Annotated in this window: 110 protein-coding genes, 3 pseudogenes and 1 riboswitch (2 of these 114 only partly in view); of the genes and pseudogenes, 80 read left to right on the top strand and 33 right to left on the bottom strand. The window is 58.8% G+C overall.

All coding sequences use genetic code 11. From position 1 onward, the window contains the following. From KBP52_RS10430 to fliJ, 7 genes are all read left to right on the top strand, one after another. Positions 1-442: the final stretch of a sigma-54 dependent transcriptional regulator gene (locus tag KBP52_RS10430; protein ID WP_077571654.1), read on the top strand. The gene continues 950 nt to the left of window position 1, outside the view; 442 of the gene's 1,392 nt are visible here — the last part of the coding sequence; the start codon falls outside the window, past its left edge; the stop codon is at positions 440-442. Between the two features lie 128 nt (positions 443-570). Further along, complete coding sequence (fliE, locus tag KBP52_RS10425) at positions 571-900, top strand: flagellar hook-basal body complex protein FliE (RefSeq protein ID WP_122600242.1); 330 nt, start codon at positions 571-573, stop codon at positions 898-900. Positions 901-915: 15 nt separating this feature from the next. Next, positions 916-2,703: a flagellar basal-body MS-ring/collar protein FliF gene (gene fliF / locus KBP52_RS10420; protein ID WP_077571656.1), complete on the top strand. Its 1,788-nt coding sequence runs from the start codon at positions 916-918 to the stop codon at positions 2,701-2,703. Next, entirely contained in the window at positions 2,696-3,715 is a 1,020-nt protein-coding gene (gene fliG / locus KBP52_RS10415; protein WP_007958288.1) for a flagellar motor switch protein FliG, read from the top strand. The genes fliF and fliG overlap by 8 nt, the downstream gene beginning before the upstream one ends. A 4-nt stretch (positions 3,716-3,719) precedes the next feature. After that, complete coding sequence (gene fliH, locus KBP52_RS10410) at positions 3,720-4,526, top strand: flagellar assembly protein FliH (RefSeq protein ID WP_077571657.1); 807 nt, start codon at positions 3,720-3,722, stop codon at positions 4,524-4,526. Next, positions 4,516-5,874: a flagellar protein export ATPase FliI gene (fliI, locus tag KBP52_RS10405; RefSeq protein ID WP_077571658.1), complete on the top strand. Its 1,359-nt coding sequence runs from the start codon at positions 4,516-4,518 to the stop codon at positions 5,872-5,874. The genes fliH and fliI overlap by 11 nt, the downstream gene beginning before the upstream one ends. Before the next feature lie 6 nt (positions 5,875-5,880). After that, positions 5,881-6,333, top strand: coding sequence for a flagellar export protein FliJ (gene fliJ / locus KBP52_RS10400; RefSeq protein ID WP_034153294.1), 453 nt, complete (start codon positions 5,881-5,883; stop codon positions 6,331-6,333). A gap of 22 nt (positions 6,334-6,355) precedes the next feature. Here fliJ and KBP52_RS10395 read toward each other — a convergent pair whose 3' ends face one another. Next, entirely contained in the window at positions 6,356-6,703 is a 348-nt protein-coding gene (locus KBP52_RS10395) for a hypothetical protein (protein WP_212622701.1), read from the bottom strand. A 225-nt stretch (positions 6,704-6,928) separates the two neighbouring features. Between KBP52_RS10395 and KBP52_RS10390 the strand changes: the two genes are divergently transcribed. The 13 genes from KBP52_RS10390 (at position 6,929) to KBP52_RS10330 (ending at position 18,434) form a co-directional block, all read left to right on the top strand. Further along, the gene (locus KBP52_RS10390; protein ID WP_212622700.1) at positions 6,929-7,234 is read left to right on the top strand and encodes an STAS domain-containing protein; all 306 of its coding nucleotides are present in this window, start codon (positions 6,929-6,931) and stop codon (positions 7,232-7,234) included. A 5-nt stretch (positions 7,235-7,239) separates the two neighbouring features. Further along, positions 7,240-8,943 (top strand): fused response regulator/phosphatase, encoded by a 1,704-nt coding sequence (locus KBP52_RS10385; RefSeq protein WP_212622699.1) that lies wholly within the window; start codon positions 7,240-7,242, stop codon positions 8,941-8,943. A gap of 31 nt (positions 8,944-8,974) precedes the next feature. Beyond that, positions 8,975-9,322, top strand: a complete 348-nt coding sequence (locus KBP52_RS10380) for an Hpt domain-containing protein (RefSeq protein WP_077571663.1) — start codon at positions 8,975-8,977, stop codon at positions 9,320-9,322. A 104-nt stretch (positions 9,323-9,426) separates the two neighbouring features. Then, entirely contained in the window at positions 9,427-10,800 is a 1,374-nt protein-coding gene (locus tag KBP52_RS10375; protein WP_212622698.1) for a flagellar hook-length control protein FliK, read from the top strand. 1,384 nt (positions 10,801-12,184) lie between these two features. Continuing rightward, positions 12,185-12,688, top strand: coding sequence for a flagellar basal body-associated protein FliL (fliL, locus tag KBP52_RS10370; RefSeq protein WP_007920033.1), 504 nt, complete (start codon positions 12,185-12,187; stop codon positions 12,686-12,688). A 9-nt stretch (positions 12,689-12,697) separates the two neighbouring features. Further along, complete coding sequence (gene fliM, locus KBP52_RS10365) at positions 12,698-13,666, top strand: flagellar motor switch protein FliM (RefSeq protein ID WP_038363850.1); 969 nt, start codon at positions 12,698-12,700, stop codon at positions 13,664-13,666. A gap of 53 nt (positions 13,667-13,719) precedes the next feature. Then, a complete protein-coding gene (fliN, locus tag KBP52_RS10360; RefSeq protein ID WP_162835973.1) occupies positions 13,720-14,172 on the top strand; it encodes a flagellar motor switch protein FliN in 453 nt (150 codons plus the stop codon). Continuing rightward, positions 14,173-14,625, top strand: coding sequence for a flagellar biosynthetic protein FliO (gene fliO, locus KBP52_RS10355; RefSeq protein ID WP_212622697.1), 453 nt, complete (start codon positions 14,173-14,175; stop codon positions 14,623-14,625). Then, the gene (gene fliP, locus KBP52_RS10350) at positions 14,625-15,383 is read left to right on the top strand and encodes a flagellar type III secretion system pore protein FliP (RefSeq protein WP_003222895.1); all 759 of its coding nucleotides are present in this window, start codon (positions 14,625-14,627) and stop codon (positions 15,381-15,383) included. The genes fliO and fliP overlap by 1 nt, the downstream gene beginning before the upstream one ends. Next, a complete protein-coding gene (gene fliQ / locus KBP52_RS10345; protein WP_038363854.1) occupies positions 15,380-15,649 on the top strand; it encodes a flagellar biosynthesis protein FliQ in 270 nt (89 codons plus the stop codon). The genes fliP and fliQ overlap by 4 nt, the downstream gene beginning before the upstream one ends. A gap of 3 nt (positions 15,650-15,652) precedes the next feature. Beyond that, complete coding sequence (fliR, locus tag KBP52_RS10340; RefSeq protein WP_077571671.1) at positions 15,653-16,438, top strand: flagellar biosynthetic protein FliR; 786 nt, start codon at positions 15,653-15,655, stop codon at positions 16,436-16,438. A gap of 3 nt (positions 16,439-16,441) precedes the next feature. Beyond that, on the top strand, positions 16,442-17,581 hold the full coding sequence (gene flhB / locus KBP52_RS10335) for a flagellar biosynthesis protein FlhB (protein ID WP_137219401.1): 1,140 nt from the start codon (positions 16,442-16,444) through the stop codon (positions 17,579-17,581). 178 nt (positions 17,582-17,759) lie between these two features. After that, entirely contained in the window at positions 17,760-18,434 is a 675-nt protein-coding gene (locus KBP52_RS10330) for a hypothetical protein (RefSeq protein ID WP_212622696.1), read from the top strand. Positions 18,435-18,627: 193 nt separating this feature from the next. Here KBP52_RS10330 and KBP52_RS10325 read toward each other — a convergent pair whose 3' ends face one another. The 3 genes from KBP52_RS10325 to KBP52_RS10310 all read right to left on the bottom strand — a co-directional run bounded on the left by KBP52_RS10325 (position 18,628) and on the right by KBP52_RS10310 (position 24,019). After that, positions 18,628-18,987: a hypothetical protein gene (locus KBP52_RS10325; protein WP_212622695.1), complete on the bottom strand. Its 360-nt coding sequence runs from the start codon at positions 18,985-18,987 to the stop codon at positions 18,628-18,630. Between the two features lie 620 nt (positions 18,988-19,607). Continuing rightward, on the bottom strand, positions 19,608-23,387 hold the full coding sequence (locus KBP52_RS10315) for a hypothetical protein (protein WP_212622694.1): 3,780 nt from the start codon (positions 23,385-23,387) through the stop codon (positions 19,608-19,610). Positions 23,388-23,659: 272 nt separating this feature from the next. Beyond that, positions 23,660-24,019 (bottom strand): hypothetical protein, encoded by a 360-nt coding sequence (locus tag KBP52_RS10310; protein ID WP_212622693.1) that lies wholly within the window; start codon positions 24,017-24,019, stop codon positions 23,660-23,662. 567 nt (positions 24,020-24,586) lie between these two features. On the opposite strand from KBP52_RS10310, the gene KBP52_RS10305 reads away from it, so the two are divergent. Continuing rightward, positions 24,587-24,919, top strand: coding sequence for a hypothetical protein (locus KBP52_RS10305; protein WP_212622692.1), 333 nt, complete (start codon positions 24,587-24,589; stop codon positions 24,917-24,919). A gap of 213 nt (positions 24,920-25,132) precedes the next feature. Here the strand turns inward: KBP52_RS10305 and KBP52_RS10300 are convergent, their stop codons facing one another. Continuing rightward, positions 25,133-25,492, bottom strand: a complete 360-nt coding sequence (locus KBP52_RS10300) for a hypothetical protein (protein ID WP_212622691.1) — start codon at positions 25,490-25,492, stop codon at positions 25,133-25,135. Between the two features lie 635 nt (positions 25,493-26,127). On the opposite strand from KBP52_RS10300, the gene flhA reads away from it, so the two are divergent. The 14 genes from flhA (at position 26,128) to KBP52_RS10230 (ending at position 40,670) form a co-directional block, all read left to right on the top strand. After that, the gene (gene flhA / locus KBP52_RS10295; protein ID WP_212622690.1) at positions 26,128-28,257 is read left to right on the top strand and encodes a flagellar biosynthesis protein FlhA; all 2,130 of its coding nucleotides are present in this window, start codon (positions 26,128-26,130) and stop codon (positions 28,255-28,257) included. Positions 28,258-28,268: 11 nt separating this feature from the next. Then, positions 28,269-29,609 (top strand): flagellar biosynthesis protein FlhF, encoded by a 1,341-nt coding sequence (gene flhF / locus KBP52_RS10290; RefSeq protein ID WP_008077677.1) that lies wholly within the window; start codon positions 28,269-28,271, stop codon positions 29,607-29,609. Between the two features lie 116 nt (positions 29,610-29,725). Further along, positions 29,726-30,556, top strand: coding sequence for a flagellar synthesis regulator FleN (fleN, locus tag KBP52_RS10285; RefSeq protein WP_003222917.1), 831 nt, complete (start codon positions 29,726-29,728; stop codon positions 30,554-30,556). Continuing rightward, positions 30,553-31,293 carry an RNA polymerase sigma factor FliA gene (fliA, locus tag KBP52_RS10280; RefSeq protein ID WP_007920004.1) on the top strand — a complete coding sequence of 247 codons (741 nt, stop codon included), beginning with the start codon at positions 30,553-30,555 and terminating at the stop codon, positions 31,291-31,293. The genes fleN and fliA overlap by 4 nt, the downstream gene beginning before the upstream one ends. A gap of 166 nt (positions 31,294-31,459) precedes the next feature. Beyond that, positions 31,460-31,831 (top strand): chemotaxis response regulator CheY, encoded by a 372-nt coding sequence (locus KBP52_RS10275; RefSeq protein WP_161986607.1) that lies wholly within the window; start codon positions 31,460-31,462, stop codon positions 31,829-31,831. A gap of 18 nt (positions 31,832-31,849) precedes the next feature. Next, a complete protein-coding gene (locus KBP52_RS10270; RefSeq protein WP_034151516.1) occupies positions 31,850-32,638 on the top strand; it encodes a protein phosphatase CheZ in 789 nt (262 codons plus the stop codon). Positions 32,639-32,692: 54 nt separating this feature from the next. Beyond that, positions 32,693-34,957 (top strand): chemotaxis protein CheA, encoded by a 2,265-nt coding sequence (locus tag KBP52_RS10265; protein ID WP_123596033.1) that lies wholly within the window; start codon positions 32,693-32,695, stop codon positions 34,955-34,957. 49 nt (positions 34,958-35,006) lie between these two features. Beyond that, a complete protein-coding gene (locus KBP52_RS10260) occupies positions 35,007-36,155 on the top strand; it encodes a chemotaxis response regulator protein-glutamate methylesterase (protein WP_038363876.1) in 1,149 nt (382 codons plus the stop codon). Further along, complete coding sequence (locus KBP52_RS10255) at positions 36,155-36,895, top strand: flagellar motor protein (RefSeq protein WP_016987476.1); 741 nt, start codon at positions 36,155-36,157, stop codon at positions 36,893-36,895. Before KBP52_RS10260 ends, KBP52_RS10255 begins: the two co-directional genes overlap by 1 nt. A 12-nt stretch (positions 36,896-36,907) precedes the next feature. Further along, positions 36,908-37,798 carry a flagellar motor protein MotD gene (motD, locus tag KBP52_RS10250; protein ID WP_034151519.1) on the top strand — a complete coding sequence of 297 codons (891 nt, stop codon included), beginning with the start codon at positions 36,908-36,910 and terminating at the stop codon, positions 37,796-37,798. Positions 37,799-37,841: 43 nt separating this feature from the next. Further along, positions 37,842-38,630, top strand: a complete 789-nt coding sequence (locus KBP52_RS10245) for a ParA family protein (RefSeq protein ID WP_008077691.1) — start codon at positions 37,842-37,844, stop codon at positions 38,628-38,630. 105 nt (positions 38,631-38,735) lie between these two features. After that, on the top strand, positions 38,736-39,701 hold the full coding sequence (locus KBP52_RS10240; RefSeq protein WP_212622689.1) for a CheW domain-containing protein: 966 nt from the start codon (positions 38,736-38,738) through the stop codon (positions 39,699-39,701). A 90-nt stretch (positions 39,702-39,791) separates the two neighbouring features. Beyond that, positions 39,792-40,277 (top strand): chemotaxis protein CheW, encoded by a 486-nt coding sequence (locus tag KBP52_RS10235; RefSeq protein ID WP_007919980.1) that lies wholly within the window; start codon positions 39,792-39,794, stop codon positions 40,275-40,277. Next, complete coding sequence (locus KBP52_RS10230; protein ID WP_077571681.1) at positions 40,278-40,670, top strand: DUF2802 domain-containing protein; 393 nt, start codon at positions 40,278-40,280, stop codon at positions 40,668-40,670. A gap of 105 nt (positions 40,671-40,775) precedes the next feature. Here KBP52_RS10230 and KBP52_RS10225 read toward each other — a convergent pair whose 3' ends face one another. Together KBP52_RS10225 and KBP52_RS10220 are read right to left on the bottom strand one after the other, a co-directional pair. Continuing rightward, a complete protein-coding gene (locus KBP52_RS10225; RefSeq protein ID WP_016987484.1) occupies positions 40,776-41,105 on the bottom strand; it encodes an EscU/YscU/HrcU family type III secretion system export apparatus switch protein in 330 nt (109 codons plus the stop codon). After that, complete coding sequence (locus KBP52_RS10220; protein WP_212622688.1) at positions 41,102-42,676, bottom strand: flagellar hook-length control protein FliK; 1,575 nt, start codon at positions 42,674-42,676, stop codon at positions 41,102-41,104. The genes KBP52_RS10225 and KBP52_RS10220 overlap by 4 nt, the downstream gene beginning before the upstream one ends. 197 nt (positions 42,677-42,873) lie before the next feature. On the opposite strand from KBP52_RS10220, the gene ccmA reads away from it, so the two are divergent. From ccmA to KBP52_RS10170, 10 genes are all read left to right on the top strand, one after another. Then, entirely contained in the window at positions 42,874-43,509 is a 636-nt protein-coding gene (ccmA, locus tag KBP52_RS10215; protein ID WP_016987486.1) for a cytochrome c biogenesis heme-transporting ATPase CcmA, read from the top strand. After that, entirely contained in the window at positions 43,506-44,174 is a 669-nt protein-coding gene (ccmB, locus tag KBP52_RS10210) for a heme exporter protein CcmB (protein WP_007919970.1), read from the top strand. The genes ccmA and ccmB overlap by 4 nt, the downstream gene beginning before the upstream one ends. A gap of 78 nt (positions 44,175-44,252) precedes the next feature. Continuing rightward, entirely contained in the window at positions 44,253-45,008 is a 756-nt protein-coding gene (locus tag KBP52_RS10205; protein WP_016987487.1) for a heme ABC transporter permease, read from the top strand. Next, positions 45,005-45,181: a heme exporter protein CcmD gene (gene ccmD / locus KBP52_RS10200; protein WP_003222944.1), complete on the top strand. Its 177-nt coding sequence runs from the start codon at positions 45,005-45,007 to the stop codon at positions 45,179-45,181. The genes KBP52_RS10205 and ccmD overlap by 4 nt, the downstream gene beginning before the upstream one ends. Further along, positions 45,178-45,633 (top strand): cytochrome c maturation protein CcmE, encoded by a 456-nt coding sequence (gene ccmE, locus KBP52_RS10195; protein WP_034151526.1) that lies wholly within the window; start codon positions 45,178-45,180, stop codon positions 45,631-45,633. The genes ccmD and ccmE overlap by 4 nt, the downstream gene beginning before the upstream one ends. 3 nt (positions 45,634-45,636) lie before the next feature. Further along, positions 45,637-47,625, top strand: coding sequence for a heme lyase CcmF/NrfE family subunit (locus KBP52_RS10190; protein WP_212622687.1), 1,989 nt, complete (start codon positions 45,637-45,639; stop codon positions 47,623-47,625). Beyond that, positions 47,622-48,158: a DsbE family thiol:disulfide interchange protein gene (locus KBP52_RS10185; RefSeq protein ID WP_007919961.1), complete on the top strand. Its 537-nt coding sequence runs from the start codon at positions 47,622-47,624 to the stop codon at positions 48,156-48,158. Before KBP52_RS10190 ends, KBP52_RS10185 begins: the two co-directional genes overlap by 4 nt. After that, positions 48,155-48,628, top strand: coding sequence for a cytochrome c-type biogenesis protein (locus tag KBP52_RS10180; RefSeq protein WP_116033271.1), 474 nt, complete (start codon positions 48,155-48,157; stop codon positions 48,626-48,628). The genes KBP52_RS10185 and KBP52_RS10180 overlap by 4 nt, the downstream gene beginning before the upstream one ends. Then, positions 48,621-49,823 (top strand): c-type cytochrome biogenesis protein CcmI, encoded by a 1,203-nt coding sequence (gene ccmI, locus KBP52_RS10175; protein ID WP_116033274.1) that lies wholly within the window; start codon positions 48,621-48,623, stop codon positions 49,821-49,823. The genes KBP52_RS10180 and ccmI overlap by 8 nt, the downstream gene beginning before the upstream one ends. Positions 49,824-49,848: 25 nt before the next feature. Further along, complete coding sequence (locus tag KBP52_RS10170; RefSeq protein ID WP_077571686.1) at positions 49,849-50,253, top strand: hypothetical protein; 405 nt, start codon at positions 49,849-49,851, stop codon at positions 50,251-50,253. 83 nt (positions 50,254-50,336) lie between these two features. Here KBP52_RS10170 and KBP52_RS10165 read toward each other — a convergent pair whose 3' ends face one another. The 4 genes and pseudogenes from KBP52_RS10165 to KBP52_RS30745 all read right to left on the bottom strand — a co-directional run. Beyond that, positions 50,337-51,458, bottom strand: a complete 1,122-nt coding sequence (locus KBP52_RS10165) for a protein kinase (protein WP_212622686.1) — start codon at positions 51,456-51,458, stop codon at positions 50,337-50,339. Between the two features lie 106 nt (positions 51,459-51,564). Beyond that, a pseudogene (locus tag KBP52_RS10160) lies at positions 51,565-52,031 on the bottom strand (helix-turn-helix domain-containing protein). 97 nt (positions 52,032-52,128) lie between these two features. Beyond that, positions 52,129-52,227: pseudogene (locus KBP52_RS30510) on the bottom strand (LysR family transcriptional regulator); the annotation flags it as partial. Positions 52,228-52,253: 26 nt separating this feature from the next. Further along, positions 52,254-52,437: pseudogene (locus KBP52_RS30745) on the bottom strand (SDR family oxidoreductase); the annotation flags it as partial. A gap of 101 nt (positions 52,438-52,538) precedes the next feature. Here KBP52_RS30745 and KBP52_RS10155 point away from each other — a divergent pair. Then, positions 52,539-52,751 (top strand): type II toxin-antitoxin system HicA family toxin, encoded by a 213-nt coding sequence (locus tag KBP52_RS10155; RefSeq protein WP_077571689.1) that lies wholly within the window; start codon positions 52,539-52,541, stop codon positions 52,749-52,751. Next, entirely contained in the window at positions 52,751-53,155 is a 405-nt protein-coding gene (locus KBP52_RS10150) for a type II toxin-antitoxin system HicB family antitoxin (RefSeq protein ID WP_077571690.1), read from the top strand. The genes KBP52_RS10155 and KBP52_RS10150 overlap by 1 nt, the downstream gene beginning before the upstream one ends. A 69-nt stretch (positions 53,156-53,224) precedes the next feature. Here KBP52_RS10150 and KBP52_RS10145 read toward each other — a convergent pair whose 3' ends face one another. Continuing rightward, on the bottom strand, positions 53,225-54,412 hold the full coding sequence (locus KBP52_RS10145) for an MFS transporter (protein WP_212622684.1): 1,188 nt from the start codon (positions 54,410-54,412) through the stop codon (positions 53,225-53,227). A 243-nt stretch (positions 54,413-54,655) separates the two neighbouring features. On the opposite strand from KBP52_RS10145, the gene KBP52_RS10140 reads away from it, so the two are divergent. Further along, positions 54,656-55,267, top strand: a complete 612-nt coding sequence (locus KBP52_RS10140) for a DUF5666 domain-containing protein (protein WP_212622683.1) — start codon at positions 54,656-54,658, stop codon at positions 55,265-55,267. 241 nt (positions 55,268-55,508) lie between these two features. On the opposite strand, the gene KBP52_RS10135 is transcribed toward KBP52_RS10140, so the two are convergent. The 8 genes from KBP52_RS10135 to gcl form a co-directional block, all read right to left on the bottom strand. Continuing rightward, positions 55,509-56,507 carry a sulfate ABC transporter substrate-binding protein gene (locus KBP52_RS10135; RefSeq protein ID WP_034151535.1) on the bottom strand — a complete coding sequence of 333 codons (999 nt, stop codon included), beginning with the start codon at positions 56,505-56,507 and terminating at the stop codon, positions 55,509-55,511. Between the two features lie 104 nt (positions 56,508-56,611). Continuing rightward, entirely contained in the window at positions 56,612-57,436 is an 825-nt protein-coding gene (locus KBP52_RS10130) for an ion transporter (RefSeq protein WP_038363916.1), read from the bottom strand. Positions 57,437-57,457: 21 nt separating this feature from the next. Beyond that, positions 57,458-58,372, bottom strand: a complete 915-nt coding sequence (locus KBP52_RS10125; RefSeq protein WP_212622682.1) for an urea transporter — start codon at positions 58,370-58,372, stop codon at positions 57,458-57,460. 146 nt (positions 58,373-58,518) lie between these two features. Next, positions 58,519-59,934 (bottom strand): pyruvate kinase, encoded by a 1,416-nt coding sequence (gene pyk, locus KBP52_RS10120; RefSeq protein ID WP_116032412.1) that lies wholly within the window; start codon positions 59,932-59,934, stop codon positions 58,519-58,521. Beyond that, positions 59,931-61,205, bottom strand: a complete 1,275-nt coding sequence (locus KBP52_RS10115) for a glycerate kinase (RefSeq protein ID WP_212622681.1) — start codon at positions 61,203-61,205, stop codon at positions 59,931-59,933. Before KBP52_RS10115 ends, pyk begins: the two co-directional genes overlap by 4 nt. Before the next feature lie 154 nt (positions 61,206-61,359). Next, a complete protein-coding gene (locus KBP52_RS10110) occupies positions 61,360-62,253 on the bottom strand; it encodes a 2-hydroxy-3-oxopropionate reductase (RefSeq protein WP_007919937.1) in 894 nt (297 codons plus the stop codon). A gap of 155 nt (positions 62,254-62,408) precedes the next feature. Beyond that, entirely contained in the window at positions 62,409-63,191 is a 783-nt protein-coding gene (gene hyi, locus KBP52_RS10105; protein WP_077571696.1) for a hydroxypyruvate isomerase, read from the bottom strand. A 177-nt stretch (positions 63,192-63,368) separates the two neighbouring features. Next, positions 63,369-65,144, bottom strand: a complete 1,776-nt coding sequence (gene gcl / locus KBP52_RS10100) for a glyoxylate carboligase (RefSeq protein ID WP_008083509.1) — start codon at positions 65,142-65,144, stop codon at positions 63,369-63,371. Between the two features lie 268 nt (positions 65,145-65,412). On the opposite strand from gcl, the gene KBP52_RS10095 reads away from it, so the two are divergent. Together KBP52_RS10095 and KBP52_RS10090 are read left to right on the top strand one after the other, a co-directional pair. Next, positions 65,413-65,853 (top strand): heme-binding protein, encoded by a 441-nt coding sequence (locus KBP52_RS10095; RefSeq protein ID WP_077571697.1) that lies wholly within the window; start codon positions 65,413-65,415, stop codon positions 65,851-65,853. Between the two features lie 212 nt (positions 65,854-66,065). Beyond that, positions 66,066-66,524 carry a transposase gene (locus tag KBP52_RS10090; RefSeq protein WP_077571698.1) on the top strand — a complete coding sequence of 153 codons (459 nt, stop codon included), beginning with the start codon at positions 66,066-66,068 and terminating at the stop codon, positions 66,522-66,524. A gap of 102 nt (positions 66,525-66,626) precedes the next feature. Here the strand turns inward: KBP52_RS10090 and KBP52_RS10085 are convergent, their stop codons facing one another. Continuing rightward, positions 66,627-67,232 carry a TetR/AcrR family transcriptional regulator gene (locus KBP52_RS10085; protein ID WP_077571699.1) on the bottom strand — a complete coding sequence of 202 codons (606 nt, stop codon included), beginning with the start codon at positions 67,230-67,232 and terminating at the stop codon, positions 66,627-66,629. Between the two features lie 135 nt (positions 67,233-67,367). On the opposite strand from KBP52_RS10085, the gene KBP52_RS10080 reads away from it, so the two are divergent. Continuing rightward, entirely contained in the window at positions 67,368-68,282 is a 915-nt protein-coding gene (locus KBP52_RS10080) for a DUF808 domain-containing protein (RefSeq protein ID WP_212622680.1), read from the top strand. Positions 68,283-68,457: 175 nt separating this feature from the next. Here KBP52_RS10080 and KBP52_RS10075 read toward each other — a convergent pair whose 3' ends face one another. Then, positions 68,458-69,246 (bottom strand): VacJ family lipoprotein, encoded by a 789-nt coding sequence (locus tag KBP52_RS10075; RefSeq protein ID WP_108226817.1) that lies wholly within the window; start codon positions 69,244-69,246, stop codon positions 68,458-68,460. Continuing rightward, positions 69,239-70,537 carry a serine/threonine protein kinase gene (locus tag KBP52_RS10070; RefSeq protein WP_038363932.1) on the bottom strand — a complete coding sequence of 433 codons (1,299 nt, stop codon included), beginning with the start codon at positions 70,535-70,537 and terminating at the stop codon, positions 69,239-69,241. Before KBP52_RS10070 ends, KBP52_RS10075 begins: the two co-directional genes overlap by 8 nt. 224 nt (positions 70,538-70,761) lie before the next feature. Between KBP52_RS10070 and KBP52_RS10065 the strand changes: the two genes are divergently transcribed. Then, positions 70,762-71,130: a hypothetical protein gene (locus tag KBP52_RS10065; protein WP_212622679.1), complete on the top strand. Its 369-nt coding sequence runs from the start codon at positions 70,762-70,764 to the stop codon at positions 71,128-71,130. Positions 71,131-71,228: 98 nt separating this feature from the next. Here KBP52_RS10065 and KBP52_RS10060 read toward each other — a convergent pair whose 3' ends face one another. Continuing rightward, the gene (locus KBP52_RS10060) at positions 71,229-72,824 is read right to left on the bottom strand and encodes a beta (1-6) glucans synthase (protein WP_212622678.1); all 1,596 of its coding nucleotides are present in this window, start codon (positions 72,822-72,824) and stop codon (positions 71,229-71,231) included. A 34-nt stretch (positions 72,825-72,858) separates the two neighbouring features. Between KBP52_RS10060 and KBP52_RS10055 the strand changes: the two genes are divergently transcribed. The 4 genes from KBP52_RS10055 (at position 72,859) to KBP52_RS10040 (ending at position 76,171) form a co-directional block, all read left to right on the top strand. Beyond that, entirely contained in the window at positions 72,859-73,035 is a 177-nt protein-coding gene (locus KBP52_RS10055) for a hypothetical protein (RefSeq protein WP_230669391.1), read from the top strand. 76 nt (positions 73,036-73,111) lie between these two features. Beyond that, positions 73,112-73,963 (top strand): glycine betaine ABC transporter substrate-binding protein, encoded by an 852-nt coding sequence (locus tag KBP52_RS10050; RefSeq protein ID WP_016987515.1) that lies wholly within the window; start codon positions 73,112-73,114, stop codon positions 73,961-73,963. Between the two features lie 241 nt (positions 73,964-74,204). Further along, on the top strand, positions 74,205-74,516 hold the full coding sequence (locus tag KBP52_RS10045) for a DUF485 domain-containing protein (RefSeq protein WP_116032387.1): 312 nt from the start codon (positions 74,205-74,207) through the stop codon (positions 74,514-74,516). Then, complete coding sequence (locus KBP52_RS10040; protein WP_038363942.1) at positions 74,513-76,171, top strand: cation acetate symporter; 1,659 nt, start codon at positions 74,513-74,515, stop codon at positions 76,169-76,171. Before KBP52_RS10045 ends, KBP52_RS10040 begins: the two co-directional genes overlap by 4 nt. Positions 76,172-77,345: 1,174 nt before the next feature. Here the strand turns inward: KBP52_RS10040 and gltA are convergent. Beyond that, positions 77,346-78,635, bottom strand: a complete 1,290-nt coding sequence (gene gltA, locus KBP52_RS10035) for a citrate synthase (protein WP_003222994.1) — start codon at positions 78,633-78,635, stop codon at positions 77,346-77,348. A 363-nt stretch (positions 78,636-78,998) separates the two neighbouring features. Here gltA and sdhC point away from each other — a divergent pair, with 363 nt between their 5' ends. From sdhC to KBP52_RS09975, 12 genes are all read left to right on the top strand, one after another. Then, the gene (sdhC, locus tag KBP52_RS10030; protein WP_017127965.1) at positions 78,999-79,373 is read left to right on the top strand and encodes a succinate dehydrogenase, cytochrome b556 subunit; all 375 of its coding nucleotides are present in this window, start codon (positions 78,999-79,001) and stop codon (positions 79,371-79,373) included. Beyond that, entirely contained in the window at positions 79,367-79,735 is a 369-nt protein-coding gene (gene sdhD / locus KBP52_RS10025; protein ID WP_003222999.1) for a succinate dehydrogenase, hydrophobic membrane anchor protein, read from the top strand. The genes sdhC and sdhD overlap by 7 nt, the downstream gene beginning before the upstream one ends. Positions 79,736-79,738: 3 nt before the next feature. Continuing rightward, positions 79,739-81,511 carry a succinate dehydrogenase flavoprotein subunit gene (sdhA, locus tag KBP52_RS10020; RefSeq protein WP_008077944.1) on the top strand — a complete coding sequence of 591 codons (1,773 nt, stop codon included), beginning with the start codon at positions 79,739-79,741 and terminating at the stop codon, positions 81,509-81,511. Positions 81,512-81,522: 11 nt separating this feature from the next. Continuing rightward, positions 81,523-82,227, top strand: a complete 705-nt coding sequence (locus tag KBP52_RS10015) for a succinate dehydrogenase iron-sulfur subunit (RefSeq protein ID WP_077571704.1) — start codon at positions 81,523-81,525, stop codon at positions 82,225-82,227. Positions 82,228-82,478: 251 nt separating this feature from the next. Continuing rightward, a complete protein-coding gene (locus KBP52_RS10010; protein WP_077571705.1) occupies positions 82,479-85,310 on the top strand; it encodes a 2-oxoglutarate dehydrogenase E1 component in 2,832 nt (943 codons plus the stop codon). A 42-nt stretch (positions 85,311-85,352) separates the two neighbouring features. Continuing rightward, positions 85,353-86,576: a 2-oxoglutarate dehydrogenase complex dihydrolipoyllysine-residue succinyltransferase gene (gene odhB, locus KBP52_RS10005; protein ID WP_123592697.1), complete on the top strand. Its 1,224-nt coding sequence runs from the start codon at positions 85,353-85,355 to the stop codon at positions 86,574-86,576. A gap of 97 nt (positions 86,577-86,673) precedes the next feature. Continuing rightward, entirely contained in the window at positions 86,674-88,110 is a 1,437-nt protein-coding gene (gene lpdA / locus KBP52_RS10000) for a dihydrolipoyl dehydrogenase (RefSeq protein WP_212622677.1), read from the top strand. Between the two features lie 182 nt (positions 88,111-88,292). Then, the gene (gene sucC / locus KBP52_RS09995; protein ID WP_007919879.1) at positions 88,293-89,459 is read left to right on the top strand and encodes an ADP-forming succinate--CoA ligase subunit beta; all 1,167 of its coding nucleotides are present in this window, start codon (positions 88,293-88,295) and stop codon (positions 89,457-89,459) included. Then, the gene (gene sucD, locus KBP52_RS09990) at positions 89,459-90,340 is read left to right on the top strand and encodes a succinate--CoA ligase subunit alpha (protein WP_008082972.1); all 882 of its coding nucleotides are present in this window, start codon (positions 89,459-89,461) and stop codon (positions 90,338-90,340) included. The genes sucC and sucD overlap by 1 nt, the downstream gene beginning before the upstream one ends. 403 nt (positions 90,341-90,743) lie before the next feature. Further along, positions 90,744-92,057, top strand: a complete 1,314-nt coding sequence (brnQ, locus tag KBP52_RS09985) for a branched-chain amino acid transport system II carrier protein (protein ID WP_077571708.1) — start codon at positions 90,744-90,746, stop codon at positions 92,055-92,057. Positions 92,058-92,322: 265 nt separating this feature from the next. Next, positions 92,323-93,060: a DUF599 family protein gene (locus KBP52_RS09980; RefSeq protein WP_077571709.1), complete on the top strand. Its 738-nt coding sequence runs from the start codon at positions 92,323-92,325 to the stop codon at positions 93,058-93,060. Then, positions 93,060-93,461, top strand: a complete 402-nt coding sequence (locus KBP52_RS09975) for an MAPEG family protein (protein ID WP_007919869.1) — start codon at positions 93,060-93,062, stop codon at positions 93,459-93,461. Before KBP52_RS09980 ends, KBP52_RS09975 begins: the two co-directional genes overlap by 1 nt. A 78-nt stretch (positions 93,462-93,539) precedes the next feature. On the opposite strand, the gene KBP52_RS09970 is transcribed toward KBP52_RS09975, so the two are convergent. Continuing rightward, on the bottom strand, positions 93,540-93,776 hold the full coding sequence (locus KBP52_RS09970; RefSeq protein WP_007959016.1) for a hypothetical protein: 237 nt from the start codon (positions 93,774-93,776) through the stop codon (positions 93,540-93,542). A 158-nt stretch (positions 93,777-93,934) separates the two neighbouring features. Between KBP52_RS09970 and KBP52_RS09965 the strand changes: the two genes are divergently transcribed. From KBP52_RS09965 to KBP52_RS09950, 4 genes are all read left to right on the top strand, one after another. Further along, a complete protein-coding gene (locus tag KBP52_RS09965; RefSeq protein ID WP_123592698.1) occupies positions 93,935-94,411 on the top strand; it encodes a PaaI family thioesterase in 477 nt (158 codons plus the stop codon). After that, complete coding sequence (locus KBP52_RS09960; RefSeq protein ID WP_212622676.1) at positions 94,408-94,860, top strand: PaaI family thioesterase; 453 nt, start codon at positions 94,408-94,410, stop codon at positions 94,858-94,860. Before KBP52_RS09965 ends, KBP52_RS09960 begins: the two co-directional genes overlap by 4 nt. Positions 94,861-94,942: 82 nt before the next feature. Then, positions 94,943-96,847: a molecular chaperone HtpG gene (htpG, locus tag KBP52_RS09955; RefSeq protein ID WP_077572237.1), complete on the top strand. Its 1,905-nt coding sequence runs from the start codon at positions 94,943-94,945 to the stop codon at positions 96,845-96,847. A 68-nt stretch (positions 96,848-96,915) separates the two neighbouring features. Continuing rightward, positions 96,916-97,644: a dienelactone hydrolase family protein gene (locus KBP52_RS09950; RefSeq protein WP_212622675.1), complete on the top strand. Its 729-nt coding sequence runs from the start codon at positions 96,916-96,918 to the stop codon at positions 97,642-97,644. Positions 97,645-98,002: 358 nt separating this feature from the next. Here KBP52_RS09950 and KBP52_RS09945 read toward each other — a convergent pair whose 3' ends face one another. Then, positions 98,003-98,869, bottom strand: a complete 867-nt coding sequence (locus KBP52_RS09945; RefSeq protein ID WP_123592700.1) for a pirin family protein — start codon at positions 98,867-98,869, stop codon at positions 98,003-98,005. Between the two features lie 61 nt (positions 98,870-98,930). Continuing rightward, a complete protein-coding gene (locus tag KBP52_RS09940) occupies positions 98,931-99,347 on the bottom strand; it encodes an OsmC family protein (RefSeq protein WP_008082948.1) in 417 nt (138 codons plus the stop codon). Positions 99,348-99,500: 153 nt separating this feature from the next. Between KBP52_RS09940 and KBP52_RS09935 the strand changes: the two genes are divergently transcribed. Both KBP52_RS09935 and KBP52_RS09930 read left to right on the top strand, forming a co-directional pair. After that, positions 99,501-100,532 (top strand): amidohydrolase family protein, encoded by a 1,032-nt coding sequence (locus KBP52_RS09935; RefSeq protein ID WP_176091706.1) that lies wholly within the window; start codon positions 99,501-99,503, stop codon positions 100,530-100,532. 130 nt (positions 100,533-100,662) lie between these two features. Continuing rightward, complete coding sequence (locus tag KBP52_RS09930) at positions 100,663-102,288, top strand: methyl-accepting chemotaxis protein (protein ID WP_212622674.1); 1,626 nt, start codon at positions 100,663-100,665, stop codon at positions 102,286-102,288. A gap of 400 nt (positions 102,289-102,688) precedes the next feature. Here KBP52_RS09930 and KBP52_RS09925 read toward each other — a convergent pair whose 3' ends face one another. The 3 genes from KBP52_RS09925 to purM are packed head-to-tail and all read right to left on the bottom strand — an operon-like array spanning position 102,689 to position 105,119. Further along, complete coding sequence (locus KBP52_RS09925) at positions 102,689-103,402, bottom strand: DUF3108 domain-containing protein (protein WP_102900814.1); 714 nt, start codon at positions 103,400-103,402, stop codon at positions 102,689-102,691. Between the two features lie 8 nt (positions 103,403-103,410). Further along, positions 103,411-104,061: a phosphoribosylglycinamide formyltransferase gene (gene purN, locus KBP52_RS09920; protein WP_077571718.1), complete on the bottom strand. Its 651-nt coding sequence runs from the start codon at positions 104,059-104,061 to the stop codon at positions 103,411-103,413. Next, positions 104,061-105,119, bottom strand: coding sequence for a phosphoribosylformylglycinamidine cyclo-ligase (gene purM, locus KBP52_RS09915; RefSeq protein WP_077571719.1), 1,059 nt, complete (start codon positions 105,117-105,119; stop codon positions 104,061-104,063). Before purM ends, purN begins: the two co-directional genes overlap by 1 nt. A gap of 373 nt (positions 105,120-105,492) precedes the next feature. Between purM and KBP52_RS09910 the strand changes: the two genes are divergently transcribed. The 5 genes from KBP52_RS09910 to KBP52_RS09890 all read left to right on the top strand — a co-directional run bounded on the left by KBP52_RS09910 (position 105,493) and on the right by KBP52_RS09890 (position 110,169). Further along, a complete protein-coding gene (locus KBP52_RS09910; protein ID WP_212622673.1) occupies positions 105,493-106,551 on the top strand; it encodes a DUF2066 domain-containing protein in 1,059 nt (352 codons plus the stop codon). 31 nt (positions 106,552-106,582) lie between these two features. Further along, the gene (locus tag KBP52_RS09905) at positions 106,583-107,656 is read left to right on the top strand and encodes an AI-2E family transporter (RefSeq protein WP_212622672.1); all 1,074 of its coding nucleotides are present in this window, start codon (positions 106,583-106,585) and stop codon (positions 107,654-107,656) included. A 207-nt stretch (positions 107,657-107,863) separates the two neighbouring features. Further along, the gene (gene hda, locus KBP52_RS09900; RefSeq protein ID WP_007919828.1) at positions 107,864-108,568 is read left to right on the top strand and encodes a DnaA regulatory inactivator Hda; all 705 of its coding nucleotides are present in this window, start codon (positions 107,864-107,866) and stop codon (positions 108,566-108,568) included. A 226-nt stretch (positions 108,569-108,794) separates the two neighbouring features. Then, positions 108,795-109,412 (top strand): NlpC/P60 family protein, encoded by a 618-nt coding sequence (locus KBP52_RS09895; protein ID WP_007919826.1) that lies wholly within the window; start codon positions 108,795-108,797, stop codon positions 109,410-109,412. A gap of 220 nt (positions 109,413-109,632) precedes the next feature. Beyond that, positions 109,633-110,169 (top strand): C40 family peptidase, encoded by a 537-nt coding sequence (locus KBP52_RS09890; RefSeq protein WP_212622671.1) that lies wholly within the window; start codon positions 109,633-109,635, stop codon positions 110,167-110,169. A 134-nt stretch (positions 110,170-110,303) separates the two neighbouring features. On the opposite strand, the gene KBP52_RS09885 is transcribed toward KBP52_RS09890, so the two are convergent. Both KBP52_RS09885 and KBP52_RS09880 read right to left on the bottom strand, forming a co-directional pair. Then, entirely contained in the window at positions 110,304-111,617 is a 1,314-nt protein-coding gene (locus KBP52_RS09885) for a sorbosone dehydrogenase family protein (RefSeq protein WP_212622670.1), read from the bottom strand. A gap of 66 nt (positions 111,618-111,683) precedes the next feature. Next, entirely contained in the window at positions 111,684-112,268 is a 585-nt protein-coding gene (locus tag KBP52_RS09880; RefSeq protein WP_212622669.1) for a hypothetical protein, read from the bottom strand. Positions 112,269-112,431: 163 nt separating this feature from the next. Continuing rightward, positions 112,432-112,662, top strand: a riboswitch (cobalamin riboswitch). An 80-nt stretch (positions 112,663-112,742) separates the two neighbouring features. Between KBP52_RS09880 and cobO the strand changes: the two genes are divergently transcribed. After that, on the top strand, positions 112,743-113,308 hold the 5' portion of the coding sequence (gene cobO / locus KBP52_RS09875; protein ID WP_003223053.1) for a cob(I)yrinic acid a,c-diamide adenosyltransferase. It continues 46 nt past the right edge of the window; the window shows 566 of its 612 coding nt (coding positions 1-566); the start codon lies at positions 112,743-112,745; its stop codon lies beyond the right edge, outside the window.

Genomic DNA, 113,308 nt, shown 5'->3' with positions numbered 1-113,308 from the left:
CAAACACGTCAATAAAATGAAGCACGCCGCGGCGAAACTTTCGCCTGACGCGCAAGCGTGTCTGACCGCGTACCCGTGGCCGGGCAATGTGCGTGAGCTGGATAACGCCATTCAGCGTGCGCTGATCCTGCAGCAGGGCGGTTTGATTCAGCCGCAGGATTTCTGTCTGGCCGGTCCCGTGACGTACACCGCGATGCCCGTCGCCGCGCCGCTGTCATCGGTGATTCGCGAGGTGGAAATCGAAGCGGATTCGGCCGGCGCACTGGGCGATGACCTGCGCCGCCGGGAGTTTCAGATGATTATCGACACCCTGCGCGCCGAGCGCGGCCGACGCAAGGAAGCGGCGGAAAAGCTCGGTATCAGCCCGCGCACCCTGCGTTACAAGCTGGCGCAAATGCGCGATGCCGGGATGGACGTCGAAGGTTATCTGTTCGCCACCTGACGTCTGGTGCAACGATTTGAAAACGCTTTTCTGAAAGGGGTGCCCATGAGCTGGCACCCTTGTTGCTAATACCTGTGTACCCGCCGAGTGAGTGTCAAAAAATTGCGGGCCGCCCAAGAGAGTAGACCATGAGCCAAGGTATTGAATTTAATCGGTTGATGATGGACATGAAGGCCATGAAAATGGACGCCATGTCTGCACCGAAATCGACGACCGCTGTCCCTGAACTGGCGGGCAGCAGCTTTTCCGACATGCTCGGTCAGGCGATCAACAAGGTCAGCGATACCCAGCAGGCGTCGACTCAGTTGGCCAACGCATTCGAAGTGGGCAAGAGCGGCGTCGATCTGACGGATGTGATGGTCGCTTCGCAAAAAGCCAGCGTGTCGTTCCAGGCTCTGACCCAGGTGCGCAACAAGCTGGTTCAGGCTTACCAAGACATCATGCAGATGCCGGTTTAAGGACGAGATTGAGTCATGGCAGAAGCAGTCGCCGATAACGTTCCGGCCAAGGCCACCCCGATAGACGGCAAACCGCCGTTGTTCGGCCTGTCCTTCCTGGAAAACCTCTCCGAGATGACCATGCTGCGTCAGGTGGGCCTGTTGGTCGGCCTGGCTGCGAGCGTGGCGATTGGCTTTGCCGTGGTGCTGTGGTCGCAGCAGCCGGATTACCGTCCGTTGTACGGCAGCCTTGCCGGCATGGACGCAAAACAGGTCATGGACACCCTGGCCGCCGCCGACATTCCTTACAACGTCGAACCGAACTCCGGTGCCTTGCTGGTCAAGGCCGATGACCTGTCCCGTGCGCGGATGAAACTCGCCGCTGCTGGTGTCACTCCCAGCGACGGCAATATCGGTTTCGAAATCCTCGACAAGGAACAGGGTCTGGGCACCAGTCAGTTCATGGAAGCGACGCGTTATCGTCGCGGCCTCGAAGGTGAACTGGCGCGGACCATTTCCAGCCTGAACAACGTCAAGGGTGCCCGCGTGCATCTGGCGATTCCGAAAAGCTCGGTGTTCGTCCGTGACGAACGCAAGCCAAGTGCTTCGGTTCTGGTTGAGTTGTACTCCGGTCGTTCGCTGGAGCCGGGTCAGGTGATTGCGATCATCAACCTGGTCGCGACTTCCGTTCCCGAGTTGAGCAAATCGCAGATCACCGTCGTCGACCAGAAGGGCACTTTGCTCTCCGATCAGGCGGAAAACTCCGAAATGACCATGGCCGGCAAGCAGTTCGATTACAGCCGCCGCATGGAAAGCATGCTCACCCAGCGCGTGCACAACATTCTGCAACCGGTACTGGGCAACGATCGCTACAAGGCGGAAGTTTCCGCTGACATCGATTTCAACGCTGTCGAGTCGACCGCCGAGCAGTTCAACCCGGATCAACCGGCGTTGCGCAGCGAACAATCGGTCAACGAACAACGCACCGCCAGCAATGGCCCGCAAGGTGTGCCGGGTGCCCTGAGCAACCAGCCGCCTTCGCCAGCCTCGGCACCGCAAACCACCGGTGGTGCCGCAGCGCCAGCCGCCATGGTGCAGCCAGGTCAGCCGTTGGTTGATGCCAACGGTCAGCAGATCATGGACCCGGCCACCGGCCAGCCAATGCTCGCGCCGTACCCGGCCGACAAGCGTCAACAATCGACCAAGAACTTCGAACTCGACCGTTCCATCAGCCACACCAAACAGCAGCAGGGTCGCCTGAATCGTCTGTCGGTGTCGGTTGTTGTCGACGATCAGGTCAAAGTCAACGCGGCCAACGGCGAAACCACCCGTGCGCCATGGAACGCCGACGAATTGGCGCGCTTCACCCGTCTGGTTCAGGACGCCGTCGGTTTCGACGCCAGCCGTGGCGACAGCGTCAGCGTGATCAACATGCCGTTCTCCGCCGAGCGCGGTGAAGTGATTGCCGATATTCCGTTCTACTCCCAGCCATGGTTCTGGGACATCGTCAAACAAGTGCTGGGTGTGTTGTTCATTCTGGTGCTGGTGTTTGGTGTGCTGCGTCCGGTGCTTAACAACATCACCGGCGGCGGCAAAGGCAAGGAGCTGGCCGGTCTTGGCAGCGACGTGGAACTCGGCGGGATGGGCGGCCTGGACGGCGAACTTTCCAACGACCGCGTGAGCCTCGGTGGTCCGCAGAGCATTCTGTTGCCGAGCCCAAGTGAGGGTTATGACGCGCAACTGAATGCAATCAAGAGTCTGGTGGCAGAAGACCCGGGTCGCGTGGCCCAGGTCGTGAAAGAGTGGATTAACGCAGATGAGTGATAACCGAGCCGCTGTCGCTAAACTGTCCCGGGTCGACAAAGCCGCAATTCTGCTGCTGTCCCTGGGTTCGACCGATGCTGCGCAAGTGCTGCGCCACATGGGCCCGAAAGAGGTTCAGCGTGTGGGTGTGGCCATGGCCCAGATGGGCAACGTCCATCGCGAACAGGTCGAGCAGGTCATGAGCGAGTTCGTCGACATCGTCGGCGACCAGACCAGTCTCGGCGTCGGTTCCGACGACTACGTGCGCAAAATGCTCACCCAGGCATTAGGCGAAGACAAGGCCAACGGCCTGATCGACCGCATCCTGCTCGGTGGCAACACCAGTGGCCTCGACAGCCTGAAATGGATGGAGCCGCGCGCGGTTGCCGACGTGATCCGTTACGAACACCCGCAGATCCAGGCAATCGTGGTCGCGTACCTCGACCCGGATCAGGCCGGTGAAGTGTTGGGCAACTTCGACCACAAGGTGCGTCTGGACATCATCCTGCGCGTCTCGTCGTTGAACACCGTACAGCCAGCGGCATTGAAAGAGCTCAACCAGATTCTCGAGAAGCAGTTCTCCGGCAACTCGAATGCCTCGCGCACCACCCTGGGTGGCATCAAGCGTGCGGCGGACATCATGAACTTCCTCGACAGCTCGATCGAAGGCCAGCTCATGGACTCGATCCGCGAAGTCGACGAAGACCTGTCCGGTCAGATCGAAGACCTCATGTTCGTGTTCAACAACCTTGCCGATGTCGACGATCGTGGCATTCAGGCGTTGCTGCGCGAAGTGTCTTCCGACGTGCTGGTGCTGGCCCTCAAGGGTTCGGACGAAGGCGTCAAAGAAAAGATCTTCAAGAACATGTCCAAACGTGCTGCCGAACTGTTGCGCGACGACCTCGAGGCCAAAGGCCCGGTACGCGTCAGCGACGTCGAAACCGCGCAGAAAGAAATCCTCACCATTGCCCGTCGTATGGCCGAAGCCGGCGAAATCGTACTCGGTGGCAAAGGTGGCGAGGAAATGATCTAAGCCCATGGACAAGCACGACGACGATGTGACGGATCTGATCCGTGCCCGCGATGTCCGTGGTTTCGAATCCTGGGCCATGCCCAGCTTCGACCCGCCGAAGCCGGAACCCGAGCCCGAGCCGGAACCCGAACCGCCGGAAATGGAAGAAGTGCCGCTGGAAGAAGTCCAGCCACTGACTCTTGAAGAACTCGAAAGCATCCGTCAGGAGGCTTACAACGAGGGCTTCGGCATCGGCGAAAAAGAAGGTTTTCACAGCGCCACGCTCAAGGTCCGTCAGGAAGCTGAAGTGGCGCTGGCGGCAAAACTTGCCAGTCTTGAGCAGTTGATGGCGAACCTGTTCGAACCCATCGCTGAGCAAGACACGCAGATCGAAAAATCGCTGGTCGACCTCGTGCAGCACATCACCAAACAGGTGATCAAGCGCGAACTGGCCATCGATTCCAGCCAGATCGAACACGTCATGCGCGATGCGCTCAAGCTGTTGCCGCTGGGTGTGGAAAACGTGCGTCTGTACGTCAATCCGCAGGACTTCGAACAGGCCAAGGCCTTGCGCGAACGTCATGAGGAAACCTGGCGCATCGTCGAAGATGAATCGCTGTTGGCGGGTGGCTGCCGGGTTGAAACCGAGCACAGCCGCATCGACGCCAGCATTGAAACCCGCGTGGCTCAGGTCATGGCAAAATTGTTCGATCAGTTGCACGAACAGGCTTTGCACCCGGCTGAAGCGGATCTGAGCCTGGACATTCCAGAAGACGTAAAACCGGCGGCCGCACCCGAAGAGCCGCTCGCGGACGACCCCGATGCGCCTTGAACGCACCAGTTTCGCCAAGCGCCTGAGCACTTACGCTGAGGCCACCGAGATTGCCGGTGCGCCGATTCTCGAAGGCCGCCTGCTGCGCATGGTCGGCCTCACCCTTGAGGCCGAAGGCTTGCGCGCGGCCATGGGCACGCGCTGCCTGGTGATCAATGACGACAGCTATCACCCATCCCAGGTGGAAGCGGAAGTCATGGGTTTTTCCGGCAGCAAAGTCTTTTTGATGCCGGTCGGCAGTGTTGCCGGCATCGCCCCCGGCGCCCGTGTGGTGCCACTGGCTGATACCGGGCGCTTGCCGATGGGCATGAGCATGCTCGGTCGTGTGCTCGATGGCGCCGGACGTGCGCTGGACGGCAAGGGCGGCATGAAGGCCGAAGACTGGGTGCCGATGGACGGCCCGACGATCAACCCGCTCAACCGTGACCCGATCAGCGTGCCGCTCGACGTCGGCATCCGTTGCATCAACGGTTTGCTGACGGTCGGTCGTGGTCAGCGTCTGGGTCTGTTTGCCGGTACCGGTGTCGGTAAATCGGTACTGCTGGGCATGATGACGCGCTTCACCGAGGCCGACATTATCGTCGTTGGTCTGATTGGTGAGCGGGGTCGAGAAGTTAAGGAATTCATTGAGCACAGTCTCGGTGAAGAAGGCCTCAAGCGTTCCGTCGTGGTTGCTTCGCCCGCGGACGATGCGCCGTTGATGCGTCTGCGCGCAGCGATGTACTGCACGCGCATCGCCGAATATTTCCGCGACAAGGGCAAGAACGTCCTGTTGCTGATGGATTCGCTGACCCGTTTCGCTCAGGCGCAGCGGGAAATTGCTCTGGCCATCGGCGAGCCACCAGCGACCAAAGGTTATCCGCCGTCGGTGTTCGCCAAATTGCCGAAACTGGTGGAACGCGCGGGTAATGCGGAGAAGGGCGGTGGTTCGATTACCGCGTTCTACACCGTACTGTCCGAAGGCGATGACCAACAGGACCCGATTGCCGACTCGGCGCGAGGCGTACTCGACGGCCACATCGTGCTGTCCCGGCGCTTGGCTGAAGAGGGTCACTATCCAGCCATCGACATCGAAGCGTCGATCAGCCGGGTAATGCCTGCCGTGGTCTCGCCGGACCACATGCAGCGCGCGCAATACTTCAAGCAGTTGTGGTCGCGTTATCAGCAGAGCCGCGATCTGATCAGCGTCGGCGCCTACGTTGCCGGTGGCGACCGCGAGACCGATCTGGCGATCTCCCTGCAACCGCAGTTGGTCCGGTACCAGCGTCAGGGCCTCAACGACAAAATCAACATGGGCGAAAGCCAGGCTTACCTCGAAACCCTGTTCGCCCCCGCGGCGGGCGGCTAACCGGTCATGGCCACTGTCAGTCGAGCCGCGCGTCTGGCGCCGGTGGTGGACATGGCCGAACAGGCCGAGAAAACTGCCGTACAACGGCTGGGCTATTTTCAGGGCCAGGTGAAAGTCGCTGAAAGCAAACTCGCCGACCTCAATGCCTTTCGTCTGGATTACTCGCAGCAATGGATCGTGCGCGGCAGCACCGGCGTGAGCGGGCAATGGCTGCTCGGTTTCCAGGGCTTTCTGGCGCAGCTCGACACGGCGGTTGATCAGCAGCGGCAGAGCCTGGTCTGGCACCAGAACAAGCTCGACAAGGCCCGTGAGGAATGGCAACAGGCGTTTGCCAAGGTCGAAGGCCTGCGCAAACTGGTGCAGCGTTATCGCGAAGAGGCGCAACGCCTTGAGGACAAGCGCGAGCAGAAATTGCTTGATGAGTTGTCCCAGCGGTTACCGCGGCAGAATCCGTTCTAAGATCATGCCGCGGAAACACTGGTTATTTTTCTTCCACAAAAAAGTTCAAATCGTGGGATTGGCCTGGGATCGGGGTAGCGTTTCTGGAAACAGTGAAGTAAACCACTGCGTCATTTCCCTGCAACTGCCAATCCCGAGTTGGATCGAGCTTTATGCCGACTTCCCCCTTTTTTGCACCTGAGGGCGACACGCTCGCCGATCTCGAGTATTCAGGGTTGCTCCCGCCGCGGATATGAAAGGTCACCGCATCATTCAGTTTGAAACTGTAACAAGCCATCAATATCGCTTTGGCGTCGTCGAATTCTTTTTTCGTAACCCTTTTTGGGTTGGTTGTTCCTTTCAGGGAGATTTCAAAGGTTTTACTGGTCATGGCAAATTTTCTCCATCCTGAGTAAGTGCTGGCGGCCTGCCAGTCACACGCAGTAGGCGTCGAGGCGAGTTGTAACTTCTACTGTCAGATCTGACAGTCCCGACGGATGGTAAGCGGTGCCTTGCGAGTCGCCGATCGACCTCCTCCTGCGGTAGTCCGGGTTGCTGCTCGCTTGATCAAGTGCTAAACCTTGTACAGGTTCGTCAATGACAAGGAAGCCAGTCAATGTCAGTCGTTACAGAAGTCTCTCCAGATGGTCAAAAACTGACGATTTCGGTCAGGGGGCGGTTCGATTTTGGTCGCCATCAGGAATTTCGCGAGTCCTATGAGCATCTTGCCAAGAAGCCTGAGTCCATCGTGGTCGACCTGAAAGAGGCCACCTACCTCGACAGCTCCGCACTGGGCATGCTGCTCCTGCTGCGGGATCACGCCGGCGGCGATAACTCGGACGTGCGCGTGGTCAACAGCAACTCCGACGTGCGCAAGATCCTCGCCATCTCCAATTTCGACAAACTCTTCGACATCAGTTGACGGCCATGCAGGCGCAAGAGCCGCTGACCATCCTGATCGCCGAAGACAGTGCTGCCGATCGTTTATTGCTGTCGACCATCGTCCGCCGCCAGGGTCACGAAGTCCTGACGGCGGCCAACGGTGCCGAAGCGGTCGAGCTGTTTCGCCGGCAGCAACCCGATCTGGTGCTGATGGACGCGCTGATGCCGGTGATGGACGGCTTCGAGGCTGCGCGGCAGATCAAGGCGCTGGCGGGCGAAACCCTGGTGCCGATCATCTTCCTCACCTCGCTGACCGAAAGCGAAGCGCTGGCCCGTTGTCTTGAGGCCGGTGGTGACGACTTTCTGGCGAAGCCCTACAACCAGGTGATCCTTGCCGCCAAAATCAAGGCGATGGATCGCTTGCGCCGTTTGCAGGCAACTGTCTTGCAACAGCGCGACTTGATCGCTAAACACCATGATTACCTGCTCAACGAACAGCGCGTGGCCAAAGCCGTGTTCGATAAGGTCGCGCATTCCGGTTGCCTCAGCGCGCCGAACATTCGCTACCTGCAATCACCTTATGCGCTGTTCAACGGTGACCTGCTGCTGGCAGCCTACACGCCGGCCGGTGACATGCATGTGCTGCTCGGCGATTTCACCGGTCACGGGCTGCCGGCAGCAGTGGGCGCCATGCCGCTCGCCGAAGTCTTCTACGGCATGACTGCCAAGGGCTACGGCCTGGCCGAAACCCTGCGCGAGATGAACGCCAAGCTCAAGCGCATCCTGCCGGTGGACATGTTCTGCTGCGCCACGCTGCTGTGCCTGAGTTTTCAGCGGCGTTCGGTCGAAGTGTGGAACGGCGGCATGCCTGACGGCTATCTGCATCGGATTGCCACGGGCGAACGTGTGCCGCTGGCGGCGCGGCATTTGCCGTTGGGCGTGCTGAGCGCGCAGGCGTTCGACGACCGTACGGAAGTGCATCCGATGGCCGTCGGTGATCGGGTGTTCGTATTGTCCGACGGGGTGATCGACACCAGTGACGCCAGTGATCAACTGTTCGGTGTCGAACGTCTGCAGCAGGTATTCGCCACCAACCGCGAGCCGGACCGCTTGTTCGAGGACATCGAGCAGGCACTGCGGGATTTTCGCGGCGAGGCGCGCGACGATGTCAGCATGGTCGAGGTCAGCCTGCTGGAGCCGGCGCAGGTCAAGCCGTCGGCGCCGGTGTACTCCGACAGCGGCCAGTCGTGCCCGCTCGACTGGTCGGTGAGCTTCGAATTCCGCGGCGCCACGCTCAAACGCTTCAATCCGTTGCCGTACCTGTTGCAGTTGCTGCTTGAGGTGCATGGGCTGCGGGCGCAGAGTGGTGCTTTGTACAGTGTGCTGGCCGAGTTGTATTCCAATGCGCTGGAGCACGGCGTGCTGGGTCTGGATTCCAGCCTCAAGCGCGATGCGGCGGGTTTCGCTCGCTACTATCAGCAGCGCAATGATCGGCTGGAGGCGCTGCAGGACGGTTTCGTACGCGTGCATTTGCAGGTGCAGCCACAAGGCGAGGGCGGTTGTCTGGTGATTCGTGTCGAAGACAGCGGCAAGGGTTTTGATGTGGCGCGGGTCATGGAGCGGCCACTGGACGGCGTCCGTTTGTCGGGACGCGGCGTAAGCCTGGTCCGGCAATTGGGGCGCAACGCCAGTTGGTCGGACGAAGGTCGTAGTGCCCGCGTGGAGTTTTCCTGGGGGGTTGAGGCATAATCCGCGCAATTCTTGATCAAGGAGTGAACAAGTGACTGACAAACATATTGATCGCGAGACGCTGAGCGTACTGCGCGAAGTCATGGAGGAGGGTTATCCGGAGCTTCTGGATACCTTTCTGACGGATTCCGAAAGTCGCTTGGGCGAGTTGCAAAAGACCTCTGATGCCAAGGTGTTGTCGGAAGTTGCCCATAGTTTCAAGGGCAGCGCCAGCAACATGGGAGCTGTGCGCTTGGCGGCGCTCTGCCAGGAACTCGAATCGGACGCCAAAGACAAGAGCCCGGCGGAAATAGTCAAACTGGTCGCTGAGATCAGTGGCGAATTTGCTCAAGTTCGCCCGGTTTACGAAAGCGAAAAACATCCCGCTCACACACACTGATCCCGCCGTCCGGCGCTTTTCTGAGGCACCGGACAAAACTGGCCCGGCACTTGCAGATATCTCCGCAACTGTACCTACGATCCCAGTGCAGCGGAGACCGTTTCATGCCTGCGACCCCCAACATCCTTCTTCAGAATGCCGCTCAGGCCAAGGCGCAAGCTGCCTCTGCCAAAACGTCGGCCATGGCCGTAGATACCGGGGATAAAGCCTCAAGCTTCGCGAAAGTGTTCGCCGATCAGGGATCGAGCAAGCCTGTTGCGGCTGCGGACAATTCGTCCAAGGCGTCGCGCGACAAGGTCGCAGACAACAGTGGCAAAAAGGATGTTGGCAAGGATCAGTCTGCCGCTGCGCAACCGGTGGTTGCCGATAGCGGCAACGACTTGCCTGCCGACAAAACCGCCGCGACCGATGACACCACCACCGCCAGCAGCGACGACAGCACCGACACTCCTCAGACCCCAGTGGTTGATGCCGCGCCGGTTGACCCGACGCTCGATCCGGCGTTGGCCGTCGCTGTGCAGCCGGTGGTCGCGGCCCCCGTGGCGCAGGCCCCGGCTGCGGTTGCCCCGGCCCAGCCAGAAACCGAAACCCCGGCACTTGCCGCATTGCCGGGTGTGGTCAAAGATCCGACGCCGACCACCGACAGCGATTTCGACCCTTCGGCTGATCCCCTCGACTCGATGCCGGCCGTGCGCATGGCGATGGAGCAGGGCGGGCACATTTCCGCCACCAGCCAGGCGCAACCGAAGGCTTCGCCGGCTCAGGCTCAGGCCGACGGCGAATTGACTGCAGCGCAAAACTTCGCCGCTGGCATGGCCAGCATGCTCGACGTGCAAGCCGATAAGGACAGCACCAGTCAGGGCGGCGAAAAAGCCTTCAGCGGCTTGATCGACGACGGCCTCAAAGATCTCAAGACAGCGACCAGCGATACCCGCGTGGATGACTTCGCCAACCGTCTGGCGGCCCTGACACAAGCTGCCACGCCGAAGACTGCAAACGCGGTGCCGGTGAACCAGCCGATCGCCATGCATCAGAGCGGCTGGACTGAAGAAGTGGTCAACCGCGTCATGTATCTGTCGAGCGCCAATCTCAAGGCGGCGGATATTCAGTTGCAACCGGCCGAACTGGGGCGTCTGGATATCCGCGTGAACATGGTTCCGGATCAACAGACGCAAGTGACGTTCATGAGTGCACACCCGAGCGTGCGTGAAGCGCTGGATGGGCAGATGCATCGTCTGCGCGAGATGTTCAACCAGCAGGGCATGGGCCAGGTCGACGTCAATGTCTCCGACCAGAGCCGTGGCTGGCAGGGTCAGCAGGGTCAGGAACAGGCGCAGCAGGGCCAGAGCGGTCGCACCCGCGCTGCCGGCGGTCGCCTCGATTCGGCGGATGAAGAATTGGCGCCTGCCACCATTGCTGAGGCCGCTGCGCAAACCACCAGCGTGATCGGCAGCAGCGCCGTCGACTACTACGCCTGATCAAATCAAGAGCCCCTCACCCTAGCCCTCTCCCGGAGGGAGAGGGGACTGATTGGGGGATATTGGAGATTTACACCGACTTGAAATAGCGTCTGTGAATCCATGATCGCCAAGACTTGATGGATGACTCCCTAATCGACGCGGTCTTTCAGGTCGATGTTTGACGTCTGACACCTCGGTCGGCCTCCTGAAAACCCTCACCCTAGCCCTCTCCCGGAGGAGAGGGGACTGATTGGGGGATATTGGAGATTTACACCGACTTGAAATAGCGTCTGTGAATCCACGATCGCCAAGACTTGATGGATGACTCCCTAATCGACGCGGTCTTTCAGGTCGATGTTTGACGTCTGGCGCCTCGGTCGGCCTCCTGAAAACCCTCACCCTAGCCCTCTCCCGGAGGGAGAGGGGACTGATTGGGGGATATTGGAGATTTACACCGACTTGAAATAGCGTCTGTGAATCCATGATCGCCAAGACTTGATGGATGACTCCCTAATCGACGCGGTCTTTCAGGTCGATGTTTGACGTCTGGCGCCTCGGTCGGCCTCCTGAAAACCCTCACCCTAGCCCTCTCCCGGAGGGAGAGGGGACTGATTGGGGGATATTGGAGATTTACACCGACTTGAAATAGCGTCTGTGAATCCATGATCGCCAAGACTTGATGGATGACTCCCTAATCGACGCGGTCTTTCAGGTCGATGTTTGACGTCTGACACCTCGGTCGGCCTCCTGAAAACCCTCACCCTAGCCCTCTCCCGGAGGGAGAGGGGACTGATTGGGGGGATATTGGAGATTTACACCGACTTGAAATAGCGTCTGTGAATCGATGATCGCCAAGACTTGATGGATGACTCCCTAATCGACGCGGTCTTTCAGGTCGATGTTTGACGTCTGACACCTCGGTCGGCCTCCTGAAAACCCTCGCTCTAGCCCTCTCCCGGAGGGAGAGGGGACTGATTGGGGGATATTGGAGATTTACACCGACTTGAAATAGCGTCTGTGAATCGATGATCGCCAAGAATTGATGGATGACTCCCTAATCGACGCGGTCTTTCAGGTCGATGTTTGACATCTGACACCTCGGTCGGCCTCCTGAAAACCCTCACCCTAGCCCTCTCCCAGAGGGAGAGGGGATTGATTGGGGGATGCTTGCGAAGTACGCCGACCGGATATTTCTGCTGTGAATCCATAGTCGACTCGGTAATTCAGATCGACGCATCACGACAAAACAACTCGGTCGGCTCCCTCTCCCTCCGGGAGAGGGCTGGGGTGAGGGTGCCTTTGACTTTAGCGTTGTCTCAACCATCACCGACACTTCTGGCATAACACTTGCTCTTGCCTTGCCGTGCGACTGTGAAAACCCGAATAGTGACGGATTATTGGCATGGCGAAGAGCGAAACCGCAGCAGTGAAAGACCCCGCAACCAAAGGCAAACTCAAGCTGATCATTGTGATCGTGCTGGCGTTGCTATTGGCCATTGGTGCATCCGTGGGGGCGACCTGGTTCTTCATGCACAGTGCCCAGAGCAAGCCTGCCGAGGCCGCTGATGCAGCGCCTGTCGGCAAGCAACCGGCGATTTTCGAGCCGATGGCGCCAGCCTTTGTCGCCAACTACAACCAGAATGGCCGTCAGCGCTACATGCAGGTGAGCATCACCATGCTGGCGCGTAATCAGGCCGATCTGGAAGCGCTCAAAGTGCACATGCCGGTAATCCGCAACAACCTGGTGATGCTCTTCTCCGGTCAGGATTTCGCCACCTTGGCGACCCCGGTCGGCCAAGAGATGTTGCGCCAGAAGGCCACCGCCAGCGTCCAGGAAGTGGCGCAGAAAGAGCTGGGCAAAGTGGTGATCGAACAGTTGCTTTTCACTAATTTCGTACTGCAGTAGGAACACGACATGGCCGTGCAGGATCTGCTGTCCCAGGATGAAATCGACGCGCTGTTGCATGGCGTCGACGATGGTCTGGTACAGACCGATAACGCTGCCGAACCCGGCAGTGTCAAAAGCTACGACCTGACCAGCCAGGATCGCATCGTCCGTGGACGCATGCCGACTCTGGAAATGATCAACGAGCGTTTTGCCCGCTACACCCGCATCAGCATGTTCAACATGCTGCGCCGCTCGGCAGACGTTGCCGTCGGTGGCGTGCAGGTGATGAAGTTCGGCGAATACGTGCACTCGCTGTACGTACCGACCAGCCTTAACCTGGTCAAGATCAAACCGTTGCGCGGCACCGCGCTGTTCATCCTCGACGCCAAACTGGTGTTCAAGCTGGTGGACAACTTCTTCGGCGGTGACGGCCGTCACGCCAAGATCGAAGGGCGTGAATTCACCCCGACCGAACTGCGCGTGGTGCGCATGGTGCTGGAGCAGGCTTTCGTCGATTTGAAAGAAGCCTGGCAGGCGATCATGGAAGTCAATTTCGAGTACATCAACTCGGAAGTGAATCCGGCCATGGCCAACATCGTCGGCCCGAGCGAAGCGATCGTGGTCTCCACCTTCCACATCGAACTCGATGGCGGTGGCGGTGATCTGCACGTGACCATGCCGTACTCGATGATCGAGCCGGTGCGCGAAATGCTCGACGCCGGTTTCCAGTCCGACCTCGACGATCAGGACGAGCGCTGGGTCAACGCCCTGCGCCAGGACGTGCTCGATGTCGACGTGCCGATCGGCGCCACTGTGGCTCGCCGCCAGTTGAAGCTGCGCGACATCCTGCACATGCAGCCGGGGGATGTGATCCCGGTCGAGATGCCGGAAGAAATGATCATGCGCGCCAACGGCGTGCCGGCCTTCAAGGTCAAGATGGGCTCGCACAAAGGCAACCTCGCGTTGCAAGTGATCGAGCCGATCGAGCGCCGTTGAAACGGCGCTCCAACCCCCAAGCATTTAACTGAATTTTTGCCCGCCGAGGACAAATGATGAACGACGATATGAACGCCCAGGACGACCAGGCACTGGCTGACGAATGGGCTGCGGCCCTGGAAGAAACCGGTGATGGTCAGGCTGACATCGACGCCCTGCTGGCCGCCGACGCCGCCAGCGGCTCGCGTCTGCCGATGGAAGAGTTCGGCAGCGTGCCGAAGAACAACGACCCGGTGACCCTCGACGGCCCGAACCTGGACGTGATCCTCGACATCCCGGTATCGATCTCGATGGAAGTGGGCAGCACCGACATCAACATCCGCAACTTGCTGCAACTCAACCAGGGTTCGGTGATCGAGCTCGATCGTCTGGCCGGCGAGCCGCTGGACGTGCTGGTCAACGGCACGCTGATCGCGCACGGTGAAGTGGTAGTGGTCAACGAAAAGTTCGGCATCCGCCTGACTGACGTGATCAGCCCAAGCGAACGCATCAAGAAGCTGCGCTGAGTGAAACGGTTTCTCTGGGCTCTGTTGGCATTGCCGCTGAGCGTGCTGGCCGCCGAACCGTCGACCGCCACCACGGTACCTGCCGCGACCGCGCCGATGGTTAGCAGCGGCGTGGCCGGGCAACTGACGCAACTGGTGTTCGGCCTGTTGCTGGTGCTGGGGTTGATCTTCTTCCTCGCCTGGCTATTGCGCCGGGTGCAGCAGGCAGGTCCGGCCGGCAAAGGCCAGGTGATCGAACTGATCGGTTCGCGCGCGCTCGGTCCGCGTGACCGTTTGTTGCTGGTGCAGGTTGGCAACGAGCAGATTCTGCTGGGCCTCAGCCCCGGCACGATCACCGCGCTGCATGTGCTCAAGGACCCCGTGCCGGTGCCGCACACCAGTGAAAAAGCCACTCCGGATTTTGCCCAGCAGTTGCTGAAGATACTCGGCAAGGATCAGAAGGATACGAAGTAATGGGTGCGTTACGCATCGTCTTGACGCTGGCCCTGATGCTGGCCGCGCCGCTGGCGTTCGCCGCCGATCCGTTGTCGATCCCGGCGATCACGCTGGGCACCAACGCCGATGGCGCGCAGGAGTATTCGGTCAGTCTGCAGATCCTGCTGATCATGACCGCCCTGAGCTTCATTCCGGCGGCCGTGATTCTGATGACCAGTTTCACCCGGATCATCATCGTCTTCTCGATCCTGCGTCAGGCCCTTGGCCTGCAACAGACGCCGTCGAACCAGATCCTCACCGGCATGGCGCTGTTCCTCACCATGTTCATCATGGCCCCGGTGTTCGACCGGGTGAACAACGATGCGCTGCAACCGTATCTGGCGGAAAAACTCACCGCCCAGCAAGCGGTAGAAAAAGCTCAAGTGCCAATCAAGGACTTCATGCTCGCCCAGACCCGCACCAGCGATCTCGAGCTGTTCATGCGCCTGTCCAAGCGCACCGACATCGCCACGCCGGATCAGGCGCCGCTGACCATTCTGGTGCCGGCGTTCGTCACCTCCGAGCTTAAAACCGCGTTCCAGATCGGCTTCATGATCTTCATTCCGTTCCTGATCATCGACCTCGTCGTGGCCAGTGTGCTGATGGCGATGGGTATGATGATGCTGTCGCCGCTGATCATCTCGCTGCCGTTCAAGATCATGCTGTTCGTGCTGGTGGATGGCTGGGCGCTGATCATCGGCACCCTGGCCAGCAGTTTTGGAGGTGTCTCGCCATGACGCCGGAAGTTGCGGTCGATATCTTTCGTGAAGCCCTTTGGCTGACCACATTGATGGTCGCGATTCTGGTGGTGCCGAGCCTGTTGGTCGGCTTGCTGGTGGCGATGTTCCAGGCCGCCACGCAGATCAACGAACAGACCCTGAGCTTCCTGCCGCGTCTGCTGGTGATGCTGGTCACGTTGATCATCGGTGGTCCGTGGATCGTGCAGACGTTCATGGAATACATCATTCAGTTGTACAAAAACATCCCGATGGTCATCGGCTAAGCCATGCAATCGCTGCTTCAGCTGACCGACACCCAGATCAGTACCTGGGTGGCGTCGTTCATGTTGCCGCTGTTTCGCGTCGCCTCGATGCTGATGGTCATGCCGGTGTTCGGCACCACGCTGATACCGCGCCGTGTGCGCCTGTATTTCGCCGTGGCAATCACCGTGTGCATTGCGCCGAGCCTGCCGCCGATGCCGGCGGTCAGCCCGCTCGACCTGAGTGGCTTGATGTTGATTGCCGAACAGATCCTCGTCGGCGCCGTGCTCGGGTTTTCCCTGCAACTGTTTTTCCAGGCGTTTGCCGTGGCCGGGCAAATCGTCGCGATCCAGATGGGCATGGGTTTCGCCTCGATGGTCGACCCGGCCAACGGGGTCTCCGTGGCAGTGATCGGGCAGTTCTTCACCATGCTGGTGACGTTGCTGTTCCTGTCGATGAACGGCCACCTGGTGGTCTTCGAAGTGCTCACCGAAAGCTTCACCACGCTACCGGTCGGCAGCGGTCTGATGACCGCGCATTACTGGGAGCTGGCCGGCAAACTCGGCTGGGTCCTTGGTGCGGCGTTGTTGCTGGTATTGCCGGCGGTCACCGCGCTGCTGGTGGTCAACATCGCCTTCGGGGTGATGACCCGCGCCGCGCCGCAACTGAACATTTTCTCCATCGGTTTTCCTTTGACCCTGGTGCTCGGCCTGTTCATTGTCTGGGTCGGTCTGGCGGACATTCTCAACCAGTATCAGCCGCTGGCCACTGAAGCCTTGCAGCTGTTACGCGAACTGGCACGGGCGCGCTGAGTCATGGCAGAGAGCGAAAGCGGTCAGGACAAAACAGAAGACCCCACGGAGAAACGTAAAAAGGACTCCCGTGAGAAGGGCGAGATTGCCCGTTCCAAAGAACTCAACACCCTGGCCGTGACCATGGCCGGTGCCGGTGCGCTGCTGGTGTTCGGCGGCATGCTGGCCGAAGACCTGATGGAGCTGATGCGCCTGAACTTCACGCTGTCGCGCGAAGTGATCATGGATCAGGGCTCCATGGGCGCGTTCCTGTTGCAGTCGGGCCAGATGGCGCTGTTGGCGATCCAGCCGATCATGATCACCCTGTTGCTGGCGGCGCTGATCGGGCCGATTTCCCTCGGTGGCTGGCTGTTCGCGGCGGGCTCCATGGCGCCCAAGTTCAGCCGGATGAACCCGGCGGCAGGCCTGAAACGGATGTTTTCGTTCAAGTCAGTGATCGAGTTGCTCAAGGCGCTGGCCAAGTTTCTGATCACTTTGGGTGTGGCGTTGGTGGTGTTGTCGGCGGACGTCGATGACTTTCTGCGGATCGCCCACGAGCCGCTGGAAATGGCGATCATCCACAGCGTCACGCTGGTCGGCTGGAGTACCTTGTGGCTGGCCTGCGGCCTGATCATCATCGCCGCCGTCGATGTGCCGGTGCAGCTTTGGGAAGCCCACAAGAAACTGCTGATGACCAAGCAGGAGGTGCGCGACGAGCACAAGGATCAGGAGGGGCGCCCGGAAGTCAAACAGCGCATCCGCCAGACCCAGCGCGAAATGTCTCAGCGGCGCATGATGGCGGCGATTCCCGACGCCGACGTGGTCATCACCAACCCGACCCACTACGCCGTCGCGCTCAAGTACGACTCGGAGAAGGGCGGCGCGCCGATGCTGATCGCCAAGGGCAGCGACTTCCTCGCGCTGAAAATCCGTGAAATCGCTGTGGCCAACAACGTCATGCTCCTCGAATCGCCGGGGCTGGCGCGTTCGATTTACTACTCCACCGAACTGGATCAGGAAATCCCAGGTGGGCTGTACCTGGCAGTTGCTCAGGTCTTGGCCTACGTCTACCAGATCCGCCAGTTCCGTGCCGGCAAGGGCAAGCGCCCGGATCCGCTCAAGGATGATTTGCCGATTCCGCCGGATCTGCGCCGCGATACCTGATGGTTACCGTCTGTCTGGAAAACCTCTGAACCTGTCAAGTCTGACAGTAGACGGCTGTGCCCGTCGGCGCTCTCATTGCCATGGGAATTCTCCTGGCATTTCCCTGCATTGGTCGCTCTGATCATCTGATACGAGTACCTGGGATCGGCGCCTGCATAAGGTTTCAGAGGAAGCAATCATGGCAGACCAGCCCTACAGAAAGTTGCAAGGTATGGAGGTTGAATTCGTCTCGGGAGTGTTGGAACAACGTACAGCCGATCGCGCAATCGGGTACACCGTCAAGTTCAGATTGATTCTGGATTTCACCCACTTCAAGCAGATGGCCAACGCCTACAGCGCCAATTATCTGGAAGTGTCGAGTAACGCGATTCGGCCGGAGCTGGAGGGGTTGGCGTACCACAATCACTACAGTGTGATTGGTGCTTCTGCAGGAAAAATCGTCAACAGCGCGATGCTTTTCGAACTCTTCACCGATCCGGATCTGTACCTGGATGGCTGGATCAACAATGAAATGGAGAGGCGATTTGGCAAACCGGAGTTCGTCATCGAGGGAGATGCGCTTTTGATAACGGCGCGGCAGGACTTTCGTTGGGAGGATCCGCAGCGCGAAATCAAGATCGAAGACCTTCCCATCATTTGGTTTGATTGGGCACTCACCCTCATAGAGCAGCGGACAAAAGTGTCTTGGGGGCTGCCAGAGCGTACGACGCCGATATCGGTGGTGACGTTTATGTACACGAAGGACAACGTCGTAGTTATCGAGGGTACGCGGTTGCTCGAGGGCGTGCGCTATATCAACGGCAAGACGCTCAGTTTCGGCCCGATTACACCTGAACAGGTTTTAACCGCGTAATAATCTGCAACCCGCCGCCCCGGTTGAAACGGGGCGGCGGGTTTTTCTGCTTCAAGCTTTTTGTTGCTGGTGAGCCAGTCTTCGCGAGCAGGCTCGCTCCCACTCTGAAATCCGCTCAACGGTGGGAGCGAGCCTGCTCGCGAAGGCGTCAGAATTGACCAGGATCAATCAGCAGGTGTCCCCAGTGCCTGCGTCAACCCGGCAACTCCAGATTATCCATCACCCGATTCATCGCCAGCTCGCCGAGCATGATCAGTTGCGCGATCCCTAAAAGCGTCCGTCGCTGTGACGCGGGTATGAGATGAGCGAAGTCATGGGCGATGGTTCTGGCGCAGGCGAGTGTTTCGCTGGCATCCGCCAGCAGTTCTTCGTTTTTGAAGTCCGCGGTGACGGCGTACATCCGGCGGGTTTTGCGCGGTGGTGGCGTGGAGCCGGGTGGGCAGAGGTAGTGATCGAGGGCGCGGTCGGCGGCTTCGTGGAGTTTTTTTGAATCGAGGGATTCGTAGGGGGAGGTGGGGTCGGTTTCGGGTGGGTTGGGTGTTGGTTTGATCATGGTGAGGCTCCGTGGTTGATTTAGCCGCCACGGCTCATCGCTAAACGAGTAAAGGTGGCGGCTGTACGCAGGTTAGCGATCCGGGTCACAGAAACCCCGGGTAGACCCGAAGGTCTCCCACGCACAGCCACCATGACGCCAAGTGCAGATAGAAAAAGCCGCAATTGAGACTGGGGATTGAGCGTCTGTAGGGTATCGGATCGCTAAACCCGATCGCTGATTCGTCAGCGACCGGACCACAATAGAACCCGCCCCCAAAGCGCACAAGCCGGCGGATTCTGGCGTAGCTGTAGGCAATGGCGCAAGAATTTGTAGCCTGAAAGGCGTGTCTGAAGGTGTCTTTTAAACATCTGAGTTTAAAAGGCGATTTGCGCAGACTTCACTGGCCCCTTCGTGAGCAAGCTCACTCCCACATTTACAATGCATTTCCCTGTGGGAGCGAGCCTGCTCGCGAAAGGGCCATCCCGGTCAGCGAAAAAATTTCGATCAACCCCCACTGTTTAACTCACCGGTTAAATAAATCTGTCCCCTTTTCTTCAAAGGTCGAAAAGTCGGGCGTAGATCCGGGGTCTGTCCCTGATAACGCCTAGTCTGTCCGAAATAACCGATGCCAGTACCAGCTAGCTGGGAGTTCTTGGTCTGAAACCTAGTGGGCTTAGTGGGGTAGTGTATAGCGTCATAGGAGTATTATCGCTGAATCCTTTGGTCGTGGGGTACGAAGCCTGGCTTCCAGTCGCTTGGCCTGGAAATGACTGAGTAGCTGATTCGTTCTCTGCGGGCCCCCCCCAGTACCAATACAAATGTCGTTGACCGGTAATCTGTTGAAAGCCGTAATTAAGGCTTGTCCCGATTGCAGGAAGCCAATTCATGTGAATGAAATGGAATGCGCCAATTGTCCCTAACCATTCAATTCCTTGATTGAAACTTTTTGGCGGCCCGGTTACCACTTCGTACACTCGTTGGCATCTGACAGGAAAACTGACGCTGGCACCTGCGGTGTCGGTAACGGTGATTTGTGCGGTTCCGTTTCCGGTCGAGACCACAAGTCCGGTTTTGAGATCTACGGTAGCTACTTGCAGATTTGACGTCGTGTATTCATAAGGTGGGGTACCTCCAGTGGGGACGCGCGTTTGTGATGTGTTCGGATGTCTGAAAGCCGTGCGTTCAAATGGGGGAGTGTAAGGAGCGGGTGCAAGGTACAACTGGACTCCATCAAGTTCCATTCGCGATGGATCAATTTGCAGTGAAGGGATTATGGTCAAGTTACGCACACCCGAATAAATCGAGCCACTGTGATAAAGCGATTTTGCGTATAACCGACGTGTTCCTAGTGCAACAGTTATCGTGCGCTCCCATGTTCCTTTCACATCATCGGCCGTTGCAATGCCCTTGGATTCCGCGCTTGCACCGTTACCATCAAAAATTTCGACCTTCTGACCATCACTTGCCGTGCCTTTGAGTTTCAGTGTATTGCTGACAGTCGTTTTTCCGTCCGGCACTTCCACCCCCTTGTCATCCAGCACATTGTCCAGCGTCGGCACTACCGATGCCACCACGACAATATTCCAGGTATTGGAGAGCGTGCCGTCCTTGCGTCTGGCGCGCAGGCTGTAGGTAGTTCCGGCAATCAGAGCAGTCAGTGTGAAAGTCCATTCTCCCTTTGGATCTACTTCAATTTCAGTATTCGGCATCAGTACGCCGTTATTGGCCAGATCGATTTTTGTGTCCGGGGTGGCCGTTCCACTCAGCGTGACGGCTGTTTTTACTGTCGGGCTGCCGTGTGGGATTTCCTCCCCACCGGGCGACTCCTTGATTGAGGTAATGGTCGGCAGCACCTCTACGAGGTTTTTGACCGTATAGGTCCGCACCGGAAAACTCAGCGCCTGACTTTCATCCGTGCTGCGATCCAGAGTGGTCATGAACGTCACCAGCAGTTGGCTTAGGTTCTTCAACGACTGCATATCCACCAATGACACGGTTGCGTCGAGGTATTTTTGCGAGATCCAGGTTCCGTTCACAGCATTGTTCGGGCCAGTCCAGACGACGCGCTTGTACTCGGTACCGTCTTTTTTTATGCCTTTTACACTCATCCATACGCGCTGGCCGTTGGCAATGTGCGGCCAGAAACCGCCGCGAAGGGTGGCCGGTCCGGTGAGCGTGGAAACATCCAGTTCAGTCCCGTCACCACCGTCGGCCGCCTGAATGATCTTCGGCGAATGCGAAAGATCCACACGCAGTTGCAACACCGCCAACGTACGCGGCGGCGACTTTTTTGGTTCCTGACTGTCGCGTGTCACGGAGTAGTCAAGCGTGATTGACTTGGCGACGTTGAAGGCGATCACCGGGACGGCCAGCGGTATGTCCTGCGGGCCGACGAGAGTGACCGGCCATGGATCCGTGGTGTGCGAGCCGGCAGGCGGTGTTCCGGGTGCGCCGGTACACTTGGCAATAATCTTGTCACCGACCAGCATGCCGTCATAGTTGATCTCCGCCGTCAGTGTGCTCTGGGCATCCAGCGGGTCGAGGCTGGTGTCGTTGGGGGCTTCCTTGATTTTCGGCTCTTTCAGATCCAACGCCACGCCGACACTGAACGTCAACGTATCCGAATAACTCGTCCCGCCCGCCGCGCGCACGATGTGATACCGGGCCTCCACCGTTCCGCCTTCATTGCCCTTGATCACCGCCGCCGGGATCGGGAACGGTACTCTCTGACCGGCGGTAAATTCGTTCAGCTTGATCGAGTCGGTATACTCGCCGGTCTTTGAACCCTTCCAGAACATGAACGCTTCATCGTTTTTGACCGTTTTCGTGTAGGTCACCGTCGCGGTGGTGCCGGCGGTGTCGGCGGGCAGCACACCGTTCACCACGCCGGCCACTTCCGGTTCCGGCAGTTCCAGGCGCGGTTCGCCGACTCGCAGGATGTCGGTGTGGATCGACTCGCGAATGGCGTGAGTGGCCTCGAACAGATCCAGCGTGGCGAGCACCGAGTCCGGGAGCCATTGCTGGTAATAGAACTCCACCGTACCACCGTTGACCGTGGCCAGATGTTTGCCATCGATGCTGTATGCCAGCGGTAGTCCGGCGACGATTTCGTTGTGGGTGATGGGACGTAAAGCCAGGTCAGGCAGGTAGGGTTCGAGGCCAGGCGTGGTGCCGAGCATGAATATCTTGAGAGCCTGGCCTTCGGCAAAGGATTTATCGAATCGAATCTCCAGGCGTATCTTGTCCAGTGCGGGGTCCAGTGCTCCGGAGTTCTCGTCCAGCACCTTCGGCGCGGCCAGCCGCTGGACTTCGCCGATGGCGCGGATAAATTGGCTTTTGGATTTCAGATCGGCGGAGCCGTCGGCTTTTTCCAGGCGGTAAGACAAAGTGATCTGGGACTTGGCCAACTGACGCAGCACGGCGTTGGGAGCCGTGGTTTCCAAAATGCTCGGCACACTTTTCAACTCGACGCCTGCTGACGGTTCCCAATCAATCGGCGGCCCCTCGACGGGAGTGCCCTTGATCCTGATGAATACCTTGTCTCCGACTTTGAACTTGCTCGTATCCGTGGCGATGATTTGCACGGTGCCATCGGCGTCGGCCAGTTTGTCGACGTCCAGCTCGTTGTTCTGCGTTTCCTTGAGCAATGGCGCGACCAGCCGGGTCGCATCGACAGCCACCACCACACGCTGTTCGGCGCTCCAGTCTTCAGAGCGGTTGAAGACCTTGTCGAACACGTCGAACACCACGGCCACGCCGGGAAAATCCGCATCACCGGCCTCGCGGATGACCGCTTCGATGATGGTGATGATGATCGGCGCTTTGCCTTCGGCCTGCTCCTGGGTCAGCGGATCACTGAACACATAGATCCCGCCCCAACTCACGCGACACACATCACCGGCCGCAGCGTTGGAGTAGGGCGGTGTGCCGTCGGCCATGCCAATGGTGATCGGCACGCCATCGGCGACGTTGTCCTTGTCGATGCCGCCGTCAAGAATCGCTTGGGGAATGATCATGATCAGCGGGGAATCACCGCCCGGGCGAGTCAGCTTGACCAGCACCTGCATGACGTCGGACGGTTGATCTGTGCCGCCCAACGGCTTGACGACATAGGACACCGCGAACCGGCCATCGACCATGTGCTTGAAAGGCACGAACATCTGCAGTTGCGTGTTGACCTCGGTCTTGTCGACGGTCTCTACCCAGACGTTCAGCCAGCTGCCCCAAGAGATCCTCAGCGTGTCGCCAATCGCCATGTTCCCCCACGGCCCCGCCCGGCACAGCAGGCCATGAAGCGGAAAGTTGCCCAGCGCGGCGGCGATGTTGATGCCCCAGATTATGGGATTGTTCGACACCGGGCCGGTCCGCCCGGGGATGTCGAGTTCCTTGAGTGCCAGGGGTTTGTTGGGGGCGGACATGGCAACGACTCCGGTCGGGAAGGTGACGGAGTGATTGAACGGCTAAATAGCGATTTGCGCACCTGTCAGATCTGACAGGTGTGGACCGAAATCCGACGGATGGTGATTTTGGGAGAGGTCGAGTCGAAGCTGAAAAAGCCTTAGAGATCGATCGTTCCCACGCGCAGCAAAGGAATGCAGCCCGGGACGCTCTGCGTCACTTCAAAAGCCGAACGCGGAGCGTCCGTTGAGGCATTCCCACGCGGGAGCGTGGGAACGATCATCGCGTGTCGCTACTGCGGCACCTCCAGATTATCCATCACCCGATTCACCGCCAGCTCGCCGAGCATGATCAATTGCGCGATCCCCAACAGCGTCCTGCGTTGCGACGCGGGTATGAGATGAGCGAAGTCATGGGCGATGGTTCTGGCGGAGGCGAGTGTTTCGCTGGCATCGGCCAGCAGTTCTTCATTTTTGAAGTCCGCAGTGACGGCGTACATCCGGCGGGTTTTACGCGGCGGTGGCGTGGAGCCGGGTGAGCAGAGGTAGTGATCGAGCGCGCGTTCGGCGGCGTCGTTGAGCTTTTTGGAATCGAGGGATTCGTAGGGGGAGGCGAGGTCGGTTTCGGGTGGGTTGGGTGTTGGTTTGATCATGGTGAGACTCCTTTGAAGTGGAGCCGCTACAACCTGTCGCTAAACAGGAGGGGTGGCGGCTGTACGCAGGTTAGCGAACCGGTCAAAGGCACCCGGCAGACCCGAGGGTCTCCCGCATACAGCCACCATGACGAAATCGCGAAAATACAGATCCGCAACGAAGCCTGGAACGCTGATGCACCTTTGACTTGAATTCGAGTCGCTAAACCCGATCGCTGATTCGTCAGCGACCGCACCACAATAGAACCCGCCCCCAAAGCGCACAAGCCGGCGGATTCTGGCGTAGCTGTAGGCAAAGGCGCAAGAATTTGTAGCCTGGAAGGCGTGTCTGGAGGTGTCTTTTAAACACCTGAGTTTAAAAGGCGATTTGCACTGTCTTCACTGGTCCCTTCGCGAGCAAGCTCGCTCCCACATTTGGAATCTGATTGCTGACGGTTACCGTTTGTCTAAAAGCTGACCGTACCTGTCAGGTTTTACAGGTGTGGAAAGCGTGCCCTTGCGGTTTGATGGCTGAGCGATGCAGCACATTGGGTGCTTGCATTTCTACAGCGACGAGGGATAAAGAAAATGGACGGTGTATTCGTAAGCTATGACGCAGACAAAGGCCGGGGCACTATTAATCCTGTCGACCCCGCAGTTCCTGCAAACCCCGAGAATCACGGATTTCTAGAAATACCTTTGGCTCCTCGCTCGTCGAAATTCTCCTTAGAGGCCAATTCAGTATCCATCTATACGCAGGGGGGGTGGGAGAAAAAAGAAGGCGAAGGATATTACTTCTTCACCGTCCCTGATGAGCATAAGTACAAGATGAATATCCCTTTAGAAAAAGGGAAAGACAGGGCGGTCAAATTTGATCTGGTGGAAGAGGGCTCGCGGGAAGTGACAAACCTTCGCTATTGATCCCCCGTTTGTACTCCTCACAAAACGGCTGAAACGAAAAAACCGCTGTCCCGGCTCAATCGGGCAGCGGTTTTTTTATGTCTTTTTGATCGTTCCCACGCGCAGCAAAGGAATGCAGTCCGGGACGCTCTGCGTCACTTCAAAAGCCGAACGCGGAGCGTCCGTTGAGGCATTCCCACGCGGGAGCGTGGGAATGATCACCGGGGCGACGTGCTACTGCGGCAACTCCAGATTATCCATCACCCGATTCACCGCCAGCTCGCCGAGCATGATCAGTTGCGCGATCCCTAAAAGCGTCCTGCGCTGTGACGCGGGTATGAGATGAGCGAAGTCATGGGCGATGGTTCTGGCTGAAGCGAGCGTTTCGCTGGCATCGGCCAGCAGCTCCTCGTTTTTGAAGTCGGCAGTAACGGCGTACATCCGGCGGGCTTTGCGTGGCGGATGGGTGGAGCCGGGTGGGCAGAGGTAGTGATCGAGGGCGCGTTCGGCGGCGTCGTTGAGCTTTTTTGAATCGAGGGATTCGTAGGGGGAGGCGAGGTCGATTTCGGGTGGGTTGGGTGTTGGTTTGATCATCTGAAGCTCCTAGAGTCATTGGAGTTGCCAGCGTTCGCTGCGAGACGAATGAAGGTGGCAGCTATACGCGGGTCGCAGACCGGGACTCTAGAACCGGCAGACCCGAAGGTCTCCCACGTACAGCCGCCATAAAAAAGCGAGTGTTGTGCGTCCAGAGATCGACGGGCTGCGAGACCCGATCGCTGATTCGTCAGCGACCGATTCACAATAGAACCCGCCCCCAAGGCGCACAAGCCGGCGGATTCTGGCGTAGCTGTAGGCAATGGCGCAAGGATTTGTAGCCTTGAGACAGTGTCTGCAGGTGTCTTTTAAACAGCTTCGTTTAAATCGAAAAATTTGTGCCGGACATAAGGGCCTCTTCGCGAGCAGGCTCGCTCCCACAAGAGACTGCATTCCAAATGTGAGAGTGAAATGCACACCAAATGTAGGAGTGAGCCTGCTCGCGATAGCGGAGTGTCAGTTGACGAATTTTTTGGATGACACACCGCTATCGCGAGCAGGCGAAGGCCTACAGTGGTCGCGTACACCTCCCTCTCTGTTTCAATCAATCGCAAAAGTTGGAAAGCTTCTTGCAGTACCCGCCGTGAGCCCGCTCTGGGCGTCAAAAGTTTGCTTTAAAGGAACGGGGAAAACCGGTGGATCGCACTCAGTTATTCAATACAGCACGCACCAACGTTGCCGACCTCAGTCGAGGCAATCTGGGCGTGCCGTTGTTGCTGCTGGTCATGCTGGCGATGATGATGTTGCCGGTGCCGCCGTTCCTGCTCGACGTCTTCTTTACCTTCAATATTGCCCTGTCGATCGTCGTCCTGCTGGTCTGCGTATATGCGCTGCGGCCGCTGGATTTCGCCGTGTTCCCGACCATTCTGCTGGTGGCGACGCTGCTGCGGCTGGCGTTGAACGTGGCCTCGACGCGGGTGGTGATGCTCCACGGTCAGGACGGCCACGCCGCGGCCGGTAAGGTGATTCAGGCCTTCGGTGAGGTGGTGATCGGCGGCAACTACGTGGTCGGTATCGTGGTCTTCGCGATTTTGATGATCATCAACTTCGTCGTGGTGACCAAGGGTGCCGGGCGGATTTCCGAGGTGAGCGCGCGTTTCACCCTCGATGCGATGCCCGGCAAACAAATGGCGATCGACGCCGACCTCAACGCCGGTCTGATCGACCAGAACCAAGCCAAGGCGCGCCGTCAGGAAGTCGCCCAAGAGGCCGAGTTCTACGGTTCGATGGACGGTGCCAGCAAGTTCGTTCGTGGTGACGCCATCGCTGGCCTGCTGATTCTGTTCATCAACCTTATCGGCGGCATGGCCGTGGGTATCTTCCAGCATGGCATGACGTTCGGTGATGCCGGTCGGGTTTACGCCTTGCTGACCATCGGTGACGGTTTAGTGGCGCAATTGCCATCACTGTTGTTATCGACAGCGGCAGCGATCATGGTGACCCGTGCTTCCGGTTCGGAAGACATGGGCAAGCAGATCAATCGTCAGATGTTCGCCTCGCCGAAAGCGCTGGCGGTGGCGGCCGGTCTGATGGCGGTCATGGGCCTGGTGCCGGGCATGCCGCACTTCTCGTTCCTGAGCATGGCTGCGCTGGCCGCTGGCGGCGCGTACCTGTTCTGGAAGAAGCAGAATGTGGCCAAGGTCGTGGCGCTGGAAGAGGTCAAGCGCCAGCAGGAACTGCTGCCGTCGCCAGCCCGCGCCATGGAAACCAAGGAGCTGGGCTGGGACGACGTGACGCCCATCGACATGATTGGTCTGGAAGTCGGCTATCGCTTGATTCCGCTGGTGGATCGTAATCAGGGCGGGCAGTTGCTGGCGCGGATCAAGGGTGTGCGCAAGAAGCTCTCGCAGGATCTGGGCTTTCTGATGCCGACCGTGCACATTCGTGACAACCTCGATCTGGCGCCCAGCGCCTATCGCCTGACCCTGATGGGTGTGATCCTCGCCGAAGCCGAGATCTACCCGGATCGCGAACTGGCGATCAACCCGGGCCAGGTCTACGGCACGCTCAACGGTATCAACGCCAAAGATCCGGCTTTCGGCCTGGAGGCGGTGTGGATCGAAATCAGCCAGCGTGCGCAGGCACAATCGCTCGGTTACACCGTGGTCGACGCCAGCACCGTGGTCGCGACCCACTTGAACCAGATTCTGTACAAGCACTCCAGCGAGCTGATCGGCCACGAAGAAGTGCAGCAACTCATGCAATTGCTGGCCAAAAGCTCGCCGAAACTGGCTGAAGAGCTGGTGCCGGGCGTGGTCTCGTTGTCGCAGTTGCTCAAAGTGCTGCAAGCGTTGCTCGCCGAACACGTGCCGGTGCGCGATATCCGCAGCATTGCCGAAGCCATCGCCAACAACGCCGCGAAGAGTCAAGATACCGCCGCGTTGGTGGCTGCGGTGCGGGTTGGCGTATCGCGCGCCATCGTCCAAAGCATTGTAGGCACTGAGTCCGAGCTGCCTGTGATCACCTTGGAACCAAGGTTGGAACAAATATTGCTCAATAGTCTGCAGAAGGCAGGACAAGGCTCGGAAGAGGGCGTTCTGCTGGAGCCAAGCATGGCCGAGAAGCTGCAGCGTTCGCTCATCGAAGCGGCGCAGCGTCAGGAAATGCAAGGTCAGCCAGTGATCCTTTTGGTCGCTGGCCCGATCCGCGCGATGCTCTCGCGCTTTGGCCGCCTCGCAGTCCCTGGATTGCATGTGCTGGCCTACCAGGAAATACCGGACAACAAGCAAGTGACCATCGTTGCGACAGTAGGGCCCAACGGCTGAGGTAGTGGTTTATGCAAGTTAAGCGTTTCTTTGCCGCCGATATGCGTCAGGCCATGAAGCTGGTTCGTGATGAGCTGGGCGCTGATGCCGCCATCATTGGCAATCGCCGCATTGCCGGCGGTGTCGAGCTGACGGCGGCACTGGATTACAAATTGTCGGCCCTGGCGCCACGGGTTCCGAACATGGAACTCGAAGACGAGCTGCGCAAGACCCAGTCGCGCATCGTCACCGCTCAGGCCGAGTTGAGCCTGCGTGGCGAAGCTGATGGCAATAGCAATCGCCAGATCTTCGCCGGGCTGCCGTTGACGGCTGGCCTGCCGCTGACCGCTGCCGAACCGCTGAGCGAGCCGACTTACGCCGCCCCGGCGCGTCCGGCCCCGGCGCCTGCGCAGTCTTCCGGCGGCGTTGATCCGCGTGCACTGGATTCGATGCGTTTCGAATTGAACAGCCTGCGCGAGCTGATGGAAGTTCAGCTCGGCACTCTGGCCTGGAATCAGTTGCAAGGCAGTCGTCCGGCGCAAGCCAACCTGTATCGCCGTCTGCAACGTATCGGTCTGTCCGGCCCGTTGTCGCGCGATCTGCTGGCGATGATCACTGATATCGAAGAACCCCGTCAGGCCTGGCGCATGTTGCTTGCGCACCTGGCGCGGATGATTGCCGTGCCGGAAGTCGAGCCGCTGGAAGAGGGCGGTGTGATTGCCATGGTCGGCCCTGCCGGCATGGGCAAGACCACTACTCTCGCCAAGCTTGCCGCGCGTTATGTGCTGAAATACGGCGCGCAGAATGTCGCGCTGGTGAGCATGGACAGTTTCCGTATCGGCGCTCAGGAACAACTGAAGACGCTGGGCCGCATTCTCAATGTGCCAGTGACTCACGTCGATCCGGGCCAATCGCTGGTGCAGGCGCTGGATCCATTGCTGCGCAAACGCGTGGTATTGATCGATACTGCCGGCCTGCAAGCCAGTGATCCGGCGCTGCGCATGCAGCTGGAAAGTCTGGCCGGGCGTGGCATTCGTTCAAAAAATTATCTGGTCTTGGCAACCACCAGCCAGAAACAGGTTCTAACCGCCGCTTATCACAGTTACAAGCGTTGCGGGCTAGCCGGGTGCATCCTGACTAAACTGGATGAAACGGCCAGCCTTGGCGAAGTGTTGAGCCTGGCGATCAGTCATGAATTGCCGGTCGCGTACCTGACCGATGGCCCACGGATTCCGGATGATTTGCATCTGCCGCGCCGTCATCAACTGGTCAGCCGCGCCGTCAGCGTGCAAATGCAGGAAGAACCCAGCGAAGAAGCCATGGCTGACATGTTCGCTGATATCTATCACAGCCCGACCAAGCAGGTAGGCTGAGGTATTCATGAACAGTTTTTGTACCTACATCGATGGTCTGCCATGCATTGTTCCGGTTGTGAACGCGCAGCCAGTAATGTGGCCTCCGTCTATGCAAGACAAGGTAAAGAAATAACATGGGCAGCATGCATCCCGTACAGGTGATCGCGGTGACCGGCGGCAAAGGTGGCGTCGGCAAGACTAACGTGTCAGTGAACTTGTCGCTGGCGCTGGCAGAGCTTGGCCGTCGGGTCATGCTGCTGGACGCCGATCTGGGACTGGCGAACGTCGACGTTTTGTTGGGTCTGACCCCTAAACGCACACTGGCCGACGTGATCGAAGGCCGTTGCGAATTGCGCGACGTGCTGTTGCAAGGCCCCGGTGGCATCCGCATCGTCCCGGCCGCGTCCGGCACGCAAAGCATGGTGCACCTGAGCCCGGCGCAACATGCCGGTCTGATTCAGGCGTTCAGCGACATCGGCGACAATCTCGACGTACTGGTGATCGACACCGCTGCGGGTATTGGTGACTCGGTAGTCAGTTTTGTACGCGCCGCACAAGAAGTGTTGCTGGTGGTCTGCGACGAGCCAACCTCGATCACCGACGCCTACGCGCTGATCAAGTTGCTCAACCGCGATTACGGCATGAACCGCTTTCGCGTGCTGGCCAACATGGCGCAGAGCCCGCAGGAAGGGCGCAACCTGTTCGCTAAGTTGACCAAGGTCACGGATCGCTTCCTTGACGTCGCTCTACAATACGTCGGCGCCGTGCCTTACGACGAAAGCGTGCGTAAAGCGGTGCAGAAGCAGCGTGCTGTGTATGAAGCCTTCCCGCGTTCCAAGTGCGCGCTGGCGTTCAAGGCGATCGCGCAGAAGGTCGACACCTGGCCGCTGCCCGCCAACCCGCGTGGCCACCTTGAGTTTTTCGTCGAGCGCCTCGTGCAGCAAACGGCAGGGCCCGTGCTATGACCGCAAGCGGTATGAACTACTACAAGAAGTCGGCACGTGACGCGCAGTACGAACTGATCGAGCGTTACGCGCCACTGGTCAAACGCATTGCCTATCACTTGCTGGCACGTTTGCCGGCGAGTGTGCAGGTCGAAGACCTGATCCAGGCCGGAATGATCGGCCTGCTCGAAGTCTCGACCAAATATGACGCCAGCAAAGGCGCCAGTTTCGAAACGTACGCGGGCATCCGAATCCGCGGCGCGATGCTCGACGAAGTGCGCAAAGGGGACTGGGCGCCACGCTCGGTTCACCGCAATACCCGTATGGTCAGTGACGCAATTCGCTCAATTGAAGCTAAAACCGGCCGTGATGCTAAAGATCACGAGGTTGCGGCCGAACTCCAATTGAGTCTCGACGATTACTACGGGATTTTGAATGACACCTTGGGCAGCCGCCTGTTCAGTTTCGACGATCTGTTGCAGGACGGCGAACACGAAGGGCTGCACGAGGATGGCGCGAGTGCTCATCTTGAGCCGTCACGCGATCTGGAAGATGAACGTTTCCAGGCGGCGTTGGCGGACGCGATTGCCAATTTGCCGGAGCGTGAGCGACTGGTGTTGGCGCTGTACTACGACGAAGAGCTGAACCTCAAGGAGATCGGTGAAGTCCTTGGCGTCAGTGAATCGCGGGTCAGCCAGTTACACAGCCAGTGCGCGGCCCGTTTGCGGGGGCGTTTGGGGGAGTGGCGAGCGCGCTGAAGGCAGTGTGGGGACACTGCGAACGAGGCTGGTGCGGTGATGAACGGCACCGGTCTTGCTCTGTTGTGCTCCAGACAGTCTTCGAGTGCTGCGCCGATTGATTGAAGTGGCGCGTCCAGGTGCTGGGCGCGTTTAAGACTGCTTGGAGGTCGAATTGAACAAAGACATGAAAATCCTCATCGTTGATGACTTCTCAACGATGCGGCGGATCATCAAGAACCTGCTGCGTGATCTTGGGTTCACCAACACCGTCGAGGCTGACGATGGCGTGACTGCCATTCCAGTGCTCAACAGCGGCAGCATCGACTTTCTGGTAACGGACTGGAACATGCCGGGCATGACCGGTATCGACCTGCTGCGCCACGTGCGTGCCGATGAAAAACTCAAGCACCTGCCAGTGCTGATGGTGACTGCAGAAGCCAAGCGCGAGCAGATCATTGAAGCCGCTCAGGCCGGTGTAAACGGCTACGTAGTCAAACCTTTCACGGCTCAGGCGTTGAAAGACAAAATCGAGAAGATTTTCGAACGCATCGGCTGATGAACGCGCGGGGGAGCTATGGAGCATAACGAATCTTCACAGGGCGATTTCGAGTCGACCCTGAAAAAACACGCGGTCGAACTGGTCGAAAGCCTTGAAAAAGGCAGGTTCGGCGACGCTGTGCAACTGATCCATGAGCTCAATCAGACCCGTGACCGTGGCCTGTACCAGGAAGTGGGCAAGCTCACACGTGAACTGCACAGTGCGATCGTCAACTTCCAGATCGACCCGAACATGCCACAGGCCGAGGAAGTGTCGCAAATCACCGACGCCACCGAACGCCTGGGCTATGTGGTCAAGCTGACAGAGGCCGCGGCCAACCGCACCATGGATCTGGTGGAAAGCGCCACGCCGGTGGTCAATGGTCTGGCTGATGAAGCGCAGACCTTGAGTGCCGATTGGGGTCGCTTCATGCGTCGCGAGGTCGGGGCTGAAGAGTTCCGTGAACTGGCGCGCCGGGTCGACGGTTTTCTGTCACGCAGCAGCACGGACAACCGTGCGGTGTCGAGCAATCTCAACGACATCCTGCTGGCCCAGGATTACCAGGACCTGACCGGTCAGGTGATCAAGCGTGTGACCCAACTGGTCACCGAAGTCGAAAGCAATTTGCTCAAACTTGTGCTCATGGCCAGTCAGGTCGACCGCTTTGCGGGCATCGAACATGACCGCGCCGCGATGCTTGCAGAAAAAGATCCACAAAAACATCTCTCGCAGGGTGAAGGTCCGCAGATTCATGCCGATAAACGAGAAGACGTTGTGTCCGGTCAGGACGATGTGGACGATTTGTTATCCAGCCTCGGGTTCTAGTGTTTTGGAATTTTAGGTTTTTTGGGTTTTTAGACCTGTAGGAGCACCCCATTAATGAGCTTCGGCGCCGATGAAGAGATCCTTCAGGATTTCCTGGTTGAGGCCGGCGAGATTCTTGAGCAACTGTCCGAACAACTGGTCGAGCTGGAAAGCCGTCCGGATGACGCAGATCTGCTCAACGCAATTTTTCGCGGTTTCCACACTGTAAAAGGGGGCGCCGGCTTCCTTCAGCTCAATGAGCTGGTGGAGTGCTGTCACATCGCCGAAAACGTGTTCGACATCCTGCGTAAGGGTGAGCGTCGCGTTGATGCAGAACTGATGGACGTTGTCCTCGAAGCACTGGACGCGGTGAACAGCATGTTCACTGAGGTTCGTGAGCGTGCTCCGATCACCGCTGCCACCCCGGAACTGCTGGCCGCCCTGGCGCGTCTGGCCGAACCGCAATCGGCGGACGCAGCCCCGGCTTCGCCAGTGGCCGAGATGATCGAAGAACTGGTCGTCGAAGGCGACTCGGGCGACATCACCGATAACGAATTTGAGCAACTGCTGGATTCGCTGAACGCCGTCAAGGCTGAAGCTGAAGCCCCGGCCGCTGCTGCGCCTGCGCAAACGGCCGCTGAAGCCGCGAGCGATGAAATCACCGATGCCGAGTTCGAGTCGTTGCTCGATCAACTGCACGGCAAGGGCCAGTTCGCGGTGGACGCGGTTGCGCCAGCGGCGGCAGCCCCTGCGGCTCCGGCCAAGGGCGACAGCTCTGACATCACCGACGACGAATTCGAAGCCCTGCTCGATCAATTGCATGGCAAGGGCAACTTTGCCGTGGATGCGCTGGAGTCGGCGATTGCGTCGGCACCTGCGCCGGCTGCTCCAGCGGCCGCCGCTGCCGGCAGCGACCTGATCAGCGATCACGAGTTCGAATCGCTGCTCGACGAATTGCACGGCAAAGGCAAGTTCACCGAAGTCGGCACTGCCGCTGCTGGCAGTGCTTCGACCGTCGCCACACCGGCTGCCAAGGCACCGGCCGCTGCTGCAGCGCCCAAGCCTGCCACCAAGCCTGAGCCAAAAGCCGAAGCGCCAAAACCGGCTGCTGCTGCACCGGCTCCGGCCCGTGCGCCGGCGACACCGCCACCGGAAAAACCGGCGAGCGAAGCCGAAACCACCGTGCGCGTCGACACGGCACGTCTCGACGAAATCATGAACATGGTCGGCGAGCTGGTGCTGGTGCGTAACCGTCTGGTGCGCCTGGGCCTGAACAGCGGCGATGAAGCCATGCAAAAGGCCGTGTCGAACCTCGACGTGGTCACGGCTGACTTGCAGACCGCCGTCATGAAGACGCGGATGCAGCCGATCAAGAAGGTCTTCGGGCGCTTCCCGCGTCTGGTTCGAGATCTGGCGCGTCAGCTCAAGAAAGAAATCAACCTGGAACTGGTGGGTGAAGAAACCGACCTCGACAAAAACCTTGTCGAGGCCCTGGCCGACCCACTGGTCCACTTGGTGCGCAACGCTGTCGACCACGGCATCGAGTCGCCGGAAGAACGCGAAGCGTCGGGCAAGGCCCGTGGCGGTCGCGTGGTGCTGGCGGCCGAACAGGAAGGCGACCATATCCTGCTGTCGATTTCCGATGACGGCAAAGGCATGGACCCGAATGTCCTGCGCGCCATCGCGGTAAAACGCGGGGTGATGGACAAGGACGCGGCCGATCGCCTCAGCGATACCGAGTGCTACAACCTTATTTTCGCCCCGGGTTTCTCGACCAAGACCGAGATCTCCGACGTCTCCGGCCGTGGTGTCGGCATGGACGTGGTGAAGACCAAGATTTCCCAGCTCAACGGTTCGATCAACATCTACTCGACCAAGGGCCAGGGCTCGAAGATCGTCATCAAGGTGCCGCTGACCCTCGCGATCATGCCAACCCTGATGGTGATGCTCGGCAATCAGGCGTTTGCGTTCCCGTTGGTCAACGTCAACGAAATCTTCCACCTCGACCTGTCGACCACCAACGTTGTGGACGGTCAGGAAGTGGTGATCGTGCGGGACAAGGCGCTGCCGTTGTTCTACCTCAAGCGCTGGCTGGTCAGCTCCGCCGCTCACGAAGAGCAGCGTGAGGGCCACGTGGTGATCCTTTCGGTAGGCACTCAGCGGATCGGCTTCGTCGTCGATCAACTGGTCGGTCAGGAAGAAGTGGTCATCAAGCCATTGGGCAAAATGCTCCAGGGCACTCCGGGCATGTCCGGCGCCACCATTACCGGTGACGGCCGCATCGCGCTGATTCTCGATGTTCCAAGCATGCTCAAGCGTTACGCCGCACGGCGTATTTGAATCCGGGGCGGCGGGGCGACAACGTCCCGCTGCACCTAATGGAGTGTTTATGGCAGTCAAAGTCCTGGTGGTGGACGATTCGGGTTTTTTCCGCCGCCGCGTCTCGGAAATTCTTTCTGCGGATCCGAGCATTCAGGTGGTCGGCACTGCAACCAACGGTAAAGAGGCGATTGATCAGGCGCTGGCGCTCAAGCCGGACGTGATCACCATGGACTACGAGATGCCGATGATGGACGGCATCACGGCAGTGCGGCACATCATGCAGCGCTGCCCGACCCCGGTGTTGATGTTCTCTTCGCTGACCCACGAAGGCGCCCGGGTGACCCTCGATGCGCTGGACGCCGGCGCGGTGGATTTCCTGCCGAAGAATTTCGAAGACATCTCGCGCAACCCGGAGAAGGTCAAGCAGTTGCTGTGCGAAAAGGTCCATAGCATTTCGCGCAGTAATCGTCGTTTCAGTGCTTATAGCGCGCCGGCTCCAGCCGCAGCGCCAACGCCTGCACCGGCTCCGGCGCCATCCAGCTTCAGCAGCCACAGCACCAGCGCACCGGCACGTCCGGCACCCGCGCCTGTGCATGCACCTGCTCCAAGCCGTGCTCCGGCTGCCAGCGCGTCGTCGCCGGCACCGAAACGCAAAGCCTACAAACTGGTTGCCATCGGTACCTCGACTGGCGGCCCGGTTGCCTTGCAGCGCGTGCTGACTCAGTTGCCAGCGAACTTTCCGGCGCCGATCGTGCTGATCCAGCACATGCCGGCAGCGTTCACCAAGGCGTTTGCCGAGCGTCTCGACAAGCTCTGCCGCATCAGCGTCAAGGAAGCCGAGGATGGCGACATCCTGCGTCCGGGCCTGGCGTTGCTCGCACCGGGTGGCAAGCAAATGATGATCGACGGCCGTGGCGCGGTGAAAATCCTCCCGGGCGACGAGCGTCTGAATTACAAGCCGTGCGTGGACATCACCTTCGGTTCGGCGGCGAAATCCTACGGCGACAAAGTTCTGGCGGTGGTGTTGACCGGCATGGGCGCCGACGGCCGTGAAGGCGCGCGTCTGCTCAAGCAGGGCGGTAGCGCGGTGTGGGCGCAGGATGAAGCAAGCTGCGTGATCTACGGCATGCCGATGGCCATCGTCAAAGCCGACCTCGCCGACGCGGTGTATAGCCTCGACGACATCGGCAAGCACATTGTCGAGGCGTGTATCTGATGGATGTTTTAAGCCTTATCGGGATCATCATGGCGTTCGTCGCCATCATCGGCGGTAACTACCTTGAAGGTGGTCACCTCGGTGCGCTGGCCAACGGCCCGGCGGCATTGATCGTACTGGGCGGCACCATCGGTGCCGCACTGCTGCAATCGCCGATGAGCGCGTTCAAACGCGCCATGCAGATCCTTGCCTGGATTCTGTTTCCGCCACGGGTCGATCTGGCCGGTGGCATCGATCGCGTCGTCAACTGGAGCCTCACCGCACGCAAGGAAGGCCTGCTGGGTCTGGAAGGCGTGGCGGATGCCGAACCCGACAATTACTCGCGCAAAGGCCTGCAACTGCTGGTCGACGGTGCCGAGCCGGAAGCGATCCGCAGCATCCTCGAAGTGGATTTCTACACCCAGGAAGCGCGCGATATCGAAGCGGCGAAAGTCTTTGAAAGCATGGGCGGCTACGCGCCGACCATCGGCATCATCGGTGCGGTAATGGGCCTGATCCACGTGATGGGCAACCTCGCCGATCCGACGCAACTGGGCAGCGGTATCGCCGTAGCCTTCGTCGCGACCATTTACGGCGTGGCCAGTGCCAACCTGGTGTTGCTGCCAATCGCCGCCAAGCTGAAGTCAATCGCGTTGCGGCAGTCGCGTTATCGCGAAATGTTGTTGGAAGGGATCCTGTCGATCGCCGAAGGTGAAAACCCTCGCTCCATTGAGTTGAAGCTGCAAGGCTTCATGGATTAAGGGAATAACCTCATGGCCCGTCGTCGCCACCAGGAAGAGCATGTAAACCACGAACGCTGGCTGGTTTCCTACGCTGACTTCATCACGTTGCTGTTCGCGTTCTTCGTGGTCATGTACTCGATTTCGTCGATCAACGAAGGCAAGTACAAAGAGATTTCCGAAGCGCTGGTCGGCGTCTTCAAGGACTCCGACCGCGCGCTCAAACCGATCCCGATCGGCGACGAGCGACCGAAAACCGTGACCCCGGCCAAGCCGCTGGTCAAGGACGCCGAGCAGATCGATGCCGGTATCGCCGGTGCCAGCGATCCGCTGAAAAGCATCGCCGATGACATCAGCGCCGCGTTCGGTGACCTGATCAGTTCCAACCAGATGACCGTGCGTGGCAACGAGTTGTGGGTCGAGATCGAACTCAACTCCAGCCTGTTGTTCGGCAGTGGCGATGCCATGCCGAGCGACATTGCATTCAACATCATCGACAAGGTTGCAGCGATTCTGAAACCGTTCGACAACCCGATTCACGTCGAAGGCTTCACCGACGATCAACCGATCCGCACCGCGCAGTACCCGACCAACTGGGAACTGTCCTCGGCGCGGTCGGCGAGCATCGTGCGCATGCTGGCCATGCAGGGCGTAAACCCTGGCCGATTGGCATCGGTGGGTTACGGCGAGTTTCAACCGGTGGCCAACAACGCTACCGCTGAAGGCCGGGGGAAAAACCGCCGGGTGGTTCTGGTGGTCTCGCGCAATCTCGATGTGCGCCGCAGCCTCACGGGCACCGGAACCGCCAACGCGCAACCGGACGCTGCATTGAAGCGGGCTGGCACACAAACTGCACCGACCCCGGTCAAGACGCCGGGACGCGAGAGTGCCGTCAATTCTCCGTCACCCGCATTAACACGCTGAGCTATGTCTCGGTCGAGCATATCGGCCGGGAGGAACGAACTGAATGAGAGTCTGGGCAGTCGCCAATCAAAAGGGTGGTGTCGGTAAAACCACATCTTCCATCGCTTTAGCCGGATTGCTGGCCGAGGCGGGCAAGCGCGTGGTTGTGGTCGATCTCGACCCGCACGGCTCGATGACCAGCTATTTCGGCTACGATCCCGACAGCCTGGAACACAGCAACTACGATCTGTTTCTGCACAAGGGCAGCGTGCCGCAAGGCCTGCCGGGGCAGTTGCTTTTGTCGACCAGCGATGAACGTATTTCCCTGCTGCCATCGAGCACCGCACTCGCGACCCTTGAGCGTCAGTCGCCGGGGCAGAGTGGTTTGGGCCTGGTGATCGCCAAGAGTCTGGCGCAGCTGTGGCAGGACTTCGATTACGCGGTGATCGACAGCCCGCCGTTGCTCGGCGTGCTGATGGTCAACGCCCTCGCGGCGAGCCAGCAACTGGTAATCCCGGTGCAGACCGAGCATCTGGCCGTCAAAGGTCTGGAGCGCATGGTCAACACCCTGGCGATGATCAACCGCTCGCGCAAACAGGCGCTGCCGTTCAGCATCGTGCCGACCTTGTTCGATCGCCGCACACAAGCATCGATGCATACCTTGCGCGTGCTGCGTGACAAATTTCCCGACGAGATCTGGCAGGGTTACATCCCGGTCGATACCCGTCTGCGCGATGCCAGCCGAGCCGGTGTCACGCCTTCGCAATTCGACGGCAAGAGCCGTGGCGTGCTGGCGTATCGCGCGCTGCTCAAGCACCTGTTGGCGCAACAACTTGTTCCGCAGGTGGCTTGAGATGAACCTGTCCCGATCACACCTGCCTGACTTGCACAAATCCTGTGGGAGCGAGCCTGCTCGCGAAGCAGGCGACGCGGTCTCCCTGTCCGGCGCTGTTGACCGATGAACCGCCCAGTCAAGCTCACATCGCGTCCGCAATTGGCGCTGCAGTCTTATCTGGATAATTTGCTGCTGGAAATGCCTGAAGAGCTGCCGCCGGTCATTGAGGCGCAGCCTGAAGTTGTGGAAAGCAGCGAGGCGCTGGACGAGTTCCAGGCTGCAGTGCTGGAAGAGCAGGCGCGTGATGCGCAGAAGGCTGCCCGGCCTGCTGCGCCGGTTGCCGCGCCTGCCGCCGCAGCGGTGACCAAGGCACCGCTGGCATTGATCGAAGAAGCCGAGCCGGTTCGCGCGCAGGTCTCGACACTGGCACCGCTGCTGCAAACCCAACTGCTGAAAACCGCGCCGGAACCGGCCGTGGTCGAACCGGCTCCAGCACCTGCTCCAGTTGCACCCGCACCCGTCGAGCAGACGCTGGTGCCGCCGCTGGTCGAAGTGCATCTGCCGCCGAACAACACGCCGCCACCGGTGGAAACCGATGGTCGCCCGGCCTGGGCCTCGGAAGCCTTCGAATGCCTGCTGTTCGATGTCGCTGGCCTGACGCTGGCGGTGCCGCTGGTGTGCCTCGGCTCGATCTATTCGCTGGCCGGCCACGAGCTGACGCCGTTATTCGGTCAGCCGGAATGGTTCCTCGGGATCCTGCCGAGCCAGGCCGGCAACCTGAAAGTGTTGGACACCGCGCGCTGGGTCATGCCGGATCGCTATCGCGATGACTTCCGTCAGGGCTTGCAGTACGTGATTTCGGTACAAGGTTACGAGTGGGGGCTGGCGGTGCATCAGGTCAGCCGCTCGTTGCGTCTGGACCCGAATGAAATCAAATGGAGAAGTCACCGGGGTCAGCGGCCATGGCTCGCCGGCACCGTGATTGAGCACATGTGTGCATTGCTTGACGTTTCCGCACTGGCCGAGTTGATCGCCAGCGGTGGGGCAAAGCACCTCAGCGGCCACAAACCGCTACATAAACCGACATAGCAGCCGACATAACAATCAGGCGACGGCATTGTTGAATGCCGCCACACAGAACACACACCGCCCAGAGCGGTTTTTTCGAGGGGTCAGGGTATGAGTAGTCAGGCGACGAATGCAAAAGGTTCTGAAGATCCGATCCTGCAATGGGTAACCTTCAAACTGGACAACGAAACCTACGGCATCAACGTGATGCGCGTTCAGGAAGTACTGCGCTACACCGAAATCGCTCCGGTGCCGGGCGCGCCAAGCTACGTGCTGGGCATCATCAACCTGCGCGGTAACGTGGTTACCGTGATCGACACCCGTCAGCGCTTCGGCCTGAACAGCGGCGAGATCAGCGACAACACCCGTATCGTCATCATCGAAGCCGACAAGCAAGTCGTCGGCATCATGGTCGACAGCGTGGCCGAAGTGGTTTACCTGCGTCAGTCGGAAATCGAGACGGCGCCGAACGTCGGCAACGAAGAGTCGGCCAAGTTCATCCAGGGCGTGTGCAACAAGAACAACGAGTTGCTGATCCTGGTCGAGCTGGACAAGATGATGAGCGAAGAAGAATGGTCGGATCTGGAGAACATCTGATTGATTCTCGAAGTCGCGGTCATTGTCCTGTTCCTCTTCTGGGCAGGCACGCTGGCAATGTTTCTGGCGTACATCAAGGCGCAGCGGGTGATCGCTGCGCAACAGGCTCAGGGCGATGCGCTGCGTGATCAGCGCATCAAGGACCTGGCCAAGCGTGTCGACGATTACCAGAACGGCAACGTGCGTATGGGCGAAGCCCTGCACGAGCTGCGCGCGGTAGTCAGTCCGTTGCCGGACAAAATCGTTCAGCTGGAACAGCGCGACCCGTCGAGCCTGTCATTCGCCCAAGCGGCGAAACTGGTGGGGATGGGCGCCAGCGTCGATGAACTGACTCAGTCCTGCGGGTTGACCCAGGCTGAGGCGGAGTTGATGCGCAAACTTCACAAGAACTGATTTTTGCGCTCACGCTGAAATAGCCATTAGCGAGCAGGCTCGCTCCCACATTCGATCTCGGTCTAATGTGGGAGCGAGCCTGCTCGCGAAGGCGTCTTCGAAGTCTCAGTAATCATCCCCGCGATCGGTGACGTCCTTCTCGACCATCGGCGCATTCGGGTCCTGCCCCTCAGGGAATTTGCCCTTCAGATTCCACGCAAACGCGATGATTTCGGCGATGGTGCGATACAGCTCCTCGGGAATGCTGTCGCCCAATTCCATCCGCGCCAACAGCCGCACCAATTCGGCATTCTCGTAAATCGGCACTTCGCAATCGCGAGCGATGCGCAGGATTTCTTCGGCCAGTTCGTCATCACCTTTGGCGGTGAGGGTCGGGGCGTGGTTGCCGTCGTATTTGAGGGCGATGGCCTGGCGTGGGGCAGTGGAATCGTTCATGCGGTTTCGTCGACCCAGCGGTGTTCGAGACGGGTTTGGTTGCCCTGCGGCGGGGTGCCGAGGTGGCAGTCGATGTCGCCGACGTTGAGCCCGCGATCGAGCAGGCGCTGGCGCAGGGCGAACAGGTTGTTGCCGATCAGATCGGCGGTGTACGGCCGTTCGGCCCACAGTTGGCTGGACAGGCTGCCAGCGATCAACTGCGCCTGAATCTGCATCGGCCCGAGCGGCTCCATGTCGAATGCCAGATCGATGCGCCACAGTTGCTGTTTGGGCTCGCGCTCATCACGACGTTCGTTCGGTTGCGGCTCTCGCTCTGGCGCTTCTTCACGCTGGAACTTGACCTGCAACGGCACGATGTCTTGCAGGTTGCGCATGGGGATTTCCAACTGCCAGGTGCTGAGCAGACGCCCATCGTCGGTAACGCCGGTCTGTTCAAGACTCGACAGTTGGTGGCTTTGCAGGCGCGATACCGCAGCGGCGGCGAGGCGCAACAACTGTTCCAGATCGCCTTCGCCGTCCAGACTTTGCAGCAGGCGTTCGGGCAGCGGGAAGCTGCTCGGTACCGGTTTCGCGCTGACCTGGCCGAGCATGCCGAGGGCGTTGCGGACGAAACTCGGCAGCGCTTGCGCCAGGGTGTTGGCGGCGATGATCGCGTTGAAACTGGTGCTGCTCGGCAGGCCCGGGGTCAGTTGTGCGATCAGCTTGAGCAGGTCGGCCTTCATGTCCGGAGCCAGCGTCGGGTTCTGGCCGGTCAACAGTTTGGCTTCGAGGAACGCGCCGCTGTTGGCCAGCGCCAGTGCCACGCCCTTGGCGGTGCTCAGTTGTTGCACGTCCGGCAGGCTGGCGAGCAGTTTGTCGACCACGGCGCGCAAATCCTGCGATGTCTGATCGCTATCGCTCGGCAGATTTTGCAACGCGTTCAGTAACCCCGTCAGGGACGCCTGACGACTTTGCTGGCCAACCAGTTGCTGACTCACGGCGAGTTGTTCCTGGCGGCTGCTCATCGGCAGGAACTTGAGGTTTTGAGCGTCTTCCACCAGCGCCGAAAGCAGGGTGCCGATGCGTAGTGGCTGCGGGCTGTCGATGGTCAGTGTGCTGCCGCTCTGTGCGGTGTTGAGCAGAGTGACCAGCGAACGGAATACCGCCGCTTGCCCCGTCGTCTGCGGCAGCGCCTGCGAGGTCAGCACCTTGCCTTGCAGCAGCGTACCGACCGGCAATTGTGCGGTGTCGATGCGGGTGAGGGCGGCGACGCTGCTGGCAATCGTCTGCTGCACGGTAATCGCCAGGTTGCCCGCCGATGGCTGAGTGATCGCCAGACTGGTGCCTTGCGGCAGCGGCAGATTGCTGGTCGCCTGCACGGTGGTCTGGCGGCCGCCATCGACGGTCACCTTGAGCAATAACTGAAAGGTCTGGTCCGCCTGCTTGAGCGATAACACCTCGGCCTTGGCGCTTTGCCCGGCGCCGATCAGGCCTTCGACCGGGGTCAGCAGCTTGAGCAGCTCACCGACCTGCGGGCGAACGGTCGCCGGGGTGGTGGGCGGGAGCGGGAGGATGTTCATTTCGCCTGTCATACGCGGACACAACCTGAGGAAAATGCACTCTTGAGAGTAAGGCACGGCATGTATAATGCCGCCCGTCTTGCGCTTCGTTCAAAAAACATAGCAATTGTTTGACCCAGCTCTCTAGATCGAGCCGTCAATGCATCTATGCTGCATCTCTTTAACGGCCGCGCCAGAGCCGACTTGAACCGTATAAGGCCCGTGATCCCTTGACCAGTCCTGTCCTGCAAACCGTTGCCCTCGCGTGTGAACGTGATCTGCGGCTGCTCTTCGAAAATCTCGAATTGAGACTGGCCAGTGGCGATATGGTGCAGATCAGCGGCCCCAACGGCAGCGGTAAAACCAGCCTGTTACGCCTGCTGTCCGGGTTGATGCAGCCGACCGCCGGGCAAGTCCTGCTCAATGGCCAGCCGCTGACCGAACAACGCAGCGAACTCGCACGCAACCTGCTGTGGATCGGCCACGCCGCCGGGATCAAGGATTTGCTGACCCCGGAAGAAAACCTCTCCTGGCTCTGCGCCTTGCATCATCCCGCCGAACGCGAGGCCATCTGGCAAGCGCTGGCAGCTGTAGGATTGCGCGGCTTCGAAGATGTTCCTTGCCATAGTCTGTCCGCCGGTCAGCAACGCCGCGTGGCGCTGGCGCGGTTGTATCTGGACAGCCCGCCGCTGTGGATTCTCGATGAGCCGTTTACCGCGCTGGACAAGCAGGGCGTGGCGCAACTTGAAGAACATCTGGCCGGGCACTGCGAACGCGGTGGCCTGGTGGTGTTGACCACGCACCACACGCTGAGCCGGATGCCGGCCGGTTATCGCGACATCGATCTGGGGAACTGGGCAGTATGAGTGTGTTCGGCCTGCTGGTTGCCCGTGAATCCCGACTGCTGTTTCGCCGCCCGGCGGAGCTGGCCAATCCGCTGATTTTCTTCGCCATCGTCATCGCATTATTCCCGCTGGCCGTCGGCCCGGAAACTCAGGTGTTGCAAAACCTGTCCCCCGGGTTAGTCTGGGTGGCGGCGCTGTTGTCGGTCCTGCTCTCGCTGGACGGGCTGTTCCGCAGTGATTTCGAAGATGGCTCGCTGGAGCAGTGGGTCCTTTCGTCGCACCCGCTGCCACTTCTGGTCTTGGCCAAGGTGCTGGCACACTGGCTTTTCTCCGGTCTGGCACTGGTTCTGCTCTCACCGCTGCTGGCGTTGATGCTCGGTTTGCCTGCCGCCTGTCTGCCGGTTTTGCTGCTTTCGTTACTGCTGGGAACACCGGTGCTGAGCTTGCTCGGCGCGGTGGGCGCGGCGCTGACGGTCGGTTTGAAGCGTGGCGGCCTGTTGCTGGCGTTGCTGATTCTGCCGTTGTACATCCCGGTGTTGATCCTTGGCAGTGGCGCCTTGCAGGCCGCCTTGCAAGGCATGCCGGCGACCGGGTATCTGCTGTGGCTGGGTAGCCTGACCGCCCTGGCGATCACCCTGACACCTTTTGCAATAGCGGCTGGCCTGAAGATCAGCGTCGGCGAATAATGAGGTCTGGTTAAAATTTAACCAGCAAAGACCCTGAGACTGCTCACACCGATGAGCGGCACCCGTGATGGAAACAGTATGAACTGGACCTGGTTTCACAAGCTCGGCTCGCCCAAGTGGTTCTACGGCATCAGCAGCAAGTTTCTGCCGTGGTTGAGCATCGCAGCGTTGCTGCTGATTGGTGTCGGCGTCGTTTGGGGCCTGGCCTTCGCGCCGCCGGATTATCAGCAAGGCAACAGCTTTCGCATCATCTACATCCACGTACCTGCCGCGATGCTCGCTCAGTCGATCTACGTGATGCTGGCGGTGTGCGGTGTGGTCGGGCTGGTGTGGAAGATGAAACTGGCCGACGTCGCCCTGCAATGCGCCGCTCCGATTGGCGCGTGGATGACCGCTGTAGCGCTGGTCACCGGGGCGATCTGGGGCAAACCGACCTGGGGCTCATGGTGGGTCTGGGACGCGCGCCTGACCTCGATGCTGATTCTGCTGTTTCTGTATTTCGGCGTGATCGCGCTGGGCAATGCCATCAGCAACCGCGACAGCGCCGCCAAGGCCTGCGCGGTGCTGGCCATCGTTGGTGTGATCAACATCCCGATCATCAAATACTCGGTGGAGTGGTGGAACACCCTGCACCAGGGCGCGACCTTTACCCTCACGGAAAAACCGGCGATGCCGGCGGAAATGTGGCTGCCACTGCTGCTGACGGTGCTGGGTTTCTACTGCTTCTTCGGCGCCGTGCTGTTGCTGCGCATGCGCCTTGAAGTGCTCAAGCGTGAAGCTCGCGCCAGTTGGGTGAAAGAAGAAGTGCAGCACAGTCTGGAGGCCGCTCGATGAGTTTTGCTTCATTCGGCGACTTCCTCGCCATGGGCCATCATGGCCTGTATGTCTGGTCGGCCTACGGCATCTGTCTGGCGGTGCTGATCCTCAACGTGGTGGCGCCGATCGCGGCCCGCAAGCGCTATCTGCAACAAGAGGCGCGTCGTCTGCGCCGGGAGAACGGCAAGTGAATCCGCTGCGCAAGAAACGTCTGATCATCATTCTGGCCATTCTGGTCGGGGTCGGCGCTGCCGTCGGCCTGGCCCTCAGCGCCCTGCAGCAGAACATCAATCTGTTCTACACCCCGACCCAGATCGCCAATGGCGAAGCCCCGCAAGACACGCGCATCCGCGCCGGCGGCATGGTCGAGAAGGGTTCGCTGCAACGCTCGCCGGATTCCCTCGACGTCAAATTCGTCGTCACCGACTTCAACAAATCCGTGACCATCGCCTATCGCGGCATCCTTCCGGATCTGTTCCGCGAAGGGCAGGGCATCGTCGCCCTCGGCAAGCTCAATGCTGACGGCGTGGTGGTGGCCGATGAAGTGCTGGCCAAGCACGACGAGAAGTACATGCCGCCGGAAGTGACCAAAGCCTTGAAAGACAGTGGTCAATCGGCACCAACACCTGCGAAGGAGGGTTGATCGATGACCTCGGCGATTTTTATTCCAGAACTCGGTCATCTGGCGATGATTCTGGCGCTGTGTTTTGCGCTGGTGCAGGCCGTGGTGCCATTGGTCGGTGCCTGGCGCGGCGACCGTTTCTGGATGAGTCTGGCCCAGCCAGCGGCGTGGGGGCAGTTTGCTTTTCTGCTGTTCGCGTTCGGCATTTTGACCTACGCGTTCATGACCGATGACTTCTCCGTCGCTTATGTCGCCAACAACTCCAACACCGCGTTGCCGTGGTATTACAAATTCAGCGCCGTGTGGGGTGCCCACGAAGGTTCGTTGCTGCTGTGGGCACTTATTCTCGGTGGCTGGACCTTCGCGGTGTCGGTGTTTTCCCGGCAGTTGCCGCAGGTGATGCTCGCCCGCGTGCTGGCGGTGATGGGCATGATCAGCACCGGTTTCCTGCTGTTCCTGATCCTCACGTCCAACCCGTTCAAACGCATCCTGCCGCAAATGCCGAGCAATGGCGCTGACCTCAATCCACTGTTGCAAGACATCGGCCTGATCGTTCACCCGCCGATGTTGTACATGGGTTACGTCGGCTTTTCGGTGGCGTTCGCCTTCGCCATCGCCGCGTTGATGGGCGGTCGCCTTGATGCCGCGTGGGCACGCTGGTCGCGTCCGTGGACCATCGTCGCCTGGGCCTTCCTCGGCATCGGCATCACCCTCGGTTCGTGGTGGGCTTATTACGAGCTCGGCTGGGGCGGCTGGTGGTTCTGGGACCCGGTGGAAAACGCTTCCTTCATGCCTTGGCTGGTCGGCACCGCGCTGATTCACTCGCTGGCGGTCACGGAAAAACGTGGCGTGTTCAAGAGCTGGACGGTGTTGCTAGCGATTGCCGCGTTTTCGTTGAGTTTGCTCGGTACTTTCCTGGTGCGTTCCGGCGTGCTGACCTCGGTGCACGCGTTTGCCTCGGACCCTGAGCGCGGCGTGTTCATCCTGATCTTCCTGCTGTTCGTGGTTGGCGGTTCGCTGACGTTGTTCGCCCTGCGCGCGCCAGTGGTCAAGAGTCAGGTCGGTTTCAACCTGTGGTCGCGGGAAACTCTGCTGCTGGGCAACAACCTGGTATTGGTGGTGGCGGCGTCGATGATCCTGCTCGGTACGCTCTATCCACTGATTCTCGATGCCCTGAGCGGCGCGAAAATGTCGGTCGGCCCGCCGTACTTCAACGCGCTGTTCATTCCGTTGATGGCGTTGCTGATGATGGTGATGGCGGTCGGTGTGATCGTGCGCTGGAAGGACACTCCGGTGAAATGGCTGGCCGGCATGCTAGCCCCGGTATTGCTCGGCAGCGTCGCGCTGGCGGTGGTTGCCGGTGTCGCTTACGGCGATTTCAACTGGGCAGTGCTCGCGACTTTCCTGCTCGCTGCATGGGTGTTGCTCGCCGGTGCGCGCGACATCGTCGACAAGACCCGCCACAAAGGCCTGATCAAAGGCCTGCCGACGTTGACCCGTAGCTATTGGGGCATGCAGATCGCTCACCTCGGCATCGCCGTGTGTGCGTTGGGCGTGGTGTTGTCGAGTCAGAACAGTGCTGAGCGCGACCTGCGTCTGGCGCCGGGCGAGTCGATGGACCTGGCCGGTTATCACTTCGTCTTCGAAGGCGCCAAGCACTTCGAAGGCCCGAACTTCACCTCCGACAAAGGCACCATTCGGGTGATCCGCGACGGCAAGGAAATCAGCGTGCTGCACCCGGAAAAACGTTTGTACACCGTGCAAAGTTCAATGATGACCGAAGCCGGTATCGACGCCGGTTTCACCCGTGACCTTTACGTCGCTCTCGGCGAACCGCTGGAAAATGGCGCCTGGGCCGTGCGCGTGCACGTCAAACCGTTCGTGCGCTGGATCTGGTTCGGCGGTTTGCTCACCGGTTTCGGTGGCTTGCTGGCAGCGCTGGATCGACGTTATCGGGTCAAGGTGAAAGCCAAGGTGCGTGAAGCGCTGGGCATGACGGGAGCGGCTGCATGAGACGTTGGTTGATGCTGGTGCCACTGGCGATTTTCCTGCTGGTGGCGGTGTTTCTTTATCGCGGTCTGTACCTCGATCCGGCGGAACTGCCGTCGGCGATGATCAACAAGCCGTTCCCGGAGTTTTCCTTGCCCAATGTGCAGGGCGACAAGAGCCTGACCAAGGCTGACATCCTCGGCAAACCTGCGCTGGTCAACGTTTGGGGCACCTGGTGCATTTCCTGTCGGGTCGAGCATCCGGTGCTGAACAAACTCGCCGAGCGCGGTGTGGTGATCTACGGCATCAACTACAAGGACACCAACGCCGATGCCTTGAAATGGCTGGCCGAATTCCACAATCCGTATGCGCTGGATATTCGTGACGACGAAGGCTCTCTGGGCCTCAACCTCGGGGTTTACGGCGCGCCGGAAACCTTCTTCATCGACGCCAAGGGCATCATCCGCGACAAGTATGTCGGCGTGATCGACGAGCAGGTCTGGCGCGAAAAACTCGCTGCCAAGTATCAGGCGCTGGTCGATGAGGCCAAGCCATGAAGCGTTTTTTAGCCGCTGTGGTGTTGGGCTTGAGTCTGGTCGGTGTGGCCCATGCCGCCATCGACACCTACGAGTTCGCCAAAGAAGGCGACCGTGAGCGTTTCCGCGAACTGACCAAGGAACTGCGCTGCCCCAAGTGCCAGAACCAGGACATCGCCGACTCCAACGCGCCGATTGCTGCTGACCTGCGCAAAGAGATTTTCCGCATGCTCGGTGAGGGTAAGGACAACCAGCAGATCATCGACTTCATGGTCGATCGCTACGGTGATTTCGTCCGCTACAAACCGGCGCTCAATGCCAAAACGGCGTTGCTGTGGTTCGGCCCGGCCGGGCTGCTGCTCGGTGGTCTGGTGGTGATCGCGGTGATCGTCCGCCGTCGTCGTGGCCAGCGCGCCGAGACTCCGCAAGCGCTGTCCGTTGAAGAACGTCAGCGCCTCGACCAACTGTTGGATAAAACCAAGAATGATTGATTTCTGGCTTGCCGCAGGGCTGTTGCTTCTGGTCGCCCTGAGTTTTCTGCTGATCCCGGTGTTGCGTGAGCGTCGCGCCCAGCGTGAAGAGGATCGTACTGCCCTGAACGTTGCGCTGTATCAGGAGCGTGTCGCCGAGTTGCAAGCGCAACAGGCTGAAGGCGTGCTCGACGCTGCACAAATGGACAGCGGTCGTGCCGAGGCGGCGCGTGAGTTGCTGGCCGATACCGAAGGTGTTGCCGCGCCGCGTATCTCGAAACTGGGTAAACCGTTGCCGTTGCTGGCGGCGGTGTTGGTGCCTGTGTTGGGTCTGGGCCTCTATATGCACTTCGGTGCTGCCGACAAGGTCGAGCTGACCCGCGAATTCGCCCAGGCGCCGCAGTCGATGGAAGAAATGACCCAACGTCTGGAACGCGCCGTCGCGGCGCAACCGGATTCTGCCGAAGGCCTGTATTTCCTCGGCCGTACCTACATGGCGCAAGAGCGTCCGGCGGACGCGGCGAAGATGTTCGAACGCGCCGCCAATCTGGCCGGTCGCCAGCCGGAACTGCTCGGCCAGTGGGCCCAGGCGCAGTATTTTGCGGATGGCAAAAAGTGGTCGGCGAAGATTCAGACGCTGACCGACGAAGCACTGAAGGCGGATCCGAAAGAAGTCACCAGCCTCGGTCTGCTCGGCATCGCTGCGTTTGAAGGCGAGCGTTATCAAGAAGCCATCGATTACTGGAACCGTCTGCTCGCTCAACTACCGCCGGAGGACAACTCCCGCGCCGCACTGCAAGGCGGGATCAAGCGTGCCGCCGAACGCCTGGAAGCCAGCGGCGGCAAAGTCGCTCAGGCACCGGTAGCCGCGAAAGCCGCGCTGTTGAAAGTCAGCGTCGATCTGGCCAGCGAACTCAGAAGCAAAGTGCAACCGGGCGACAGCGTGTTCATCTTCGCTCGCGCCACCTCCGGCCCACCGGCACCGCTGGCAGCCAAGCGCCTGACCGTGGCCGATCTGCCAGTGACTGTCGAACTGGGCGATGCCGATGCAATGATGCCGCAGTTGAAACTGTCGAACTTCCCTGAAGTCCAACTGGTTGCGCGCATCTCCCGCGCCGGCCAACCGACTGCCGGCGAGTGGGTCGGTCGCAGCGGCCCTCTGGCCAGCAGCACCACTGCGCTACAAAAACTGACCATCGACAGCCCGGACCAATAGCCGGACACAACAGGAAAGCACCGCCATGCACACCATCGCCCGAATCACAGTCCTCACACTGGCCCTGGGCTTGAGTGCATGTGCGGTGCAACGACCGGAACCGACCACCAACCTGCCGCCGATCCCGCCGTCGCAACCAAGCCCGACCCCATCGACCTCACCAACACCGGGAAAAAGCATCCCGGCGAAACCAGCCAAACCAGTTCCGCGCACCTCGGCCAGCTTCGCACCGCCACCGGGCGGCAACAGCCACTGGGACCAGAAACTCGGCGTCTACGTCCTCGACGACCAGCCCAACACCTTCTACCGCCAGCGCACCTACTACCGCTGGAACAACGGCTGGAGCCGCTCCATCAGCCCGAACGGCCCGTGGGAAGACACCAACATCCACGGCGTGCCACCGGGATTGGGCAAGCAGTTCGGGCAGTGAATGCAAACGGCGATCTTTGGATCGCCGTTTTTAATAATATGGTTCCTAAAAAATCAACGGAATAAGTTGGTTTTTTCGAATGTTCAAAAGGGTATGTCGTCACTGAATGGTGTGTCTTCGTAGCGAAGAATGGCATCTACTTTGCTTTGAAGGTTGCTGATTATTATGTTTTTCTTTTCCTTGTTGCATGATTTTAGTATGTCTATGAAGTTTTTTAGGGTTGAAACTTTGAATGCATTTGTTGTTTTGTAAAAGTGTGATCCGTCGATTATGCAGTTTGTTAATAAATTATTTTTCGGGATGAAGTCCTCTAGCATGACTTTTTTGTAACAATCCTCTAGTTTAGATTGTATAGTATCGATGTCGTAGTATTTAGCGTTCTTCTCAACTTTTGATAGGGCAAGGAATAGGCCGTTTGAAAAGTTTTTGTATACGGTTCGTTCTCTCGTGTTGAATTCGATGGTTGAAAACTTTTCTGTTAAAAGTTCTTTTCTAATCCCGATGAATGATGTAGGTCGGTTGGTGGGAGATCTGTTGCACATCGCTTTTATTAATAAGGGGTGAGAAAATTGTTGGATGTTGTTATCGGTCAGTATTTTCTCGAACATTTTTCCAACAAAATAGATCTCCGTGCCGTAGTTGTAAGTATCGTTTTCGAAATCTGTTGGGGGTTCGCACCACCAGTTTAAAGAGATGCTTTTATCAAATGCAGCTATATCTGCTGTTTGTTTACCAAATCCAAAGTCTATGATTTTTACTGTGCCGTTTTCGTCCACCATAAGATTGAATGGGCGGATATCACGGTGTAGGATTTTTCTTTCTTCTAGATGTGAGAATCCATCAATTACTTGGCGGAATATTTCATTGGCACTTTCTGGATGCTGCTTCAAGTAGTCATCTATATGGGTGCCAATGATGTACTCCATAAAGATGTAGCCTAAATGTTTTTCGTTGTATAGGTGATAATTGAATACGCGAACAATGTTTGGGTGATTTAGTAGGTATAGAAGTTTTATTTCGCGAATGAAGTTTGAAAATAGTTCTTCTTTCAATCCTTCGTAGATCGGAGAGTATTTCTTGCAGACGAAGTGTTCGTTGATCTCGGGGTCGAAAACTAAAACTGTTCTGCCGCATGCTCCTTGGCCAAGATCTTTCTCAAGTATATAAGCTTTGCTTTTCGGGAACTCGATCGGTCTCGCGGACATAAGAATCTCCTTTACCTATTCGTCGAGAGTACGGGAGTTCACTAAAAAATCTCAATGGGGCAGTAAACAAAATTTGGCATCTTTACAGCCGTGAAATAGGAATGCCTCACTCGTAACCTGTCCTTAACGCTGTGCCTGCTCTGCGAGAAGCATCATTGCCTGCTCGCTGGCGCTGTCACGCCGGGTCTTATAATCCATCAGATCGGCAAAGCGCACACGTCGGTGCTTGCCGGTTTTGTGGTAGGAAATCTCGCCACTTTCCAGCAGTTTAATCATGTGCGGGCGTGAGACATTGAGCAGATCAGCGGCTTCCTGGGTGGTCAGTTCGGCGTGTACTGGCACGACTTTAACGGCGTTGCCCTCTGCCAGCGCTGCAAGAATGTCAGCAAGCAGGCGCAGGGCCGACGTTGGCAACTCGACACGATGAGCTTCGTTCTGCTCATCGAAGATCTGTATGTGCTGGGTTTCGAATTGGGTAGCGAGGTAAGCGGCCAAGGCACGCTGGCCCTCGATGGCGGCTTTGATCTCGCACTCTACGGGGAGGGTGACCGGCGGATGAATAACAATCGACATGATGGTTTTCCAGCTTTCTGAAAAGACAATGTCGGGACGTTATTCGAATTAAACGAAAATCGCAATAAACGAAACGTTACGCGTCAATGGTTGCTCACTAGAAGCCCGTGACACACTCAACAATCGCCCTTGCCTTGGCACTCGCCATCCGCCCCGTCGGAAACACCGCCCACAAACCCTGATCCGGCAGCGTCCACCCCTACAGGGGAGTCGTGTTGTTGATTAAAACGAGGCTTTACCGACCGAGGCGCCGCCATCGACGAACAATGTCTGCCCGGTGATGAAGCCACCCTGTTCTGAAGGTAGAAACCGCCATTGCCATAGCAATCTCTTCTGGTCTTCTATTGTTCAGGGCTCTGGATCTGAGCCGCTGAGTGTGATTGGGTCCGGTTGCGATGCAATCAATCACACTCTGTAAAACAACCGGGCGTCGCTTCCAGAATTTCTGTGCTTGAGTAAAGGTAACTCTAGAGTTATTTTTATGAGGCCCAGGCAAGGAGGCGGTTGGTGCAGAGCAGGCAATTGATCAAGGAGCTGGAGGAGGCAGGCTGGACGTTGGATCGGGTCACCGGCAGTCATCACATTTTCAGGCACCGTTACAACCCTTACACGATTCCCGTTCCTCATCCGAAAAAGGATTTGCCGTTGGGGACGGTCAAAAGCATCAGGAGGCGTGCCGGGCTGTACAACCCGCCAGCCAGTTATGAAGGAGATCCGTAATGCAATATCCAATCTGCATCGAATGGGGTGACGAAAATACCGCCATCGGTATTCAGATCCCCGATATTCCCGGCGCCGTTACTGCAGGGGATAGCTTTGAAGATGCCTACAAGGCGGCGGTCGAAGTCGCCCACATCATGCTGCAGGAGATTGCGGCGGACGGGGAGTCGATTCCTATGCCGACTTCGGCATCCGCTCATCGCAGTAATCCGGACTTTGCCGAGATGGGCTGGGGCATGCTTGAGCTGGACATTTCGCCCTATCTCGGCAAAACCGAAAAGGTCAACGTAACGCTGCCCGGTTATGTGATTCAGCGAATCGATCGTTATGTGCGCGAACACAACGTTAAAAGTCGCTCCTCCTTTCTGGCGGATGCGGCCATGGAGAAACTGGTTCGTTATTAAGCTTCCTCGCTCCCCCAGGCTCAGTGAATAACCTGTGGGAGCGAGCCTGCTCGCGAAGCTTTTGGCGCCTTATGCCGTCGCCAATGAACCACGCTGGGAAGCACTCAAAAACCGCAACAACGCCAACAGCGGAAACACACTCCCCACAATCACGATCCACAACCAGCCGCCATGCTCATACACCGCACTGGCCACCGATGAGCCGAAGGCGCCGCCGATAAAGATGCTGGTCATGTACAGCGCGTTCAAACGGCCACGGCTTTTCGCGTCCAGCGAATACACCGCGCGTTGGCCCAGGACCATGTTCATCTGCACGCAGAAGTCCAATACCACGCCGGTCACGGCCAGGCCGATGACGCTGTAGGCCGGGTGGATGAAGGCGGGGAGGAAGCTCAGACTGGCAAATACCATGGCCAACAACGAAGCGATGCGAGTGTGGCCAGCGTCGGCCAGGCGTCCGCTGATCGGCGCGGCAATGGCGCCGATGGCGCCGACCAGGGCGAAGATGGCGATCTCGCTTTGCGACAGACCATGGTTGCGCGCCAGTTCCAGCGGCACCGCCGTCCAGAACAGGCTGAACGTGGCGAACATGCAGCCCTGATAGAACGCCCGCTGACGCAATACCGGTTGCTGGCGCAGCAATGTCCACAGTGAGCCGATCAATTGGCCATAAGTAGCGCTGTGATCAGGCTGCCGCTTGGGCACGGTCAGCGCCAGCACAACGCTGATCGCCGCCATCAGTGCGGCGGCAATCATGAACATCGCGCGCCAGCCGAGATGGTCAGCGACCACGCTCGACACCGGTCGGGCCAACAGAATACCCAGCAATAAACCGCCCATGATCCCGCCGACCACACGACCGCGAGACTCTTCCGGCGCCAGATGCGCGGCCAGTGGAATCAGGATCTGCACCGATACCGAACTGAAGCCCACCAGCAACGAAATCAGCAGGAACACATTGGGCTGATCGGTAAACGCCGCCGCCAACAGGCTGGCAATCGCCACCACGGTGGTGATGATCATCAGTCGGCGGTTTTCCAGCAGATCGCCCAGCGGCACGAGGAAGAACAGGCCCAGCGCATAACCGATCTGCGTCAGCGAGACGATGAAACTGGCCATGGTGTCGGAGAGACCGATGTCCGGCGCGATCAGGCCGATGATCGGCTGTGCGTAGTAGATGTTGGCAACGATGGCGCCGCAGCAGAAGGCGAACAGCAGCACCATGCCTCGGGTCATTGCGTGAGTGGTGGTGGTCATAAGGTTTCTCGATCCAGCGAAAGGGAATGCGGTGAGGCTATGGGACAAACCCGATGGGCAGAAGGCACCTTCGGTCGATATCAGTTATTCCGTTGCGGAATGACCGGGTGCTATCGGTTTGTCATCCATCGGCAGACCTTGCGTCCGACCGTTGGGGGTCGATGATACATTCACTTACATACTGTTCGATAGCGTGCTTATGTTTGCATCGGCTTGTTCAACATTCATGACCGGAGGATTGCAATGAAGCTTCGTCTTATCGCAACGATTGTCCTGACTAGCCTGCTCGGCGCGATGAGCGTGCAGGCCGCCGACGCACCGGGGATGCGCCTCGGCGTGCGCGGCGAGATCACCGGGGTCAGCGCCGACACCTTGAAAGTCCACGTCAACAGTGGCGAGAACGTGGTGATCCAGTTGACCGGCGACACCAAGGTCCGCGCGGTCACCCTGGCCAATATCGAAGACATCAAACCCGGCAGCTACATCGGTTCGGCGGCGATACCGCAGGAGGATGGCACGCTCAAGGCGCTGGAAGTGCATGTGTTCCCGCCGGAACTGGCGGGCAGTGGTGACGGGCATCGACCGTTCGATCTGGCCAAGGGCAGCAGCATGACCAATGGCAGTGTCGGCGATCTGGTGGTGAGCAACGGGCGGGTGCTGACGGTGAACTACAAGGGTGGGCAGCAGAAGATACTGGTGCCGGAGGATGTGCCGATTGTGAATTTGGTGCCGGGGGATCGGAGCTTGCTGAAGGTTGGGGTGAAGATCGTTACGTTCGTGACGCAGAGTGCGGATGGCACGCTGACGGCGCAATCGATTTCTGCGGGGAAGGATGGCGTCACTCCGCCGATGTAAAAGCCCCTCACCCTAACCCTCTCCCAGAGGGAGAGGGGACTGACCGAGGTGTCTGGCGCTATACATCGACCTGAAAGACTTGCAGCGATTATGGATTCACAGCAGCACTTTCAGGTCGGCAAATCTTTTGAGCATCCAACGGTCGGCCCCCTCTCCCTCTGGGAGAGGGCTGGGGTGAGGGTAAAGCGGCCACAAAAAAAGGCGACCTCAGTGGATCGCCTTTTCCATGTCAGCTTAAACCTTACTGCCCACTATAAATCTGATCGAAAACCCCACCATCATTGAAGTGAGTCTTCTGCACCGTACGCCAGTCACCAAAGGTCTTCTCCACCGAAAGGAAATCAACTTTCGGGAAACGATCGGTGTACTTCGCCAGCACCGCCGGATCACGCGGACGCAGGTAGTTCGCCGCCGCAATCTCTTGACCTTCCGGCGACCACAGGTACTTCAGATATTCATCAGCCGCTGCACGCGAACCTTTCTTGTCGACGACTTTATCGACCACGGACACCGGCGGCTCAGCCTCAGCCGAAACGCTCGGATAGATCACTTCAAACTGATCACGACCAAACTCGCGGGCAATCATCTCCGCTTCGTTTTCGAAGGTCACCAGCACGTCGCCGATCTGGTTGGTCATGAACGTTGTGGTCGCTGCTCGGCCACCGGTATCGAGCACCGGCGCTTGCTTGAACAGTTTGCCGACGAAGTCTTTGGCCTTGTTCTCGTCGCCACCATTCTTCAGCACATAACCCCACGCCGACAGGTAGGTGTAGCGGCCGTTACCCGAGGTTTTCGGGTTTGGCACGATCACCTGCACGCCGTCCTTGAGCAGATCCGGCCAGTCTTTCAGGGCTTTCGGGTTGCCTTTACGGACGATGAACACCGTGGCCGAAGTGAACGGCGCGCTGTTGTTCGGCAGGCGGGTGACCCAGTTCTCCGGGACCAGTTTGCCGTTGTCGGCGAGGGCGTTGATATCGGTGGCCATGTTCATGGTGATGACGTCAGCCGGCAGGCCGTCGATCACCGAACGCGCTTGCTTGCTCGAACCGCCGAAGGACATCTGCACGGTGATGTTTTCGTTGTGCTCGGCTTGCCAGTGTTTCTGGAACGCAGTGTTGTAGTCCTTGTAGAAATCGCGCATCACGTCGTAGGAAACGTTAAGCAGCGTCGGGGCTGCCTGAGCGATGTTGGCCAAGGCCAGGCCGGCGGCGAGAAGTGAGGCGCCAAAGAGTTTTTTCACTGCGCATTCCTTGTTTTATCTGTGTAGGAGCAGGGGGTGATGTTCAATTGCCACTGACTATAACGGGGCGCGCATAGTCGTTTAAAGATTAAAAAGCTCTTTGCTTATTCCAGTTTCTTGAACAGTGCATTGCCGCATCGCGAGCAGAACGCGGCGCCGTGTTCATGGCTGTTTTTCTTGCACACCGGGCAGTCGTGTTGCAGCTGTTCGCCGCGCATGGCGTTGGCCAGCTCGGCGGTGAAAATCCCGGTCGGCACGGCGATGATCGAGTAACCGGTGATCATCACCAGCGACGAAATCACCTGGCCCAGCGGGGTCTTCGGCACGATGTCGCCGAAGCCCACGGTGGTCAACGTGACGATCGCCCAATAGATGCCTTTGGGAATGCTGGTGAAGCCGTGTTCCGGGCCTTCGATCACGTACATCAAGGTGCCGAACACCGTCACCAGGGTGCAGACGCTGACCAGAAACACGACGATTTTCTGCTTGCTGCCACGCAGCGCCGACATCAAGTAATTGGCTTGTTTGAGATACGGGCTGAGCTTGAGCACGCGGAAAATCCGCAACATGCGGATGATCCGGATGATCAGCAGGTACTGTGCATCGCTGTAATACAGGGCGAGGATGCCGGGCACGATCGCCAGCAAATCCACCAGCCCGTAAAAGCTGAAGGCATAACGTAACGGCTTCGGTGAGCAATACAGACGCAGGATGTACTCGCCGAGAAAGATGATCGTGAAGCCCCACTCGATGTAGGCCAGCACGTTCGCGTAGTTCTGGTGAATGCTGTCGATGCTGTCGAGCATCACGATCACCAGACTGGCGAGGATGATCAACAGCAGGATGCCGTCGAAGCGACGCCCGGCGCGGGTGTCGCTCTGGAAAATCATCACGTAAAGCCGTTCGCGCCAACTGTTGCTGCTGTCCATGGATAACGCCTGAATCGAAGATCAGCGCAGCCTAGGTTGATTCTCCCCGTGAGCGCAAGGCGCACGCTCGACGACGGCTTTGCCGAGCATCTGAATCCCGGCACGGATCAGCCAGCCGGCGAGGATAAACGGCGCGGTCAAAGTAGCGAGGCCGACTGCGTCAAACAGTGGCGTGACCAGCAGCGCCAGCACGATGCCGAGCAGTGGCAGCCACGGTTGTTGACGTTGCGAAGAGAAGGCGAGGGCAGCGAGCACGGCGTTATAGCTGCCAAGGCCTGACAGCGCAGCGCTGGTTTCGTGGTGCAGCAGGCTGGAGCCGAGACCGATCGCCGAAGCCAGCATCGCCCAGCAAAAAGCCCGGCGATCAGCGATCAGCAAACCAATGGCGATCAAAGCACCGGCCAGTGGATGACCGAGAAACATCACTTGGCCCAAACCGCGCAGTTCGGCGGCGAGCAAATTCAGTGCGTTCAGCTCGATGTGCGCTATGGGCGCCGACGGTTCGGCGAACAGCAGCAGAACCCAGCTCATGGCCACGAACGGCGAGGTGTAGGCCGGAATCGATCGGCTGCGGTACACGAGTTTGAGCCATTGCTGTGTGACCATCGCGCTCAAGCCGCCAGCGGCGAGAATCAGCGGCGGCAGCAGCGGTGACCAGGGGAAATACAGGCTCAGCAACAGGCCGAGCAAGATGCCGTTGTAGCTGAACAACCCAGCCTGGCGATCAGCCTTGGCGTAGTTGCGCCGTTGCGCGGTGAGCAATCCGGCGACGGCACCGAGCAGCGCACCGGCGAACAGCACCGGTGCGGTCAGCAGGATCGCCAACAGGCACAGCAGGCCGCACAGCGGATGGCGCTGGAGGAATATCTGACTGAAACCGTTGAGCAAAGCCTCGGCCCAGTCGGGGCAGTGGGTGTTGAAATGATTGGCAGGCATGGCAGTTCTGAAAGTCAGTGAAACCGAGGCGCCTGTTTCGCCAGCAGGCTGGCTCCCACACTGAATCTTTGTTCAGTCATTGAATTTGTGATGCACACAAATCAACTGTGGGAGCGAGCCTGCTCGCGAAGAGGCCGGTACAGGCGCTAAATCAATGTTTCGATACGCAGCGAGTTAGTCGAACCCGGCTGCCCGAACGGCACGCCGGCAGTGATCAGCAGCGTGTCACCACGCTCGGCCATACCCTGCGCCTGGGCGATTTCCAGCGCGGTCGAGCAGACTTCGTCGACCTGACGCAGGCGATCGTTGACCACCGAATGAATCCCCCACGCCACGCTCAAACGGCGTGCGGTTTGCAGGTTCGGCGTCAGGTTGAGGATCGGCGCTTTCGGCCGTTCCCGCGCTGCACGCAAACTCGATGCGCCCGATTCGCTGTAGTTGACCAGAACCGCTACCGGCAGCACGTTGCTGATACGCCGGATCGCGCAACTGATCGCATCGGAAACGGTTGCCTCGGCTTTCGGCCGACTGACATCGAGCTGCGTCTGATAATCCGGGCCGTTCTCAACCTGACGGATGATCTTGCTCATCATCTGCACGGCTTCCAGCGGGTACTCACCGGACGCGGTTTCCGCCGACAGCATCACCGCATCGGCACCTTCGGCCACGGCGTTGGCAACGTCAGTCACTTCTGCGCGGGTCGGGGCAGGGGAGAAGCGCATCGACTCGAGCATCTGCGTCGCCACCACCACCGGTTTGCCGAGTTCGCGGCAGGTGGTGATGATGTTTTTCTGAATCTGCGGCACGCTTTCGGCCGGCACTTCGACGCCGAGGTCGCCACGCGCCACCATGATCGCGTCGCTCAGTTCAGCGATTTCACGCAGTTGTTCAACCGCCGAAGGCTTCTCGATTTTCGCCATCAAAAAGGCTTTGTCGCCGATCAATGCGCGGGCTTCGATGATGTCTTGCGGACGCTGTACAAACGACAGCGCGACCCAGTCCACACCCAGCTCCAGACCGAAGCTCAGGTCGCGGCGATCCTTGGCGGTCAGCGGGCTGAGGTCGAGCACCGCTTGCGGCACGTTGACGCCTTTGCGGTCCGACAGTTCGCCGCCATTGAGCACGGTGGTGTCGATCGCATCGTCGTACTTGGTGACCACGCGCAGACGCAGTTTGCCGTCGTCGAGGAGCAGATCCATGCCGGCTTCCAGCGCGGCAATGATCTCCGGGTGCGGCAGATTCACCCGGCGCTCATCGCCCGGTGTCGCGTCCAGATCCAGGCGGAAGGCCTGACCGCGGTGCAGTTGCACCTTGCCGTCAGCGAACTTGCCAACGCGCAGTTTCGGCCCCTGCAAGTCCATCAGAATGCCCAGCGGGTAGTTGAGCTGGCGCTCGACTTCGCGGATCCACTGATAGCGCTTGGCGTGGTCGGCGTGATCGCCGTGGCTGAAGTTCAGGCGGAAGATATTCACCCCGGCCTCGACCAGTTCACGGATGTCTTCGATGCCATCGACGGCAGGCCCGAGGGTGGCGAGGATTTTGACCTTTTTATCAGGCGTCATGATTTGCAGCTCTCAAGGATCAGAATGGCGCGGAAGTCGTTGACGTTGGTGCGGGTCGGCTCGGTGACGATCAGCGCGTCGAGCGCCGCGAAATAGCCGTAGCCGTTGTTGTTATCCAGCTCGTCGCTGGCGCTCAAACCGAGGGCGGCGGCGCGGGCGTAGCTGTCCGGGGTCATGATCGCGCCGGCGTTGTCTTCCGAGCCGTCGATGCCGTCGGTGTCACCCGCCAGGGCATAGACGCCGGGCTGGCCTTTGAGATTTTCGGTCAGGCTCAGAAGGAATTCGGCGTTGCGTCCGCCACGGCCATTGCCGCGCACGGTCACGGTGGTTTCGCCGCCGGACAAAATCACGCACGGCGCTGCCAGTGGCTGACCGTGGTTGATGATCTGGCGGGCGATGCCGGCGTGGACTTTCGCCACTTCGCGCGATTCGCCTTCGAGGTCGCCGAGGATCAGCGTGCTGAAACCGGCCTGGCGGCATTTCACCGCCGCCGCATCCAGCGATTGCTGAGGACGGGCGATCAACTGGAAGTGACTGCGCGCCAGACTCGGATCGCCGGGTTTGACAGTTTCCGATTCAGGACTTTGCAACCAGTTGCGCACCGAGACCGGGATCTCGATGCCGTAGCGCTTGATGATCGCCAGCGCTTCGGCGGAAGTGCTCGGGTCGGCCACGGTCGGGCCGGACGCGATGACCGTGGCGAGGTCGCCCGGTACATCGGAAATCGCGTAGGTGTAAACAGTGGCAGGCCAGCAGGCCTTGCCGAGACGGCCGCCCTTGATCGCCGAGAGGTGCTTGCGCACGCAGTTCATCTCGCCAATGGTCGCGCCGGATTTCAGCAGGGCTTTGTTGATCGACTGCTTGTCGCCGAGGGTGATGCCTTCAGCCGGCAACGCCAGCAGGGCAGAGCCGCCACCGGAGAGCAGGAAGATCACTCGGTCGTCTTCGCTCAGGTTGCTGACCAGTTCGAGCACGCGTTTGGCCACGGCCAGGCCGGCAGCGTCCGGCACCGGGTGCGCGGCTTCGACCACTTCGATTTTTTCGCATGGGGCGCCGTGACCGTAACGGGTCACCACCAGGCCAGACACGTCACCCTCCCAGCAGCGCTCGACCACTTGCGCCATCGCGGCGGCGGCTTTGCCCGCACCGATGACGATCACCCGGCCGCTGCGGTCGGCGGGCAAATGGGCTTCGAGGACTTGGTTCGGATGGGCCGCGTCGATGGCTGTGGCAAACAGCTCGCGCAGCAGTTGTTGCGGATCGACCGACATGGCGGGCTCCCGGAATTCTTGTTATTCGAAAGGGCAACTCGGAACCCTTGTGGGAGCGAGCCTGCTCGCGAAGGCGGTGTGTCAGCCAACATGGATGTTGAATGTGCAACCGCTTTCGCGAGCAGGCTCGCTCCCACAGGGTTTTGTGCAGGGCTTATTTGTTGTCGCGAATCGAGAAGTTGGCCATGTGTTCCAGACCTTTGATCAGCGCCGAGTGGTCCCAGTTGCTGCCACCGATCGCTGCGCAGGTGCTGAACACTTGTTGGGCGTTGGCGGTGTTCGGCAGGTTGATGTTCAGCTCTTTGGCGCCTTGCAGGGCCAGGTTCAGGTCCTTCTGGTGCAGGCTGATGCGGAAGCCTGGATCGAAAGTGCCTTTGATCATGCGCTCGCCGTGCACTTCAAGGATCTTAGAGGAGGCGAAACCGCCCATCAGTGCTTCACGCACCTTGGCTGGATCGGCACCGTTTTTCGAAGCGAACAGCAGGGCTTCAGCAACGGCCTGAATGTTCAGGGCGACGATGATCTGGTTGGCGACTTTGGCGGTTTGACCGTCGCCATTGCCACCGACCAGGGTGATGTTTTTGCCCATGGCCTGGAACAGCGGCAGCGCGCGTTCGAAGGCATCGGCGTCACCACCGATCATGATGCTCAGGGTCGCGGCTTTGGCGCCGACTTCACCACCGGATACCGGTGCGTCGAGGTATTGCGCGCCTTTCTCGTTGATCTTCGCAGCGAATGCCTTGGTCGCGGTCGGCGAGATCGAGCTCATATCGATAACGATTTTGCCTTTGCTCAGGCCGGCGGCAACGCCGTCGGCGCGGAACAGCACGTCGTCGACCTGTGGGGTATCCGGGACCATGACGATGATGAATTCAGCTTCCTGCGCGACTTCGCGCGGGTTGGCCAAAGCAACGGCGCCAGCGGCGACCAGGTCGGCCGGGGCGGCGTCGTGGTGCGCCGACAGGAACAGGCTGTGACCGGCTTTCTGCAGGTTCGAAGCCATTGGGTGGCCCATGATGCCGGTGCCGATAAATCCGATTTTAGCCATGAGAAAATCCTCTTGTTTTTATTGCTGCTTCAAGCAAAAAGGGAGCTGCTTTTATGTGGGAGCGAGCCTGCTCGCGAATGCGATATGCCAGGCGCCACTGATGGTGAATGTGCCGGCCTCTTCGCGAGCAGGCTCGCTCCTACAGGGGATTTGCGTCAGATTGCGTTATGGGTTTTCAGCCAGCCGAGGCCTGCTTCAGTGGTGGTCAGCGGCTTGTATTCGCAACCGACCCAACCCTGATAACCGATGCGATCGAGGTGTTCGAACAGGAAGCGGTAGTTGATTTCACCGGTGCCTGGTTCGTTACGGCCCGGGTTGTCCGCGAGCTGCACATGGTTGATCTCGCCCAGGTGCGATTGCAGGGTGCGGGCCAGATCGCCTTCCATGATTTGCATGTGATAGATGTCGTATTGCAGGAACAGATTGGCACTGCCGACCTGCTCGCGAATCGACAGGGCTTGCGCCGTGTTGTTCAGGTAGAAACCCGGAATGTCACGGGTGTTGATCGCTTCCATCACCAGTTTGATGCCCGCTGCTTGCAGCTTGTCGGCGGCGTATTTCAGGTTGGCAACGAAGGTCTTTTCCACGGTGGCATCGTCAACGCCTTGCGGACGAATACCGGCCAGGCAGTTGATCTGGGTGTTGCCCAGCACTTGTGCGTAAGCGATGGCCAGATCGACACCGGCGCGGAACTCTTCGACACGATCCGGCAGGCACGCGATACCGCGTTCGCCCTTGGCCCAGTCACCGGCCGGCAGGTTGAACAGCACTTGGGTCAGACCGTTGGCGTCGAGCTTGGCCTTGATTTCGGCAGAGCTGAAATCGTACGGGAACAGGTACTCGACACCGCTGAAACCGGCCTTGGCGGCGGCGTCGAAACGGGCAAGGAAATCCTGTTCGGTGAACAGCATGGACAGGTTGGCTGCGAAACGCGGCATGGTGGTCTCCTAAAAGCGGATGTGACACGGTTGGTCAGATTGTTCGCGATCAGTCCCCTCTCCTGGGGGAGAGGGTTAGGGTGAGGGGGATCCTGAGTCTGATCCGAATTTTGCGATCACCGCAAAACCTTTCCCTCACCCCAGCCCTCTCCCGGAGGGAGAGGGAGCTAATTACGATCAATCAAGCAGCGAAATCGCCGTTGGCGCATCGTTGCCGACCAGCGCCAGGTCTTCGAATTCGTTGACGGCGTTGATCTCGGTACCCATGGAGATGTTGGTCACACGCTCCAGAATGATCTCGACGATCACCGGCACCTTGAACTCTTCGATCATCTGTTCGGCCTTGCGCAGGGCAGGGGCGATTTCCGATGGCTCGAACACACGCAGTGCCTTACAGCCGAGGCCTTCAGCCACTGCGACGTGGTCAACACCGTAACCGTTGAGTTCCGGCGCGTTCAGGTTATCGAAGGACAGCTGCACGCAGTAGTCCATTTCGAACCCGCGCTGCGCCTGACGGATCAGACCCAGGTACGAGTTGTTCACCACGACGTGGATGTACGGCAGTTTGAACTGAGCGCCGACCGCCAGTTCTTCGATCATGAACTGGAAGTCATAGTCCCCCGACAGGGCCACGACTTTGCGGTTCGGATCGGCCTTCACCACGCCCAGCGCTGCCGGAATGGTCCAGCCCAACGGGCCGGCCTGGCCACAGTTAATCCAGTGACGCGGCTTGTAGACGTGCAGGAACTGCGCGCCGGCAATCTGCGACAGACCAATGGTGCTGACGTAGCAGGTGTCCTTGCCGAACACCTGGTTCATTTCTTCGTAAACGCGCTGTGGTTTCACCGGCACGTTGTCGAAGTGAGTCTTGCGGTGCAGGCTGGCTTTGCGCTGCTGGCAGTCTTGCAGCCAGGCACTGCGGTTTTTCAGCTTGCCGGCGGCTTGCCATTCACGCGCTACTTCGATGAACACGGTCAGTGCAGCAGCGGCGTCGGAAACGATGCCCAGATCCGGCGTGAACACGCGGCCGATCTGCGTGCCTTCGATGTCGACGTGAATGAACTTGCGACCTTCGGTGTAAACGTCAACCGAACCGGTGTGACGGTTGGCCCAACGGTTACCGATGCCCAACACCACGTCGGATTTCAGCATCGTCGCGTTGCCGTAACGGTGCGAAGTCTGCAGGCCAACCATGCCGACCATCAGCGGGTGATCGTCCGGGATAGTGCCCCAGCCCATCAGGGTCGGGATCACCGGAATGCCGGTCAGCTCAGCGAATTCAACCAGCAGATCGCTGGCGTCGGCGTTGATGATGCCGCCGCCGGCCACCAGCAATGGACGCTCGGCCTGATCCAGCAGCGCCAGCGCCTTCTCGACCTGTACGCGGGTCGCGGTCGGTTTGGCCAATGGCAGCGGCTGGTAGGCGTCGATGTCGAATTCGATCTCGGCCATCTGCACGTCGAACGGCAGGTCGATCAGCACTGGGCCTGGACGGCCGGAGCGCATTTCAAAGAATGCTTTCTGAAACGCGTAAGGCACTTGGCCCGGCTCCAGAACAGTGGTCGCCCACTTAGTGACTGGCTTGACGATGCTGGTGATGTCGACAGCCTGGAAGTCTTCCTTGTGCATACGGGCGCGGGGTGCCTGGCCGGTAATGCAGAGGATTGGAATCGAGTCGGCCGAGGCGCTGTAGAGCCCGGTGACCATGTCGGTACCGGCAGGGCCGGAAGTGCCGATGCACACGCCTATGTTGCCGGCCTTGGTGCGGGTGTAGCCCTCGGCCATGTGCGAGGCGCCTTCAACGTGGCGAGCAAGGACGTGATCGATGCCACCGACCTTCTGCAAGGCGGAGTACAGCGGGTTGATGGCTGCGCCCGGGATGCCAAAAGCGGTATCAACCCCTTCACGGCGCATCACCAGAACGGCGGCTTCGATTGCTCTCATTTTGCTCATGGTTTTGTGCCTCTTTACGTTTTGTAATTGTATACAAGTGGCTTTGCGCAGAGTGTATTCACGGCGGACGGCGCAGGTCAATCCATTTTCTCAAGCGCCTGTTTCATTCGTCGGAAGCCTTTCTGACTGTGGCTTTTCGTCGCATGTGGCGCTTTTCGATAATTATTGTATACAAAAAAATAACTCATTGTGTTCTATTTGTTGCATCGGCCTGCGGCAGAAAAGCGCAGGCCCACGACTTTCCCTATAACAAAATGAGGACGGCACCATGAGCGCTTTAACCTTGAAAGTCGCAGTCAAGCTGGTCAACGAAGCCATCAATGCAGGGCGCGGCATCAACGCCGCGCCGCTGACCATCGCGGTACTCGATACCGGCGGCCACCTGATCACCCTGCAACGTGAAGATGGCGCCAGCCTGCTGCGCCCGAACATCGCCATCGGCAAAGCCTGGGGCGCGATCGCCCTAGGCAAGGGCTCACGCCTGCTGGCACTGGACGCACAACAACGTCCGGCGTTTATTGCCGCACTCAACAGCATGGGCCAGGGCAGCGTCGTGCCGGCACCGGGTGGTGTGTTGATTCGGGATCAGGCGGGGAACGTGCTGGGCGCGATCGGGATTAGCGGTGATCTGTCGGATATTGATGAGCAGGTGGCGATCAGGGCGGTGGAGGCGTTGGAGTTGAAGGCGGATGCGGGGGTGGCTGCTTGAATCTGCGTTGATTGAATAACCGCTATCGCGAGCAGGCTCACTCCTACAGGGAGTTGTGTTCAGACACAAAATGTCTGAACGCCGCAAATCCCCTGTAGGAGTGAGCCTGCTCGCGATAGCTATCTACCAGACACATCCTGCCAACAGTTGACCGCTCCATTTGTCTTTCCCGGTACTAGCCTTGTCATGACCTGATCACAGAGGGCAAAGGAATGCCGGATCTACCTGCTGCACATAAATTGCGAGTCGGGCGCTATACCGAAGTCAGTCGAATCTACCTGTTAACCAGCACCACTTATCAACGAAAGCCGATCTTCACGAATTTTGCTTTGGGCAAACTTGTCGCTGATCAATTCCGCCACGCGCAAGATTCAGGGCTGGTGAGCTCATTAGCCTGGGTAGTGATGCCAGATCATTTCCATTGGTTGATTGAATTGCAACGAGGTTCATTGAGTGAGGTAATGCAAAAAACCAAATCGTTGAGTACCAAGGCTGTCAGGCAAGCTACCGGTGGAACCAGCATTCTCTGGCAGAGAGGGTTTCATGATCGCGCGCTGAGGCGGGAAGACGATTTGGTGAAAATGGCGCGTTATGTCGTGGCCAACCCGTTGCGGGCCGGGCTGGTGGAGAAGCTTGGCGACTATCCGCTGTGGGATGCTATTTGGGTTTGAGCTGAAACCGAGTTGCCTCAATCGCGAGCAGGCTCACTCCTACAGGGGAACGCATTCCAAATGTAGGAGTGAGCCTGCTCGCGATGGCGTCTCTACGGTGTTTCAGTCCGGTTCACACCCCTTCAACACCAACCGGATAATCGTCTGCGCCGCCGCTTCATAATCCGCTTCGTCCAGCTTGTCCTTCCCCGTGATGGCAGAAATCTGCCAGTCGAAGTCGGCGTAGGTCTGGGTCGCGGCCCAGATGCTGAACATCAGGTGATTCGGGTCGATCGGGGCGATTTGCCCGCGGTCGATCCAGCTCTGGATGCAGTCGATGTTGTGCTTGGCCTGGCCGTTGAGCTGCTCGACCAGGTCGGCGCTCAGGTGCGGGGCGCCGTGCATGATTTCGCTGGCGAACACTTTCGAAGCGAACGGCAGATCGCGGGAGATGCGGATCTTCGAGCGGATGTAACCACTCAGCACTTCGCTCGGTACGCCGTCCGGATTGAACGGGGTCGAGGCCTGCAAAATCGGCACGATGATGCTTTCCAATACCTCGCGGTAGAGGTTTTCCTTGGACTTGAAGTAGTAGTAGACGTTGGGCTTGGGCAATCCCGCCTTGGCGGCGATGTCGCTGGTTTTGGTCGCAGCGAAGCCCTTGTCGGCAAACTCCTCACTGGCGGCACGCAGGATCAGTTCTTTGTTGCGCTCGCGGATTGTGCTCATAAACCCGGTGGTTCCTTGCCTGTTCTGGCGGTTGCGCATGGTAGCACCGGCCTCGCGCGGCGCTCAAGAATGCCCCGCGTGGTCTAAGGTCGCGTTATGCTTCGCAACATTCATACATAAAAGGAAACAGGATTCATGGCAGGAAGCAGTTTGCTGGTGCTGGTCGACGATATTGCCACCGTGCTGGATGACGTGGCGTTGATGAGCAAAATGGCCGCCAAGAAGACCGCCGGCGTACTCGGCGACGATCTGGCGCTCAACGCCCAGCAGGTCTCCGGCGTGCGTGCCGAGCGGGAAATTCCCGTAGTCTGGGCCGTGGCCAAGGGCTCGTTTGTCAACAAGCTGATTCTGGTGCCATCGGCGCTGGCGATCAGTGCATTCGTGCCGTGGCTGGTGACGCCGTTGTTGATGGTCGGTGGTGCGTACTTGTGTTTCGAGGGCTTCGAGAAGCTCGCGCACAAGTTTCTGCACAGTGCGGCTGAAGATGAAGCCGAACATGCGCAACTGACTGAGGCGGTAGCCGATCCGGCGACCGATCTGGTGGCGTACGAGAAGGACAAGATCAAAGGCGCGATTCGCACCGACTTCATCCTCTCGGCGGAAATCATCGCGATTACGCTCGGCACCGTGGCAACTGCCTCGCTGACTCAGCAAGTGATTGTCATGTCCGGCATTGCGATTGTGATGACAGTGGGCGTGTATGGCCTGGTGGCGGGTATCGTCAAACTCGACGATCTCGGTTTGTGGCTGACCCAGAAGCCTGGGCAGTTCGCCAAGAAAGTCGGCAGCGCCATTCTCAGCGCAGCACCGTACATGATGAAGACCTTGTCGGTGGTTGGTACGGCGGCGATGTTCCTGGTCGGCGGCGGCATCCTCACTCACGGCGTGCCGGTGGTGCATGACTGGATTGAAGGCGTAGGCGCAGCGGCCGGCAGTGTCGGGTTTGCGGTGCCGATGTTGCTCAATGGTGTGGCGGGGATTATCGCCGGGGCAGTGGTGTTGGCGGTGGTTTCCGTTGTCGGCAAGATCTGGCGCGCGATCAAAGGCTGAACGCAAACTCCCTGTAGGAGTGAGCCTGCTCGCGATAGCGGTTTGTCAGCCATACAGGTAGTGACTGGTACACCGCTATCGCGAGCAGGCTCACTCCTACATTTGATCTGTGCAATCCCATGAAAAAGAGCCATTCGACTCGCATCGAATGGCCCTTTTTTGTACCTGCCGAAAACTACTCGGCGATCTGCAACTTACGCGCTTCGGTGTACACGTAACGCACTTTCTCGTACTCGAACGGCGAGTTCATCTGGCCATAACGGAAGCTGGTCTGATAACGCTTGTCGACCGCGCGCAGGGCCCAGATTTCCGGGTGGTTGGAGCTGACTTCCGAGACGTTGAGGAAGTTGATCGCCGATTCGGCCGTGTAATCGACGGCCAGGCCTGCGGTGTCACGGATGTTCGACGGGCCGAAGATCGGCAGTACGAAGTAGGCGCCACCCGGTACACCGTAGAAGCCCAACGTCTGGCCGAAGTCTTCGCTCTGACGCGGCAGGCCCATGGCGGTGGCCGGATCCCACAGGCCGGCGATGCCGATGGTGGTGTTGAGCAGCAGGCGCGCGGTGGTTTCCATCGAGCGCTGGCCTTTGAACTGCAACAGGCTGTTGACCAGGTTCGGCACGTCACCGAGGTTGTTGAAGAAGTTGCTCACCCCGGTACGCACGAAGCTTGGCGTGATGTAACGGTAGCCATCGACCACCGGCAGGAACACCCATTGGTCGAAACGATAGTTGAAGTGGTAAACCCGGCGGTTCCACGATTCCAGCGGGTCGTAGACGTTTAGCGCGTTGAGCGTTGAGCGCTCGAATTCGCGCTGATCCAGCCCCGGGTTGAATTTGAGTTTGGACAGCGGTTCCTTGAAGCCGTCGCTGTCGACGACCACTGGCGCGTTGGCTTTACTGTTGTCGGCCTGGGCCACGCCTGCGCAGAGGAGCGCTGCCATCAGCAGGAGATATTTAGCCACGGAAGAACTCCAGCATGGCGTCGCTGTTGACGCGGTAGTTAATGTTGCCGCAATGGCCGCCCAGTGGGTAAACGGTCAGGCGATCACCGAAGGTCTTGCGCAGGAACCCGAGGTCGCCCGGGCCGAGGATCACGTCATCGGCGTTGTGCATCACGGCGATTTTCGGGCTGTCGTGCAGGTAATCCTTGAGCGCATACAGGCTGACCTGATCGATCAGTTGCAGCAGGCTGCCGCCATCGGTGCGCGCGCGCCACATCGGAATCACCTGATCGGTCAGGTAGCAGTCGAAGTCGCACTGCAGCGCACGCTTGAGGAACGGCGTGAGGCTGGTGCCTTCGGTGATCGGGAATTTCGGCGGGGTAATCAGGCCGCGACGGTTGATCAGGTCCGAGGTGAACGCAATGTCGGCGGCCGAGAAGCGGAACGAGGTGCCGATCAGCATCGCCATCTGTTCGTTGGTCAGGTGCTGCTTGGACTGCTGGAAGTCGTAGAGCAGCGCATCGTTGAGGTCGATGTAGCCTTTCTGCTGGAAGTAGCGGGTCAGCTTGGACAACACCAGTTCATAGAACGTGGTGCTGGTGTTGATGCCTTTAACTTCGGTTTGCACCAGTTTGTCGAGGTTGGTCACCGAGGTGTAAAGGTTGACCGGCGGATTGAGCAGCAGCACTTTCTTGAAGTTGAAGCTGCGGCGCGTCTCGTCCAGATGCGCAACGAACGCGGCATCCAGAGCACCGAGGCTGTAACCGGTCAGGTAATACTCGGTGACTGGCAGCTTGGGATTCTGCGCGCGCACGGCCTGCATCACCCGGTACATGTCTTCGGCGTCTTCCTTGGTTACGCCCGGGGTGGCGAAACGCGAGGCGGCGCTGATGAAGTCGAAACTGGTTGGCGACGACAATTGCACGACGTGGTAGCCGGCCTTGTAGTAGAGCTTTTTCAGGTATTCGTTGAGCGTGCTGTCATAGCGCGCGCCGGTGCCGGCGATCAGGAAGATCAGCGGTGCTGGTTTGTCCTGGGTGGCGATGCGGTAGGTGAGCTTTTTCACCGCCCAGAAGTTGTCCGGCAGGATGAACTCTCGTTCCGGACGCAACGTCAGGCTTCGGTCCGACTGATTGATGTCGTCGTCCAGCGGCAATTCCGGGCGCAAGTCCGGTGGCGTCGTGGCGATGGTCGCCTCGAACGGGTTGGTCAGGGGGTAGCCATAACTGGCGGCGTCGATATCCACCGCCAGTGCGGACGCACTCAGAATAAGGCCGCTGAACAGCGCGGCGAAGCGCAAGGAACGGAGCATGACTAGATCCCTTAGAGGAAGGTGCCGAATGAAGTTCGCAGGCTATGACCACCGGGTTTGCGCCAAAGTGCCATGCTGCGGCACCAAACAGGCAGAATTCGGAGTAATAGTAGCTGGACGATACACTTTGCACTGCCTGAATGAACAGTTAACAGTTGTTAGTTCTTGCACACGGCTGGCGGCAGATTAAGCTGGCCGCCGATTTCCGAAGATTGGAGTGTTTCATGTCCCGCCGTTTGCCCGTGATTCTGCTGCTCGTTCTGTTGCCGTTGTGGCTGGCTGCCAGTTATGGCGCGCGTTATGGCTTTATGGAGGACGGAAAATGGGTGGGCATCTGTGTGGATGAGGCCAGTCGCTGGGAATGCCAGGTGCGTTCCAGCCTGGGCTTGATGATTCACTTCAAGGTACTGGGCTGGACCGCGCTGGGCGCGGCGCTGATCGGTTTTGTCGTGCCCGGGCGGGCAGGGTGGTGGCTGGCGGTGATGGCGCTGGTGTTTGGGGTGCCGGCACTGGCGTTGTACAACACCACGTTGGCGGTGTTTGCGTTGGTGATTGCCGGGTTGCGTCTGGTCCGTAAGTCCCGCAGCGTCTGATCGTCAGCTATCGCGAGCAGGCTCACTCCTACAAGGGGAACGCATTCCAAACTGTAGGAGTGAGCCTGCTCGCGATTGGGCATTTCAGTCGATGAATATTAAATCTTGTGAACCCGCAGGCAGCGCCACAACGCACCCACCATCAAGCCACTCACCAACGCCCAGCCCCACGCCTGCTGATTCTGCAACCCTTCCTGATACAACTGCGGCGCAATCCCCGCCCCGACAATAAACGTCAGCAGGGCAATCTCGCGACGCGGCACACTGACCGGACGGCACAGATAAACCAGCGCCGGCAGCACAAACGCCATGCTTGCAAAGCTGCGATAACGCGGATCAAACACCATCTCCAGCATCATCACCGCCGCAGCAAAACCTGCCGCCGCAACCAGCCAGCCGGCACGGCGCTCCAGTAGATTGAACGCCCGCTCACGCCAGCCGGCACGCGCGCTCAGCGTCAGCGCAGCGTGTGCCAACACCAACAGATTCAACGTCGTCAGCAAGCCGACCCACAGCCACTCACTGGCAAACCGCGTAGTCACCCGCGCCAGATCGCCCCAGGCGCCGATGGAGCAGGCGGCGAGGGCGCCCAGCAGCGGCAATACCAGCGCCGAACGCGTGGTGCGAACGCGACCGCCAAGGATCAGCGTGCCAAGGAAAATCAGCCCACCGACCGCCAGCCACTCTTTCCAGAACGGCACATTCGTCACCGGTCCCGCGAGTACGCCTTTGTCCTGACGATCGGCGTCAAACAAACCCCAATATCCACCGACCGCGCCTTCACTGCCGCGCTTCCACGGCTGGTCGAAGGCTTCGATCAGGTTGTAATGCCAGCCTTCCTTCTCGGCCATCGCGACAAAACCACGAATGAATTTGGCTTCATTGACCCGACTCGGCAGGGCGGTCTCGCGCTGACGGCCTTCGCTCGGCCAGCCGGTTTCGCCGATCATTACGTCTTTCGGTGCGAACTTATTACCGAATACTTGGCGCACATCCGCGACATGCTGCAGGGCGACGTCGATGTTCGACGGATCATCTTCCCAGTACGGCAGCAGGTGAATGGTCAGGAAGTCCACCGCCGGCGCGATTTCCGGATGCTTGAGCCAGAATTCCCAGACATCGGCATAGGTGACCGGTTGCTTGACCTGGCTCTTGACCTTGTTGATCAGCTTCGCCAGTTGCGCGCCGGTGACTTCTTTGCGCAGCAGCGCTTCGTTGCCGACGATTACCGCGCTGACCACGTCCGGGTTGGCGTTGGCCGATTTGATCAGCAGGTCGACTTCTTTCTCGGTGTCCACCGGATTGCTGTTGACCCACGCGCCGATCATCAATTTCAAGCCATGTTTGCGCGCCAGATCCGGCAGCGCTTCCAGGCCCGTCATCGAATAAGTGCGAATGCACTCAAAGCGTGTCGCCAGCAATGCGAGATCGGCGTCCATGCGCTCCGGGCGCAGTTTGAACGGCACGTCGAACGGCGACTGATCTTTATCGAACGGGGTGTAGGAGGCGCACTGCAATTTATGCGTTGGGGTCGCTGCGTCCGGCAGGATCACCGGTTGGCCGAGGCCGTACCAGAAGCCACCCAGTGCAAACAGCCCCAGCAGGCAGGTGAAGAGATAAGGCAGAAAGGGAAAACGGGAAGTCGCGGACATGGTCAGGCCGAGTGGCTGCAAAGCGACGCATGTTACCTGCATTTATAGAGGGGTTGGTGGCCCGCATGATTTTGACATGCAAAGTTCGGGCGGATTATTTGGCGTCATTTATATAGTCGCGATTAATGGCCTTCTGATGTCGTTTCTCGTTGCCTTGAGGTCGCTGACAGAGCAGGTCGCTGCGGGCGTCAGGTTGATGATCGAAACCATCAGTGCTCCGCTGATGTTCGAGCGAGTTTGCGGTCAGGCGTGATGGGGGCGCCGTGCACCATAACAATACGTTGACGCCGCCCGTCATCCGTCGGGCGCAGCATTTCGGGGAAGTAACGATGAAGATGCGACGACTTTTAGGCGCAAGTGCTGCTCTGGTGCTTGCGATGAGTTCCACGTTCGCCAGTGCAGAAAAACAGACCCTGAACATCGGTTACGTTGACGGCTGGTCCGACAGCGTCGCGACCACTCACGTGGCGGCCGAAGTGATCAAGCAGAAACTCGGCTACGACGTGAAACTGCAAGCCGTTGCCACCGGGATCATGTGGCAGGGCGTGGCCACCGGCAAACTCGACGCCATGCTCTCGGCCTGGCTGCCAGTGACCCACGGCGAATACTGGACGAAGAACAAGGATCTGGTCGTCGATTACGGCCCGAACTTCAAGGATGCAAAAATCGGCCTGATCGTACCGGAGTATGTAAAAGCCAAGTCGATCGAAGACCTGAAAACCGATGACACCTTCAAGAATCGCATCGTCGGTATCGACGCCGGTTCAGGCGTCATGCTCAAGACCGATCAGGCGATCAAGGATTACGGCCTCGACAAATACAGCCTCAAAGCCAGTTCCGGCGCCGGCATGATCGCCGAGCTGACCCGTGCCGAGAAGAAAAACGAATCCATCGCCGTGACCGGTTGGGTGCCGCACTGGATGTTCGCCAAGTGGAAACTGCGCTTCCTCGACGACCCGAAAGGCGTATACGGCGCAGCTGAAACCGTGAACAGCATCGGCAGCAAAGAACTGGCAACCAAAGCGCCGGAAGTGGCCAAGTTCCTGAAGAACTTCCAGTGGGCGTCGAAAGACGAAATCGGCGAAGTCATGCTGGCGATTCAGGACGGTGCCAAGCCTGACGCAGCGGCCAAGGATTGGGTCGCCAAGCACCCGGATCGCGTGGCTGACTGGACTAAATAACCGCCTCACCGCCGTACCCCTGTAGGAGTGAGCCTGCTCGCGATAGCGTCCTGTCAGTTGATGAAAATGTCGACTGCTACGACGCCATCGCGAGCAGGCTCACTCCTACAGTTGTTTTGTGTGAACCGGAAATTGGCAAAAGTGTCATGGCGTTCTACTACTAAGGTCGTCTGTTACCGCTCCCGCAGCCGCATACATTAGCTATGTTCCAACAATAATCTGTGCTGCGAGGATAAAAACAATGAACGACAGCATTTACCTCTCGATTCAAAACAGTCCCCGATTCAAGGAGCTGGTTCAGAAAAGGGAAAAGTTCGCCTGGATACTCTCGGCGATCATGCTCGGGCTTTACTCTGGCTTCATCCTTTTGATCGCTTACGGGCCACATATTCTGGGCGCGAAACTCAGTCCTGAGTCCTCGATTACCTGGGGTATTCCGATCGGTGTCGGACTGATTCTTTCGGCATTCATCCTCACCGCTATCTACGTGCGCCGCGCCAATGGCGAGTTTGACGACCTGAACAATGCGATTCTCAAGGAGGCTCAGCAATGATCCGGCGTCTACTGGCTTTATTGAGTGTTGCGGCTTTCGCGCCGGGTGTCTGGGCGGCTGACGCGTTGACGGGGGAGGTGGCCAAACAGCCGCTGAATATTCCGGCGATCCTGATGTTCGTGGCGTTCGTCGGTGCGACGCTGTACATCACCTACTGGGCCTCGAAGAAAAACAACTCGGCGGCCGACTACTATGCGGCGGGCGGCAAGATCACCGGTTTCCAGAACGGTCTGGCGATTGCCGGTGACTACATGTCGGCGGCGTCCTTCCTGGGGATTTCCGCGCTGGTGTTCACCTCCGGCTACGATGGCCTGATCTACTCGATCGGCTTCCTGGTGGGTTGGCCGATCATCCTGTTCCTGATCGCCGAGCGTCTGCGTAACCTGGGTAAATACACCTTTGCCGACGTGGCGTCCTACCGCCTCGGGCAAACCCAGATCCGCACCCTGTCTGCCTGCGGTTCGCTGGTGGTGGTGGCGTTCTACCTGATTGCGCAAATGGTCGGTGCCGGCAAGCTGATCCAGCTGTTGTTCGGTCTGGACTACCACGTCGCGGTGATTCTGGTCGGTGTGCTGATGTGCATGTACGTGCTGTTCGGCGGCATGCTGGCGACCACTTGGGTGCAGATCATCAAGGCTGTGCTGTTGCTGTCCGGTGCCTCGTTCATGGCGCTGATGGTCATGAAGCACGTAGGCTTTGACTTCAACACACTGTTCTCCGAAGCGATCAAGGTTCACGCCAAGGGCGAAGCGATCATGAGCCCGGGCGGTCTGGTCAAGGATCCGATTTCGGCCTTCTCGCTGGGTCTGGCGCTGATGTTCGGCACGGCTGGCCTGCCACACATTCTGATGCGCTTCTTCACCGTGAGTGACGCAAAAGAAGCTCGCAAAAGCGTGCTCTACGCAACTGGCTTCATCGGTTACTTCTACATCCTGACCTTCATCATCGGCTTCGGCGCGATCCTGCTGGTCAGCACTAACCCGGCCTTCAAAGATGCTGCTGGCGCGCTGTTGGGCGGCAACAACATGGCGGCGGTGCACCTGGCCAACGCAGTAGGAGGCAGTATCTTCCTCGGCTTTATCTCGGCGGTGGCGTTCGCGACCATTCTGGCGGTTGTTGCCGGTCTGACGCTGGCGGGTGCTTCGGCGGTTTCTCACGACCTGTATGCCAGTGTGATCAAAAAGGGCAAGGCGAACGAGAAGGACGAGATTCGTGTCTCGAAGATCACCACCATTGCCTTGGCGGTGCTGGCGATTGGCCTGGGCATCCTGTTCGAAAGCCAGAACATTGCGTTCATGGTTGGTCTGGCGTTCTCGATCGCGGCGAGCTGTAACTTCCCGGTGCTGTTGCTTTCGATGTACTGGAAGAAGTTGACCACTCGCGGCGCAATGATTGGCGGCTGGTTGGGGCTGGTCAGTGCCGTTGGTTTGATGATCCTTGGGCCGACCATCTGGGTGCAGATTCTGCATCATGAGAAGGCGATCTTCCCTTACGAGTATCCGGCGTTGTTCTCGATGATCATTGCCTTTGTCGGGATCTGGTTCTTCTCGATTACCGACAAGTCGGCGGCTGCGGACAAGGAGCGGGCGTTGTTCTTCCCGCAATTTGTGCGTTCGCAGACGGGGTTGGGGGCGAGTGGGGCGGTTTCGCATTGATGGTTTGATGGTTTTTTAATGTCGTGCTGAATGCCCCGGTTGAGAGATCGGGGCATTTTTTGTGGGCGGTTATCGGCTAGAGCTGTGTACATATCCGTTGCTGCGGTAACGGCTTCTTAGGGTTTCGCCCTTACGGCGACTCACTTTTTTTACAAGCGCCAAAAAAAAGTAAGCAAAAAAACGCTTGCTCCTACGTGCGGCCCGCTCGCTGGGGCTCGGGGTTCCTTCGCTGCGGGATCGATCCGGGCGCAGCGCCTACGGTTTGCTTCGCTGCACCTCCTCTCGCTGTGTTTGGCTGCGCCAAACGGTCGCTGCGCTCCCACGCCCGGATCAATCCCTCCACTCAGCCTTCCGACGTCGCCTTACAGATCAAGATCAAAAGCTGCAGCCGAGCTAACGCTCATCCTGTTGAGTGGTGAAGAGCAACAGCGTGTTCGGCTTTGGTTTTGTGGTGGCTTTGCCCCTCACCCCAGCCCTCTCCCGAGGGAGAGGGAGCCGATTTGTGGACTTTTCAAAATCTGAGTTCAACGCACTATCGCACGTCGGCGTACCTCTTCCAGTCCACGCGGTCAGTCCCCTCTCCCTCCGGGAGAGGGCTAGGGTGAGGGGCTTGTGATCTGTTTCAGAATCTGAGTTCGACTCGGTATTTCACGTCGGCGTACCTCCCCCAAACACCGCTATCAGTCCCCTCTCCCTCCGGGAGAGGGCTAGGGTGAGGGGCTTGTGATCTTGCTTTGGCTTTGGCTTTGGCTTTGGCTTTGGCTTTAGCTTTGGCTTTTGATCTTTTGCCCCTTTCAGCAGGCCGAGCGTAGGTGTTCATCAGGGGGTAGGCGCGCAGCGCCGTGCGGCGCAGCCGCATTCATCGAGAGGAGGTGCAGCGAAGCAAACCGTAGGCGATGCCCCCTGATGGACGCCGTAGCGAGGGAACACTGAGCCTCAGCGAAGTGCCGTACGCCAGGGGCAAAGCCTTTTGCTTACTTTTCGGCGTCTGGAAAAGTGAGTCGCTGTAAGAGCGAAACCGCCAGCGGCAACACCCGCAGCAACGGATATGCCCCCAATCCCAAAACCCAAAACCCAAAACCCAAAATCCCAAACCCCAGGCAAACAAAAACGGCCCCTATATAAATAGAGGCCGTTCCCGGTACAACTTCAAGACGTTATCGCAAGACAGGTCTTATTTGCGGTCTTCCAGCTTGGTAATGTCACGCGACTCGTAGCCGGTGTACAGCTGGCGCGGACGGCCAATCTTGTACGGGCTGGAGAGCATCTCTTTCCAGTGCGAAATCCAGCCAACAGTACGTGCCAGCGCGAAAATCACGGTGAACATGCTGGTTGGAATGCCGATCGCCTTGAGGATAATCCCCGAGTAGAAATCGACGTTCGGGTACAGCGAGCGTTCGATGAAGTACGGGTCAGTCAACGCAATCTCTTCCAGGCGCATGGCCAGTTCGAGTTGCGGGTCGTTGTTGATGCCCAGTTCCTTCAGTACTTCGTCGCAGGTCTGCTTCATTACAGTCGCGCGAGGGTCGCGGTTCTTGTAAACGCGGTGACCGAAGCCCATCAGTTTGAACGGATCGTTCTTGTCCTTGGCCTTGGCGATGAACTTGTCGATGTTCGACACATCGCCAATCTCGTCAAGCATGGTCAGCACGGCTTCGTTCGCACCGCCGTGGGCAGGGCCCCACAGTGCGGCGATACCGGCGGCGATACAGGCGAACGGGTTGGCACCCGAAGAACCGGCCAGACGTACGGTGGAAGTCGACGCGTTCTGCTCGTGGTCGGCGTGGAGGATGAAGATCCGGTCCATGGCCTTGGCGAGTACCGGGCTGATCGGTTTGATCTCGCACGGGGTGTTGAACATCATGTGCAGGAAGTTTTCCGCGTACGTCAGGTCGTTGCGCGGGTACATCATGGGTTGGCCCATGGAGTACTTGTAAACCATCGCTGCCAGGGTCGGCATCTTGGCAACCAGACGGATCGCGGAAATTTCGCGATGCTGCGGGTTATTGATGTCGAGGGAGTCGTGGTAGAAGGCCGAGAGGGCGCCGACTACACCGCACATGACGGCCATCGGGTGGGCGTCGCGACGGAAACCGTTGAAGAAGGTTTTCAACTGCTCGTGAACCATGGTGTGGTTTTTCACGGTGCTGACGAACTGGGCCTTCTGCTCTGCGGTCGGCAGTTCGCCGTTGAGCAACAGATAGCAGGTTTCCAGGTAGTCCGATTTTTCAGCCAGTTGTTCGATCGGGTAGCCGCGGTGCAACAGAATGCCGTTGTCGCCGTCGATATAGGTGATCTTCGATTCGCACGAGGCGGTCGACATGAAACCCGGGTCGAAAGTGAAGCGGCCCGTGGCCGTCAGGCCCCGAACATCGATTACATCGGGACCAACGGTGCCGGTTAAAATGGGCAGCTCGACGGGGGCTGCGCCCTCGATGATCAACTGCGCTTTTTTGTCAGCCATGTGGCCTCCTATTTATGCTTGAACCATCAGACAGACCCCCCACGCAGGGCCCGCACCACTATAGTGAGATAAATTCGAATGTCAATTTGCCTAAAGTCTTGCTCCAGAAGGCTTTAAGCGCACTTTTTCCTCGAAATTGACTGCCATTTACGCCTTTTATACGACTTGTGCAATCAGCTATTTGGGGTAGGTGATTGCGTTGTCATTAGTAGCCTAACTGTCTATACTCGGCCACCGACCGCCAAGGGCTTTTGGGCTTGCTTTCATTGGGGGTCGCATCCCTGGGTGGTGGTTACCTGACCAGTGCACTCCCCAACAACTTTGCCCTGATTGTTAGGGGCTCTTCAGTGTGAAAAAAAAGCCGTGAAAAGCCAACGACCTGTAAACCTAGACCTAAGGACCATCAAACTCCCAGTCACTGCTTACACGTCCATTCTTCACCGTATCTCCGGTGTCATCCTCTTTGTCAGCCTGGCCATCATGCTTTACGCATTGGACAAGTCGCTGAGCTCCGAGGAAGGCTTCGGTCAGGTGAAAGCGTGTCTGACCAGTCCGCTAGCCAAGCTAGTGATTTGGGGCATCCTGTCCGCTCTGCTGTATCACCTGGTAGCCGGTGTGCGCCATTTGATCATGGACATGGGCATCGGTGAGACGCTGGAAGGCGGCAAACTGGGCTCGAAAATCGTTATCGCCGTTTCCGTGGTGGTAATCGTTCTGGCAGGAGTTTGGATATGGTAACTAACGTCACGAACCTGTCGCGTTCGGGCCTCTATGACTGGATGGCGCAACGTGTGTCTGCGGTCGTTCTCGCGGCTTACTTCATCTTTCTGATCGGATACGTCGTGGCCCACCCTGGCCTCGAGTATGCCCAGTGGCATGAACTGTTCGCCCACAACGGGATGCGTATTTTCAGCCTCCTGGCCCTTGTTGCTCTCGGCGCTCACGCCTGGGTCGGCATGTGGACCATCGCGACTGACTACCTGACGCCAATGGCGTTCGGCAAGTCCGCAACGGCGATACGTTTCCTTTTCCAGGCAGTATGCGGCGTTGCGATGTTCGCTTACTTCGTCTGGGGTGTGCAGATTCTCTGGGGTATCTGAGTCATGGCTAACATTCCAACGATTTCTTTCGACGCCATCATTATTGGTGGTGGCGGTGCCGGCATGCGCGCTGCGCTGCAACTGGCACAGGGCGGTCACAAGACTGCCGTGATCACCAAGGTTTTCCCGACCCGTTCGCACACCGTATCCGCTCAGGGCGGCATCACGTGCGCAATCGCGTCCGCTGACCCGAACGATGACTGGCGCTGGCACATGTACGATACCGTCAAGGGTTCCGACTACATCGGTGACCAGGACGCTATCGAATACATGTGTCAGGAAGGCCCGGCTGCTGTTTATGAGCTGGACCACATGGGCATGCCGTTCTCGCGTACCGAACAGGGCCGAATCTACCAGCGTCCGTTCGGTGGTCAGTCCAAGGACTACGGCAAAGGCGGGCAGGCTGCCCGTACGTGCGCCGCTTCCGACCGTACCGGTCACGCGCTGCTGCACACCCTTTATCAGGGCAACCTGAAAGCCGGTACCACGTTCCTGAACGAGTACTACGCTGTCGACCTGGTGAAAAACCAGGAAGGCGACTTCGTCGGTGTGATCGCGATCTGCATCGAAACCGGCGAAACCACCTACATCCGCGCCAAGGCCACCGTATTGGCTACCGGCGGTGCAGGTCGTATCTACGCGTCCACCACCAACGCCCTGATCAACACCGGTGACGGCGTCGGCATGGCTCTGCGTGCTGGCGTGCCGGTACAAGACATCGAAATGTGGCAGTTCCACCCGACCGGCATCGCCGGCGCCGGTGTACTGGTGACCGAAGGTTGCCGTGGTGAAGGTGGTTACCTGATCAACAAACACGGCGAGCGTTTCATGGAGCGTTATGCTCCGAACGCCAAAGACCTTGCCGGTCGTGACGTGGTTGCTCGCTCGATGGTTAAAGAAATCATCGCCGGCAACGGTTGCGGCCCGAATGGCGACCACGTACTGCTCAAACTCGACCACCTGGGCGAGGAAGTACTGCACAGCCGTCTGCCAGGCATCTGCGAACTGTCCAAGACTTTCGCACACGTTGACCCGGTTGTTGCGCCGGTTCCGGTTGTTCCGACTTGCCACTATATGATGGGCGGCGTTGCCACCAACATTCATGGTCAGGCGATCACCCAGGACGCTGAAGGCGTCGACAAGATCATTCCTGGTCTGTTCGCTGTGGGCGAAGTGGCTTGCGTGTCGGTTCACGGTGCCAACCGTCTGGGCGGCAACTCGCTGCTCGACCTGGTGGTATTCGGCCGCGCTGCCGGCCTGCACCTGGAAAAAGCCCTGACCGACGGCATCGAATACGACGACGCTACCGAAGCCGACATCGAAGCTGCCCTGTCGCGTCTGAACGCGCTGAACAGCCGTACTGATGGCGAAGACGTGGCTACCCTGCGTCGCGAGCTGCAGAACTGCATGCAGAACTACTTCGGTGTATTCCGTACTGGCGAATACATGCAGAAAGGTATCGCTCAGCTTGCTGACCTGCGTACCCGCATCGCCAACGTGAAAATCAACGATAAGTCGCAGGCGTTCAACACTGCTCGTATCGAAGCGCTGGAACTGCAAAACCTGCTGGAAGTGGCTGAAGCTACTGCCATCGCCGCTGAAGTCCGCAAAGAGTCGCGCGGTGCTCACGCCCGTGAAGACTTCGAAGACCGTGACGACGAAAACTGGCTGTGCCACACCCTGTACTTCCCGGGTGACAAGCGCGTCACCAAGCGTGCCGTGAACTTCTCGCCGAAGACTGTTCCGACTTTTGAACCTAAGATTCGGACTTATTAAGGGTGGCCGCCATGTTGCAAGTCAGCGTTTATCGTTACAACCCTGATCAGGACGCCGCGCCGTTCATGCAGGAATTCCAGATCGATACCGGTGGTAAAGATCTGATGGTGCTGGACGTACTGGCCCTGATCAAAGAGCAGGACGAAGGTTTCTCCTATCGTCGCTCTTGCCGTGAAGGCGTTTGTGGTTCCGACGGCATGAACATCAACGGCAAGAACGGTCTGGCGTGCATCACGCCGCTGTCTGCCGTTGTAAAAGGTAACAAGCTGATCGTTCGTCCACTGCCAGGTTTGCCGGTTATCCGTGACCTGGTCGTCGATATGAGCATCTTCTACAAGCAATACGAGAAGGTGAAGCCTTACCTGCAGAACGACACGCCGGCTCCGGCCATCGAGCGTCTGCAGTCGCCAGAAGAGCGTGAAAAGCTCGACGGTCTGTACGAGTGCATCCTGTGCGCTTGCTGCTCGACTTCGTGCCCGTCCTTCTGGTGGAACCCGGACAAGTTCCTGGGTCCAGCTGCACTGCTGCAAGCTTATCGCTTCCTGGCAGACAGCCGTGACACCAAGACCAGCGAGCGTCTGGCTTCGCTCGATGACCCGTTCAGCGTCTTCCGCTGCCGGGGCATCATGAACTGCGTCAACGTATGTCCGAAAGGCCTGAACCCGACTAAGGCCATCGGTCACATCCGTAACATGTTGCTCTCGAGCGGCGTGTGATTCAGCTGCTGTAACCGCTGTACCGTAGAGGCTGTGGCGCGGGCTTCAACCCGCGTCATGGCTATAACCAGAGCAGTAGCCACAAGCTGCCGCTCTTATTTTGAAGAAATGAGACAAGCAGGGGCATCCGGGCTGGTACCCGGACTATCAGTGTGATCCTAAGTGGCTTGTTTTAGTCGCTGCATTCGGACTTCTGCAAGTTTGCTCGGTGTCGACATCGATGGTGTTCCCCTAACCGAGGGTGACCAAGCATGCAAGAAAGCGTGATGCAGCGCATGTGGAACAGCGCCTACCTTTCAGGTGGAAACGCTGCCTATGTGGAAGAGCTTTATGAGCTCTACCTGCACGACCCTAACGCTGTGCCAGAAGAGTGGCGCACCTACTTTCAGAAGTTGCCTGCCGACGGCAACTCTGCCACTGATGTTTCGCACTCCACAATTCGCGATCATTTCGTGCTGCTGGCAAAGAACCAGCGCCGCGCTCAACCGGTTTCCGCCGGGAGCGTGAGCAGTGAGCACGAGAAGAAGCAAGTTGAAGTGTTGCGATTGATCCAGGCCTACCGTATGCGTGGCCACCAGGCAGCCCAGCTTGACCCGCTGGGGCTGTGGCAGCGTCCTGCACCTGCAGACCTGTCGATCAATCATTACGGCTTGACCAATGCCGATCTTGATACGACCTTCCGTGCCGGCGACCTGTTCATCGGCAAAGAGGAAGCGAGCCTACGCGAAATTCACGAAGCGTTGCAGCAGACATATTGCCGCACCATCGGCGCTGAATTTACGCACATCACCGATTCCGAGCAGCGCCAGTGGTTCCAGCAGCGTCTGGAAAGCGTGCGTGGTCGTCCGACGTACTCCGCCGACATCAAGAGCCACCTGCTTGAGCGCGTGACCGCCGGTGAAGGCCTGGAAAAATACCTGGGCACCAAATACCCGGGCACCAAGCGTTTCGGTCTGGAAGGCGGCGAAAGCCTGATTCCGATGCTCGACGAACTGATCCAGCGTTCCGGTTCCTACGGCACCAAGGAAGTCGTCATCGGCATGGCCCACCGTGGCCGTCTGAACGTGCTGGTCAACACCTTCGGCAAGAACCCGCGCGAGCTGTTCGACGAGTTCGAAGGCAAGAAGAAGGTCGAGCTGGGTTCCGGTGACGTCAAGTATCACCAGGGCTTCTCGTCCAACGTGATGACCGCCGGCGGTGAAGTTCACCTGGCCATGGCGTTCAACCCGTCCCACCTGGAAATCGTTTCCCCGGTGGTAGAAGGTTCGGTTCGCGCCCGTCAGGATCGTCGTAACGACCCGACCGGTGAGAAGGTTCTGCCGATCTCCATCCACGGTGACGCTGCATTTGCAGGTCAGGGCGTGGTCATGGAAACCTTCCAGATGTCGCAGACCCGCGGTTTCAAGACCGGCGGTACCGTGCACATCGTGATCAACAACCAGGTGGGCTTCACCATCAGCAACCCGCTGGACTCGCGTTCCACCGAGTACGCCACCGACGTTGCGAAGATGATCCAGGCGCCGATCCTCCATGTGAATGGTGATGATCCGGAAGCCGTGCTGTTCGTGACCCAGCTGGCCATCGACTACCGCATGCAGTTCAAGCGTGACGTGGTGATCGACCTGGTCTGCTACCGTCGTCGCGGCCACAACGAAGCTGACGAGCCAAGCGGCACCCAGCCTCTGATGTATCAGCAGATCACCAAGCAGCGCACCACCCGTGAGCTGTACGCTGATCGTCTGACCCAGGGCGGTGTACTCGACGCAGAGCGTGTTCAGGCGAAAGTCGACGAATACCGCAACGCGCTGGACAACGGTCTGCACGTAGTGAAATCGCTGGTCAAAGAGCCGAACAAAGAGCTGTTCGTGGACTGGCGTCCGTATTTGGGCCACGCCTGGACTGCGCGTCACGACACGCGTTTCGATCTGAAAACCCTGCAAGAACTGTCCGCCAAGCTGCTGGAAATTCCGGAAGGCTTCGTGGTTCAGCGTCAGGTTTCGAAGATCTACGAAGACCGTCAGAAAATGCAAGCCGGCGGCCTGCCGATCAACTGGGGTTACGCCGAAACCATGGCGTACGCGACCCTGGCGTTCGAAGGTCACCCGATCCGCATGACCGGTCAGGACATCGGCCGCGGTACGTTCTCGCACCGTCACGCTGTGCTGCACAACCAGAAAGACGCGGGCACCTACATTCCTCTGCAGCACCTGTACGACGGTCAGCCGCGCTTTGACCTGTACGACTCGTTCCTGTCGGAAGAAGCGGTATTGGCATTCGAATACGGTTACTCGACCACCACGCCGGATGCGCTGGTGATCTGGGAAGCCCAGTTCGGCGACTTCGCCAACGGTGCACAGGTTGTAATCGACCAGTTCATCACCAGCGGCGAGCACAAGTGGGGCCGTCTCTGCGGTCTGACCATGTTGCTGCCACACGGTTACGAAGGTCAGGGCCCTGAGCACAGCTCGGCACGTCTTGAGCGTTACCTGCAACTGTGCGCCGAGCACAACATTCAGGTAGCGGTACCGACCACGCCAGCACAGATCTACCACTTGCTGCGTCGTCAGGTGATTCGTCCGCTGCGCAAGCCGTTGATCGTGCTGACGCCGAAGTCGCTGCTGCGCCACAAGCTGGCCATCTCGACCCTGGAAGATCTGGCCGAAGGTTCGTTCCAGACCGTGATCCCGGAAATCGATACTCTGGACCCGAAAAAGGTCGAGCGTGTTGTTCTGTGTAGCGGCAAGGTCTACTACGACCTGCTGGAAAAACGCCGTGCCGAAGGCCGTGAAGATATCGCCATCGTGCGTATCGAGCAGCTGTACCCATTCCCTGAGGACGACTTGAAAGAAGTCCTGGCTCCATACACCAACGTCAAAAATGCCGTTTGGTGTCAGGAAGAGCCGATGAACCAGGGCGCCTGGTACTGCAGCCAGCACCACTTGCGTCGCAGCATCGGGAACCTCGACAAGTCTCTCGTACTTGAGTACGCGGGCCGTGAGGCTTCTGCTGCCCCAGCTTGTGGTTACGCATCGATGCACGCCGAGCAGCAGGAAAAACTCCTGCAAGACGCGTTTACCATTTAACGCCTTCGCGCACCTGAAACCGAATTTAAGGAACTACAGATAATGGCTATCGAGATCAAAGCCCCCACTTTCCCGGAATCGGTTGCCGATGGCACCGTTGCCACCTGGCACAAGCAACCGGGCGACGCCGTCAAGCGTGACGACCTGATCGTCGACATCGAAACTGACAAAGTCGTACTGGAAGTTCTGGCTACCGCCGACGGCGTGCTGGGCGCAATCGTCAAGAATGAAGGCGACACCGTTCTGTCCGACGAAGTGCTGGGCTCCATCGAAGCGGGCGGCGCTGCTGCCGCTGCTCCAGCCGCCGCTGCTGCTCCGGCCACTGCTGCCGCAGCACCGGCTGCTGCCGAAGGCGAAGACGATCCTGTTGCTGCTCCTGCTGCGCGCAAGCTGGCTGAAGAAAACGGCATCAACATCGCTTCCGTTGCCGGCACCGGCAAAGGCGGTCGTGTGACCAAGGAAGACGTGGTGGCTGCTGTTGCTGCCAAGAAAGCCGCTCCGGCTGCCGCGCCTGCCAAGGCTGCTGCTCCATCGGCTGCTGCTCCTGTGTTCGCTGCTGGCGACCGCATCGAGAAGCGCGTACCGATGACCCGCGTTCGTGCCACCGTGGCCAAGCGTCTGGTTGAAGCACAGTCGAACATGGCGATGCTGACCACTTTCAACGAAGTCGACATGACTGAAGTCATGGCCCTGCGTTCGAAGTACAAGGACCTGTTCGAGAAGTCCCACAACGGCGTACGCCTGGGCTTCATGTCGTTCTTCGTCAAGGCTGCTACCGAAGCGCTGAAACGCTTCCCGGCTGTCAACGCGTCGATCGACGGCGGCGACATCGTTTACCACGGCTACGCGGACATCGGCGTTGCCGTTTCCAGCGACCGTGGCCTGGTGGTTCCGGTTCTGCGTAACGCCGAGCTGATGAGCCTGGCTGAAATCGAAGGCGGCATCGCCACTTTCGGCAAGAAAGCCCGTGACGGCAAATTGTCGATGGACGAGATGACCGGTGGTACCTTCACCATCACCAACGGTGGTACCTTCGGTTCGATGATGTCGACCCCGATCGTCAACCCGCCGCAGGCAGCGATTCTGGGCATGCACAACATCATCCAGCGTCCTATGGCCATCAACGGTCAGGTCGTTATCCGTCCGATGATGTACCTGGCACTGTCCTACGATCACCGTCTGATCGATGGCAAAGAAGCTGTGACCTTCCTGGTGACCATCAAGAACCTGCTGGAAGATCCGGCTCGTCTGTTGCTGGATATCTGATAGAAGCAGTCGCGGGCTTCAGGTTTCAAGCTGCAGGAAAGGGCAGCTTGGCTTGGAGCGCGCGGCTTGAAGCTTTTCGCTAAAGAGGATTTTTTGAATGTCGCAGAAATTTGACGTAGTAGTGATCGGTGCTGGCCCTGGTGGCTACGTGGCTGCCATCAAGGCCGCGCAGCTGGGTCTGACCACTGCCTGCATCGAGAAGTACACCGACGCAGAAGGCAAGCAAGCCCTGGGCGGCACCTGCCTGAACGTGGGCTGCATTCCTTCCAAGGCGCTGCTCGACAGCTCCTGGAAATACAAGGAAGCGAAAGAAAGCTTCAATGTTCACGGTATCTCGACTGGCGAAGTCAAAATGGACGTCGCTGCGATGGTTGGCCGCAAGGCTGGCATCGTCAAGAACCTGACCGGCGGCGTTGCCACCCTGTTCAAGGCCAACGGCGTTACTTCGATTCAGGGCCACGGCAAACTGCTGGCTGGCAAGAAAGTCGAAGTCACCAAGCCAGACGGCTCGGTTGAAGTCATCGAAGCTGAAAACGTGATCCTGGCTCCAGGTTCGCGTCCGATCGACATTCCGCCGGCTCCGGTTGATCAGAAAGTCATCGTCGATTCGACTGGCGCACTGGAATTCCAGACCGTACCTAAACGTCTGGGCGTGATCGGCGCTGGCGTGATCGGTCTGGAACTGGGTTCTGTCTGGTCGCGTCTGGGTTCTGAAGTGGTTGTCCTGGAAGCACTGGACACTTTCCTGATGGCAGCGGACACCGCTGTTTCCAAGGAAGCGCTGAAAACCCTGGCCAAACAAGGTCTGGACATCAAACTGGGCGCTCGCGTAACCGGCTCGAAAGTCAACGGCGACGAAGTCGTTGTGAACTACACCGATGCCAACGGCGAACAGACCATCACTTTCGACAAGCTGATCGTAGCCGTTGGTCGCCGTCCGGTGACCACTGATCTGCTGGCTTCCGACAGCGGCGTGACCCTCGACGAGCGCGGTTTCGTGCACGTTGACGATCACTGCGCGACCACCGTACCGGGCGTTTTCGCCATTGGTGACGTGGTTCGCGGCATGATGCTGGCGCACAAGGCATCCGAAGAAGGCATCATGGTTGTCGAGCGCATCAAGGGCCACAAAGCCCAGATGAACTATGACCTGATCCCTTCGGTTATTTATACTCACCCGGAAATCGCGTGGGTTGGCAAAACCGAGCAGGCCTTGAAAGCTGAAGGCGTTGAAGTTAACGTCGGCACCTTCCCGTTCGCCGCTTCCGGCCGTGCCATGGCCGCCAACGATACCGGTGGTTTCGTCAAGGTCATCGCTGATGCCAAGACTGACCGCGTATTGGGCGTGCACGTGATTGGCCCGAGCGCTGCAGAACTGGTTCAGCAGGGCGCGATCGGTATGGAATTCGGCACCAGCGCTGAAGACCTGGGCATGATGGTTTTCTCCCATCCGACCCTGTCTGAAGCCTTGCACGAAGCTGCTCTGGCTGTGAATGGCGGCGCCATCCACATTGCCAACCGCAAGAAGCGTTAAGACACAATAAGAAACCACGGCGGTAACGGCCCGTCGTGAGCCTTGCGAGCAAGTCTCACCGCGGAATGTCCGCTGGACGCAGTCTTGCGTAGCTCAGCTACGCAAGCAGCAGTCACAGGTGGCGCGGCACTCAAATGAGCGCAGCGCCGAATGCGCAGTACCTAACGAAGACGGTAAAAAGCATGAATCTTCACGAGTATCAGGGTAAGCAGCTGTTCGCTGAATACGGCCTGCCAGTTTCCACTGGTTACGCAGTAGACACCCCGGAAGCAGCAGCAGAAGCTTGCGACAAAATCGGCGGCAGCGAGTGGGTTGTCAAAGCCCAGGTCCACGCCGGTGGTCGCGGTAAAGCGGGCGGCGTCAAGCTGGTTCGCAGCAAAGAAGACGCCAAAGCCTTCGCACAGCAGTGGCTGGGCAAGCGTCTGGTGACTTACCAGACTGACGCCAATGGCCAGCCAGTCACCAAGATCCTGGTTGAATCGTGCACTGATATCGCTAAAGAGCTGTACCTGGGCGCTGTCGTTGACCGTTCGAGCCGTCGCATCGTGTTCATGGCTTCCACCGAAGGTGGCGTGGACATCGAGAAAATCGCTCACGACACTCCAGAAAAAATTCTCAAGGCCACTATCGATCCACTGGTTGGCGCTCAGCCATTCCAGGGTCGCGAGCTGGCATTCCAGCTGGGTCTGGAAGGCAAGCAGGTTGCTCAGTTCGCCAAGATCTTCGTAGGTCTGGCCAAACTGTTCAAGGATCACGACCTGGCTCTGCTGGAAGTGAACCCGCTGGTGATCAAGGCTGACGGCGATCTGCACTGCCTGGACGCCAAGATCAACATCGACGCCAACGCAATGTATCGTCAGCCTAAGCTGAAGACTTTCCACGATCCGTCGCAAGACGATCCGCGCGAAGCGCACGCTGCCAAGTTCGAACTGAACTATGTAGCACTGGAAGGCAACATCGGCTGCATGGTCAACGGTGCTGGCCTGGCCATGGGTACCATGGACATCGTCAACCTGCATGGCGGCAAGCCAGCCAACTTCCTCGACGTAGGTGGTGGCGCTACCAAAGAACGCGTAACTGAAGCGTTCAAGATCATCCTGTCCGACACCAACGTCGCTGCAGTACTGGTCAACATCTTCGGCGGCATCGTTCGCTGCGACATGATTGCCGAAGGCATCATCGGCGCTGTGAAAGAAGTCGGCGTGAAAATCCCGGTTGTTGTTCGCCTTGAAGGCAACAACGCTGAGCTGGGCGCTAAAGTACTGGCAGAAAGCGGTTTGAACATCATCGCTGCTACCAGCCTGACCGACGCTGCTCAACAAGTTGTCAAAGCTGCGGAGGGCAAATAATGAGCGTCCTGATCAATAAAGACACCAAAGTTATCTGCCAGGGTATTACCGGTTCGCAAGGTAGTTTCCACACCCAGCAAGCCATCGAATACGGCACCAAGATGGTTGGTGGCGTTACTCCTGGCAAAGGCGGCACCGAGCACCTGGGTCTGCCAGTGTTCAACACCGTTAAAGACGCAGTAGAAGCCACTGGCGCTACCGCTTCCGTGATCTACGTTCCGGCTCCTTTCTGCAAAGATTCGATCCTGGAAGCGGCATTCGGCGGCATCAAGCTGATCGTCTGCATCACCGAAGGCATTCCTACCCTGGACATGCTGGACGCTAAAGTTAAGTGCGACGAGCTGGGCGTAGTCCTGATCGGCCCTAACTGCCCAGGCGTTATCACTCCGGGCGAGTGCAAGATCGGCATCATGCCAGGTCACATTCACTTGCCAGGCAAGGTCGGTATCGTTTCGCGTTCCGGCACCCTGACCTACGAAGCTGTGAAGCAAACTACTGACGCCGGTTTCGGTCAGTCGACTTGCGTCGGCATCGGTGGCGACCCGATCCCGGGTTCGAACTTCATCGACATCCTGAAGCTGTTCCAGGAAGACCCGAAGACCGAAGCGATCGTAATGATCGGTGAGATCGGCGGTTCGGCTGAAGAAGAAGCGGCTGCCTACATCAAGGCACACGTGACCAAGCCGGTTGTCTCCTACATCGCTGGTGTGACTGCTCCTCCGGGCAAGCGCATGGGCCATGCTGGCGCAATCATCTCTGGCGGCAAAGGCACTGCAGACGAGAAATTCGCTGCACTGCAAGACGCAGGCGTTAAAACCGTGCGTTCGCTGGCAGACATCGGCAAGGCCCTGGCCGAGCTGACTGGTTGGGCTGTCAAGTAAGCCACGCGCTTAGCTGACGCTTCACCAAACAAAGGCCACCTTCGGGTGGCCTTTGTCGTTTCTGGCACCTGCGTCATCAGTGATATCGCCTTCGCGAGCAAGCTCGCTCCCACATTTGTACGCATTTCCAAGTGGGAGCGAGCTTGCTCGCGAAAGCGATTTATAGCCATCTACCCAATTACATGCAAAAACGCGACACGGAAACGTCGCGTATCGGATAGTTCGCCCTCTAACAGTGCGTTTACACGCCAAATTCGTTAGGCTAGCAGCCATTTTTGCGTCTACCGCCCACAAGGCATGCAACGCGCTTTAAGGGTCAGTCCCATACGGATCGACAGCATTTCCCTAATTACACAGGGCAATCCCCCTCTAAATTCCGATTCAGTAGTGTGGTATTACCTTAATGAAAGTTTTGAAAGGTCAGGACATCCTGGCACTTGGTTTTATGACGTTTGCCCTGTTCGTCGGGGCTGGCAACATCATTTTCCCGCCTATCGTTGGCTTGCAGGCCGGACCTCACGTCTGGATGGCCGCGCTGGGCTTTCTGATCACCGCAGTGGGTTTGCCGGTGATCACTGTCGTTGCACTGGCCAAGGTCGGTGGGGCGATGGATGCGCTGAGCAGCCCGATCGGCAAGATCGCTGGCGGTATTCTCGCGGCTGCGTGCTACCTGGCAGTCGGCCCGTTGTTCGCCACCCCGCGTACCGCAACCGTATCCTTTGAAGTAGGCTTGGCGCCGTTGACCGGCGAAAGCCCGTTGGCACTGTTCCTCTACAGCTCGGTGTACTTCCTGCTGGTGTTCTTCATCTCGCTCTACCCTGGGCGTTTGCTGGACACCGTTGGCCGCTTCCTCGCGCCGCTGAAAATTATCGCGCTGGCAGTCCTCGGCATCGCTGCATTCGCCTTGCCGGCGGGTGACATCGGCCACGGTACGCCGGAATACGTGGCGGCACCGTTTTCTCAAGGGTTCATCAATGGTTACCTGACCATGGATACCCTCGGGGCGCTGGTGTTCGGCATCGTTATCGTTAACGCGATCCGCTCCCGTGGCGTCGAGTCGCCGGCGCTGATCACCCGTTACGCGATCATTGCTGGCCTGATCGCCGGCGTCGGTCTGGCGCTGGTGTATATCAGTCTGTTCCGTCTCGGTTCCGGCAGCCACGAAGTGGCCGTGGGCGCGACCAACGGCGCGGCGGTACTGCACGCGTATGTGCAACACACCTTCGGTTCGCTGGGCAGCGGTTTCCTCGCGGTACTGATCTCGCTGGCGTGTCTGGTGACGGCGGTCGGTCTGACTTGTGCGTGTGCCGAATACTTCAGCCGTGTGCTGCCACTGTCCTACAAGACCCTGGTGATCATTCTGGCGGCGTTCTCGCTGCTGGTATCCAACCTGGGTCTGACCAAGCTGATTGCCTTCTCGATTCCGGTGCTGACCGCGATCTATCCGCCGTGCATCGTGCTGGTGGCGCTGAGCTTCTGCAAAGACTTCTGGCATGAGCACGGCCGCATTCTCGGCCCGGTGATGCTGGTGTCGTTCGTCTTCGGCACCATCGACGCGTTGAAAGGCGCCGGTCTGGCCGACTGGATGCCATCGCAAATGTCGCACCTGCCACTGAGCGAGCAGGGCCTCGCGTGGCTGGTGCCGTGCGTGATGACCCTGGTGGTTGCAGTGGTTTGCGATCGCCTGCTGGGCAAGCGCAGCGAAGCGGTTGCCTGACGTTGTCTGACTCGCCAAAAGCGGGTCTTCAACGCTTAAACAGAAATGCCCCGTATCAATCGATACGGGGCATTTTTTATGCGCGTCAGGCAGTGTCTTTTTCCCTGAGCTAACGTCGAAGGGTTGCCTAAATCTCAATGTGGGAGCGAGCCTGCTCGCGAAAGCGGCGTATCGCGCAACATTGATGGCGGCTGACACACCGCTTTCGCGAGCAAGCTCGCTCCCACAAGTAATCAGTGCGTGTACACACCTCACAAGGAATTGCATGTCGTTCATCCAAGCCAACCTGATCCACCTGCTCGCGGCCGTCTGGTTTGTCATCTGCTGGGGCGGTTATACCCGTTATGCCTCCTGGAAGGGCCGCGATACAGCGTGTCTGGCGAGCGTGCTGCACCTGTACCGCGAAGACTGGATGCGCCGCATGTTGCTGCGTGACAACCGCATCGCCGACGCCAGTGTGATCGGGAATCTTGAGCGTAACGCCTCGTTCTTCGCCTCGAGCACGCTGATTATTCTCGCCGGTATTCTCACTGTGCTTGGCGCGTCGGAGCGGGCAGTGTCGTTGCTGGCAGATATTCCTATGGTGCAACAGGCGTCGCAGGGCATGTCGGAGATCAAGTTGCTGTGTCTGGCGATGGTGTTCGTCTATGCCTTCTTCACTTTCAGCTGGTGCATGCGTCAGTACAACTTTGCGGCGGTTTTGGTCGGCTCGGCGCCAATGATCGGTGAGCGACATGTCTCCGAACAGGAGCGCAAGGCGTTCGCTGCGCGGGCGGCGCGAGTGATTTCGATGGCGGCCAACCAGTTCAACTTCGGGCTGCGCTCTTACTACTTCGGCATGACCATGCTCGCGTGGTTCGTCAGCCCATGGTTGTTCATGCTGATGAGCGCCGGTGTGGTATTGGTCCTGTACCGCCGCGAGTTTCATTCCGACGTTCTCGATGTCATGGTCTATACCCCTACAGAAGCCCCCCTTCCCGAAACAAACAAAGAGGTCGCTTGATGAGTATTCCGTTCTGGTGTGTGTTTATCACTGCGTTGTTGATTTACATCGCGCGTATGCCGGTGGGCAAGGCGATGAAAGAGCAGGGCGGTTACAACAACCACTTGCCGCGCCAGCAACAAGCGCAACTGACCGGCTACGGCGCACGGGCGCTGGCGGCGCATCAGAATACGATTGAAGCGTTCATGTTGTTTGCGGTCGGTGTGTTGATGGCGCACACCACGCAAACGGCAGGATGGCTGATCGATACATTGGCAATCGTTTTTGTTATCGCGCGAATCCTCTACTTGTGGCTCTATCTGGCCGACCAGCCCAAGCTGCGCAGCCTGGTTTGGGTAGTTGGCGTACTGTGCTCGCTGTTACTGATGATTAGTCCGACTTTTAGAACTGTCCTGCTCTAAGGCGAGCCTGGCACTAAATGACAGGCAAAAGAAAACCCGCACTTGGCGGGTTTTCTTTTTTCTGCAGCAAAAAGCGAATTATTGCTTCTTGGCAGCTTCTTCTTGCGCGGCAGCGTTCGATTCAGCCTGAGCTTTGGCAGCTTCGGCGTTTTCTTTCGCAGCGTCGTTCACTTTATCCTGAGCTTTGTTCATGTCTTGCTGAGCTTGTTCAGCATGTTGGTTGGCATCTTGAGCTTTGTCCTCGGATTTTTTATCGCAGGCAGCGAGACCGAGGGAAGCGGTCAACATCAAGGCAATAGCTAAAGTCTTACGCATGGGGTGTTTCTCCTTATGGAAAATAACTACTGGCCTTAAGAGCTTGGCGCTACAGGTTAAGTTCCTCATTTGTTTCAGATATATAAGTTTGTTTTGCTACGGAACTTTTGGTCTGTTCGCTACTACTGGCCAATGGCTTTAACGAGAGTAATTATCATATGGCTGAAAACCCCGTTTTTGAGCGCGCGACGCGATTTCTTTCAGCGTTAAGACACTGCCAGGTACTTGGTTTGCGAGTACATGAAGCCTCCAGCGAAGGGCTCACGGTGATCCTGCCTTATAGCCCGCAAATCGTCGGTAATCCGCAGACCGGGGTCATTCATGGTGGCGCAATTACCTCGTTAATGGACACCGCTTGCGGGATGTCGACGCTCTGTGTGTTGCCGGAATTCGAAGTCTGCCCGACCCTCGATTTGCGCATTGACTATATGCACGCCGCCGAACCGAACAAAGACGTCTATGGCTTCGCCCAGTGCTACCGGGTAACCACCGATGTGATCTTCGCTCGTGGTTTCGCCTATCAGGACGATCCCGAACAACCCATCGCCCACGTCGTCGGTACGTTCATGCGCATGGGCAAGGGCCTTAAAGGCACCAAAGGCTTCGGCGGCGCGATCAAGGGAGCAGGGCAATGAGCGATGATCTGAAACAGCAGTTGCAGCAGGCTCACGCTGAGGGCGACTACGCGCCGCTGTTGCAGTTGATTCCCTACGCCGGGCTGATCGGCATCGAATGCTCACGTGTCGGCGATGAATTGCTGTTCAAGCTGCCGGCGAACAAGGACAACATTGGTAACCCTTTATTGCCGGCGATTCACGGTGGGGTGATTGCCGGGTTCATGGAGTTGGCAGCCGCGCTGCATTTGTTGATTTTCACCGAGACCCCGGGCGTGCCGAAGATCATCGATTTCTCCCTTGATTACCTGCGCGCCGGGCAGTTTCGCGACACCTGGGCCACGTGTCAGGTCTGCCGCCAGGGCCGGCGCGTCGCCAACGTCGCGATCACGGCCTGGCAAAGTACCGAAAGCGAACCGATTGCCACCGCGCGTGCACACTTCAAAATCGATGAGCCCTTGAAATCCTGAACAGCGCCCCAAACTCACAAGACAACCCGCCGCCGACCATTTCGGGTCGCGGCCACTGCCATCTGATTGGAGTTTGATGACCATGAGTGTGGAAACTCAAAAGGAAACCCTGGGCTTCCAGACCGAGGTAAAGCAGCTGCTGCACCTCATGATCCATTCGCTGTATTCCAACAAGGAAATTTTCCTTCGCGAATTGATCTCGAACGCCTCTGACGCTGTCGACAAGCTGCGCTTCGAAGCCCTGGCCAAGCCAGAGTTGCTCGAAGGTGGCGCTGATCTGAAAATCCGTGTGAGCTTCGACAAGGACGCCAAGACCGTCACCCTCGAAGACAACGGTATCGGCATGAACCGTGACGATGTGATCACCCACCTGGGGACCATCGCCAAATCCGGCACCGCTGATTTCATGAAGAACCTCTCGGGCGATCAGAAGAAAGATTCGCACCTGATCGGCCAGTTCGGTGTCGGCTTTTACTCCGCCTTCATCGTTGCCGACCAGGTTGACGTGTACTCCCGTCGCGCCGGCACCCCGGCCAGCGAAGGCGTGCACTGGTCGTCGAAAGGCGAGGGCGAGTTCGAAGTCGCCACCATCGACAAACCGGAGCGCGGCACCCGCATCGTTCTGCACCTGAAAGCTGCAGAAGACGAGTTTGCTGATGGCTGGCGTCTGCGCAACATCATCAAGAAGTACTCCGACCACATCGCTTTGCCGATCGAGCTGCCGAAAGAAGCTGCAGCTGCCGAAGGCGAAGAGGCTCCGGCCGTTGAGTGGGAAACCGTCAACCGCGCCAGTGCCCTGTGGACCCGTCCGCGCACTGAAGTGAAGGACGAGGAATACCAGGAGTTCTACAAGCACATCGCTCACGACTTTGAAAACCCGCTGGCCTGGAGCCACAACAAAGTCGAAGGCAAGCTCGAATACAGCTCGCTGCTGTACGTGCCGGCCCGCGCGCCGTTCGACCTGTACCAGCGTGAAGCGCCGAAAGGTCTGAAGCTGTACGTGCAACGCGTGTTCGTCATGGATCAGGCCGAGTCGTTCCTGCCGCTGTACCTGCGCTTCATCAAAGGCGTAGTCGATTCCAACGACCTGTCGCTGAACGTGTCGCGCGAGATCCTGCAGAAAGACCCGATCATCGATTCGATGAAGACTGCGCTGACCAAGCGCGTGCTCGACATGCTGGAAAAACTGGCGAAGAACGAGCCTGAGCAATACAAAGGCTTCTGGAAGAACTTCGGTCAGGTCATGAAAGAAGGCCCGGCCGAAGACTTCGCCAACAAAGAGAAAATTGCCGGTCTGCTGCGTTTCGCATCGACCAATGGCGACGAAGGCGAGCAGATCGTTGGTCTGGCCGACTACCTGGCACGCGCCAAGGAAGGTCAGGACAAGATCTACTACCTCACCGGCGAAACCTACGCGCAGGTCAAGAACAGCCCGCACCTGGAAGTCTTCCGCAAGAAAGGCATCGAAGTGCTGCTGCTGACCGACCGCATCGACGAGTGGCTGATGAGCTACCTCAGCGAGTTCGACGGCAAGACGTTTGTCGACGTGGCACGTGGTGATCTCGATCTGGGCAATCTGGACTCGGAAGAGGACAAGAAAGCCGCAGAAGAAGTCGCCAAGTCCAAAGAAGGTCTGGTTGAGCGTCTGAAAACCGCACTGGGCGATTCCGTGGCTGAAGTCCGCGTATCGCATCGTCTGACCGATTCGCCGGCCATCCTGGCTATCGGCGAGCAGGATCTGGGTCTGCAAATGCGTCAGATCCTCGAAGCCAGCGGGCAGAAGGTTCCGGATTCGAAGCCGATCTTCGAATTCAACCCAAGCCACCCGCTGATCGAGAAACTCGATGGCGAGCAGAGCGAAGAGCGTTTTGGCGACCTGTCGCACATCCTCTTTGATCAGGCTGCTCTGGCTGCCGGCGATAGCTTGAAAGACCCGGCCGCGTATGTGCGCCGCCTGAACAAGCTGCTGGTTGAACTGTCGGTTTAATCAAGTCGTAGAAAAACCCGCTTCGGCGGGTTTTTTCATTCTGGTGTTTAACCAATCAGGAGTCAGAAATGAGCCAAGTCACTGTACGTTCCGTGGTCTATCAGATTGACGGCCAGCCCTATGAAGGTCGCTTGGCGTTCGACGCCGAGCAAAAAGGCGCGCGTCCGGGTTTGTTGATGGCGCCGAACTGGATGGGCGTCAGCGCCGGAGCCGAAGAAATCGCCAAGTCGGTGGCGGCCAAGGGCTACGTGGTGTTGATTGCTGACGTTTACGGTCAGGCTGTGCGTCCACAGAACGCCGATCAGGCTGGCGCGGCGATGATGCCGTTGAAGGACGACCGTGCGTTGCTGCGCACGCGTATGCAAGCGGCGTTCGAGCAGTTGCAGAAGCAGGGTGAGGCGGCGGTTGATACGTCGAAACTGGCAGTGTTCGGTTTCTGCTTTGGCGGTTGCTGTGCGCTGGATCTGGCCCGCACGGGGGCGCCAGTGAAGGCAGCGGTGTCGTTCCACGGTACGCTGGATTCGCCGAACCCAGCGGATGCGCAGAACATCAAGGGCTCGGTGCTGGTGCTGCACGGTGCTGCCGATCCATTGGTGCCGAAAGAGCAGTTGCCGGCGTTTGAAGACGAGATGAATGCAGCGAAGGTCGATTGGCAGTTGCTCAGCTATGGCGGCGCGGTGCATTCGTTTACCGATCCGCATGCCAATGTGCCGGGCAAGATGATGTACGACGCGAAGACCGCCAAGCGCGCGTTCAAATCGATGCATGATTTGCTGGATGAAGTGTTCAAGGGCTAAAGCCTGAAAAGCAAAAGCCCCTCACCCTAACCCTCCCGAAACGTCGGACCGCCCGGAGGGAGAGGGGACTGAATGGGGGATGCTTGGGAGTTACGCCGACTTGAAAGGGCTGTGCTGAATCCATAGTCGCCAAGACTTTTCAGGTCAGCGTATAACCTGAGACATCTCGGTCGGCTCCCTCTCCCTCTGGGAGAGGGCTGGGGTGAGGGTACTGATGGTGGGTGCTCAACCAACGCGTCGACCTGAGGGTGTCTTGGTGAATCCATAATCGCCAAGATTTTTCAGGTCGATGTATGACGCAAGACATCTCGGTCGGCTCCCTCTCCCTCTGGGAGAGGGCTGGGGTGAGGGTAAAGGCTTAACCTGGTAATTCAATCCGTTCGACTTCCCCCGGTACCGTCGGCCATTCCCCGGCCGCCCATTTGCGCCGCGCCTCATCAATTGCCGCCGGGTCGCTCGCCACAAAATTCCAGTTGATCCGCCGAGGCCCGTCCAATGGCGCGCCGCCAAACACCACCGCGTGCACATCGCTTTCGGCAAACAGGCTCATCTCTTCCCCAGCCGGCAACACCACCAACGCATGTGGCTCAATCGCTTGGCCATTCAACTGCGCATCCCCACTCAACACATACACCGCCCGTTCTTCATGCTCGGTCGGGATCAGCAGGGTGGTCGCGGTTTGCATCTGCACTTCGGCATACAACGTAGGAGAAAGCACCGGCACCGGCGATTCCAGGCAAAAGCCTGACCCGGCAATCATGCGAATCTGTACGCCGAGGTTATCGCTGACCGGCAGTGTCGCCGCCGGGTGATGGCTGTAATGCCCGGGACCTTGTTCATGATCCTTGGGCGAGGCCAGCCAGATCTGCAAGCCGTGCATGGTGAAGCTCTGGTCCCACAACGGTTCCGGCGTGCGCTCGACGTGTGCAATCGCGCTGCCGGCGGTCATCCAGCTGACATCTCCAGCGCTGACCACCTGGTCCGAGCCAAGGCTGTCCTTGTGCAGGAGTTGGCCTTCAAACAAATAGGTGAGTGTCGACAGACCGATGTGCGGGTGCTGTCGGATGTTCATGCCTTTGCCCGTCGGATAAACCGTCTCGAGCATGTGATCAAAAAACACGAAAGGCCCGACGCTGCGGCATTTGGCTGACGGCAGCGGGCGCAGAATCGGCTGGCCTTCGACGTCTTCGGCGCGCGGGCGAATGATCAGAGGTTGCGTGTCCATGGTGCATTCCAGGCTGAGCGGGTGATGCCAGAAGCATAACCCGCCGCTGGCATCAGGAGGATTACTGGCTATCGAAGCCTTGCGGGGCGTGGGTTTCGATCGTCACTTCGCTGGTGGTCATCAGCTTGTGGATCGGGCAGCGGTCGGCGACGCGGAGCAGTTCCTCGCGCTGGGCGTCGGTGAGCACGCCTTTCAGGGTGAGGGTGACGTGCAGCACGTATTTGCCTTTCTGCTCTTCGCTGTTGTCGCGTTTGACGTCAACACCGACACCGGTCAGCGGGATGTCTTTCTTCTTCGCGTACATCTTCAGGGTCAGGGCTTTGCAGGCGCCGAGGGCCGCATCGAAATAATCATGCGGCTCGGGTGCCGAGCCTTCGCCGCCGGCCGACTTCGGCACATCGGCAAACAATTCGTGATCATCAATCTGTACGGTGTGACGAAAACCTTCAGCGGAGACGGTATTGACGGTAACGGTCATGGGAACCTCACTGGCAGTAGGAAAAGTCGCTTCGATCAAAAAAGACCTTGCAGTTATAGAGCATTCCCACCGGTACGCGTTCCACTTTCCTGCGGGATGAACCCTTGTCGTCAGGGCGCGGTCTAGGCTATGCCTACTTCCTGGAGATTACTTGTGTCCCTGTATCGTTTGAGTCTTGCCTGTTTGTTGGTATTTGCCGGCAACGTCAGCGCCCGCGAATACACCTACAGCGATGCACACCTGCATTACGTGGATTTTTTCCAGGAAAGTGCAGGTATGGCGAAACTGCTGACGGCGATGAAGGACGGGTCCGTCGAGCATGTGATGATTTCTGGCATTCCGGTCGCCAAGAAGTGGCATGAGGATGAACCCAAGCGCCCGCGCTATTACGCCGGGGATGACGCTGATGCTTACTGGTATAGCGCGACCGACGTGATTGTTGCCGATGCGGTGCAAAAGCTGAGCGCAGAACAACGCCCGTACTTTCATCCGTTTCTTTCCGGCTTCAACCCCAACGACAAGAACTCCGCCGCACACATCCAGCGCATGCTCGATCTGTACCCGGGACTGTGGCAGGGCATCGGCGAAGTGTTTACCCGTCATGACGATCTCACGGCGCTGACGTCCGGCGACACGCCGCGCGCCAACAACGAAGCGATGAAAAAGATCTACCATCTGGCCGCCGAGAATGATCTGCCGGTGTTGCTGCATTCCAACATCACCTCCAAGCGTGAGAAAAATCCGCTGTACCTGAAGGAAATCGAAGAACCGCTGCGTAATCACCCGCATACGCGTTTTATCTGGGCGCACGCCGGCACCAGCGCTGAAATCCATCGGCATCAGACCCAGCTGACTTTCCTGTTGCCCACGCTGACGCGCATGCTTGAGGCGTATCCGAATCTGTTCATCGACTTGTCATGGAGCATGCTCACGCCGTATCTGCTGGACGAGCAGGGCAAACCGCGCCCGGAATGGCTGGCGCTGGTCGAGAAATACCCGGAGCGCTTCATGCTGGGTTCAGACGTGGTCGGGCGATTCAACAAACTCGGTGAGGAAATGCACAGCTTCAAGCCATTCCTCGATGCGTTGCCCGAGGACGTTGCGAAAAAAGTCGCTCGGGATAACTTCCTGGCGATCTTGCCGCGAACGGTGCTCAAGTCCGAGAAAACTACGCTGAATCGTTAATGCCAACGGTTCGAAGGATCAAGGCCTTTTGATATCGCCTTTTCGTCTTACGCATTTTTCCGCCGGGCCGATACCTTCTAAAGCAACCAGCTGCAGGGTTGATGCAGCGCTTTTGGAAGGAACCAGAGCAATGAGTATCCGTAGTCTCAATATTGCCCCGCGCGCCGGCCTCGGTTTTGGCCTGCTGGCGCTGATGGTATTTGCCCTTGGGGCGTTCGCTTTATTGCAAATGTCGAACATGCGCGCGCAGTCCGACGAGGTTGATAACAACTGGCTGCCGAGTGTGATGGCAGTCGGTGAGATGAGTCAGGACATGCTGCGCCTGCGCGCGCTGACCATGCGCCTGTTGCTCAATCGCGATCCGCAGGCGCTTGAACAGAATGTCACCAAGCTCAACGAACTGCGTGGCGTACTCAGTGAAGCGCAGCAGCGTTATGACGTGCTGATCGTACTGCCCGAGGAGCGCAAGCTGTTTGATCGCTTCAAGGTTGCCGAGCACCAGTATCTGGAGTTCCAGGCGCAGGTCATGCAGCTCTCTGCACAGGATCGGGTCGAGGAGGCCGCGACCATTCTCAATGGTCAGATGAGTCCCTTGGCCGATGAAATCGCAGTGCTCTTACGCGAACTGGTTGAGCTGAATAAACACAATGCCAATCTCGCCACCGAAGCAGCGCGGCTGGTGTTTACCAGTTCGCGGGTGTGGGTCGGCGTGATGATCGGTGGCACTGCGCTGATTACCATCGGCCTGGCCCTGCTGCTGACGCGCAGCATCGTGCTGCCGCTGGCGCAATCGCTGGGTGTCGCCGAGGTGGTGGCCGGTGGTGATCTGACTGGCGATATCAGCATCAGTGGCAAGGACGAGCCGGCGCGACTGCTGCACGCGCTCAAGAGCATGCAGCACAACCTGCGCGACACGATTCGGCAAATCTCCGAGTCCTCCAGTCAATTGGCCTCGGCGTCGGAAGAGCTGAGTTGCGTCACGGAGGATGCCACGCGCGGGTTGCACCAGCAGAGCCTGGAAATCGAACAGGCGGCTACGGCGGTCAATCAGATGACGGCCGCAGTGGAGGAAGTGGCAAGCAATGCAGTGGCCACTTCTGAAGCCTCGCGGGAATCCGATCGCATTGCCCAGCATGGCCGTGAACAGGTGCATCAAACGGTGTTGTCCATCGAATCGCTGGCCGATGATGTGACGGCCAATGCGAGTCAGGTGGAGGATCTGGCGCAGAAGGTCTACAGCATTAGCAAAGTGCTGGATGTGATTCGTTCGATTGCCGAGCAGACCAATTTGCTGGCGCTTAATGCTGCGATTGAAGCCGCGCGCGCCGGGGATGCCGGGCGCGGGTTTGCGGTGGTGGCCGATGAGGTGCGCGCACTGGCGCATCGCACGCAGCAATCGACCCAGGAAATCGAGCAGATGATTGGCGGCATTCAGCAGGGCACCGATTCGGCGGTGAGTTCGATGCAGCAGAGTAATGTGCGCGCGCGTTCCACACTGGAGTTGGCCAAGGCGGCCGGGACTGCACTTGAAGAGATCGCCTCGGCATTCACGCTGATCAACGAGCGCAATCTGGTGATCGCCAGTGCTTCGGAGGAGCAGGCGGCAGTGGCGCGCGAGGTGGATCGCAATCTGATGAACATTCGAGATCTGGCGATGCAGACCTCGGCGGGGGCCAATCAGACCAGTGCGGCGAGTCAGGAGTTGTCGCGGTTGGCGGTGGATTTGAACAGCATGGTGGCGAAGTTTTCGGTTTGATTGTGTGGTGAACCTGAGGCTGCCCTCACCCTAACCCTCTCCCAGGGGGAGAGGGGACTGACCGTGGGAGATTGGCGAGTTACGCCGACCTGATCTTGCTTTGGAGAATCCATAATCGACTCGATCTTTCGGGTCGATGCATAGCGCCAGACATCTCGGCCGGCTCCCTCGCCCAAGGGAAGAGGGGGCTGACCGTGGGAGATTAGAAAATTACGCCGACCTGATCTAATCCATAATCGACTCGGTCTTTCAGGTCGATGTAGCTGGTGAGACATCTCGGTCGGCTCCCTCTCCCTCGGGAGAGGGCTGGGGTGAGGGGCGAAGGTGACACAAAAAGTCGAGTTAAACGCAGGCAAAAAAAAGCCCCGCATTTCGCGGGGCTCTATGTTCTTGCGGCGGATCAGCTGCCTTTAACGGTTTTGCCGTTGACCGTGCCGTCCTGGAGCATGATGTTGTACTCCTTGCCGTCGGTTTCAACCTGTTGCAGGCGGACCAGCAGGTAATCCCAATCCTTGGCGAACCAGAGGACGGTGATGCGCTTGCTTTGTGTCGGGTCGCGCACGCGCTCGACCTTGATCGCATCGATCTTGCCAGCCTTGGTTTCGACTTTTTCCGAACCCAGCACGCGGAAGTCATAGGTATCGACTTCGCCGTCATCGACCACTTGATAGCTCATGGTCTTTTTGCCAGCAGCCACATCATGTTGCAGCGCCAGTTGATAGGTGGACTTGTCGACCATGCCGCGGTTCAGCGGGATTTTCACCGCGTCGCCACGGTCGGTGCCGGTGACCATTTTGCTGTTCCAGTCGAAATCCAGATCAGCCTTTTTCGCTTTGCCCAGGCCACCACGTTCAAAGTGGTAGGACTGCGGCAGCAAGGTGTCCTTGTCCAGGGTCAGGGTGCTTTCTTCAGTCAGGCTGGCGATCATCATCGAGGCCTTGAAGCTGAGCTTCCAGACACCATTCGCTTCCTTGACCAGACTGCGCTCGGCGGTGCCGCTCATGGGCAACTGCTTCCAGTCGGCGGTGTAGCTGGCGGAGAACGGTTGAAGTTCCGCTGCCTGCGCGAAGGGCAGGGCGAGCAGAGCGCAAGCGAAGAGCAGGGCGCGACGCATAATATCTCCTAGTGTCGAATCAAGTGGCCGCTGGCCGCGAGTAACTGGCCATCCAGTAAAGCACCGTGTTCACCGAGTGCCAGTCTGCCTTCGGCAAACCAGCGAACAGCCATCGGGTAGATCAGGTGTTCCTGAACGTGAACTCGCTGCGCAAGACTCTGCGGCGTGTCGTGCAACTCTACCGGTAATACTGCCTGTACGACCAGTGGTCCGCCATCGAGTTCCTCGGTGACGAAGTGCACGGAGCAGCCGTGCTCAGTATCGCCGGCCTCCAGCGCGCGCTGATGAGTGTGTAACCCTTTGTATTTGGGCAGCAGCGACGGGTGGATGTTGAGCAGGCGACCCTGATAGTGGCGAACGAAATCAGCGCTGAGAATGCGCATGAAGCCGGCCAGCACCACGAGTTTCGGATTGAATTCGTCGATCAGTTCGATCAGAGCAGCATCGAAGGCCTCGCGACCTTCGAATGCCTTGTGATCCAGTGAGCGGGTGGCGATACCCGCGTCACTGGCGCGTTGCAGGCCGTAGGCGTCGGCGCGATTGGAAATCACTGCAGCGATGCGGACCGGGTTGTCGCCGGTCCGCGTGCTGTCGATCAGAGCCTGCAAGTTACTGCCGGTGCCGGACAACAGCACCACGACATCACAGGTTGCGGACATTAATGAGCCTTAAGGTTCTGCAGATCAACCTGAGCAGCGCCTTCGGCAGCGGCAGCGATCTGACCGATGACCCAAGGCTGTTCGCCGGCGTCACGCAGGGTGTTCAGCGCAACTTCAACGTGTTCCTGAGCCACGCAGATGACCATGCCAACGCCGCAGTTCAGCACGCGGTGCATCTCGGTCTCGTCGACGTTGCCCTTCTCTTGCAGCCAGTCGAATACCGCCGGGCGAGTCCAGCTAGCCACGTCAACCACAGCCTGAGCGCCTTTTGGCAGAACGCGCGGGATGTTGTCGAGCAGGCCGCCACCGGTGATGTGGGCCATGGCTTTGACGGCGCCGGTATCTTTGATCAGCTTGAGCAGCGGCTTCACGTAGATGCGGGTCGGGGCCATCAGCAGGTCGGTCAGCGGTTTGCCGTCGAGCTGGATGTTTTCGATGTCAGCGCCGGAGACTTCGATGATCTTGCGGATCAGCGAGTAACCGTTGGAGTGCGGGCCGGACGATGGCAGAGCGATCAGCGCATCACCGGTGGCGACTTTCGAGCCGTCGATGATTTCAGCCTTTTCCACGACGCCGACGCAGAAGCCGGCCAGGTCGTAGTCTTCGCCTTCGTACATGCCAGGCATTTCAGCGGTTTCGCCGCCAACCAGCGAGCAACCCGACAGTTCGCAGCCAGCGCCGATGCCGGTTACCACCTGGGCAGCGGTGTCGACATTCAATTTGCCGGTGGCGTAGTAGTCGAGGAAGAACAGTGGCTCAGCGCCGCACACCACGAGGTCGTTGACGCACATGGCAACCAGGTCGATGCCGATGCTGTCGTGCTTGTTCAGGTTCAGCGCCAGACGCAGCTTGGTGCCGACGCCGTCGGTGCCGGAAACCAGCACTGGCTGCTTGTAGCCGGCCGGGATTTCGCAGAGGGCGCCGAAACCGCCCAGGCCGCCCATGACTTCCGGGCGCGCAGTGCGCTTGGCGACGCTCTTGATGCGTTCGACCAATGCTTCACCGGCGTCGATGTCTACACCGGCGTCCTTGTAGCTCAGGGAGGGTTGCTTGCTCATGATCCAGGCCTTTAGGGGAGGGGATTCAGGGGTAACGACCGAGTTCAGCGGGAACTTCGAAATCGACGGGGCGATGGCCTCACGCGAGTTTCGAGGTGCCCGGCTGTTGCCGGTCTGCGAAGGCGCGCGATTTTATCAGGCTTGAGGGGCAGCGGCCATCCTCGCACCGACGGGCAGGGCCATATCAGCGGAAATTTTTTGCAATTGAGCCGTATGAACGCCTGTATAAAGTGTGGCGATTAACCGTCTATCGTTATCACTGTGCAAAATTTTACCGCTGTCGTGTGAATGTTTAGTGCTGGCAGATTGTCACAGCCTTGCTTAACCGGTTCACGCGGCCTGTTCCAGCCGCTCCTGTCGACGGGAATTCTCCATGCGTTTGTGTAAATTGTTGTTTGTGGGTTGTTTGTCTCTGATCAGCCTGGCGAGTCACGCCGAAAATCTCAAAGGCCTTTATCAAGTGCGTGAGCCGGTCAATGGCCAGGCGCCGGAAGAGCGTGATCGCGCCACGCAGGCGGCGCTCGACACGCTGGTGTTGCGTCTGACCGGCGATCCGAAAGCTGCGCAAAACCCGGGGCTGGCGGCGATTCGCAAGGATCCGCAGCAAATTATCAGTCAATTCGGTTTCGATGCCGGGCCGCCGGAGGTGCTGAAGGTCGATTTCGATCCGGCGACCACCGAGCAGGCGCTGCGGCGAGCCGGGTTGTCGTTGTGGGGGGCCAGTCGGCCGTCGATCCTGAGTTGGTGGCTGAACGATTCGGCCGAGGGTTCGAGTCTGGTGGGTGATGGTCAGGCCGCTGCGGCGCCGTTGCGTACGGCCGCGCAACATCGCGGCTTGCCGTTGCGTTTGCCGCTGGCGGACTTGAGCGAGCAACTTGTTGCCACGGCGCCAGCGCTGGAAGGCACGGATCCGGCACCGTTGCGCGGCGCCTCCGAACGCTACAACGCTGACGCCTTGCTGGCGGTGCATGCGCGCGAAGAAGGCGGGCAGTGGCAAGCCAAGTGGCACTTGTGGCTGGGCGATCAGAAAGAGGCGGGCAGCGTGCAGGGCGCCGATCAGGCCGCTGTGGCCGATGCGGTAATGCTCGCAGTGGCCGAGCGTCTGGCACCACGTTTCGTGGCCAAGCCCGGCGCTTCGGGGCAGCAGACTCTGGAAGTGCAGGGCATGAATCTGGAGCATTACGCGGCGCTGTTACGGTTACTCGAACCGTTTGGCGTGCGTCTGCAAAGTGTTGACGGTGATCGCATCGTCTATCGGGTCAATGGCAGCGCCGATCAAATGCGCGCGCAGCTGTCGCTGGCGAAGTTGCAGGAGTTGCCGGCCGAGGCGCCGGCGCAGGTTTCAGCGCCACAGCCAGTGGCTAGCGGCGCAACATCTGTCGCGGCGCCAGCCCCGATCCCGGCAGCACCGTCGTTGCGGTTTCGCTGGTAAGTCTTTCCTTATATAGAAGCAGGAGTGGTACATGGCCGATACGCGGCGTTGGTTCTGGCTCGGTGGGGTAGTCCTGCTTTGCGCGTTTGTATGGTTGCTACACCCGATCCTCACGCCGTTCCTGGTGGCGCTGCTGCTGGCTTATCTGTTCGATCCGTTGGTGGATCGCCTGGAGCGGCTTGGTTTGTCGCGAACCTGGGGCGTGATCGCGGTGTTTGCTCTGTTCACCTTGATCGTCACCGCGCTGTTGCTGGTGCTGGTGCCGATGCTCGCCAAGCAGTTGCTGCGTTTGTACGAACTGGCGCCGCAAATGCTCGATTGGCTGCAGCACACTGCAGTGCCGTGGGCGCAGTCGAAGCTGGGGTTGTCGGACGGTTTCTGGAAGTTCGATAAGGTCAAGGCTGCGATCAGCGAGCACATGGGGCAGACCACCGACATTGTCGGCGTGGTGCTGAGTCAGGCAACGGCCTCCAGTCTGGCGTTGATCGGCTGGCTGGCCAATCTGGTGCTGATCCCGGTAGTAAGTTTCTACCTGCTGCGCGACTGGGACGTGATGATGGCCAAGATCCGCAGCCTGCTGCCGCGTGATCGGGAAGAGACCATCGTATCGTTGGCCGGTGAATGTCATGAGGTACTGGGCGCGTTTGTGCGCGGTCAGTTGCTGGTGATGGTGGCGCTGGGCGTGATCTATGCGGCAGGCCTGATGATTGTCGGACTGGAGCTGGGGCTGTTGATCGGTTTGATCGCCGGACTGGCTGCAATCGTGCCGTATATGGGTTTCGTGATCGGTATTGGCGCGGCACTGATTGCCGGGCTGTTCCAGTTTGGCGGCGATCTGTATCCGATGGTCGGGATCGTTGCGGTGTTCATGGTCGGTCAGGCGCTGGAAGGCATGGTGCTGACGCCTTTGCTGGTGGGCGATCGTATCGGTCTGCATCCGGTGGCGGTGATTTTCGCGATTCTGGCTGGCGGCGAACTGTTCGGTTTCACCGGCGTGCTGTTGGCATTGCCAGTGGCGGCGGTGATCATGGTGCTGGTGCGCCATGTGCACGACTTGTACAAGGACTCCGACATCTATAGTGGCGTTGACGATCCGCAGTTGTAATGGCGCAGGGGCGGCCCGGCAAATCGCCGGGTTGGCCCGTGTCCTGCAGGCGCTGGCGCCAAAGAATCTGTCATAAATCCACTGCGTTATCGCAAACCTTTGATTTTGCTTGGACTCTGTCGCATTGTGCGCTCAGCTTCACGGGTATAAACTTCGCAAACTTTACACAGAGGCCACTAACGGTTCCTTGAGAACTGTTCAGTCAGCATGAAACCGATTCAGCTGCCCCTAGGTGTGCGTCTGCGTGACGACGCCACCTTCATCAACTACTACCCAGGCGCCAATGCCGCTGCACTCGGCTATGTCGAGCGTCTATGCGAAGCCGACGCCGGCTGGACAGAAAGCCTGATCTACCTGTGGGGCAAACACGGCGTAGGGCGTACGCATCTGTTGCAGGCGGCGTGTCTGCGATTCGAGCAGATGGGTGAGCCGGCGGTGTACTTGCCGTTGGCCGAGTTGATGGATCGCGGTGTCGAAATCCTCGATAACCTTGAACAGTACGAACTGGTTTGCCTGGATGATTTGCAGGTGATCGCCGGCAAGGCTGACTGGGAAGAGGCGATGTTTCATCTGTTCAACCGTCTGCGTGACAGCGGTCGGCGCTTGCTGATTGCCGCTTCCACCTCTCCGCGTGAACTGCCGGTCAAACTGGCTGACTTGAAATCGCGCCTGACCCTGGCGCTGATTTTCCAGATGCGTCCGCTTTCCGATGAAGACAAATTGCGCGCCTTGCAATTGCGCGCCTCGCGTCGTGGTCTGCACCTGACCGACGAGGTCGGGCATTTTATTTTGACTCGCGGCACCCGCAGCATGAGTGCGCTGTTCGACTTGCTTGAACAGCTCGATCAGGCCTCGTTGCAGGCTCAGCGCAAGCTGACCATTCCCTTCCTGAAAGAAACGCTGGGCTGGTAGCTATCCCTTTGATTCTGCGGCTTTCAGCGTGTTTCGGCATATTTCAGGCGCCAGAAAATCCGCTTTCCTGCACGCTGTGCAGGCCGCGTATCGGTTCAAATGGGCTTAAGCGCTTAGATGTAAACGAGAAACCGGGAAGTCACAAAAAGATCGATTGAATTTGCAAATGAGGCTGATAGCGGGCATAGTCTCGGCTTCTTTACAACTATCAGCCACGGTCGTGCCCATGCTAAAGCGCTTCGCACCCCTCGTGCCTCTCGCACTCGTCACCCTGTTGTACGGTTGCGCTGCTCATTCTCCAGTTCAAGAGCAGCCTCAACAGGTTAAAAATTCTGCCACGGCCCAGTCTTCCGTTATTTACCAGGAAGAGCTGGACACCGAAAAAGAACTCAACGAATTCAATGGCAAGAAGCCTTATCAGCTTCCTGTTCTGGCCGACAGCATCCTCGAACGCGGCATGTCCCTGATCGGTACCCGTTACCGTTTCGGCGGTACCTCTGAAGCCGGTTTTGATTGCAGTGGTTTCATCGGCTACCTGTTCCGCGAAGAAGCCGGCATGAACCTGCCACGCTCCACCCGCGAAATGATCAACGTCGATGCACCACTGGTATCGCGCAGCAACCTTGAGCCGGGCGATCTGCTGTTCTTCGCCACCAATGGTCGTCGCGGTCGTGTCAGTCACGCCGGCATCTACCTCGGTGACAACCAGTTCATCCACTCCAGCAGTCGTCGCAGCGGCGGTGTTCGCATCGACAGCCTGGGTGACAGCTACTGGAGCAAGACCTTCATCGAAGCGAAACGCGCTCTGGCCAACGCTCCGACAGTCGTCACTGCTCGTAAGTAATTCCCCTGTTGTCGCTGCGTTCGCAGCGACAATCAGGCTTCCGGCAACAGAGTAGACGTATACTTTACAAGGTGAAGTTAAAGTCTTACTTGAAGTTTGCCGCGTAGCCGCTAGAATCCTTTATCTAGTTTGATGGCAAACCGCCTGCGTGCTCACGCAGGCGGTTTTGTTTTCTGTCCTCCGGCAGAAAAAGCCGCAGCCAGATCAGGATGTTCTGCTTATGACGATGACGGCCCGCCTCACATTGATGCTCTGCGTAGCGCTGCTCAGCGCCTGCGCCAGTCGTACACTGCCGCCTGCGCCGGTGGTTCGCGCGCCGGTCGTGTTCGGCCCCTCCCAAGCTTTTTCGCCTGCTGCTGAGGACGTGCTGTTTCGCGCGCTCGGCCTGGTCGGCACGCCTTATCGCTGGGGCGGCAACACGCCGGATTCAGGCTTTGATTGCAGCGGGCTGATCGGTTTTGTCTACCGTGATGCGGCGGGCATCTCTTTGCCACGTTCGACGCGTGAGTTGATCGTTATGCAGGCACCGAATGTCGGCAAGGAAGGCTTGCAGACTGGCGACCTGATTTTCTTCGCCACCAATGGCGGCTCACAGGTCAGTCATGCGGGGATTTACGTCGGGGAAGGGCGCTTTGTGCATGCGCCGGCCACGGGTGGCACGGTCAAGCTCGACAGCCTGTCGAAGGCGTACTGGCAGAAAGCTTATCTGAGTGCCAAGCGGGTGTTGCAGCCGGAGCATCTGGCGCATAACCCTTAATTCAAGTTGCCCAAAATCTAATGTGTAGGAGTGAGCCTGCTCGCGATGACGGTGTCACATTCAACATCAATGTTGAATGATCGACCGCTATCGCGAGCAGGCTCACTCCTACAGTTGTTTGTGCATGGCGAAAATTATTTGCTGGCCGAGACTCGCCACACCTTGTTGCCGACATCATCCGCCACCAGCAAGCCACCTTGCTTATCGATCACCACGCCCACCGGCCGACCGAGTGCATTCTCGTCCTTGTCGAGGAAACCGGTCAGCACATCCACCGGTTTGCCGCTCGGCTTGCCACCGGTAAACGGCACGAAAATCACTTTGTAGCCACTGTGCGGCTTGCGGTTCCACGAGCCGTGCTGGCCAATGAATGCGCCTTCCTTGAACTGCGCCGGCAAGGTATTCCCCTCGGCAAAGCTCAGGCCCAGCGAGGCGGTGTGCGGCCCGACCGCGTAATCCGGGGCGATGGCTTTGGCCACCAGGTCCGGATTTTGCGGCGACACACGCACATCGACATGCTGGCCGTAGTAACTGAACGGCCAGCCATAGAAGCCACCGTCCTTCACGGAAGTGATGTAGTCCGGCACCAGATCACTGCCGATCTCGTCGCGTTCGTTGACCGCTGTCCACAGCGCGCCACTTTTCGGCTCCCAGGCCAGGCCATTGGGGTTGCGGATGCCCGAGGCGAAGATGCGGTGATTGCCGGTCGCCCGATCAACTTCCCAGATCGCCGCGCGGCCTTCTTCCTTATCCAGACCATTTTCGCCGACGTTGCTGTTCGAGCCGACCGTGACGTACAACTTGCTGCCGTCCTTGCTGGCGATGACGTTTTTCGTCCAGTGGTGATTCAGCGTACCGCCGGGCAAATCGACAACCTTGATTGGCTGTGACTTGATCCCGGTCGCGCCGGGTTCGTAGTTGAAGCGCAGCAGGCGATCGGTATCGGCGACGTACAGGTCATTGCCAACCAGCGTCATACCGAACGGCGAGTTGAGGTTCTGCAGGAATACCGTGCGGGTTTCTGCGACACCATCATGATCGGCGTCACGCAGCAAGGTGATGCGGTTCGGACTCGGCACGCCCGCGCCAGCCTTGCCCATGACCTTTTTCATCACCCAGCCACGAATGCCGCTGCTGTCATCCGGTTTTGGCGGGGCATTGGTTTCCGCTACCAGCACATCGCCATTGGGCAGAACGTAGAGCCAGCGCGGATGATCGAGTCCTTCGGCGAACGCTGCCACCTGAGTGCCAGCCGCCGCAGTCGGTTTGCCGCCCGCGGGCCAGCCGATCGCCGGGGCAATGTTCACCGTCGGAATCAGGGTCTTGTTTGGTTCAGGCAATTTCGGTGACGGGCCGGTGCCGTCGGAGACTTGCAGGCTGGAGGTCTCACCGCAGGCGGCGAGCCCTCCGGCGAAGGCGATGACAAAAACGAGCTGGGGCTTGCGCATTGCTGATCTTCCCTATGAATGCATTCCTAATCATAGAGGAGGGCGCAAGCCCGATGGTTCAACTGCTCAGCCGCGGGCTTCCTTGAACAGCACGGCGATGCCCGGGTGATAATTGCCGGCTTCGCTGCGCAACTTGCGGTAGGCGTAAGGGAAATACCAGGCGACGGCGCAGGTGTGTTCCTTTTGCAGGTCGTCGACCATGTCCTGCAACTCTTCGGGGCTGGCGCTGTGCTGGGCTTTTTGCGGCGCGACAAACAGGCAGCCGAGCTTGAGATCGCTGGCGTAGCTGATGCGCTTGGCGTCGTTAGTGATATCGAGCAGGGCTTGGGTCAGATTCAGGTTGGTAACCTTTGGCCAGCGCTGGGTGGCCTGGATAAAGACGCGGTCTTCGGCGCCGGCCAGAAACAGATCGGCGCGAGCGTTGCGCTCGCCTTCTTCGTTCTGCTTGCGCGTGGCAGTTTCGTTCAAGGTAACCAGCTCAGCCATCCAGGCTGCGGCCGAGAGCAATCCGAGATTGGCTTTCTCGTCATGCCAGTAAGGCGTGTCGCTGTCGCCGCGCACGGCGTTGTAACGGTCGATACAGTCAAACCAGCGTTCAAGCACCGGGCGCAGGAATTCCAGGCGCGGGTTGCTGATGATCATGCCTTGCATCGTCATCATCCTTTATTGTTGTGGTGGGCTTTTCGGGAGAAGCATGGCTCTTTGATATCATTTGTATCAGTGTGGCACAAGATTGGCGGCAGATAATTGATCGACGGCAGTTATTCGCCCGATGGCCGCCTCTTTAATTGACGCTCCACCCCCAACCCTCTAACCTTCGCGGCTTGTTTCAGGTGCTCTGTGACCTGCGTCGACAGAGTGAAACAGGGAAGCCGGTGAGGGTTGTCTTCGTACGAAGAACTACCACGATCCCGGCGCTGCCCCCGCAACGGTAAATGAGTAAAAACTGCGCCTTGAGCCACTGCCTCGAAAGAAGCGGGAAGGCGCGCAGTCAGGCCAACGCCGCTCATGAGCCCGGAGACCGGCCTGATCCATCCAGCGGCATCACGGTGGGCGATGCCAGGCTTTTTGCCGTCTATTCTTGTGCCTGCCCGCCGTTATCCAGCCTCAACGGAGAGCTCCCCCATGACTGATTCCCCCGAGCGCGACGAACGCCATCTGGCGCGTATGCAGCGCAAAAAAGCCGTGATCGACGAACGCATTGCCAACTCACCCGACGAGTGCGGTCTGGTGCTGGTGCTGACCGGCAATGGCAAAGGCAAAAGCAGTTCGGCGTTCGGCATGCTCGCCCGCGCCATGGGCCACGGCATGCAGTGCGGTGTGGTGCAGTTCATCAAGGGTCGCAACAGCACCGGCGAAGAGTTGTTCTTCCGGCGCTTCCCCGAGCAAGTGCGTTTTCACGTGATGGGCGAAGGTTTCACTTGGGAAACCCAGGATCGTCAGCGCGACATCGCCGCTGCCGAAGCCGCGTGGGCGGTTTCCCGTGAGCTGCTGCGCGATCCGTCGATCGGTCTGGTGGTGCTCGACGAACTGAACATTGCCCTCAAACACGGCTACCTCGATCTCGATCAGGTGCTCAGCGATTTGCAGGCGCGTCCGCCGATGCAGCACGTGATCGTCACCGGTCGCGCGGCCAAGCCGGAAATGATCGAGATGGGCGACACCGTCACCGAAATGGGCATGCTCAAACA

The organism is Pseudomonas sp. SCA2728.1_7 (assembly GCF_018138145.1).
In the GTDB taxonomy this organism is placed as follows: domain Bacteria; phylum Pseudomonadota; class Gammaproteobacteria; order Pseudomonadales; family Pseudomonadaceae; genus Aquipseudomonas; species Aquipseudomonas koreensis_A.
This window is presented reverse-complemented; position numbering and strand designations above follow the sequence as displayed.

Excerpts from the sequence above, each read along its gene's own strand:
- fliE (WP_122600242.1), top strand. The coding sequence starts at position 571 with ATGAGCCAAGGTATTGAATTTAATCGGTTGATGATGGACATGAAGGCC.
- fliF (WP_077571656.1), top strand. The coding sequence starts at position 916 with ATGGCAGAAGCAGTCGCCGATAACGTTCCGGCCAAGGCCACCCCGATA.
- fliG (WP_007958288.1), top strand. The coding sequence starts at position 2,696 with ATGAGTGATAACCGAGCCGCTGTCGCTAAACTGTCCCGGGTCGACAAA.
- fliH (WP_077571657.1), top strand. The coding sequence starts at position 3,720 with ATGGACAAGCACGACGACGATGTGACGGATCTGATCCGTGCCCGCGAT.
- fliI (WP_077571658.1), top strand. The coding sequence starts at position 4,516 with ATGCGCCTTGAACGCACCAGTTTCGCCAAGCGCCTGAGCACTTACGCT.
- fliJ (WP_034153294.1), top strand. The coding sequence starts at position 5,881 with ATGGCCACTGTCAGTCGAGCCGCGCGTCTGGCGCCGGTGGTGGACATG.
- KBP52_RS10395 (WP_212622701.1), bottom strand. The coding sequence starts at position 6,703 with ATGACCAGTAAAACCTTTGAAATCTCCCTGAAAGGAACAACCAACCCA.
- KBP52_RS10390 (WP_212622700.1), top strand. The coding sequence starts at position 6,929 with ATGTCAGTCGTTACAGAAGTCTCTCCAGATGGTCAAAAACTGACGATT.
- KBP52_RS10385 (WP_212622699.1), top strand. The coding sequence starts at position 7,240 with ATGCAGGCGCAAGAGCCGCTGACCATCCTGATCGCCGAAGACAGTGCT.
- KBP52_RS10375 (WP_212622698.1), top strand. The coding sequence starts at position 9,427 with ATGCCTGCGACCCCCAACATCCTTCTTCAGAATGCCGCTCAGGCCAAG.
- fliL (WP_007920033.1), top strand. The coding sequence starts at position 12,185 with ATGGCGAAGAGCGAAACCGCAGCAGTGAAAGACCCCGCAACCAAAGGC.
- fliM (WP_038363850.1), top strand. The coding sequence starts at position 12,698 with ATGGCCGTGCAGGATCTGCTGTCCCAGGATGAAATCGACGCGCTGTTG.
- fliN (WP_162835973.1), top strand. The coding sequence starts at position 13,720 with ATGATGAACGACGATATGAACGCCCAGGACGACCAGGCACTGGCTGAC.
- fliP (WP_003222895.1), top strand. The coding sequence starts at position 14,625 with ATGGGTGCGTTACGCATCGTCTTGACGCTGGCCCTGATGCTGGCCGCG.
- fliQ (WP_038363854.1), top strand. The coding sequence starts at position 15,380 with ATGACGCCGGAAGTTGCGGTCGATATCTTTCGTGAAGCCCTTTGGCTG.
- fliR (WP_077571671.1), top strand. The coding sequence starts at position 15,653 with ATGCAATCGCTGCTTCAGCTGACCGACACCCAGATCAGTACCTGGGTG.
- flhB (WP_137219401.1), top strand. The coding sequence starts at position 16,442 with ATGGCAGAGAGCGAAAGCGGTCAGGACAAAACAGAAGACCCCACGGAG.
- KBP52_RS10330 (WP_212622696.1), top strand. The coding sequence starts at position 17,760 with ATGGCAGACCAGCCCTACAGAAAGTTGCAAGGTATGGAGGTTGAATTC.
- KBP52_RS10325 (WP_212622695.1), bottom strand. The coding sequence starts at position 18,987 with ATGATCAAACCAACACCCAACCCACCCGAAACCGACCCCACCTCCCCC.
- KBP52_RS10315 (WP_212622694.1), bottom strand. The coding sequence starts at position 23,387 with ATGTCCGCCCCCAACAAACCCCTGGCACTCAAGGAACTCGACATCCCC.
- KBP52_RS10310 (WP_212622693.1), bottom strand. The coding sequence starts at position 24,019 with ATGATCAAACCAACACCCAACCCACCCGAAACCGACCTCGCCTCCCCC.
- KBP52_RS10305 (WP_212622692.1), top strand. The coding sequence starts at position 24,587 with ATGGACGGTGTATTCGTAAGCTATGACGCAGACAAAGGCCGGGGCACT.
- KBP52_RS10300 (WP_212622691.1), bottom strand. The coding sequence starts at position 25,492 with ATGATCAAACCAACACCCAACCCACCCGAAATCGACCTCGCCTCCCCC.
- flhF (WP_008077677.1), top strand. The coding sequence starts at position 28,269 with ATGCAAGTTAAGCGTTTCTTTGCCGCCGATATGCGTCAGGCCATGAAG.
- fleN (WP_003222917.1), top strand. The coding sequence starts at position 29,726 with ATGGGCAGCATGCATCCCGTACAGGTGATCGCGGTGACCGGCGGCAAA.
- fliA (WP_007920004.1), top strand. The coding sequence starts at position 30,553 with ATGACCGCAAGCGGTATGAACTACTACAAGAAGTCGGCACGTGACGCG.
- KBP52_RS10275 (WP_161986607.1), top strand. The coding sequence starts at position 31,460 with ATGAAAATCCTCATCGTTGATGACTTCTCAACGATGCGGCGGATCATC.
- KBP52_RS10270 (WP_034151516.1), top strand. The coding sequence starts at position 31,850 with ATGGAGCATAACGAATCTTCACAGGGCGATTTCGAGTCGACCCTGAAA.
- KBP52_RS10265 (WP_123596033.1), top strand. The coding sequence starts at position 32,693 with ATGAGCTTCGGCGCCGATGAAGAGATCCTTCAGGATTTCCTGGTTGAG.
- KBP52_RS10260 (WP_038363876.1), top strand. The coding sequence starts at position 35,007 with ATGGCAGTCAAAGTCCTGGTGGTGGACGATTCGGGTTTTTTCCGCCGC.
- KBP52_RS10255 (WP_016987476.1), top strand. The coding sequence starts at position 36,155 with ATGGATGTTTTAAGCCTTATCGGGATCATCATGGCGTTCGTCGCCATC.
- motD (WP_034151519.1), top strand. The coding sequence starts at position 36,908 with ATGGCCCGTCGTCGCCACCAGGAAGAGCATGTAAACCACGAACGCTGG.
- KBP52_RS10245 (WP_008077691.1), top strand. The coding sequence starts at position 37,842 with ATGAGAGTCTGGGCAGTCGCCAATCAAAAGGGTGGTGTCGGTAAAACC.
- KBP52_RS10240 (WP_212622689.1), top strand. The coding sequence starts at position 38,736 with ATGAACCGCCCAGTCAAGCTCACATCGCGTCCGCAATTGGCGCTGCAG.
- KBP52_RS10235 (WP_007919980.1), top strand. The coding sequence starts at position 39,792 with ATGAGTAGTCAGGCGACGAATGCAAAAGGTTCTGAAGATCCGATCCTG.
- KBP52_RS10225 (WP_016987484.1), bottom strand. The coding sequence starts at position 41,105 with ATGAACGATTCCACTGCCCCACGCCAGGCCATCGCCCTCAAATACGAC.
- KBP52_RS10220 (WP_212622688.1), bottom strand. The coding sequence starts at position 42,676 with ATGACAGGCGAAATGAACATCCTCCCGCTCCCGCCCACCACCCCGGCG.
- ccmB (WP_007919970.1), top strand. The coding sequence starts at position 43,506 with ATGAGTGTGTTCGGCCTGCTGGTTGCCCGTGAATCCCGACTGCTGTTT.
- KBP52_RS10205 (WP_016987487.1), top strand. The coding sequence starts at position 44,253 with ATGAACTGGACCTGGTTTCACAAGCTCGGCTCGCCCAAGTGGTTCTAC.
- ccmD (WP_003222944.1), top strand. The coding sequence starts at position 45,005 with ATGAGTTTTGCTTCATTCGGCGACTTCCTCGCCATGGGCCATCATGGC.
- KBP52_RS10190 (WP_212622687.1), top strand. The coding sequence starts at position 45,637 with ATGACCTCGGCGATTTTTATTCCAGAACTCGGTCATCTGGCGATGATT.
- KBP52_RS10185 (WP_007919961.1), top strand. The coding sequence starts at position 47,622 with ATGAGACGTTGGTTGATGCTGGTGCCACTGGCGATTTTCCTGCTGGTG.
- KBP52_RS10180 (WP_116033271.1), top strand. The coding sequence starts at position 48,155 with ATGAAGCGTTTTTTAGCCGCTGTGGTGTTGGGCTTGAGTCTGGTCGGT.
- ccmI (WP_116033274.1), top strand. The coding sequence starts at position 48,621 with ATGATTGATTTCTGGCTTGCCGCAGGGCTGTTGCTTCTGGTCGCCCTG.
- KBP52_RS10170 (WP_077571686.1), top strand. The coding sequence starts at position 49,849 with ATGCACACCATCGCCCGAATCACAGTCCTCACACTGGCCCTGGGCTTG.
- KBP52_RS10165 (WP_212622686.1), bottom strand. The coding sequence starts at position 51,458 with ATGTCCGCGAGACCGATCGAGTTCCCGAAAAGCAAAGCTTATATACTT.
- KBP52_RS10150 (WP_077571690.1), top strand. The coding sequence starts at position 52,751 with ATGCAATATCCAATCTGCATCGAATGGGGTGACGAAAATACCGCCATC.
- KBP52_RS10145 (WP_212622684.1), bottom strand. The coding sequence starts at position 54,412 with ATGACCACCACCACTCACGCAATGACCCGAGGCATGGTGCTGCTGTTC.
- KBP52_RS10140 (WP_212622683.1), top strand. The coding sequence starts at position 54,656 with ATGAAGCTTCGTCTTATCGCAACGATTGTCCTGACTAGCCTGCTCGGC.
- KBP52_RS10130 (WP_038363916.1), bottom strand. The coding sequence starts at position 57,436 with ATGGACAGCAGCAACAGTTGGCGCGAACGGCTTTACGTGATGATTTTC.
- KBP52_RS10125 (WP_212622682.1), bottom strand. The coding sequence starts at position 58,372 with ATGCCTGCCAATCATTTCAACACCCACTGCCCCGACTGGGCCGAGGCT.
- pyk (WP_116032412.1), bottom strand. The coding sequence starts at position 59,934 with ATGACGCCTGATAAAAAGGTCAAAATCCTCGCCACCCTCGGGCCTGCC.
- KBP52_RS10115 (WP_212622681.1), bottom strand. The coding sequence starts at position 61,205 with ATGTCGGTCGATCCGCAACAACTGCTGCGCGAGCTGTTTGCCACAGCC.
- KBP52_RS10110 (WP_007919937.1), bottom strand. The coding sequence starts at position 62,253 with ATGGCTAAAATCGGATTTATCGGCACCGGCATCATGGGCCACCCAATG.
- hyi (WP_077571696.1), bottom strand. The coding sequence starts at position 63,191 with ATGCCGCGTTTCGCAGCCAACCTGTCCATGCTGTTCACCGAACAGGAT.
- gcl (WP_008083509.1), bottom strand. The coding sequence starts at position 65,144 with ATGAGCAAAATGAGAGCAATCGAAGCCGCCGTTCTGGTGATGCGCCGT.
- KBP52_RS10095 (WP_077571697.1), top strand. The coding sequence starts at position 65,413 with ATGAGCGCTTTAACCTTGAAAGTCGCAGTCAAGCTGGTCAACGAAGCC.
- KBP52_RS10090 (WP_077571698.1), top strand. The coding sequence starts at position 66,066 with ATGCCGGATCTACCTGCTGCACATAAATTGCGAGTCGGGCGCTATACC.
- KBP52_RS10085 (WP_077571699.1), bottom strand. The coding sequence starts at position 67,232 with ATGAGCACAATCCGCGAGCGCAACAAAGAACTGATCCTGCGTGCCGCC.
- KBP52_RS10080 (WP_212622680.1), top strand. The coding sequence starts at position 67,368 with ATGGCAGGAAGCAGTTTGCTGGTGCTGGTCGACGATATTGCCACCGTG.
- KBP52_RS10070 (WP_038363932.1), bottom strand. The coding sequence starts at position 70,537 with ATGCTCCGTTCCTTGCGCTTCGCCGCGCTGTTCAGCGGCCTTATTCTG.
- KBP52_RS10065 (WP_212622679.1), top strand. The coding sequence starts at position 70,762 with ATGTCCCGCCGTTTGCCCGTGATTCTGCTGCTCGTTCTGTTGCCGTTG.
- KBP52_RS10060 (WP_212622678.1), bottom strand. The coding sequence starts at position 72,824 with ATGCAGGTAACATGCGTCGCTTTGCAGCCACTCGGCCTGACCATGTCC.
- KBP52_RS10055 (WP_230669391.1), top strand. The coding sequence starts at position 72,859 with ATGCAAAGTTCGGGCGGATTATTTGGCGTCATTTATATAGTCGCGATT.
- KBP52_RS10050 (WP_016987515.1), top strand. The coding sequence starts at position 73,112 with ATGAAGATGCGACGACTTTTAGGCGCAAGTGCTGCTCTGGTGCTTGCG.
- KBP52_RS10045 (WP_116032387.1), top strand. The coding sequence starts at position 74,205 with ATGAACGACAGCATTTACCTCTCGATTCAAAACAGTCCCCGATTCAAG.
- KBP52_RS10040 (WP_038363942.1), top strand. The coding sequence starts at position 74,513 with ATGATCCGGCGTCTACTGGCTTTATTGAGTGTTGCGGCTTTCGCGCCG.
- gltA (WP_003222994.1), bottom strand. The coding sequence starts at position 78,635 with ATGGCTGACAAAAAAGCGCAGTTGATCATCGAGGGCGCAGCCCCCGTC.
- sdhD (WP_003222999.1), top strand. The coding sequence starts at position 79,367 with ATGGTAACTAACGTCACGAACCTGTCGCGTTCGGGCCTCTATGACTGG.
- sdhA (WP_008077944.1), top strand. The coding sequence starts at position 79,739 with ATGGCTAACATTCCAACGATTTCTTTCGACGCCATCATTATTGGTGGT.
- KBP52_RS10015 (WP_077571704.1), top strand. The coding sequence starts at position 81,523 with ATGTTGCAAGTCAGCGTTTATCGTTACAACCCTGATCAGGACGCCGCG.
- KBP52_RS10010 (WP_077571705.1), top strand. The coding sequence starts at position 82,479 with ATGCAAGAAAGCGTGATGCAGCGCATGTGGAACAGCGCCTACCTTTCA.
- odhB (WP_123592697.1), top strand. The coding sequence starts at position 85,353 with ATGGCTATCGAGATCAAAGCCCCCACTTTCCCGGAATCGGTTGCCGAT.
- lpdA (WP_212622677.1), top strand. The coding sequence starts at position 86,674 with ATGTCGCAGAAATTTGACGTAGTAGTGATCGGTGCTGGCCCTGGTGGC.
- sucC (WP_007919879.1), top strand. The coding sequence starts at position 88,293 with ATGAATCTTCACGAGTATCAGGGTAAGCAGCTGTTCGCTGAATACGGC.
- sucD (WP_008082972.1), top strand. The coding sequence starts at position 89,459 with ATGAGCGTCCTGATCAATAAAGACACCAAAGTTATCTGCCAGGGTATT.
- brnQ (WP_077571708.1), top strand. The coding sequence starts at position 90,744 with ATGAAAGTTTTGAAAGGTCAGGACATCCTGGCACTTGGTTTTATGACG.
- KBP52_RS09980 (WP_077571709.1), top strand. The coding sequence starts at position 92,323 with ATGTCGTTCATCCAAGCCAACCTGATCCACCTGCTCGCGGCCGTCTGG.
- KBP52_RS09975 (WP_007919869.1), top strand. The coding sequence starts at position 93,060 with ATGAGTATTCCGTTCTGGTGTGTGTTTATCACTGCGTTGTTGATTTAC.
- KBP52_RS09970 (WP_007959016.1), bottom strand. The coding sequence starts at position 93,776 with ATGCGTAAGACTTTAGCTATTGCCTTGATGTTGACCGCTTCCCTCGGT.
- KBP52_RS09965 (WP_123592698.1), top strand. The coding sequence starts at position 93,935 with ATGGCTGAAAACCCCGTTTTTGAGCGCGCGACGCGATTTCTTTCAGCG.
- KBP52_RS09960 (WP_212622676.1), top strand. The coding sequence starts at position 94,408 with ATGAGCGATGATCTGAAACAGCAGTTGCAGCAGGCTCACGCTGAGGGC.
- htpG (WP_077572237.1), top strand. The coding sequence starts at position 94,943 with ATGAGTGTGGAAACTCAAAAGGAAACCCTGGGCTTCCAGACCGAGGTA.
- KBP52_RS09950 (WP_212622675.1), top strand. The coding sequence starts at position 96,916 with ATGAGCCAAGTCACTGTACGTTCCGTGGTCTATCAGATTGACGGCCAG.
- KBP52_RS09945 (WP_123592700.1), bottom strand. The coding sequence starts at position 98,869 with ATGGACACGCAACCTCTGATCATTCGCCCGCGCGCCGAAGACGTCGAA.
- KBP52_RS09940 (WP_008082948.1), bottom strand. The coding sequence starts at position 99,347 with ATGACCGTTACCGTCAATACCGTCTCCGCTGAAGGTTTTCGTCACACC.
- KBP52_RS09930 (WP_212622674.1), top strand. The coding sequence starts at position 100,663 with ATGAGTATCCGTAGTCTCAATATTGCCCCGCGCGCCGGCCTCGGTTTT.
- KBP52_RS09925 (WP_102900814.1), bottom strand. The coding sequence starts at position 103,402 with ATGCGTCGCGCCCTGCTCTTCGCTTGCGCTCTGCTCGCCCTGCCCTTC.
- purN (WP_077571718.1), bottom strand. The coding sequence starts at position 104,061 with ATGTCCGCAACCTGTGATGTCGTGGTGCTGTTGTCCGGCACCGGCAGT.
- purM (WP_077571719.1), bottom strand. The coding sequence starts at position 105,119 with ATGAGCAAGCAACCCTCCCTGAGCTACAAGGACGCCGGTGTAGACATC.
- KBP52_RS09910 (WP_212622673.1), top strand. The coding sequence starts at position 105,493 with ATGCGTTTGTGTAAATTGTTGTTTGTGGGTTGTTTGTCTCTGATCAGC.
- KBP52_RS09905 (WP_212622672.1), top strand. The coding sequence starts at position 106,583 with ATGGCCGATACGCGGCGTTGGTTCTGGCTCGGTGGGGTAGTCCTGCTT.
- hda (WP_007919828.1), top strand. The coding sequence starts at position 107,864 with ATGAAACCGATTCAGCTGCCCCTAGGTGTGCGTCTGCGTGACGACGCC.
- KBP52_RS09895 (WP_007919826.1), top strand. The coding sequence starts at position 108,795 with ATGCTAAAGCGCTTCGCACCCCTCGTGCCTCTCGCACTCGTCACCCTG.
- KBP52_RS09890 (WP_212622671.1), top strand. The coding sequence starts at position 109,633 with ATGACGATGACGGCCCGCCTCACATTGATGCTCTGCGTAGCGCTGCTC.
- KBP52_RS09885 (WP_212622670.1), bottom strand. The coding sequence starts at position 111,617 with ATGCGCAAGCCCCAGCTCGTTTTTGTCATCGCCTTCGCCGGAGGGCTC.
- KBP52_RS09880 (WP_212622669.1), bottom strand. The coding sequence starts at position 112,268 with ATGCAAGGCATGATCATCAGCAACCCGCGCCTGGAATTCCTGCGCCCG.